At 62.0% G+C, this 110,493-nt stretch carries 128 protein-coding genes and 2 tRNA genes (1 of these 130 running past the window's edge); 76 read left to right on the top strand and 54 right to left on the bottom strand.

The window, feature by feature from the left end; genetic code table 11:
• The 7 genes from RLW41_RS18805 to RLW41_RS18775 form a co-directional block, all read right to left on the bottom strand.
• On the bottom strand, positions 1–610 hold the 5' end (the start) of the coding sequence (locus tag RLW41_RS18805) for a TolC family protein (protein ID WP_244466181.1). 710 nt of this gene lie to the left of the window's left edge; 610 of the gene's 1,320 nt are visible here — the first part of the coding sequence; its start codon is at positions 608–610; the stop codon falls past the left edge of the window.
• Positions 611–760: 150 nt separating this feature from the next.
• Positions 761–1,018 (bottom strand): hypothetical protein, encoded by a 258-nt coding sequence (locus tag RLW41_RS18800; protein ID WP_143440541.1) that lies wholly within the window; start codon positions 1,016–1,018, stop codon positions 761–763.
• A 918-nt stretch (positions 1,019–1,936) separates the two neighbouring features.
• Positions 1,937–2,677, bottom strand: coding sequence for an arsenical resistance protein ArsH (gene arsH / locus RLW41_RS18795; RefSeq protein WP_414464612.1), 741 nt, complete (start codon positions 2,675–2,677; stop codon positions 1,937–1,939).
• Positions 2,674–3,087 (bottom strand): arsenate reductase (glutaredoxin), encoded by a 414-nt coding sequence (gene arsC, locus RLW41_RS18790; RefSeq protein WP_046847851.1) that lies wholly within the window; start codon positions 3,085–3,087, stop codon positions 2,674–2,676. The genes arsH and arsC overlap by 4 nt, the downstream gene beginning before the upstream one ends.
• Positions 3,088–3,089: 2 nt before the next feature.
• Positions 3,090–4,154 (bottom strand): ACR3 family arsenite efflux transporter, encoded by a 1,065-nt coding sequence (arsB, locus tag RLW41_RS18785; protein ID WP_046847852.1) that lies wholly within the window; start codon positions 4,152–4,154, stop codon positions 3,090–3,092.
• A gap of 2 nt (positions 4,155–4,156) precedes the next feature.
• Entirely contained in the window at positions 4,157–4,681 is a 525-nt protein-coding gene (locus RLW41_RS18780) for an arsenate reductase ArsC (RefSeq protein ID WP_046847853.1), read from the bottom strand.
• On the bottom strand, positions 4,678–5,025 hold the full coding sequence (locus RLW41_RS18775) for an ArsR/SmtB family transcription factor (protein ID WP_046847854.1): 348 nt from the start codon (positions 5,023–5,025) through the stop codon (positions 4,678–4,680). Before RLW41_RS18775 ends, RLW41_RS18780 begins: the two co-directional genes overlap by 4 nt.
• A 79-nt stretch (positions 5,026–5,104) precedes the next feature.
• On the opposite strand from RLW41_RS18775, the gene RLW41_RS18770 reads away from it, so the two are divergent.
• Positions 5,105–5,959: a DUF4238 domain-containing protein gene (locus RLW41_RS18770; protein ID WP_046847855.1), complete on the top strand. Its 855-nt coding sequence runs from the start codon at positions 5,105–5,107 to the stop codon at positions 5,957–5,959.
• 92 nt (positions 5,960–6,051) lie between these two features.
• On the opposite strand, the gene RLW41_RS18765 is transcribed toward RLW41_RS18770, so the two are convergent.
• On the bottom strand, positions 6,052–6,309 hold the full coding sequence (locus tag RLW41_RS18765; RefSeq protein WP_414462464.1) for a hypothetical protein: 258 nt from the start codon (positions 6,307–6,309) through the stop codon (positions 6,052–6,054).
• A gap of 183 nt (positions 6,310–6,492) precedes the next feature.
• Here RLW41_RS18765 and RLW41_RS18760 point away from each other — a divergent pair, with 183 nt between their 5' ends.
• The 9 genes from RLW41_RS18760 (at position 6,493) to RLW41_RS18720 (ending at position 15,621) form a co-directional block, all read left to right on the top strand.
• The gene (locus RLW41_RS18760) at positions 6,493–6,825 is read left to right on the top strand and encodes a hypothetical protein (protein WP_414462463.1); all 333 of its coding nucleotides are present in this window, start codon (positions 6,493–6,495) and stop codon (positions 6,823–6,825) included.
• A 348-nt stretch (positions 6,826–7,173) separates the two neighbouring features.
• A complete protein-coding gene (locus RLW41_RS18755) occupies positions 7,174–7,740 on the top strand; it encodes a plasmid mobilization protein (RefSeq protein ID WP_414462462.1) in 567 nt (188 codons plus the stop codon).
• Positions 7,737–9,311, top strand: a complete 1,575-nt coding sequence (locus tag RLW41_RS18750) for a relaxase/mobilization nuclease domain-containing protein (RefSeq protein WP_414462461.1) — start codon at positions 7,737–7,739, stop codon at positions 9,309–9,311. Before RLW41_RS18755 ends, RLW41_RS18750 begins: the two co-directional genes overlap by 4 nt.
• Positions 9,312–9,341: 30 nt before the next feature.
• Positions 9,342–10,319: a hypothetical protein gene (locus RLW41_RS18745; RefSeq protein WP_414462460.1), complete on the top strand. Its 978-nt coding sequence runs from the start codon at positions 9,342–9,344 to the stop codon at positions 10,317–10,319.
• A gap of 85 nt (positions 10,320–10,404) precedes the next feature.
• Positions 10,405–11,319 (top strand): hypothetical protein, encoded by a 915-nt coding sequence (locus tag RLW41_RS18740; protein WP_414462459.1) that lies wholly within the window; start codon positions 10,405–10,407, stop codon positions 11,317–11,319.
• An 18-nt stretch (positions 11,320–11,337) separates the two neighbouring features.
• Positions 11,338–12,192 carry a vWA domain-containing protein gene (locus RLW41_RS18735; RefSeq protein WP_414462458.1) on the top strand — a complete coding sequence of 285 codons (855 nt, stop codon included), beginning with the start codon at positions 11,338–11,340 and terminating at the stop codon, positions 12,190–12,192.
• The gene (locus RLW41_RS18730; RefSeq protein ID WP_414462457.1) at positions 12,189–13,046 is read left to right on the top strand and encodes a protein phosphatase 2C domain-containing protein; all 858 of its coding nucleotides are present in this window, start codon (positions 12,189–12,191) and stop codon (positions 13,044–13,046) included. The genes RLW41_RS18735 and RLW41_RS18730 overlap by 4 nt, the downstream gene beginning before the upstream one ends.
• Complete coding sequence (locus tag RLW41_RS18725) at positions 12,988–15,042, top strand: type IV secretory system conjugative DNA transfer family protein (protein WP_414462456.1); 2,055 nt, start codon at positions 12,988–12,990, stop codon at positions 15,040–15,042. Before RLW41_RS18730 ends, RLW41_RS18725 begins: the two co-directional genes overlap by 59 nt.
• Positions 15,043–15,165: 123 nt before the next feature.
• Positions 15,166–15,621: a hypothetical protein gene (locus RLW41_RS18720; protein ID WP_414462455.1), complete on the top strand. Its 456-nt coding sequence runs from the start codon at positions 15,166–15,168 to the stop codon at positions 15,619–15,621.
• On the opposite strand, the gene RLW41_RS18715 is transcribed toward RLW41_RS18720, so the two are convergent.
• The gene (locus tag RLW41_RS18715; protein ID WP_414462454.1) at positions 15,618–16,037 is read right to left on the bottom strand and encodes a hypothetical protein; all 420 of its coding nucleotides are present in this window, start codon (positions 16,035–16,037) and stop codon (positions 15,618–15,620) included. The two genes, RLW41_RS18720 and RLW41_RS18715, sit on opposite strands and share 4 nt — an antisense overlap.
• A gap of 3 nt (positions 16,038–16,040) precedes the next feature.
• Positions 16,041–16,379 carry a primase-like DNA-binding domain-containing protein gene (locus RLW41_RS18710; protein ID WP_414462453.1) on the bottom strand — a complete coding sequence of 113 codons (339 nt, stop codon included), beginning with the start codon at positions 16,377–16,379 and terminating at the stop codon, positions 16,041–16,043.
• Between the two features lie 254 nt (positions 16,380–16,633).
• Here RLW41_RS18710 and RLW41_RS18705 point away from each other — a divergent pair, with 254 nt between their 5' ends.
• From RLW41_RS18705 to RLW41_RS18675, 7 genes are all read left to right on the top strand, one after another.
• Positions 16,634–17,350 carry a hypothetical protein gene (locus tag RLW41_RS18705; protein ID WP_414462452.1) on the top strand — a complete coding sequence of 239 codons (717 nt, stop codon included), beginning with the start codon at positions 16,634–16,636 and terminating at the stop codon, positions 17,348–17,350.
• A gap of 166 nt (positions 17,351–17,516) precedes the next feature.
• A complete protein-coding gene (locus tag RLW41_RS18700) occupies positions 17,517–17,807 on the top strand; it encodes a hypothetical protein (RefSeq protein ID WP_414462451.1) in 291 nt (96 codons plus the stop codon).
• Between the two features lie 158 nt (positions 17,808–17,965).
• The gene (locus RLW41_RS18695; RefSeq protein WP_414462450.1) at positions 17,966–18,568 is read left to right on the top strand and encodes a hypothetical protein; all 603 of its coding nucleotides are present in this window, start codon (positions 17,966–17,968) and stop codon (positions 18,566–18,568) included.
• Positions 18,569–18,647: 79 nt separating this feature from the next.
• Positions 18,648–18,815, top strand: a complete 168-nt coding sequence (locus RLW41_RS18690; RefSeq protein ID WP_414462449.1) for a hypothetical protein — start codon at positions 18,648–18,650, stop codon at positions 18,813–18,815.
• Positions 18,812–19,015 carry a hypothetical protein gene (locus tag RLW41_RS18685; RefSeq protein ID WP_414462448.1) on the top strand — a complete coding sequence of 68 codons (204 nt, stop codon included), beginning with the start codon at positions 18,812–18,814 and terminating at the stop codon, positions 19,013–19,015. Before RLW41_RS18690 ends, RLW41_RS18685 begins: the two co-directional genes overlap by 4 nt.
• Positions 19,012–19,431: a hypothetical protein gene (locus RLW41_RS18680; protein WP_414462447.1), complete on the top strand. Its 420-nt coding sequence runs from the start codon at positions 19,012–19,014 to the stop codon at positions 19,429–19,431. Before RLW41_RS18685 ends, RLW41_RS18680 begins: the two co-directional genes overlap by 4 nt.
• Positions 19,428–19,943: a hypothetical protein gene (locus tag RLW41_RS18675; RefSeq protein ID WP_414462446.1), complete on the top strand. Its 516-nt coding sequence runs from the start codon at positions 19,428–19,430 to the stop codon at positions 19,941–19,943. The genes RLW41_RS18680 and RLW41_RS18675 overlap by 4 nt, the downstream gene beginning before the upstream one ends.
• A 43-nt stretch (positions 19,944–19,986) precedes the next feature.
• On the opposite strand, the gene RLW41_RS18670 is transcribed toward RLW41_RS18675, so the two are convergent.
• Positions 19,987–20,718, bottom strand: a complete 732-nt coding sequence (locus tag RLW41_RS18670) for a glycosyltransferase family 2 protein (RefSeq protein ID WP_414462445.1) — start codon at positions 20,716–20,718, stop codon at positions 19,987–19,989.
• 313 nt (positions 20,719–21,031) lie between these two features.
• Between RLW41_RS18670 and RLW41_RS18665 the strand changes: the two genes are divergently transcribed.
• From RLW41_RS18665 to RLW41_RS18620, 10 genes are all read left to right on the top strand, one after another.
• The gene (locus RLW41_RS18665) at positions 21,032–21,277 is read left to right on the top strand and encodes a hypothetical protein (RefSeq protein ID WP_414462444.1); all 246 of its coding nucleotides are present in this window, start codon (positions 21,032–21,034) and stop codon (positions 21,275–21,277) included.
• Entirely contained in the window at positions 21,274–21,528 is a 255-nt protein-coding gene (locus RLW41_RS18660; RefSeq protein ID WP_414462443.1) for a hypothetical protein, read from the top strand. Before RLW41_RS18665 ends, RLW41_RS18660 begins: the two co-directional genes overlap by 4 nt.
• 34 nt (positions 21,529–21,562) lie before the next feature.
• A complete protein-coding gene (locus RLW41_RS18655) occupies positions 21,563–21,973 on the top strand; it encodes a DUF3085 domain-containing protein (protein ID WP_414462442.1) in 411 nt (136 codons plus the stop codon).
• 28 nt (positions 21,974–22,001) lie between these two features.
• A complete protein-coding gene (locus tag RLW41_RS18650) occupies positions 22,002–22,229 on the top strand; it encodes a hypothetical protein (protein ID WP_414462441.1) in 228 nt (75 codons plus the stop codon).
• Positions 22,226–22,423: a hypothetical protein gene (locus tag RLW41_RS18645; protein ID WP_414462440.1), complete on the top strand. Its 198-nt coding sequence runs from the start codon at positions 22,226–22,228 to the stop codon at positions 22,421–22,423. The genes RLW41_RS18650 and RLW41_RS18645 overlap by 4 nt, the downstream gene beginning before the upstream one ends.
• A gap of 89 nt (positions 22,424–22,512) precedes the next feature.
• The gene (locus RLW41_RS18640; RefSeq protein WP_414462439.1) at positions 22,513–26,835 is read left to right on the top strand and encodes a strawberry notch-like NTP hydrolase domain-containing protein; all 4,323 of its coding nucleotides are present in this window, start codon (positions 22,513–22,515) and stop codon (positions 26,833–26,835) included.
• Between the two features lie 13 nt (positions 26,836–26,848).
• Positions 26,849–27,871 carry a toprim domain-containing protein gene (locus RLW41_RS18635; protein WP_414462438.1) on the top strand — a complete coding sequence of 341 codons (1,023 nt, stop codon included), beginning with the start codon at positions 26,849–26,851 and terminating at the stop codon, positions 27,869–27,871.
• 318 nt (positions 27,872–28,189) lie between these two features.
• On the top strand, positions 28,190–29,128 hold the full coding sequence (locus RLW41_RS18630) for a DUF2493 domain-containing protein (protein ID WP_414462437.1): 939 nt from the start codon (positions 28,190–28,192) through the stop codon (positions 29,126–29,128).
• A gap of 126 nt (positions 29,129–29,254) precedes the next feature.
• On the top strand, positions 29,255–29,662 hold the full coding sequence (locus RLW41_RS18625) for a DUF2958 domain-containing protein (RefSeq protein WP_414462436.1): 408 nt from the start codon (positions 29,255–29,257) through the stop codon (positions 29,660–29,662).
• A gap of 65 nt (positions 29,663–29,727) precedes the next feature.
• On the top strand, positions 29,728–31,743 hold the full coding sequence (locus tag RLW41_RS18620) for a ParB/RepB/Spo0J family partition protein (RefSeq protein ID WP_414462435.1): 2,016 nt from the start codon (positions 29,728–29,730) through the stop codon (positions 31,741–31,743).
• Positions 31,744–31,793: 50 nt separating this feature from the next.
• Here the strand turns inward: RLW41_RS18620 and RLW41_RS18615 are convergent, their stop codons facing one another.
• Positions 31,794–32,258, bottom strand: coding sequence for a hypothetical protein (locus RLW41_RS18615; RefSeq protein ID WP_414462434.1), 465 nt, complete (start codon positions 32,256–32,258; stop codon positions 31,794–31,796).
• 77 nt (positions 32,259–32,335) lie between these two features.
• Between RLW41_RS18615 and RLW41_RS18610 the strand changes: the two genes are divergently transcribed.
• Positions 32,336–32,725 (top strand): hypothetical protein, encoded by a 390-nt coding sequence (locus RLW41_RS18610; RefSeq protein ID WP_414462433.1) that lies wholly within the window; start codon positions 32,336–32,338, stop codon positions 32,723–32,725.
• Positions 32,726–32,830: 105 nt separating this feature from the next.
• Here the strand turns inward: RLW41_RS18610 and RLW41_RS18605 are convergent, their stop codons facing one another.
• Complete coding sequence (locus RLW41_RS18605; protein ID WP_414462432.1) at positions 32,831–33,238, bottom strand: DUF6527 family protein; 408 nt, start codon at positions 33,236–33,238, stop codon at positions 32,831–32,833.
• Positions 33,239–33,324: 86 nt separating this feature from the next.
• Here RLW41_RS18605 and RLW41_RS18600 point away from each other — a divergent pair, with 86 nt between their 5' ends.
• The 6 genes from RLW41_RS18600 to RLW41_RS18575 all read left to right on the top strand — a co-directional run bounded on the left by RLW41_RS18600 (position 33,325) and on the right by RLW41_RS18575 (position 40,619).
• Complete coding sequence (locus RLW41_RS18600; RefSeq protein WP_414462431.1) at positions 33,325–34,296, top strand: Fic family protein; 972 nt, start codon at positions 33,325–33,327, stop codon at positions 34,294–34,296.
• Between the two features lie 149 nt (positions 34,297–34,445).
• Positions 34,446–35,246: a helix-turn-helix domain-containing protein gene (locus RLW41_RS18595; protein ID WP_414462430.1), complete on the top strand. Its 801-nt coding sequence runs from the start codon at positions 34,446–34,448 to the stop codon at positions 35,244–35,246.
• Positions 35,221–36,744 carry a GNAT family N-acetyltransferase gene (locus tag RLW41_RS18590; RefSeq protein ID WP_414462429.1) on the top strand — a complete coding sequence of 508 codons (1,524 nt, stop codon included), beginning with the start codon at positions 35,221–35,223 and terminating at the stop codon, positions 36,742–36,744. Before RLW41_RS18595 ends, RLW41_RS18590 begins: the two co-directional genes overlap by 26 nt.
• A complete protein-coding gene (locus RLW41_RS18585; protein ID WP_414462428.1) occupies positions 36,741–37,322 on the top strand; it encodes an ATP-binding protein in 582 nt (193 codons plus the stop codon). Before RLW41_RS18590 ends, RLW41_RS18585 begins: the two co-directional genes overlap by 4 nt.
• A gap of 142 nt (positions 37,323–37,464) precedes the next feature.
• Entirely contained in the window at positions 37,465–40,251 is a 2,787-nt protein-coding gene (locus RLW41_RS18580; protein WP_414462427.1) for a class I SAM-dependent DNA methyltransferase, read from the top strand.
• 125 nt (positions 40,252–40,376) lie between these two features.
• Positions 40,377–40,619 (top strand): hypothetical protein, encoded by a 243-nt coding sequence (locus RLW41_RS18575; RefSeq protein ID WP_414462426.1) that lies wholly within the window; start codon positions 40,377–40,379, stop codon positions 40,617–40,619.
• Here RLW41_RS18575 and RLW41_RS18570 read toward each other — a convergent pair.
• The 7 genes from RLW41_RS18570 to RLW41_RS18540 all read right to left on the bottom strand — a co-directional run bounded on the left by RLW41_RS18570 (position 40,616) and on the right by RLW41_RS18540 (position 48,399).
• Complete coding sequence (locus RLW41_RS18570; protein ID WP_414462425.1) at positions 40,616–41,497, bottom strand: hypothetical protein; 882 nt, start codon at positions 41,495–41,497, stop codon at positions 40,616–40,618. The two genes, RLW41_RS18575 and RLW41_RS18570, sit on opposite strands and share 4 nt — an antisense overlap.
• Positions 41,442–44,084, bottom strand: coding sequence for a hypothetical protein (locus RLW41_RS18565; RefSeq protein WP_414462424.1), 2,643 nt, complete (start codon positions 44,082–44,084; stop codon positions 41,442–41,444). The genes RLW41_RS18570 and RLW41_RS18565 overlap by 56 nt, the downstream gene beginning before the upstream one ends.
• A gap of 1 nt (position 44,085) precedes the next feature.
• Positions 44,086–44,814 carry a fimbria/pilus periplasmic chaperone gene (locus RLW41_RS18560; protein WP_414462423.1) on the bottom strand — a complete coding sequence of 243 codons (729 nt, stop codon included), beginning with the start codon at positions 44,812–44,814 and terminating at the stop codon, positions 44,086–44,088.
• A gap of 31 nt (positions 44,815–44,845) precedes the next feature.
• On the bottom strand, positions 44,846–45,340 hold the full coding sequence (locus RLW41_RS18555) for a hypothetical protein (protein WP_414462422.1): 495 nt from the start codon (positions 45,338–45,340) through the stop codon (positions 44,846–44,848).
• Between the two features lie 115 nt (positions 45,341–45,455).
• Positions 45,456–46,442, bottom strand: coding sequence for a helix-turn-helix transcriptional regulator (locus RLW41_RS18550; protein WP_414462421.1), 987 nt, complete (start codon positions 46,440–46,442; stop codon positions 45,456–45,458).
• A 178-nt stretch (positions 46,443–46,620) separates the two neighbouring features.
• A complete protein-coding gene (locus tag RLW41_RS18545; protein ID WP_414462420.1) occupies positions 46,621–47,088 on the bottom strand; it encodes a hypothetical protein in 468 nt (155 codons plus the stop codon).
• 330 nt (positions 47,089–47,418) lie between these two features.
• Entirely contained in the window at positions 47,419–48,399 is a 981-nt protein-coding gene (locus RLW41_RS18540) for a tyrosine-type recombinase/integrase (RefSeq protein ID WP_414462419.1), read from the bottom strand.
• 126 nt (positions 48,400–48,525) lie between these two features.
• On the opposite strand from RLW41_RS18540, the gene RLW41_RS18535 reads away from it, so the two are divergent.
• On the top strand, positions 48,526–48,717 hold the full coding sequence (locus RLW41_RS18535; protein ID WP_414462418.1) for a hypothetical protein: 192 nt from the start codon (positions 48,526–48,528) through the stop codon (positions 48,715–48,717).
• Positions 48,718–49,120: 403 nt separating this feature from the next.
• Here RLW41_RS18535 and RLW41_RS18530 read toward each other — a convergent pair whose 3' ends face one another.
• On the bottom strand, positions 49,121–49,543 hold the full coding sequence (locus tag RLW41_RS18530; RefSeq protein ID WP_414462417.1) for a nucleotidyltransferase substrate binding protein: 423 nt from the start codon (positions 49,541–49,543) through the stop codon (positions 49,121–49,123).
• A 314-nt stretch (positions 49,544–49,857) separates the two neighbouring features.
• On the opposite strand from RLW41_RS18530, the gene RLW41_RS18525 reads away from it, so the two are divergent.
• Complete coding sequence (locus RLW41_RS18525) at positions 49,858–50,088, top strand: helix-turn-helix domain-containing protein (protein ID WP_414462416.1); 231 nt, start codon at positions 49,858–49,860, stop codon at positions 50,086–50,088.
• Here the strand turns inward: RLW41_RS18525 and RLW41_RS18520 are convergent.
• Positions 50,078–50,410, bottom strand: coding sequence for a hypothetical protein (locus RLW41_RS18520; protein WP_414462415.1), 333 nt, complete (start codon positions 50,408–50,410; stop codon positions 50,078–50,080). The two genes, RLW41_RS18525 and RLW41_RS18520, sit on opposite strands and share 11 nt — an antisense overlap.
• Before the next feature lie 195 nt (positions 50,411–50,605).
• On the opposite strand from RLW41_RS18520, the gene RLW41_RS18515 reads away from it, so the two are divergent.
• Positions 50,606–50,995, top strand: coding sequence for a hypothetical protein (locus RLW41_RS18515; protein ID WP_414462414.1), 390 nt, complete (start codon positions 50,606–50,608; stop codon positions 50,993–50,995).
• A 121-nt stretch (positions 50,996–51,116) separates the two neighbouring features.
• Positions 51,117–51,659 carry a hypothetical protein gene (locus RLW41_RS18510; protein ID WP_414462413.1) on the top strand — a complete coding sequence of 181 codons (543 nt, stop codon included), beginning with the start codon at positions 51,117–51,119 and terminating at the stop codon, positions 51,657–51,659.
• A gap of 31 nt (positions 51,660–51,690) precedes the next feature.
• Here the strand turns inward: RLW41_RS18510 and RLW41_RS18505 are convergent, their stop codons facing one another.
• The 3 genes from RLW41_RS18505 to RLW41_RS18495 form a co-directional block, all read right to left on the bottom strand.
• Entirely contained in the window at positions 51,691–52,335 is a 645-nt protein-coding gene (locus tag RLW41_RS18505) for an SOS response-associated peptidase (RefSeq protein WP_414462412.1), read from the bottom strand.
• Between the two features lie 95 nt (positions 52,336–52,430).
• Positions 52,431–52,556 carry a hypothetical protein gene (locus RLW41_RS18500; protein ID WP_414462411.1) on the bottom strand — a complete coding sequence of 42 codons (126 nt, stop codon included), beginning with the start codon at positions 52,554–52,556 and terminating at the stop codon, positions 52,431–52,433.
• On the bottom strand, positions 52,556–52,825 hold the full coding sequence (locus tag RLW41_RS18495; RefSeq protein ID WP_414462410.1) for a hypothetical protein: 270 nt from the start codon (positions 52,823–52,825) through the stop codon (positions 52,556–52,558). The genes RLW41_RS18500 and RLW41_RS18495 overlap by 1 nt, the downstream gene beginning before the upstream one ends.
• A 90-nt stretch (positions 52,826–52,915) precedes the next feature.
• On the opposite strand from RLW41_RS18495, the gene RLW41_RS18490 reads away from it, so the two are divergent.
• Positions 52,916–53,506 (top strand): ComF family protein, encoded by a 591-nt coding sequence (locus RLW41_RS18490; protein WP_414462409.1) that lies wholly within the window; start codon positions 52,916–52,918, stop codon positions 53,504–53,506.
• Positions 53,503–54,357: an addiction module antidote protein gene (locus tag RLW41_RS18485; RefSeq protein WP_414462408.1), complete on the top strand. Its 855-nt coding sequence runs from the start codon at positions 53,503–53,505 to the stop codon at positions 54,355–54,357. Before RLW41_RS18490 ends, RLW41_RS18485 begins: the two co-directional genes overlap by 4 nt.
• 6 nt (positions 54,358–54,363) lie before the next feature.
• Here RLW41_RS18485 and RLW41_RS18480 read toward each other — a convergent pair whose 3' ends face one another.
• The gene (locus tag RLW41_RS18480) at positions 54,364–54,735 is read right to left on the bottom strand and encodes a hypothetical protein (protein WP_414462407.1); all 372 of its coding nucleotides are present in this window, start codon (positions 54,733–54,735) and stop codon (positions 54,364–54,366) included.
• A gap of 33 nt (positions 54,736–54,768) precedes the next feature.
• Complete coding sequence (locus tag RLW41_RS18475) at positions 54,769–55,605, bottom strand: Ku protein (protein ID WP_414462406.1); 837 nt, start codon at positions 55,603–55,605, stop codon at positions 54,769–54,771.
• A gap of 107 nt (positions 55,606–55,712) precedes the next feature.
• Between RLW41_RS18475 and RLW41_RS18470 the strand changes: the two genes are divergently transcribed.
• The gene (locus RLW41_RS18470; protein ID WP_414462405.1) at positions 55,713–56,096 is read left to right on the top strand and encodes a hypothetical protein; all 384 of its coding nucleotides are present in this window, start codon (positions 55,713–55,715) and stop codon (positions 56,094–56,096) included.
• A complete protein-coding gene (locus tag RLW41_RS18465) occupies positions 56,093–56,302 on the top strand; it encodes a hypothetical protein (RefSeq protein ID WP_414462404.1) in 210 nt (69 codons plus the stop codon). The genes RLW41_RS18470 and RLW41_RS18465 overlap by 4 nt, the downstream gene beginning before the upstream one ends.
• A gap of 335 nt (positions 56,303–56,637) precedes the next feature.
• Here RLW41_RS18465 and RLW41_RS18460 read toward each other — a convergent pair whose 3' ends face one another.
• Positions 56,638–57,006, bottom strand: a complete 369-nt coding sequence (locus RLW41_RS18460) for a hypothetical protein (RefSeq protein ID WP_414462403.1) — start codon at positions 57,004–57,006, stop codon at positions 56,638–56,640.
• 83 nt (positions 57,007–57,089) lie between these two features.
• On the opposite strand from RLW41_RS18460, the gene RLW41_RS18455 reads away from it, so the two are divergent.
• Both RLW41_RS18455 and RLW41_RS18450 read left to right on the top strand, forming a co-directional pair.
• Entirely contained in the window at positions 57,090–57,635 is a 546-nt protein-coding gene (locus tag RLW41_RS18455; RefSeq protein WP_414462402.1) for a hypothetical protein, read from the top strand.
• A gap of 145 nt (positions 57,636–57,780) precedes the next feature.
• Positions 57,781–58,449, top strand: coding sequence for a hypothetical protein (locus RLW41_RS18450; protein WP_414462401.1), 669 nt, complete (start codon positions 57,781–57,783; stop codon positions 58,447–58,449).
• A 16-nt stretch (positions 58,450–58,465) separates the two neighbouring features.
• On the opposite strand, the gene RLW41_RS18445 is transcribed toward RLW41_RS18450, so the two are convergent.
• The 3 genes from RLW41_RS18445 to RLW41_RS18435 all read right to left on the bottom strand — a co-directional run bounded on the left by RLW41_RS18445 (position 58,466) and on the right by RLW41_RS18435 (position 68,213).
• Positions 58,466–60,436 carry a glycine-rich domain-containing protein gene (locus RLW41_RS18445; RefSeq protein WP_414462400.1) on the bottom strand — a complete coding sequence of 657 codons (1,971 nt, stop codon included), beginning with the start codon at positions 60,434–60,436 and terminating at the stop codon, positions 58,466–58,468.
• Positions 60,421–60,684, bottom strand: a complete 264-nt coding sequence (locus RLW41_RS18440) for a hypothetical protein (protein WP_414462399.1) — start codon at positions 60,682–60,684, stop codon at positions 60,421–60,423. The genes RLW41_RS18445 and RLW41_RS18440 overlap by 16 nt, the downstream gene beginning before the upstream one ends.
• A gap of 62 nt (positions 60,685–60,746) precedes the next feature.
• The gene (locus RLW41_RS18435; RefSeq protein ID WP_414462398.1) at positions 60,747–68,213 is read right to left on the bottom strand and encodes a tail fiber domain-containing protein; all 7,467 of its coding nucleotides are present in this window, start codon (positions 68,211–68,213) and stop codon (positions 60,747–60,749) included.
• A 197-nt stretch (positions 68,214–68,410) separates the two neighbouring features.
• On the opposite strand from RLW41_RS18435, the gene RLW41_RS18430 reads away from it, so the two are divergent.
• Positions 68,411–68,761 (top strand): excalibur calcium-binding domain-containing protein, encoded by a 351-nt coding sequence (locus tag RLW41_RS18430; RefSeq protein ID WP_414462397.1) that lies wholly within the window; start codon positions 68,411–68,413, stop codon positions 68,759–68,761.
• A gap of 82 nt (positions 68,762–68,843) precedes the next feature.
• Positions 68,844–69,236: a hypothetical protein gene (locus tag RLW41_RS18425; RefSeq protein ID WP_414462396.1), complete on the top strand. Its 393-nt coding sequence runs from the start codon at positions 68,844–68,846 to the stop codon at positions 69,234–69,236.
• A 6-nt stretch (positions 69,237–69,242) separates the two neighbouring features.
• Here the strand turns inward: RLW41_RS18425 and RLW41_RS18420 are convergent, their stop codons facing one another.
• Both RLW41_RS18420 and RLW41_RS18415 read right to left on the bottom strand, forming a co-directional pair.
• Positions 69,243–71,273 (bottom strand): tail fiber domain-containing protein, encoded by a 2,031-nt coding sequence (locus RLW41_RS18420; RefSeq protein WP_414462395.1) that lies wholly within the window; start codon positions 71,271–71,273, stop codon positions 69,243–69,245.
• A gap of 2 nt (positions 71,274–71,275) precedes the next feature.
• Entirely contained in the window at positions 71,276–72,160 is an 885-nt protein-coding gene (locus RLW41_RS18415) for a tail fiber domain-containing protein (protein ID WP_414464611.1), read from the bottom strand.
• A 2,067-nt stretch (positions 72,161–74,227) separates the two neighbouring features.
• Between RLW41_RS18415 and RLW41_RS18410 the strand changes: the two genes are divergently transcribed.
• From RLW41_RS18410 to RLW41_RS18400, 3 genes are read left to right on the top strand one after another with little or no spacing between them, the layout of a single operon-like run.
• The gene (locus RLW41_RS18410; RefSeq protein ID WP_414464610.1) at positions 74,228–74,566 is read left to right on the top strand and encodes a type II toxin-antitoxin system CcdA family antitoxin; all 339 of its coding nucleotides are present in this window, start codon (positions 74,228–74,230) and stop codon (positions 74,564–74,566) included.
• On the top strand, positions 74,457–74,708 hold the full coding sequence (locus tag RLW41_RS18405; protein WP_414462394.1) for a CcdB family protein: 252 nt from the start codon (positions 74,457–74,459) through the stop codon (positions 74,706–74,708). Before RLW41_RS18410 ends, RLW41_RS18405 begins: the two co-directional genes overlap by 110 nt.
• Before the next feature lie 44 nt (positions 74,709–74,752).
• The gene (locus tag RLW41_RS18400) at positions 74,753–77,239 is read left to right on the top strand and encodes a hypothetical protein (protein ID WP_414462393.1); all 2,487 of its coding nucleotides are present in this window, start codon (positions 74,753–74,755) and stop codon (positions 77,237–77,239) included.
• On the opposite strand, the gene RLW41_RS18395 is transcribed toward RLW41_RS18400, so the two are convergent.
• Genes RLW41_RS18395 through RLW41_RS18380 form a run of 4 tightly spaced genes read right to left on the bottom strand, consistent with a single transcriptional unit; the run spans position 77,219 to position 79,774 of the window.
• Positions 77,219–77,713: an NUDIX hydrolase gene (locus RLW41_RS18395; protein ID WP_414462392.1), complete on the bottom strand. Its 495-nt coding sequence runs from the start codon at positions 77,711–77,713 to the stop codon at positions 77,219–77,221. The genes RLW41_RS18400 and RLW41_RS18395 overlap by 21 nt on opposite strands.
• Entirely contained in the window at positions 77,706–79,250 is a 1,545-nt protein-coding gene (dnaB, locus tag RLW41_RS18390) for a replicative DNA helicase (protein WP_414462391.1), read from the bottom strand. The genes RLW41_RS18395 and dnaB overlap by 8 nt, the downstream gene beginning before the upstream one ends.
• On the bottom strand, positions 79,247–79,456 hold the full coding sequence (locus tag RLW41_RS18385) for a hypothetical protein (RefSeq protein ID WP_414462390.1): 210 nt from the start codon (positions 79,454–79,456) through the stop codon (positions 79,247–79,249). The genes dnaB and RLW41_RS18385 overlap by 4 nt, the downstream gene beginning before the upstream one ends.
• 6 nt (positions 79,457–79,462) lie before the next feature.
• Positions 79,463–79,774: a hypothetical protein gene (locus tag RLW41_RS18380; protein ID WP_414462389.1), complete on the bottom strand. Its 312-nt coding sequence runs from the start codon at positions 79,772–79,774 to the stop codon at positions 79,463–79,465.
• Between the two features lie 133 nt (positions 79,775–79,907).
• On the opposite strand from RLW41_RS18380, the gene RLW41_RS18375 reads away from it, so the two are divergent.
• Entirely contained in the window at positions 79,908–80,105 is a 198-nt protein-coding gene (locus tag RLW41_RS18375; RefSeq protein ID WP_414462388.1) for a hypothetical protein, read from the top strand.
• Between the two features lie 139 nt (positions 80,106–80,244).
• A complete protein-coding gene (locus RLW41_RS18370) occupies positions 80,245–80,544 on the top strand; it encodes a hypothetical protein (RefSeq protein WP_414462387.1) in 300 nt (99 codons plus the stop codon).
• Here the strand turns inward: RLW41_RS18370 and RLW41_RS18365 are convergent.
• Together RLW41_RS18365 and RLW41_RS18360 are read right to left on the bottom strand one after the other, a co-directional pair.
• The gene (locus tag RLW41_RS18365) at positions 80,504–80,824 is read right to left on the bottom strand and encodes a DUF86 domain-containing protein (RefSeq protein ID WP_414462386.1); all 321 of its coding nucleotides are present in this window, start codon (positions 80,822–80,824) and stop codon (positions 80,504–80,506) included. The two genes, RLW41_RS18370 and RLW41_RS18365, sit on opposite strands and share 41 nt — an antisense overlap.
• A gap of 29 nt (positions 80,825–80,853) precedes the next feature.
• Positions 80,854–81,150, bottom strand: coding sequence for a nucleotidyltransferase family protein (locus RLW41_RS18360; RefSeq protein WP_414462385.1), 297 nt, complete (start codon positions 81,148–81,150; stop codon positions 80,854–80,856).
• 240 nt (positions 81,151–81,390) lie between these two features.
• Here RLW41_RS18360 and RLW41_RS18355 point away from each other — a divergent pair, with 240 nt between their 5' ends.
• From RLW41_RS18355 to RLW41_RS18285, 15 genes are all read left to right on the top strand, one after another.
• On the top strand, positions 81,391–81,804 hold the full coding sequence (locus RLW41_RS18355; protein ID WP_414462384.1) for a helix-turn-helix domain-containing protein: 414 nt from the start codon (positions 81,391–81,393) through the stop codon (positions 81,802–81,804).
• 231 nt (positions 81,805–82,035) lie between these two features.
• Positions 82,036–82,257: a hypothetical protein gene (locus tag RLW41_RS18350; protein ID WP_414462383.1), complete on the top strand. Its 222-nt coding sequence runs from the start codon at positions 82,036–82,038 to the stop codon at positions 82,255–82,257.
• Positions 82,254–82,556 (top strand): hypothetical protein, encoded by a 303-nt coding sequence (locus tag RLW41_RS18345; protein WP_414462382.1) that lies wholly within the window; start codon positions 82,254–82,256, stop codon positions 82,554–82,556. The genes RLW41_RS18350 and RLW41_RS18345 overlap by 4 nt, the downstream gene beginning before the upstream one ends.
• 40 nt (positions 82,557–82,596) lie before the next feature.
• Complete coding sequence (locus RLW41_RS18340) at positions 82,597–83,964, top strand: type IV secretory system conjugative DNA transfer family protein (protein WP_414462381.1); 1,368 nt, start codon at positions 82,597–82,599, stop codon at positions 83,962–83,964.
• Positions 83,957–84,940 carry a hypothetical protein gene (locus RLW41_RS18335; RefSeq protein WP_414462380.1) on the top strand — a complete coding sequence of 328 codons (984 nt, stop codon included), beginning with the start codon at positions 83,957–83,959 and terminating at the stop codon, positions 84,938–84,940. Before RLW41_RS18340 ends, RLW41_RS18335 begins: the two co-directional genes overlap by 8 nt.
• Entirely contained in the window at positions 84,937–85,236 is a 300-nt protein-coding gene (locus tag RLW41_RS18330) for an HNH endonuclease (protein WP_414462379.1), read from the top strand. The genes RLW41_RS18335 and RLW41_RS18330 overlap by 4 nt, the downstream gene beginning before the upstream one ends.
• Positions 85,233–86,882, top strand: a complete 1,650-nt coding sequence (locus RLW41_RS18325; protein ID WP_414462378.1) for a hypothetical protein — start codon at positions 85,233–85,235, stop codon at positions 86,880–86,882. Before RLW41_RS18330 ends, RLW41_RS18325 begins: the two co-directional genes overlap by 4 nt.
• Positions 86,879–87,082: a hypothetical protein gene (locus tag RLW41_RS18320; protein WP_414462377.1), complete on the top strand. Its 204-nt coding sequence runs from the start codon at positions 86,879–86,881 to the stop codon at positions 87,080–87,082. The genes RLW41_RS18325 and RLW41_RS18320 overlap by 4 nt, the downstream gene beginning before the upstream one ends.
• A complete protein-coding gene (locus RLW41_RS18315; RefSeq protein WP_414462376.1) occupies positions 87,079–87,273 on the top strand; it encodes a hypothetical protein in 195 nt (64 codons plus the stop codon). The genes RLW41_RS18320 and RLW41_RS18315 overlap by 4 nt, the downstream gene beginning before the upstream one ends.
• Before the next feature lie 4 nt (positions 87,274–87,277).
• The gene (locus tag RLW41_RS18310; protein ID WP_414462375.1) at positions 87,278–88,105 is read left to right on the top strand and encodes a hypothetical protein; all 828 of its coding nucleotides are present in this window, start codon (positions 87,278–87,280) and stop codon (positions 88,103–88,105) included.
• Positions 88,102–88,914: a hypothetical protein gene (locus RLW41_RS18305; RefSeq protein ID WP_414462374.1), complete on the top strand. Its 813-nt coding sequence runs from the start codon at positions 88,102–88,104 to the stop codon at positions 88,912–88,914. Before RLW41_RS18310 ends, RLW41_RS18305 begins: the two co-directional genes overlap by 4 nt.
• 53 nt (positions 88,915–88,967) lie before the next feature.
• On the top strand, positions 88,968–89,246 hold the full coding sequence (locus tag RLW41_RS18300) for a hypothetical protein (protein WP_414462373.1): 279 nt from the start codon (positions 88,968–88,970) through the stop codon (positions 89,244–89,246).
• Positions 89,247–89,440: 194 nt separating this feature from the next.
• Complete coding sequence (locus RLW41_RS18295; protein WP_414462372.1) at positions 89,441–89,926, top strand: helix-turn-helix transcriptional regulator; 486 nt, start codon at positions 89,441–89,443, stop codon at positions 89,924–89,926.
• Between the two features lie 20 nt (positions 89,927–89,946).
• Positions 89,947–90,684: a hypothetical protein gene (locus tag RLW41_RS18290; RefSeq protein WP_414462371.1), complete on the top strand. Its 738-nt coding sequence runs from the start codon at positions 89,947–89,949 to the stop codon at positions 90,682–90,684.
• 229 nt (positions 90,685–90,913) lie between these two features.
• Complete coding sequence (locus RLW41_RS18285) at positions 90,914–91,201, top strand: hypothetical protein (RefSeq protein WP_414462370.1); 288 nt, start codon at positions 90,914–90,916, stop codon at positions 91,199–91,201.
• A gap of 156 nt (positions 91,202–91,357) precedes the next feature.
• Here the strand turns inward: RLW41_RS18285 and RLW41_RS18280 are convergent, their stop codons facing one another.
• Genes RLW41_RS18280 through RLW41_RS18270 form a run of 3 tightly spaced genes read right to left on the bottom strand, consistent with a single transcriptional unit; the run spans position 91,358 to position 92,681 of the window.
• Positions 91,358–91,552 carry a hypothetical protein gene (locus RLW41_RS18280; protein WP_414462369.1) on the bottom strand — a complete coding sequence of 65 codons (195 nt, stop codon included), beginning with the start codon at positions 91,550–91,552 and terminating at the stop codon, positions 91,358–91,360.
• A complete protein-coding gene (locus tag RLW41_RS18275) occupies positions 91,549–92,007 on the bottom strand; it encodes a hypothetical protein (RefSeq protein ID WP_414462368.1) in 459 nt (152 codons plus the stop codon). The genes RLW41_RS18280 and RLW41_RS18275 overlap by 4 nt, the downstream gene beginning before the upstream one ends.
• Entirely contained in the window at positions 92,004–92,681 is a 678-nt protein-coding gene (locus RLW41_RS18270) for a hypothetical protein (protein WP_414462367.1), read from the bottom strand. Before RLW41_RS18270 ends, RLW41_RS18275 begins: the two co-directional genes overlap by 4 nt.
• A 295-nt stretch (positions 92,682–92,976) precedes the next feature.
• Here RLW41_RS18270 and RLW41_RS18265 point away from each other — a divergent pair, with 295 nt between their 5' ends.
• The 4 genes from RLW41_RS18265 to RLW41_RS18250 are packed head-to-tail and all read left to right on the top strand — an operon-like array spanning position 92,977 to position 94,982.
• A complete protein-coding gene (locus RLW41_RS18265) occupies positions 92,977–93,375 on the top strand; it encodes a hypothetical protein (protein ID WP_414462366.1) in 399 nt (132 codons plus the stop codon).
• Positions 93,372–93,797: a hypothetical protein gene (locus RLW41_RS18260; protein ID WP_414462365.1), complete on the top strand. Its 426-nt coding sequence runs from the start codon at positions 93,372–93,374 to the stop codon at positions 93,795–93,797. The genes RLW41_RS18265 and RLW41_RS18260 overlap by 4 nt, the downstream gene beginning before the upstream one ends.
• The gene (locus tag RLW41_RS18255; protein WP_414462364.1) at positions 93,794–94,699 is read left to right on the top strand and encodes an ArdC family protein; all 906 of its coding nucleotides are present in this window, start codon (positions 93,794–93,796) and stop codon (positions 94,697–94,699) included. The genes RLW41_RS18260 and RLW41_RS18255 overlap by 4 nt, the downstream gene beginning before the upstream one ends.
• On the top strand, positions 94,683–94,982 hold the full coding sequence (locus RLW41_RS18250; protein WP_414462363.1) for a hypothetical protein: 300 nt from the start codon (positions 94,683–94,685) through the stop codon (positions 94,980–94,982). Before RLW41_RS18255 ends, RLW41_RS18250 begins: the two co-directional genes overlap by 17 nt.
• Positions 94,983–94,985: 3 nt before the next feature.
• Here RLW41_RS18250 and RLW41_RS18245 read toward each other — a convergent pair whose 3' ends face one another.
• The 4 genes from RLW41_RS18245 to RLW41_RS18230 are packed head-to-tail and all read right to left on the bottom strand — an operon-like array spanning position 94,986 to position 97,548.
• Positions 94,986–95,582 carry a hypothetical protein gene (locus tag RLW41_RS18245; protein WP_414462362.1) on the bottom strand — a complete coding sequence of 199 codons (597 nt, stop codon included), beginning with the start codon at positions 95,580–95,582 and terminating at the stop codon, positions 94,986–94,988.
• On the bottom strand, positions 95,573–96,139 hold the full coding sequence (locus RLW41_RS18240) for a hypothetical protein (RefSeq protein WP_414462361.1): 567 nt from the start codon (positions 96,137–96,139) through the stop codon (positions 95,573–95,575). The genes RLW41_RS18245 and RLW41_RS18240 overlap by 10 nt, the downstream gene beginning before the upstream one ends.
• A 10-nt stretch (positions 96,140–96,149) precedes the next feature.
• The gene (locus RLW41_RS18235; protein WP_414462360.1) at positions 96,150–97,220 is read right to left on the bottom strand and encodes a hypothetical protein; all 1,071 of its coding nucleotides are present in this window, start codon (positions 97,218–97,220) and stop codon (positions 96,150–96,152) included.
• A 34-nt stretch (positions 97,221–97,254) separates the two neighbouring features.
• Entirely contained in the window at positions 97,255–97,548 is a 294-nt protein-coding gene (locus RLW41_RS18230; protein ID WP_414462359.1) for a hypothetical protein, read from the bottom strand.
• Positions 97,549–98,118: 570 nt separating this feature from the next.
• Here RLW41_RS18230 and RLW41_RS18225 point away from each other — a divergent pair.
• The 5 genes from RLW41_RS18225 (at position 98,119) to RLW41_RS18205 (ending at position 101,736) form a co-directional block, all read left to right on the top strand.
• Positions 98,119–98,841 carry a division plane positioning ATPase MipZ gene (locus tag RLW41_RS18225; protein ID WP_414462358.1) on the top strand — a complete coding sequence of 241 codons (723 nt, stop codon included), beginning with the start codon at positions 98,119–98,121 and terminating at the stop codon, positions 98,839–98,841.
• Positions 98,838–99,245 (top strand): hypothetical protein, encoded by a 408-nt coding sequence (locus RLW41_RS18220; RefSeq protein WP_414462357.1) that lies wholly within the window; start codon positions 98,838–98,840, stop codon positions 99,243–99,245. Before RLW41_RS18225 ends, RLW41_RS18220 begins: the two co-directional genes overlap by 4 nt.
• 81 nt (positions 99,246–99,326) lie before the next feature.
• A complete protein-coding gene (locus RLW41_RS18215) occupies positions 99,327–100,418 on the top strand; it encodes a replication protein RepA (protein WP_414462356.1) in 1,092 nt (363 codons plus the stop codon).
• A 782-nt stretch (positions 100,419–101,200) separates the two neighbouring features.
• Positions 101,201–101,404 (top strand): hypothetical protein, encoded by a 204-nt coding sequence (locus RLW41_RS18210; protein WP_414462355.1) that lies wholly within the window; start codon positions 101,201–101,203, stop codon positions 101,402–101,404.
• Positions 101,401–101,736: a hypothetical protein gene (locus tag RLW41_RS18205; protein ID WP_414462354.1), complete on the top strand. Its 336-nt coding sequence runs from the start codon at positions 101,401–101,403 to the stop codon at positions 101,734–101,736. The genes RLW41_RS18210 and RLW41_RS18205 overlap by 4 nt, the downstream gene beginning before the upstream one ends.
• 573 nt (positions 101,737–102,309) lie before the next feature.
• On the opposite strand, the gene RLW41_RS18200 is transcribed toward RLW41_RS18205, so the two are convergent.
• Positions 102,310–103,734: an integrase gene (locus RLW41_RS18200; protein ID WP_414462353.1), complete on the bottom strand. Its 1,425-nt coding sequence runs from the start codon at positions 103,732–103,734 to the stop codon at positions 102,310–102,312.
• 147 nt (positions 103,735–103,881) lie between these two features.
• Positions 103,882–103,955 (bottom strand) — tRNA-Gly (locus tag RLW41_RS18195).
• 255 nt (positions 103,956–104,210) lie between these two features.
• Between RLW41_RS18195 and RLW41_RS18190 the strand changes: the two genes are divergently transcribed.
• Complete coding sequence (locus RLW41_RS18190) at positions 104,211–105,857, top strand: OFA family MFS transporter (protein WP_409563071.1); 1,647 nt, start codon at positions 104,211–104,213, stop codon at positions 105,855–105,857.
• 90 nt (positions 105,858–105,947) lie between these two features.
• Here the strand turns inward: RLW41_RS18190 and RLW41_RS18185 are convergent, their stop codons facing one another.
• From RLW41_RS18185 to RLW41_RS18160, 6 genes are all read right to left on the bottom strand, one after another.
• Positions 105,948–106,610, bottom strand: coding sequence for an ATP-dependent Clp protease proteolytic subunit (locus RLW41_RS18185; RefSeq protein WP_414462352.1), 663 nt, complete (start codon positions 106,608–106,610; stop codon positions 105,948–105,950).
• Between the two features lie 205 nt (positions 106,611–106,815).
• Positions 106,816–107,121, bottom strand: coding sequence for an ETC complex I subunit (locus tag RLW41_RS18180; protein ID WP_013947286.1), 306 nt, complete (start codon positions 107,119–107,121; stop codon positions 106,816–106,818).
• A 114-nt stretch (positions 107,122–107,235) separates the two neighbouring features.
• The gene (locus RLW41_RS18175) at positions 107,236–108,213 is read right to left on the bottom strand and encodes a hypothetical protein (RefSeq protein WP_414462351.1); all 978 of its coding nucleotides are present in this window, start codon (positions 108,211–108,213) and stop codon (positions 107,236–107,238) included.
• A 749-nt stretch (positions 108,214–108,962) separates the two neighbouring features.
• Positions 108,963–109,039: transfer RNA gene (locus tag RLW41_RS18170), tRNA-Pro, on the bottom strand.
• Positions 109,040–109,121: 82 nt separating this feature from the next.
• Positions 109,122–109,598, bottom strand: a complete 477-nt coding sequence (locus RLW41_RS18165) for a DUF192 domain-containing protein (protein ID WP_409563068.1) — start codon at positions 109,596–109,598, stop codon at positions 109,122–109,124.
• A gap of 55 nt (positions 109,599–109,653) precedes the next feature.
• On the bottom strand, positions 109,654–110,253 hold the full coding sequence (locus RLW41_RS18160; protein WP_409563067.1) for a cold-shock protein: 600 nt from the start codon (positions 110,251–110,253) through the stop codon (positions 109,654–109,656).
• Positions 110,254–110,493 lie beyond the last annotated feature (240 nt).

Raw genomic sequence — 110,493 nt, 5'->3', positions numbered from 1 at the left:
TCCGCTGATTGAGCCGCGCCGTGGCAAGCTCACCGTTTACCTCGGCGTAGAAGGCATGTTCTCGCGCCTGATCGAGTTTGGGCAATGCGCCGGTCTCACCTAGCTTCTTCGCCAGCTCGGATACAGCATCGGCCGCCGCGCGCGACTGCTCGAGGAATTTAACAGTCTCGGCCGCCGCCACAGCACGGTAGTACGCGCGGCGGCCTTCGGCGGCCGCACCGAACGTCGCGGCAATGGCGCGCGCTTGGGCGACCTTGAACTTATCCGCGGCAATCTCGCGCCGCCGCGGCAACGTCAGGAGCGCCAGGATGTTCTGCGTCACCTGGCGTTCGATCTCGAGTTCGGCGCCGGTCAGATGCACGAGGGAGAACGTCGGCGCCGGTGGCAAGCTGGCCTCAATCATATCGGTCTCGGCGACGCCTAGGTCGTTGTAGGCCGCCTGCAAGGCGCGGTTGTTAAGCAATGCGACCTTGACGGCGGCCGCCGGCGTCAGCGGCGCGGAAAGGATTGCGCTGACGCGCGCCCGCGCCGCGGCGGCATCCGCATCGTTCCTGATTTTCATTGCAGGCGCGCCAAGCACGCTTCCAGTCTGGTCCGCGACGAGAGCCATCCCGCCATCCTTTGAAAATTGGGCGCAGCCGCCGAGCCCCAGCCCGGCTGTTGCGATTGCCAAGGCGGCGCCGGCGCCCCCGCGCCAAACGAACCGCCGCACCTTCCCCCCGTGCATGTCGTTCCTCTCTTCATTCCGAAATTGACGGTTTCAGTGGGCGCGTTGACCCTGCGGATCGTCCTGGCCTTGCGGTTGCTTCGGCGCGACCTGGCGGTTGACGTCCCCCCACGGCAACGGCTCGACCGGCTCGTAACCTTTCGCGCCCGCGTTCACCGGCGTGTAAGATTGGCCGCGAACTGCAACGGGCTGGTCAGGCATCGGACCCGCGACGGGCCAAGGCAGACCGGCATCGCCCCAACCGGCAAGCGCCGGAAGCAGCAACGCCATGGCGAATGCGCGCATAAACATGCGTGACCTCTTGCAACGAGGTTGAACGGCTGCCGACGAGCGCATGGCAAAGTGCCACGGGGCGCGTCGACATGAAATGTCATTGGAAAAATGCGGCGCCCCCGATCAGGGTTTTCCGCGCATAGGCCGAGAACCGGCCGCGCCCATCCGGACGCAATTAGGCTCTGGGAGGTCTCTCAAGACCGAATTTGCGGTCCAGGGCGCGCAAACTCATGTCGCGGGGAACACCGACGCGTGTGACCAACGGCGCATGCAACAAAACTTGCCCGTCCTGGCTCATCGCAGATGATGAAGGCCCGCAAGGTGCACAATGGGAAGGTCCATCGCAACAGCACTCGCCATTGCAATGGCCGCTCGGCAAGACGCTCGAATTTTCGAACTGGGCATCAGTTGTGACGATGCTCTGATCCGTGTCAGCAGTTGCAACCTGGACCTGGGGCGTCGCCCGCTCATCTTGGCCGCCGTGCGCACTCGCCGCCGCAGGCACGCCGAACAGCGCGAGTGCAAACAATGCGAGGATTTGAAACCAGGTGCGCAAAGCGAATCGATCCAAACGTGCAGCCTATTTGCCGCGAAATCCGCTGTGTTCTCAAGTTTAAAGACGGGAAAAGGTTCCCGTCCACGACTTCATGTTGTTGCAATGCAACTCGTTTGTCCAGTTACGAATCTTTAGTAAGTCGGCCAACGGACCTGCACTTGCCCGTGCCACAGTTGAAGTCCGCTTCCTTCCGCCGAACACGGTGGAGAACGGCGCACCGGTTAAAGCGGCGTGACTTCAGCCTTCACGGCTCAGCCGGAGAATCGGAAAGTGGCATGCGCAGGTGCATGACCGGCTGGTCGCAATGGCGCCGTTCCTGTCAAGACGGACGTCGCCCACGAATGGGTTAGGTGAATCGTCGGGTCTCCGGGCGGAGCACTTTATTCGCTTCGCCCATCCACGGCGGAGGGCAGGTTCACCCGGCGAGTCAGCTCCTCCGCGCTTTCCTTCCGCTCGCTGTAACGGTCGACGAGGTAGTCCGCCCGGTCGCGGGTGAGCAGGGTGAACTTCACCAGTTCCTCCATCACGTCCACCACGCGGTCGTAGTAGGCGGACGGCTTCATGCGGCCGTTCTCATCGAATTCGTTGAAGGCCTTGGCCACCGAGGACTGGTTGGGGATGGTGATCATTCGCATCCAGCGGCCGAGCACGCGCATCTGGTTCACGGCGTTGAAGGACTGCGAGCCACCGCTGACCTGCATCACCGCCAACGTCTTGCCCTGCGTTGGCCGGACGGCGCCGGTGGACAAGGGAATCCAGTCGATCTGAGACTTCATCACGCCGCTCATCGCGCCGTGGCGCTCGGGCGAGCACCACACCTGGCCCTCGGACCACGCGGCTAGCTCTCGCAACTCTTGCACCTTGCGGTGCGTCTCCGGCGCGTCGTCCGGCAGTGGCAGGCCGTGGGCATGGTAGATCTTGGTCTCGGCGCCGAAGTGCTCGAGCAGCCGCGCGGCTTCCATGGCGAGGAAGCGGCTGTAGGATCGCGCGCGCAACGAACCGTAAAGCAGCAGGATGCGAGGCTTATGGGTGTCGGCCGCCGCAAGCTTGTCCTTGGCGGGCATGTGCAGATGTTCGTGGGCGACATTGTGAAGGTCGCTGGCGCCGTTCTTGCTCATCAGGCGGTCTTCCTCGCCGGCACCACTTCGCCGTCCTCCTTGGTGAAGGTACCGATGTCGGCGTTCGGCAGAATGTCGATCACGACCTCTGATGGCCGGCACAGCTTCACACCGCGCGGCGTCACCACGATCGGTCGGTTGATGAGGATGGGATGCTCCATCATGAAATCAACCAGTTGGTCATCGGTCCACTTTTGATTTCCGAGGTCGAGTTCGGCGTAGGGCGCGCCCTTCTTGCGCAGAAGTTCGCGCGGACCAATGCCCATGAGCTTCATCAGATCCACGAGCGTTGCGCGCGTGGGCGGCGTCTTCAGGTACTCAATGACTTCCGGCTCCTCGCCGCTTTGGCGGATCATCGCCAGCGTGTTCCGCGACGTGCCGCAGGCGGGGTTGTGGTAGATGGTGATGATCATCTTTATTCTCCCGCCTGCGCCGATAGTCCACGCTTCCTGACGGCATGCCCGGCCTCGTACCAATTCCGGGAAGAATTGACGATCTTCACCACCGACAACATCACCGGCACTTCAATGAGCACGCCGACCACGGTGGCCAGCGCCGCGCCGGAGTGAAGGCCGAACAGGCTGATCGCCGCCGCCACCGCCAGCTCGAAGAAATTGCTCGCGCCGATGAGCGCGGAAGGACCGGCGACGCAATGGGCTTCGCCCGCCGCGCGATTCAGGAAATAAGCCAGCGCAGAGTTGAAGTAGACCTGGATGAGAATAGGCACTGCCAGCATGGCGATGATCAGCGGCTGTCCCAGGATCTGTTCGCCCTGGAAGCCGAACAGCAGCACCAGCGTGGTGAGCAGCGCCAGCAGGGACAGAGGCTGGATGCGGCCCAGCAAAGCGTTCAAAGCCGGTTGGCCGCCGCTGGAGAGGACGACGCTGCGGATGAGTTGGGCGAGGATGACCGGCACCACGATGTAAAGTGCCACCGACAGGATGAGGGTGTTCCAAGGCACCGTGATCGCCGAAAGCCCAAGCAGCAGGCCGACAATCGGCGCGAAGGCGAAGACCATGATGACGTCGTTGAGCGCCACCTGACTCAGCGTGAAGTGCGGCTCGCCGTCCGAGAGGTTGCTCCAGACGAAGACCATGGCGGTGCAGGGCGCGGCCGCCAGCAAGATGAGCCCGGCGATGTAGCTGTTGATCTGCTCGGCGGGCAGGTAGGGCCGGAATAGCCAGCCCACGAAAATCCAGCCCAGCAGCGCCATCGAGAACGGCTTAACGGCCCAATTGATGAAAAGGGTCACGCCGATGCCGCGCCAATGCGCCGTCACCTTGGACAACGCCGCGAAGTCGATCTTCACCAGCATCGGGATGATCATCAGCCAGATAAGGGCGGCGACGACGAAGTTCACGTTGGCCACTTCCGCCCCGGCGATCGCCGCGAAGGCGGAGGGGAAGAAATGGCCAAGCGCGATCCCGACGACGATGCAGAGGGCGACCCACACCGTCAGGTAGCGTTCAAAATTGGACATGCTCAGGCTCTCTCCGGGCTCGTGACGTTTTTGGACCGACCGATGCCGTCGAGCTGCTGCTGCAGGCTCAATTCATCCAAAGATGAGAGCGGCAGGCTGGTGAAGATGCTGATGCGGTTGTTGAGCATGCGGTAGGTATCGGCGAAAGCGAGCGTCTTCTCCACGTCGGTGCCCTGGACCTCGACCGGGTCGGGGACGCCCCAATGCGCCGTCATTGGCTGGCCCGGCCAATATGGGCACACCTCGTTGGCGGCGTTGTCGCAAACCGTGAACACGAAATCCAACTCCGGCGCGCCGAGCGCGGTGAACTCTTCCCAGGACTTCGACCGCATGGTGCTGGTGTCGTAGTTGAGCTTGCTCAGCAGGGCGATGGTCATCGGATGGACCTGGCCTTTGGGCATGCTGCCCGCGCTGTAGCCTTTGAATTTCCCGGCGCCGACGCGGTTGATGATGGCCTCGCCGATGATGGAACGGGCGGAATTTCCGGTGCAGAGAAAGAGCACGTTATACGGACGGTCTCGCTTCATTTCGTTTCTCCCTTACACAGCTTGCGCGCTTTTTTGATTGTTGAACCGCAAAGCTCGGGGTTCCCCTGGCAGCAATCCTCGGTGAGGAAGGTCAAGAGCTGCCGCATGCCTTCAACGTGAAGGGCATAGCGGATGTACCGGCCGACCCGCGTGGCGTGGATCAGCCCAGCACGGTCCAACTCCTTGAGATGAAAGGAAGCGCCCGTGGGCGTTGCGCCCACGGCCTCGGCGATTTCCGATGCGGGCAGGCCATTTGGGCCCTCCCGCACCAGCAGGCGGAAGATGGCGAGGCGTTGGTCATGCGCCAGGGCGGCAAGTCGGATGACGGCGTCTTTGCTGTTCATTGGTCCATACTACAAGGATTCTTGTAGTATGCAAGGGGTGCAATTTATTTTCTGTATGGCGTTATGCTAAGATCCTGATATGCGACACCACTTTGTCCCGCAATTCCTTCTCCGCGCTTGGGCGGACGGCTCCTCCGACGGGAAGCTGCAAGAGTTCCTGGTTGACCACGAAGGCGTACCCACCAGCCGGCGCGCCCCGAAGGGGACCGGATTCCAAGACGACCTCTACGCGCTGTCGAAGGACAACGTAGCGGGGATGGACAAACACGCCGTCGAGGCCAAGTTCCTTTCACGGCTCGATGATGAAGGCGCGAAGATCCGCCGCAAACTGATCGAGGGCAAACCACTAACAGGAGACGAGGTGGCGGTCTGGACGACCTTCGTCATGGGCCTGCGCGCGCGCCAACCCGCCATGGTTTCCAAGATCAAAAGCGCGGTGGCCGAGGCGATGAGGGAGAGCATCGCCAAAGACCCGGAACAGTACCAAGCGTTGGCCAAGGCCGTTGATCCGCCAACGCTGGAGGAGTGGGCCGAGCAGCATTTCCCGGGGCTCATTGAAAACTACGGGCTGTCCATGCTGGCCGATATTGCCGGCCACGAGGACGTGGCGGCCAAGGTTCGGAAGTTGTTGTGGGGCGTGATGGACGTCTCCAAAGGCAAGCACGACTTGATGCTCAGCGACCAGCCCTGTGTTTGGATTGGGGGCATCGACGCACCGCAGCTGATCATCGCGCTCCCACTATCACCAGCAAAGGCTTTCCTTGCCGTTCGGGGAGAGGCGACGGCCAATGCGCTTGTTCGCGCTGACACGGCGGAATTGGCCAAAAGATTGAATGAGAATTCGGTCGGCCAGGCTCAACGGCGCGTCTACGCTCGGGACGAAACGGCCGCTGACTTCGTCCGTGATGCGATGGTCAGAAAGAAGGCCTCTTAAAGCCCAGAGGCTTCGCTTACTACACCGTCGGTAGCCCGTCCGACAGATCGCGGGTTTGCGCTCAAACTGTTACAGTACTGAACAGGCCACCCTCAAACTAAAACACTACCCGAAATGCGCATCATCAAGGACATGGATTTTTCCCGGTCCTTAAATTGCTCGATAACCGCGAGGCTGCCCCGCGACATCGCATTGTCCGTCAACTGATACCGCTGTTCCCCATCGCTGAACCCGTACAATTCCGGATTGGTGTAGGGGCCTTTCTGGGAAGCGGCGGCCATACACACCCCGAGGGCAAACTTAAACTCAGCAGGGTCGACGGCAGGCACCAGGCGTTCTTGGCTCATCATCTGCTCCGCGAAGGATGAAGGGGGGCGCCAGTCTAGACGATTCGCAAACCCTCATCGGTCCCGAATAATTGGCAAGAACATCACAGGGGGTGCCAAGGAGCGTACACCTTGTATGCGTCCTGCCCAAACTGACAGCAGGGTGGCTTGGTGCGGTGACAGCTTGGTGTCTTTGATGTCGGCACCATGCTTTTCACAGAGGAAACAAACCGCCGCGGTAACGTGCGCATCTACGCGACGCAGCAAGCGTCGGTGGTGACGTACTTCGAGGACGACGGCGACGGCGGCACCATGCTGCACACCGAACCCGGCGAATTCCTCAGCCCCTACGTTGCCACCACCGAACTATTCACCGCCGTGCGCACCGCCGTGTTGGAAGAAGCCGCCAAGCGCCTCTCGTGTCCGGTGGACAAGGTGCTTTCCCGCTCGATGTCCGAACTCTCCCTGGTGTGCGATCCGGTGCTGCGCGAAAAGGCGACGTGGACCGGCAAACGGCACACCCGCGAGCCCGTACGATAATCACCCGCTTCCCCGCTCTTTCACCTGTCTTCCCCGTTCAGACTCAAGTAAAAGCCTCCCTGTTGGGCCTCATAGGGTAATTTTCGCCGTGCTCACCGCCTAAAAAACCTTCGGGGGTCCGGGGGCAGACAGCCCCCGGGGGCTCTCTCTTCTTGGCACCATGGTTGCGATAACTTTGCGCAACTTGAATACGCTCCGTATGTACGGCCTGAATACATCACTGTAGTCTGCTCCGAAGTGGAGCAAGCAATGCGTTTGGGCCCAAAGAGGGCCTCAAACGCGAAACGCATTCGGCCTGCGGCCTCAAGCGTTTTGCTTGCTCCTCAAACGCCGGAGGGCTTCAGTTTTATGCCTGCCAAGGGGCACGCAAAGAAAGGCGCGCTGCGCCACCCGCGAAAGGCTCGCTTCACCGAGGGCGAGGCCGCGCGGTTGGCCGTGAAGGCGAAAGAGCAGGGTCTCGCCGAGGCCGTGTTCATCCGCCAAAGCGTGCTTGCCGCGATCGGCGCCGATGCGCCGCTCGTGCCGGTGCGCCCCGCCGACAAACCCATCGACCGCGCGCGGCGCGGCAGCCAGGCCAAAGCCTATTTCACCGATGACGAGGAAGCCCACATCGCCGAGAAGGCCCGGGCGGCCGGCCTCACAATTTCCGCCTTCATGCGCGCCGCGACCCTTGCCGCCATCGGCGCCCCCGATGCGGTGAAGCCGAAGGGCAAGCGCAGAAGCGACGACGAAACCATCGCGCTGCTGCACAAGGTCGATTGGCAGCTCAAGAAGATTGGCGCCAACATCAACCAGCTCGCCCATCAGGCCAACCTGCAGCTGGTACCGCTCACCCACGCGGAATGCGCCTACCTCAAGAACATCGTGCAACTAACGATGAGCGAGACCATCGCTGCGATGGAGCGGGTCTCGTGATCGGAAAGGTCGTTCCTGGGGGAAGGGGATTCCGCGGCCTCTACCGCTATTTGATGCAAGGCAAAAAGGACCGCCCGAACCCGGAGCGCGTCGCTTGGTCGGAAACCCGCAACCTCCTGAACCCCGACCCCGACTTCGCGGCCAAGCAGATGCGCGCGGTGGCCAACCAGTCCACACGCTGCGAAAAGCCCGCCTACCACGTGGTCTTATCCTGGCACCAGGATGAGAGCCCGTCGGATGAACTGATGCGCATTTGTGGCGACGCGACGCTTGCCGATCTCGACCTCACCGAGCACCAGGTGGTGATGATCGCACACAACGACACCGCCCACCGCCACCTGCACCTGATGGTCAACCGCGTGCACCCCGGAACGGGCAAGGCCTGGCACACCGGCAATGATTACGCCCGCCTTGAAAAGAGCGTCGCCAAGCAAGCCCGAACCTTCGACCTCCTGGTCGTGCCGGGACGACACAACAGCCCCGAGGCCTTCAGAGACCGCCCGATCCACGTCAAGAACGGTGAGTTCCAGATGCACGGCCGCACCGGCGGCCCCAAACCCAAAGACCGCTGGAGCATCGAGGAAATCAAATCCCGCCGCCATCAGCTGCAGCCGATCTTCGCCGGCGCCCGGTCCTGGGACCAGCTCTCTTCCCTGCTCGCCAAGGAAGGCCTCGGCGTTTCGAAAAAGGGACAGGGCATCATCATCGCCGACGCCTTCGGTTACATGAAACTCTCCGACCTTGGCAAAGACGTCCGCCTCAAAGCGCTCGAAGGCCTTTACAGGGAAAGCTTCGCCGCATTCGACCAACGCCGCGCTCTCCACGATGAGCTTGAAGCCCAGCGCGCCATCGAGCTCGAGGCGCAGCAGCCCGACATGCCGACGAAACCGGCAACGGCAACAGGCGCCGCAGAGGACGACGACATCATGGATGATGCCGTCCATGAAACGCTTGTTGATAAAGAGACCCTGCCCACAGCCAAGACCACCCGACTTCGTCATTCAACGGGCGGAGACAGGGCTTCGCTTTCCTATGAGGTGAAGGATACGTCCTCACCGCCGCGAGACCTTGATGACGATGAAAAGCAGCTTCTCCGCGAGGAAGCCCGCCGCCGCCGCGAAGAAGAACGCGAACAGCAACGCGCCCAGCGCCGCGCCCAGAATGCCGCCGCCGCAAGCGCATCGGGCGATGAAGCCGCCGAATCGCAACCTGATTTCCATGTCAATTCCGCAGCCGCCCCGGAGCCCCAGATGGCAGAGGCACCCGACGACAACCAGCTGGCCCGCTCCGAGGCCTTCGCCAAGCTTTCCGCCGCGCGCGAAGCCCTCGATTTCACCTATTCGCTTGGATCGCTCGCCGACGAGGACCAGCTCGCCCGCGCCCGCGAGGACGTGGCCCGCGCCGAGGAAGACCTCGCCCGTCATCAGACCATGGTCGAGTGGGTCAACAAGGGCGTGGCCGAGAAACTCGCCGAACTCGCCAACAAGCCGAAGCCCAAAACGCCACCGGCCGCCGCCGTCGAGCCCGACCTCGACGACGACTACGAGGACGAAGAGGAAATGGGTCGCTAACCAAGGGCTTCTCGCAACGGGAGGCCGGGCATGAGCATCTCGCCCGGTGAAACGGTGTGGGGCGCCCGCATCGAGGAACACGAGGACGACGACTGGTTCCAATACAAAGTGGTGGCCCCCGTCGGAAATGAAGGCGGCGCCGGCGCCGTCTACACGCTATCACCCAACACTGAGCCCCCGCTGGTCGGGAAATTCTACAACGAAGACCTGCGCGCCAGCATGACCACCAACCGGGAAGCCGCGCTGCGCATCATCCTGCCGGCGCTGCACCGGGATGGCCTCAACCAAGCGCTCGACTTCGCCTCGTGGCCTCGGCGCATCCTGTTCGACGTCATGGACCCGCCTGCCGCCGAGCTGCACAAGCATATCATCGGCTTCACCATGGAGCTCTTGATCGGCACCAAGTCACTCAACACGCTCCTCGGAAAAGACAGCGACCGCCGGAACCTCACCCGCGAACGCACCATCCACATTGCCATCACGCTCGCCGACCAGCTGGCCAAAATGCACCGCCATACCTGGGGATTCGTTTTCGGCGACATGAGCCCGATGAACATCCACGTCACCAAGGATTTCGCCAAGGTGCTGTTCATCGACACCGATAGCTTCCAGTTCGACAACGGCGCCTTCGAATGCAAGCTCACGGGGCTGACACCGGAGTATTCCTCTCCCGGCGCCCGCGCGGCCATCGCTGCCAACCGCCGCGTCACCGCCACCCATGACGATTTTGTGCTCGCCGTTCTCATCTACCAGCTCTTGATGCGGGACCTCGGCTTCGAGTGCCACCCGTTCTCGATGGACGGCGACGACGCCGACGACATCATCGACCGCCGCTTCTTCCCGATGGATGCCGGCGAAACCAACGGCTTCATGGCCAATGCCTACAAGGAACTCCCCGAGGACATCCGCGCCGCCTTTACCCAGACCTTCACCAAAGACAACCCCGTGACAGCGCTCCAATGGATTCCGCTTCTCACCAACTACCGGAGGTCTCTTTGGCGAAGCTAGCTTTGTCCCCCTCAACACCTCGTCGACACGCCGCCTCAAGACCGTCATTCCCGCGCCGGCACACCCGCCCGTCGGCGCCCCGACCATGGCGGCAACCGACGCCGCAAAACCAGCACCACCACCGGATTTTGTTTCTCAAGAGATCTCGCGACTTCCCAACGTGGTTGCGCCTCGGCAATCCCGGACCGTCCGCCTTGCCTCCGCGTCCCTGCGCTCAGTTCACGACCTCGTCGCCGTTCCCGCCTTTCAAATTGTCGCCGGCGCCGCCATCCTCGGCCTCATCGCCGTCCTACTCATGCAGGCGCCCACGGCTCCGGCGGTCACCAAAGTCACCGCCGCACCACCACCACCAGCGGGACAATGGCAAACCGCAACCCTGCCGAAGTTCCCGCAAGTCACAGTCACGGTGCCAAGCTACGTCCAACCGAGCCGTCTTCCGGCGATGCCCGTCGGCAAGCCCCCGGCCGCAGTTTCTCCGCCGCGCACAAGGGCTCCGGAGGAGGACCGCGCGCTCATGACCGCCATCCGCGCCTTCCACAGCGGCACGTCCAAGCTGAGAAATGACAGCGACTACACCGAGAGCCTCGCCGGGCTTCTCGGACTGCCGCGCTTCGCGGACGCGGAAAAAGCGAAATCCGCGCTCACCAGAGCCAAAGCCAAGGCGCAAGCGATGCTCCCCTATAAGGGCCTCTTCCCGTTGCCAGCCTCGACGCCCGTCTCCCTGCTGGCCCTGCTCACCCCCGTTGATGTCGTCTTCATCACCGACAGCCTCACCGCCATGCTGGTGCAGGATTCCGCGCTCCACACCTTGTCGAGCACGCTGAGCGCCGACGGCGCCGTCGTCAACGGGCGCACCCAAGGCTACTGGCGCATGGGCAGCGGCGGCGCCTGCCTCTCCTACGACCTCACCTTCACGCGCGCGGCCTATTCCGCCTCGATCCACGCCGACGCCTGCCGCACCTCGCGCGGCTGGAAATTCCAGAGGGCTTCCCAACACTGACAACCCGGAGAACGCTTTATGAGCAAAATCGTCGACATCCTCGGCAACAACACCGGCCTTCCAGGGGCCGGCAACGTCAAGGCCAACAAGATGGGGGTGAAACGCTTTCCCTTCGTCTTCCTGATCGACGTGTCGGGCTCCACAGGTTTGCCTCCTGATCCCGACATCGACCACATCAACCAGGCCATCGCCACGCTACTCGACATCCTCAAAAAGCCCACCCCGTCATCGGAGCTGGCCCAACACGTTGAGCAGGTCGACGTCGCCATCCTCGCCTATTCCGACAACGTGATGCAGCTCCTCGACTGGTCGACAGTCGAAAACCTCCCCGCCAGCCTCACGCCCCTGCAGCCCCTGAACGGCACGGCCACCGGCAAGGGGCTCGAAGCCGCGCTCGAAAAGGTTGCCGAGCGCCTCAGGTATTACCGGGATGCCAAGCACAAGATCCCCTTCGGCATGCCGCACGTCCTGCACCTCACCGACGGCGCACCCACCGACATGAAACCCGGGGACGCCCGCTGGAACGAAATCAAATCCCGGCTGACCCAAATCGACGGCCGCGCCAACGTCGAAAAGAAGTACGCCACGCTTTTGAACTTCATCTCGCCCAAGGGCCTGCTCGCCGATTGGGTCGATACCGGCACCGCCAAAATGTCCGGCAAGCAGCTTCTCGCCGAACTGTCCGGCGACAAGTCCGTCTACGAGATGGGCAGCGAAATCCACACCTTCCAGGAGTTAGTCAAACTGATCACCGTGGTCATCACCAAGATCACGAAGAACCTCTCCGCCTCCCAGGCGCTCGACGCGGCCCGCAACGAAACCGCCGACAAGAAAACCAAAGTGCGCATCGGGGAGGCTGCTGCCCGCGCATGAGTATTCTTGAACTGCCGCCGCGCTACGACCTCACACCGATGCAGCGCGTGGAAACGGCATGGCGGCCGCCGTGGATCCTCATCCGCGCGGCCCAGCAAGGGGTCCGCCACTTCCGAAAGGCCGAGCCCATCGAAGACAGCCACACCGTGGGCGGCGCCGGAACGGTGTCATGGCTGGTGCTGGCCGACGGCGTCAGCACGGCCCAGTATTCCCATGATGCGAGCCGTCTGGCTTGCCACGCGATCGAACACTATCTCGGGGCCAAAATCACCAACGGCGCCGCCGCGTCCCGCAAGCTGCTCTTTGAGGCCATCGGCTTCGCACACGGCGAACTGCACGCCCTTGCCAAGCAACTGGGGCACCCGGTTTGCGAGTACGCCTGCACCCTTGCGGCGACGCTCATCGACGGCGACCATATCATCACGGCATCGATCGGCGATTCCAGCATCGCCATCACCACCACCCACCCCGGAACCGACGGCAAGGCCGTCCGCCGCATGAGCCCATTCTGCACCCCGAAGCAATCGGGCGCTTCCGACGAAACCTGGTCGCTCATCGAGCCCAAATGGCACGACGTGGTGGCGTCCAACGAAACCCGCAATCCCGCCGTCGACGGCGTCTACCTCGCGACCGACGGCGGCCAGAATTTCTTCACCGACGAGGTGGGCCCCGACACCTACGAGTTCGACCCCGCCTACCCCAACGCCATCAACGACGTGCTGGGCAGCTGGGGACCGCTGCTCGTGTGCAACGTCATGACCTTCTACATGGAAAAAGAGCCGGCGGAGAACAAAGATGACCGCACCATCCTCATCGCCTATCGCCCACCCCAAAATCTTGCGCCACCCACTTAGAAACCCCGGCGACTACACAACGACGTCCTTCGTTACCACGATGGAGGAAATGCTAACCGACCCGGCGGCTCGGTTTTGCCTACCGGTCGGAGACCTCATCGTCGCCTTGGGCCGGGACCGGCTCGAAGAATTCATCCGCGCCCATTACGAGCCGGAAAAACCTTCCGCCTTTGAATTCGCCGCCATCATCTTCAACATCAAAGGCTCCTCCTCAATCGGCAACTTCGGCGACGCCCTCAAGCACGGTCACGCCAAACGCAAATACCGCGCTAAACTCCAAGGCGCTTTCAACGACATCTTCAATTTCGAAATCAGCCGCGCCGCCATCAGCCTCAACGACAAAGAACGCCAGCTGATGCGCGGCCTTGCCCAGCTCGTCGCCCGACATCTCTGCGACCCCGACGATTGGGGCAACTTCTTCGCTCTTATCGTCCACAACGGGGGCGAAGCCATTCCACAACCGACCGAAAACATCCGCGACAGAACCCGCATCGGCGAGATGCAAAAGCTTCTCGTCGATTTCTTCCGATCCCAACACACCGAACTCACCGCAGTCTATGCCAACGCGGCGCAGGTCATCAGCCAGGCCGCCAAATCCCAAGCCTTCGCCACCACGCCAGTACTGAACAAAATCCTGTCGCCCGGCGCCCATTGGATGACCGAAGCCGACCTCGCCACCAGCGCCTTCTACACCACAGCGCCCACACCCACCTCCGTCATCGTGGGCTATGAACCTGTTAGCCAGAAGCCCGTCTACTATTCCGATGCCGAAAGCCTCATCACGGTGGGTGGCCCGGGTTCCGGCAAAAGCCAGGCGCAAGTCATCCCCAACCTGTTACGCCACGAAGGCAGCGCCATCATCCTCGACGTCAAGGGAGAGCTTTGGAACCTCACCGCCGGTTACCGCGCCAAACACTTCGGCCCGGTCTACCGCTTCGCCCCCACTGACCCCAACGGCGCCACCCACCGCTACAATCCGTTCGACTTCATCCCCAAATCACCCGACGACGCCGCCAACGAATGCACCATCTTCTCGTTGCAGGTCATCGAGGACAATCCCAACCTCACGGACCCCTATTGGACCAACCGCGGCCGCGACATGATGTGGGCCTACGCCATGGTCATCGCACTCAATGGGTCCGGCAAGATACGCACCGTGCAGGGTCTCGCCGAGTTGCTAGCCACCCCCCCAAACAAAATCGCAGGTTCCGACATCCTGAGGCTCGCCGACATCATGGACGATCTCGGCCAAAAAACCGGCGTCACCGAAATGGCGCTGACCGCCCACGCCATCCGCTCCGGCGTCAATTCCAAGGACCGCTTCGAATCCGTGCTCGACAACGCCCGGCGGTTCGTCAACATCTTCAACCGAGGTCCACGCATGGCCGCCGCGATGGCGACCAGCGACTGGCGGCCCGAATACTTCCGCACCCGGCCGGGAACGTCGCTCTACATCTGCCTGTCGCCGGCCGAACTCAAAGCCTACGCGCCCGTCATCCGCGCCATGCTGGTGCAGCACTCCCGCACAATGCAGAAGATGCAAATGAAGCCCGGGGAAAAACCAATCACCTTCTTCCTCGACGAAATGCCCCAACTTGGAAACTTCACATCCATCCTTGAACTCCAGGACGTCGGCCGAAGCGCCGGCCTTCGCCTCTGGATGTTCGCACAATCGCTTGGGCAGCTTTCCGAAGCCTTCGGCCGTGACCGCTACGAGGGCGTCGTCGATGCCTGCCGCGTGCGCTGTTTCCTCCAGCCCGACAACCAGGCAGCCAAGATGATCGAGCCCAACCTCGGCCGCGCCAAAGACCTCTTGAGTGGCGTCGAGAAGCCGCTGGCCGATGCCGCCGAACTGATGGGCCGTCCCTTCAAGGACAAGATCATCGTCACCTCGCGCGGCGAAACCCCGATGTCCCTCGACAAGAAATACGCCTGGCAAACCGACAAGGCGATGTTCCTGCCAACGCCCGTGGTGAAGCCCGCGTCAATGCCGTGAGCACCCGTTTTTCTCATCAGACTCCCCAATCCAACTAGCTCATCTCCAATCTTTCCGTAAGTTAGCGACGTTGCCTCCCTTCGCCGCCCGGCGCATGATTCCGGCACGAGGAAAGCCCCTCATGTGTCGATCGTCGACGAGCTTTACGGAACGCTAAAACCGAAGGAGATCCTTCCGCTTCATGATGCCGACGACCACGACCTCGCCGGTTTTGTCGAGGTCCACGTCGATCCCTGGCAGAGGCGGATACGGGAACTGGCGCGCGATGGCGCCATTACCCCCAGAAGCTCCATCCTGATGGGCCGCAGCCTGCACCACATCGTCGCCCACGTCACCGTCACCCACGATCAGGGGGACAGCGTCGATGTCGGGGACCTTCATGCCCGCGCGGGTGCGGAAACCGTCAGCCTACCCGATTTCGCGCGCCACGCCACCCGCTGGGCACTGGCGAATTCCGCGCTCGTGTCGCCCGAAGCAACCGACACCGCGATTGCGCGCCTCCCGGGGATGAAACTCAGGGATAACCCGCTTACCGAAACCGAAGTCGCCCTCTACCTTGAAGGCTGGAGCGCGCGTTAACGCCCCATCGCCTGCTCGTCTTCCTCTTCGTCGTCGCGCCCGCTTTCTTCTTCACGGAAAATCTGCACGATGACATCGTTCACCAATTTGGTCTTCACAGCCTCGGTGTCGGCGAGCTTTCCGGGTTCCGTTGCTGGTGCTGGGTCGATCCGCGCCGCCTGCTCCTGCTGTTGCGCCGCCTCGATTGCCTTCTCGAGTTGCGCCCATGGCGCAAAGCCGCCGGGGACCTGCACCTTGCCCTTAAACGACCCCAGCGCCATCTTCAGTTCAACTTCGGCCTTCGTTTTGTCGTAAGGTTCCTCGACACGGCCAAGCAACCGCTCCTGCGCCAGCAACGCGCGATCAAGCCCAGGCGCCAGCACCATGGTTTCTCCCCGTACCCGTGCCGCCTCCTTGACCTTCGACGACCACCCCATAGATCATTCCCCTCGCGTCTTGACCGTCGGAAACACCACGTTGCCGCCGACCTGCCGGCGCGGCATCCCCACATCCACCGCGAACCCCCCGAACTCTTCCACGAACGTCGAATAGGCGAGGGGCGCTAATCCCTCGTCGGCGCACCAGCGCCGATACGCCTCCCAGATCGCCGTGATGCTCGCCAACCCGGCCGCATCCTCGACCAGGCAATCATCCGCAAACAGCGCCATGCACCACCCAACGCGCTTTTCAAGCGTCGCGGGCGGTTCCGGGACAACCTCAACGCCGGCGGACTTTTTCTCGGGAACCGCCACAACCTTTTTCCGCATAGACCACGCCATGACCGCACTCCCCGGTAATCCGGCGAAGTGTCGACAGGGCACGGGAGCTGGTCAATCCGACGGCACATGCCGTCCACACGTCCGGCTTCGTCATTTGATGAAGTCGCGGCGGATTTCTCGGGAAAGTCCTTTGGATGTGTATGCGCCGCGCATGCGCTGTGTATGCTTTTTCGCCCAATCGCTGTGCATACCAGTTGTGTACCCTTCCCCCTTTAGGGGACTCTTGCGGCGTCCAACCAAAGAAAGACGACGCCATGGACCAACCCGTACGCCTTGAAGGCAACTTCACTGCCAACCCGCGCCGCTATGCCGCCGAGGGCAAGCCGCACTACTTCGCCAAGCTCGCCGTCCCCGGCACCGACATGACCTTCCGCGCCGGCCTCTACTCGAACGAATACGACTACACCAACAAGAGCGACGGCAGCATCCAGAAGCTCAAGGTGCTCGGTGGCAGTGCCGACCTCATCTCGCCGAAGATGTCCCGCCAGGAGCAATCCGACGCCATCGCCGCGCAGGCCGATACCTCCAAGACGGTCTTCTACGGCAAGAACAACAAGCCGCTGCGCCCGGGCCAGGTCGTCCTCTTCGAAAAGGCCGAGGAGCACAAAAAGCCCAAGGACGGCAAAGTGAAGTTCAACGCCAAGGGCGAGCCCACCAAGCCCTCCGACTACTACGGCTACTGGAACCACAACGGCCAACTCATCGAGGTCGGCGGCTGGAACCACCAGGACAAGGAAGGCTACTTCTTCATCGGCGGCAAAACCCAGTTCCCGCTCGAACGCGAAGCGGCGCCGGGTATCGAACCCTCCGACACGCCGGACTTCAGCATGAGCGCCGAGGACCTCGCCCAAATGGAACGCGACATCGCCGAGATGGACGCCCGTGGCGAAGGGCGCACCGGCGAAGACACCGACATCGTGCCCTTTGGCCAAGAGCCCAAATCCGGCAAGGGTCGTCGCGGCGGGCGTTAAGCCTTTGCCGCTGGATGGACGGCCCTACGGGGCCGTCTCTTCATAACGGCGAATCTTCCCGGGATCCTGCTCTATCCTGCTGCTGGTTACAGAACCCCCCAGACTCGAGGGCCCCCTCCAGCGTGTACAGAACGCCCGCGATCTCCTGACCTCCTATACGGACGAAGTGAGCCCCGATCTTGCCGACAAGATCAGCAACTTCTCGGGCTCCGGACACTCACCCCAATGCCTAACTCGCCCAGTCACACAGCCCAATGAGCCGCTCTCCCAGCAGGCCTACGAATGGCGCTATGGCAAACAAGAACGCGGCAGCAGTTGCTTCATGCAGCCCGCCGAAACCAGCAGCCCCAGCGATTTCAATGTCCGTGGCGGTGGCTATGCCGTCGACCGGAGCAACGCGATTCGCGGAACCATCCGCACACCGCGACGTGACCATCAACGCCACACGAAAACGTGATAGTCACGCTCCCCACCCGCTTCCCCTCACTTCCCCGCTCTACCCCCACACGTCAAAAACATCGATTGCACAAGGGTTTTTCGATGTTCCTTATCTTGAACGCCGCGGCGACTGGCCCGGTGTTCAACGGCGGTTCGCCGCCCCCATGAGGACCATCCATGACAACGAAGACCTCCGACAATCCGCTCCGCTTCCGCGCCTTCCTCAACAAGGCGAAGGAGCCCGGTGACAAACGACCCTTGCTCACCGGCAAACTCCTGCCGCCGGGATCCACAACCGAGCGCACGGTATCGCTTTGGCCGCACTACACGGGGAAAGAAACCGGAAGCCTGCCGGGCGTCCTCACCGGCCGCCTTGGAACAGGCCTCAGCGCCGAAGACCAGATGGCGCTCTATGCCAACTCGGCCCCGCAACAGGACTACACCGTCGAGATGGCGATGAAGGACAACCGCGAGCCGATGAAGATCAAGCCCAACGACGTCGTGCTGTTTTTAAACCCCAACCGCGACAAGAACCCCAAGCAGCCGAACTATTTCGGTTACGCCAACCCCGGCAACGGCGAACCGCTCCTCTCCATCGGCTCGTGGATGGGGACCGACAAGCAGAACGACCTGATGATGACCGGTGACGTCCAAAAATGGGAACCGCGTATGGAGAAGGACATGGGCGGGCAAATGCCGGACGTCGACCCGCCGGCGCGCCACGGTCATGCCCGCGCACCCGACAGCGACCAAGAAGAGGAAGAAGAACGCACCATGTAAGCCCACCCCGGCTCACGCGACGACCAGGGAGCCGGACCACCGGCTCCCTTTTTTCTTATTCCTTTTTGGAGATCAGACGATGACCGAGAAACAGTTCCGCGCCCGCCAGGAGAAGCTTTACCAGATGGCCCGCAAACGTACCCTTCAGCGCATCCAGACCATCCGCATGGGCCGCATCAAGAAACTCTACATGGCAAAACGCCGCCAGCTCGACATCCTTCTCCGCCAGCAGGAGATGGGGCGATGACACCGACCGACAGCGCCATCGCCGCCGTCGAACGCGAATACCTGCGCGGCGACATCAGCAAGACCGAATTCCAAAGCGCCGTCGGCAAGATCTACGCCGAGCGCGAGCAGCGGCCGTCAGACGTCACCACCTGCCGCATCTTCGATGCCGACGGCCACCCGCTGTTCGAGGACGAGGACGATCAGGAGATGGGCCGATGAGAACCGAAGTGTCCCGCAACGTGACCTACACCTATGACGACGACAACGTACTCACCATCGCCCTCAACCCCGCGTGGAACGGCGAGATGGGTTTTAGGACCTTTCCAAAACACGTACGCACGGTGGTCGAAGCCGCCCACGCGCTCTCCTGCCGTCCGGAAGAATTGACGAAGCTGCGCGCCGCCGATCTCATCTCCACGGACATGCTCGCCGCCGTCCGCGACGACATTCTCTGCGGCCGCGCCGAACGGCTGATGGCGGCTGAGAACACCTACACGGCCATGCTTCACACCGGCGGCGGGGATGCGAACCACCCGTGGCTGCACATGCGCAACATGGCCGCGATGATGCCGGACCTCACCGCCGACCACCCCTACGCTGACGAACAGGACGACGAAGAGGAGATGGGCCGATGACCTACCGCCGCGGCGTGGTCTACAAAACCGACGGCCGGGGACGAGTGACCGTCGCCTATTCCCCCGAGTGGAATGGAAAACCCTGCATCGACCAATTTCCTCCCGACGTGCGCGTCGCCATCGCCGCCGAACCGATGCTGCTCGACATCGGCGATGCTAAGAAGCTCGTTGCCGCGCGCGATCACGGCAAGGACATGGTGGTCGCCGTCATTGACGACCTCCGCTGCGCCCGCGCCGTGCGCAGACTCTTGGCGGCCGATTATTCCGATCGAGAAAAGGCGGCCGCGACCGCAGCGTTTCCCGATTATGCCGGTGAGGCGCCAAGCCGGGACAACGCCCCGGCGGACATCAACCCCGGCATCGCCTACGCCCAGAGCCAACCCTTCGAACCCTATGAGGATGAAATCAACGCCATCCAGCCATGCCACGGCTGCGGCAGCGTTTGGTGCCGGTGCGGGCTACCCCTCGAGGCCGACACCTCCTCGGAAGAGGAGGACGAACACCGGATGTAACGCCCCAACCGCGCTGCTAGCCGCCCTCGACGACGACCTGCGCTTACGGCACAACGAAGCCCTGGAAGTACGTCTGGTGAAAATCCGCCGGCAGCAGTTGCTGCGGGAATGACACCGACGTGTTGCTCGTATGGATGACGTGGACGGCGAGTTGCTGGCGGTCCTGCATCCCGGCGTGGCGGAACTCCGCGATCGCTGCATCGGCAAACACCTGGTCCTCGCCGTGTCCCTGATCCGGAAATTTGCGCTTGTCCCAAACCCGCCGGTGATAGACGTAGCTGAAGCCGTATCCCCACGCTTCCTTCGCCCCCACCATTCGCAGCCCGACAGGCGTGTCCGGCCGGCGAGGATGCAGGAGGTAATGGAACGGGAACGTATGCTCCAGATCCCAGTAGGCGAAACGCTGGCTGGCCTGGTGGTAAAGATAGAAGCCGTACAGCTTGACGATGTCCGCGTTGCTTTGGACCAGCAGCGTCAGCATCGCCTCGATGTATTCGGGCGCGTAATAGTCGTCGTCGTCCATGTGGATGATGGTGTCGCCGACAGCGCTGCCCACCAGAACATTCCGCTTGGCGCCCAGGCTCATCGGCTGGGTGCTGTGAATGTAGCGGACGCGCGGGTCGGTGATCGCAGAAAGGGCGACGGACGGTTGGGGCGAGCCGTCGTGGATGAGCCATTCGAAGTCCTGAATGCTCTGGCTTTTGACGCAGTCCCAAATCGCCGGGAGAAAAGCCTCGCGGTTTTCCGTAGGGGTGATGATGCTGATCTTGCCCATGAGGATGTCCTAGCTAGGGGTGCGGTTCTCGGAAGCCATATGGGGCGCCCCGCGCGTTCCGCGCGGGCCCCGCTCTAGCCGCCTTGCGCGCTTTTTGAAAGCGCGGGCGGCCGGAGCCGCATGAAGGATGCGTCTCCGCCCGTCCGGGTGACGATCGGTGCGCCGGCGCTTGCGGCACAGCCAGCGGGCCACGGTGCTTTACGCCATGCGGCCCGAGATCAGAGAAAGAGAGGGGGAGCGGCTGAGGGACCGGCCAGCTGGTAACCAGAGAGGTATCCATGCGTGAGGCCGGGCACCCGGAAAGGATGTCCCCATGCCCACCCCACCTCCAACAAGCCTCACGCTCTACTTCGTTGCCGACAACCCAAGCGTTGACCACAACCGCGACCTCTTGTGCTGGGCCACATCGCCGGACGAGGCCACGGCCTTCTGGTGCGCCTACTACGAAACCGACGACACCCCGCATGACATGCTTCACGTCCCGACCGACAACCCCAAACCCGGCGCTATCCCTTGGCACCACAGCGACGGCATCCGAAGCGTGGGGGTCGAACAATGACCGCCATGAACGCCTCGCAACGCGTCGTCTGCAAAGCTTACGGCGGCGGCGATTTTAATCACTACGCCGACGACCCCGACTGGCGGCACAGCATCGACCAGTGCGGCGATACCCTGTTCCGCTTCCTCATGATCGAACTGTCCGACGCCGAAGAGTGCGAGGACGCGGAAACCGCCCTGCGGCGGCTTACCGCCGCCCGCACCGACATCGAGGACGCCATCGACGCGGTCGCACGCCTCAGCCGCCACTGACCCCTCAACGACAACCCCACCACGGAAACCGCCCATGAAACTGCATTTCCCCTGGAGCGACATCGAGAAGCTCCTCACCGAAGTCATCACCGCGACCACCGCGCGCCCGCTCTACGGCGAAAAGACCGGCAAGGGCCTTTGGCTTGTCGGCGACCAAGGCGTCTACCTGATGGCCAACACCACCGACGGCGAGGTCAATTCCAAGCGCCGCGAGGGCGACAAGCACGTCGTCGTCTACGCCGCCGAATGCGACCCCACCAAGCTGCCCTTCGAGGAATGGTGGAATAACAAGCGCGCCTCGTTCGGCGGTGATGACGGCGTCGAGTTCTTCCCGCTCGCCGACATCGTCGCCTACCGCAAGAACGACCCCACCCACCTCGTGATCGAATTCCAGGGCAACAACATCGCCATCTTCACCGAGCGGCGCAAGAGCAAGCGCTCCTAACCCGCCTCAACACAACAGGAGACACACCATGCCAACCCCCACCCCGCCGACACTCTTGGACAAACCCGACCTCTACCAAGACATCTTCAACCGGATGGAAGCCGTCCTCACCCGCATCGATAAGGAGTTTCCCGAGCTGGACGGCGACGAGGACCTCTCCGGCGCCGATGCGGTCGACCGCATCATCGAAATCCGCGCCGAGGCCAAGGACGCGCTTGCCCGTCTTGCCCGGATATCCAAGGGAGACGCACCATGACGGTCATCGCCGACGAGCACACCGTTACGATCCGCGCCCTCGGCCGCGAGATCCGCGTCACCGCCATCTTCACAACCGCCGATGACGCCAACGCCTACATGGCCACGCGCCCCGACGAGGGCGTTATCGCCGAAATCGCCGGGGTGGTCTTCCTGGCTAACATCCATGACCGAGCATCCAGCCCCGGTAGCTGAGAGCCAAAGGGAAGGGGCCTTCGGCCGAGCCGGAAGGGGTCTCGAGAGGCGAGGTCCCACCCGGCCCCAATCAGCCGAGGAGCTTTCCCATGACCCCATCCCTGCCCGTCGCCGTTAGCGACGCCTGCCCGCCTGTTTCCGTCGTTTCCTCCCCTCCCATCGCATCCCACCTCATCGCCGCCGCCAAAACGCTCCTGAAATCGCTTGTGAACGGTCAGGCCCTTGACGCGCGTTTGCTGCGGGCCGCGATGGAAGCCGCCATTGGCAATTCCGACGCCTCCGGCGCGTGGGTGTGGAAGGACGCCTACGAGGCGGTTGAAATCGCCCAGGCCCTATTCCTGCGCCACTACCTCCCCGCCATGACGCGCGGCGCCAAAAGCCCCGATCAGCTCCTCACCATGCTGGAGAAGCTCGGTGCCCTCCTTCCCACCCACACCCGCCGCAGCGAAGAAAGCCAGGAGCTGCAGCAGTTCTCGACCCCGCTGGAGCTTGCCTATCTTGTCGCCCATGCCGCCGCCATCACCGACCGCGATGTCGTCCTTGAACCTTCCGCCGGCACCGGCCAGCTCGCCATCTTCGCCGAGGCCCACGGCGCCCGGCTTATCCTCAACGAACTCAGCGACGGCCGCGCCGACATCCTCGACGGGCTTTTTCCCTCAGCCGCGCTCACCCGTTTCAACGGCGAGCACATCCATGACCGTTTGCCCGAAGGCTTGAACCCATCCGTCGTGCTGATGAACCCGCCGTTTTCCGCCGCGCCCAACGTCACAGGCACCCATGCCGGCGTCGACTTCCGCCACATGCGCTCCGCGCTGGCCCGTCTTTCAGATGGCGGACGGCTGGTGGCCATCACAAGCTGCGGCCTCAATCCCTTCTCCCCCGAGCATGCCGACAAGCTCGCCCGCATCGCCGAAATGGGGGGCCGCGTGGTCTTCACCTTCGCCCTGCATGCCGGTTCCTTCAAACGCCACGGCACCAACATGGCCACGCGCCTCACCGTCATCGACAAGGATTCCGAGCCGCACCTCCACAGCTACCAGCACATGCGCTTCCAAGGCGGCGGCCCCCGCGAACTGCTCTCCATGCTGCACGACCATCTGCCGGCGCGCCCGCCGGTGACACCGCTGTTCGCGCATCTCGTTCCGCCCGCCGCACACACCACGGTGGCGACGCCTTCCTTGCAACCCACTCGGGCGTTGGCGCCGGCCGCGCCCGTCCTGCCCTCCGGCATCGAGCTGTCCTACGACGTGGTCGATGCGCCCGCCCCCCGCGCCAGCACCGATGCGTTGTATGAACCCTATGTGCCCGAGCGCATCGTCATCCCCGGCGCCCACCCGCACCCGACCAAGCTCGTGCAATCGGCCGCCATGGCCTCGGTGGTGCCGCCCAAACCGACTTACCGCCCCCACCTCCTTCCCGCCATCGTCACCGACGGCCTGCTGTCGGACGCGCAGCTCGAAACCGTGATCTACGCCGGTGAAGCGCACTCCGGTTTCCTCGCCGGCAGCTGGCAGCTCGATCCCGACACCTTCCGCCTCAAGGCCGCGTGGGAGAATGAACCCGGCGCCATCCGCTACCGGCGCGGCTTCTTCATCGGCGACGGCACTGGTGCGGGGAAGGGGCGCCAGGTCGCCGGCATCATCCTCGACAACTGGCTGAAAGGGCGCCGCCGGGCGCTGTGGATCTCGAAATCCGACGAACTCCTCGAAGACGCCCAGCGCGACTGGTCGGCGCTGCTTCAAGAGAAGCTGCAGGTCGTCCCGCAGTGGCGCTACAAACCCGGTAAACCCATCGCCCTCCACGAGGGCGTCCTGTTCACCACCTACGCCACCCTGCGCTCAGAGAGCGACGACAACCACGCCCGGGTCGACCAGCTGGTCGATTGGCTGGGACGGGATTTCGACGGCGTCATCGTGTTCGATGAAGCCCACGCCATGGGCAACGCCGCCCCTTCGCGCACCGAACGCGGCGCCCAAAAAGGGTCCCAACAGGGCATCAAGGGCCTCCAGCTGCAACGCCGGCTGCCGCACGCCCGCATCGTCTACGTCTCCGCCACCGGCGCCACCGTCATCGAAAACCTCGCCTATGCCGAACGGCTTGGGCTTTGGGGTTCCAACGACCTTCCGTTCGAGACGCGGGAAGCCTTCGTCACCGCCATGCACCAGGGCGGCATCGCCTCGGCGGAAGTCCTGGCCCGCGACCTCAAGGCGCTTGGCCTCTACGTGTCGCGCTCACTCTCGTATGAGGGCGTGGAAGTCGACATGCTGGAACACACGCTGACACCCGCGCAGATCAAGATCTACGACACCTATGCGGGTGCCTATCAGAAAATCCACGCCAACCTCACCGCCGCGCTGGAAGCCCTGAACATCGACGACGAGGAAGGGAAGGCCCGCGATTCACGTGCCAAGTCGGCCATCATGTCGATGTTCGAATCCTCCAAGCAACGCTTCTTCCAGCACCTCATCACCGGCATGAAACTGCCGACGCTGATCACCGCCATCCAGGACGACCTCGACCGCGGCGATGCCGCCGTGGTGCAGCTGGTCTCCACGTCCGAAGCCTTGATGGACCGCCGCCTGGCCGAAATCCCGCCCGGCGAATGGAACGACCTCTCCGTCGATGTCACCCCGCGTGAATACGTGCTCGACTACCTCAAGCACTCATTCCCCACCCAGCTGCAGGAAGTCTACACCGACGACGAAGGCAACGAATGCTGCCGCCCCGTCTTCGATAACGCAGGAAACCCGGTGCAGTGCCGCGAGGCTGTGGCCCGCCGCGATGCCATGATCGAACATATCGCGGCGCTTCCCCCGGTGCAGTCCGGCCTCGACCAGCTCATCCAGCACTTCGGCACCGACATGGTCGCCGAGGTCACCGGCCGCTCGCGCCGCATCGTCAAGCGCTCCACCCCGCGCGGCGACGTCCTGGCCGTCGAATCCCGCCCCTCGACCGCCAACCTTGGCGAAACCCAAGCCTTCATGGACGACCTCAAGCGCGTCCTGGTCTTCTCCGATGCCGGCGGCACCGGGCGCAGCTACCACGCCGACCTTGGTGCCAAGAACCAGCGCCAGCGTATCCACTACCTGCTCGAAGGCGGATGGAAAGCCGACACCGCCGTCCAAGGCCTCGGCCGCACCAACCGCACCAACCAGGCCGCGCCGCCCCGCTTCCGCCCGGTCACCACCAACGTGCGCGGCGAGAAACGCTTCCTCTCCACCATCGCGCGCCGCCTCGACTCCCTTGGCGCCATCACGCGCGGCGAACGCAAGACCGGCGGCCATGGCCTTTTCAAAGCGAGCGACAGCCTTGAAAACACCTATGCCCGCGAAGCGCTCCGGACCTTCTACGTCCTGATTTTCGAGGGCAAGATCGCTTGCTGCTCCCTCAAGCGTTTTGTTGAAGCGACGGGACTGGCGCTCACCACCCGCCAAGGACGCCTTCTCGACGAGCTTCCCCCAATCCACCGCTTCCTCAACCGTGTGCTTGCGCTCGAGATCGGCCTCCAGAACCAGCTCTTTGAAACCTTCGAGAACCTCATCGCCGCCAATGTGGAAAGCGCCATTGCGGCAGGAACCTTTGAAGTCGGATTGGAGACCATCACCGCCGAAAAGCTCACCATCACCGGCCGCAAGATCATCGCCACATCGGCGAGCGCCAACGCCGCCACCGAAATCCTTGAAGTGGCGCAGAAGGAACGCAACCGGCCGCGCTCGCGCGAGGACGCCGTGACGGCCCTGCAAGCGCCATCCACGCGCCGACTTGCCAACACCCGCTCCGGCCGCGCCGCCATCGAAATCCCGTGGTCCAGCCTCACCAAACCCGACGGCACCGTGCAGAAACGCGTGATGCTGCTGCGCCCGATGGAAGACCAAGCCATCGGCCGCGACGAGATCGCTGAAACCGCGTGGGAACCCTGCGACGAGCAAACCTTCGACCGCTTGTGGACCAACGAAGTTGCGGCCGTCCCTGAATTCAAGGAAAGCCGCTTCCACATCATCACCGGCCTCCTGCTGCCCATCTGGAAACGCATGCCGTTCGACAACCCGCGCGTCTACCGGTTCACCGCCGAGAACGGCGAGCGCATCATCGGACGCTTGGTGCCCCCGGACTGCCTCAGCGCCTTCGAGACGCCAACCTCACCACCGCTCAACCAGGGCGAAATTTGGCAACGGGTGATGGACGGCAGGATCGTCAAGCTCGAATCCAAACAACGCCTCCTCAAGGTCACGGTGATGCGCGAATCCCGCGTCGAGCTGCAGAACTTCGATGCCGACGCGCTGCCCCTGCTCAAGGCCATGGGGCTTTTCACCGAGGTGATCAGCTGGAAGACCCGCCTGTTCGTTCCGATCAACGCCGAGTCCCAACAGGTCCTTGCCCGCCTGCTCGCCAAATACCCGGCCGTCAACTGAAGGGAGGATGACCATGAACCAGACCTTCCGCCAGCTCTCGGAGAAACTGTCCGCCCATGTCGAAGCGGTGTGCGCCTACTATCTGTCCAATGGCAAGAAGAACGGCCGCTACTGGATCGTCGGCAACGTCCACAACGAACCCGGCCAATCCATGTGGGTCCGCCTGGTCGGGCCAAGCTACGGCCACGGCGCGGCGGGCAAGTGGACCGACGCGGCGACCGGCGAGCACGGCGACCTCCTCGACCTCATCGCCCTCAACCGCAACCTCGCAAGCCATGACGACATCCGCGACGAGGTCCTCGCGTTCCTGTCCGAACCGCGCCACATCGCCCGGCCATCAACGGCCCCGGCGCCACGCAACAGCTCGGAAGCCGCGCGCCGCCTGTTCAAGGCGTCATCCCCCATCAAGGGCACACCGGCCGAGACCTATCTTCGCGCCCGCGCCATCACCACCGCGCTGGATTTCCCGTCGTTGCGCTATCACCCCGGTTGCTATTACCGGGGCAACGACTCCGCCACGCTGCAGAAACTCCCTGCGCTCATCGCCGGGGTCACCTCCCTCGACGGCGACATCACCGGCCTTTTGCGCATCTACCTGTCGGATGACGGCAAGACCAAAGCCCCGCTTCCCGAACCCAAGCTGTCGATGGGCAACATTCTCGGGCACGCCGTGCGCTTTGATGCCGCCGACGACGTCATGGCCGTGGGAGAAGGCGTTGAAACCGTGCTGGCGCTCAAATCCCTGATGCCCCGCATGCCGATGGCGGCGGCTTCATCGGCATCCCATCTCGGCGCCCTCCGGTTGCCGCGATCGCTGAAACGCCTCTACGTCGCCATGGAAGCCAACCACGCCGGGCGGTCCGCCACCGAGCGCCTCATCTTCGCGGCCCAAAACCAGGACGTCCGCGTCTTCACCCTCGCGTCGCGGCTGGACGATTGGAACAGCGACCTTGCCAGCGACAAGATTCATCAGGTCCGTGGCCGGCTACTGCCGCAGCTCGCCGAGGAGGACCGTTCCTATCTCCCGGCGAAATGACCGGAGGCACCGGGGGAAGCGGGAAGGACGGTGTCCACTTCCGAGTGGCGGGGTGATCCGTCACCCCCGGCCTTTAAAAGCGGCGAGTGGGCCAGAGGCGGCCCTAGGGCGCAACGGCGTCCGGTGACTTTTTTCCGCCGCCCGGCTTCGCCGGGCTTTGCATCGCGAAACAAAAAAGTCCCCGGCTTGCCGTCCTCCACGCTGTTCCGGCCGCGCCCAAGAGGGCGCGGTGCTGCCCGGTCCTGCCTCCGGCCAAAGGCTCGCCGGAAAGGCCGGCGATGGGCGCCGGTGCTCTCCGAAACAACGGAAAGACAACCCATGTCCCACTCACCCTCCCGCACCGGCTATCCCTCCAGCACCGCCACCGCGCGCGTCATGGACGGCCTCGACCTCTACGGCTACACGCCGGGCTACAATGAACCCGACCCCCGGCCGATGCCCGACGCCGAGACCCTCAACGCCGCCGCCGCCGCCCTCCTCGCGGCCATCGCCGAACCGTTCGCCGACACCGCTCTGGAACCGGACATCGAGGATCTCGCCTGGTCGCTGGTCGACATCATCCACCGCAAAGTCGACCGCGTGCAGCGCTTCCTCCACGACAACGAAACCCGCCAGCGCGACGCGCAAGAGCAGCAAGACGGCTCCGAGGTGATGTCGGTCGAGCTTGAAAGCCTCATCGACAAGGGCCGCGCCCTCACCGAGCGCCGCGACGCCTTCGAACAGATGCGTGACCTTGCCGCCGCCGCCTTCCAGGACCTCACCGGTTCGGTCTGGCGCCCCCGCACCAAATCGATGGTCAACCACCGGACCCAAACCGCCGCCCTCATCGACAGCAAGGACTTCCTCTCCGCCAAGCGCTACGCCGAAACCAACGTCCTCATCCCGCCCGGCGAGCTGGTCCTCTTCTCCGGCGGCCAGGACTGCAACGACATCGACGGCATCTTCCGCGACCTCGACGCCATCCGCGCCAACCATCCGCAGATGGTGCTCGGACACTCCGCCAACCGCCGCGGCGCCGACCGCATCGCCGAAAGCTGGGCAGCCAACCGCGGCGTCCCCGTGGTCGCGTTCCGCCCCATGGCGACCAGCAAGGACGACAAATCCGCGCCCTTCAAGCGCAACGACCGCATGCTGCAAGCCAACCCGATCGGGGTCATCGTCTACCCGGGCAACGGCATCAACTACAATCTCGCCGACAAAGCCAAGAAGCTTGGTATCCGGCTTCTCGACCGCACCGGCCGCAAGAAGGCGGACTGACACCGCCGACGGCGGCGCGCGAGCGCCGCCTTTCACGGCTTCGAGAGGGAAAGGGAAGGGGCGTTTCGACGAACCGGCGCCCGCCGAAGAGGCCCCGGTCGTTCACCGCAACAGGAGACCTCCCCCATGAAACTTTTCACCAAAGCCATCCTCGACCAGCTCATCGCCAACGGCGACGCCCAGGCCCGTGTCAAAGGTACGGCCGCCGAACGCGACCTCTGGCCCGTCTGCAAACTCTTCGACCCCATCGGCGCCTCGACCTGGCTCCTCACCGAAATCATCCCGGACACCAACCACGCCGTTGCCTTCGGCCTTGCCGACCTCGGCATGGGCTTCCCGGAGATGGGCGAAATCAACCTCACCGAACTCATCGCCTACAAGGGACGCCTCGGCCTCGGCATCGAGCGCGACATCTACTGGCGCGCGCGCGGGTCACTGTCCAACTACCACGCCGCCGCCGTCCGCGCCGGCAGCATCGTCCAGCTGCCGCCCGACCAGGGAGCGAGAGAAAGAGGAGAGGGGCTCCAAGGGTGACGATCAACCGGGCGGGAGAAAGGCTCCCGCTCGCCCGTCGCCCATCCACAAAGGAGACAAGCCCCATGGCTGCACGAACCCAAACCGCCCCGAAGACCCGCGCGGATTCTAAACCCCAAGTCCCGCTCTACCCCACGCGCGACGTACCCCTGAACCAGCTGATCCTCAGCGCGTCCAACGTGCGCAAGATCTACGACGAGAACGCCATCGACGACCTCGCCGAGGACATCGCCCTCAAGGGCCTGCTGCAAAGTCTGCTGCTTCAGCCCTGCGGCAACGTCGATGGTGTCGAGCTCTATGAAATCAAGGCCGGTGGCCGACGCCTGCGCGCCCTGCAAAAGCTCCTCAAGCAGAAGCGCATCGCGCCCGATGCCCTCATCCCGTGCATCATCAAGCCTGATGGCGTCGCCGAAAACGACAGCCTCACCGAAAACGTCATGCGCGAGGGCATGCACCCCGTCGACGAATTCCACGCCTTCAAGGCGATGGCGGAAAAGGGCATGACCGAGGTGGACATCGCGGCCGCCTACCGCACGACCCCGCTGGTGGTGAAACAACGCCTCCGCCTTTCCAACGCCAGCCCGAAGCTGCTCGACGCCTACGTGGCCGACGAGATCAACCTCAAGCAGCTGATGGCCTTCTGCGTCATCGATGACGCCGCCCGCCAGGAAGACGCTTTCGAGCGCATCATGCAGATGCAGGAATGGAACCGCACCGAGCACCAAATCCGCGCCATGCTCACGGAAAGCACCGTCCGCGCCGACGACCGCCGCGCCGTGTTCGTGGGCCTCGACGCCTACCGCGACGCCGGCGGCCAGGTGATGGGCGACCTGTTCAACGAGGCAAGCGCCGGTTTCCTTCAAGACGCCGACCTCTTGAACCGGCTGGTCGATGAAAAACTCGCCACCGTCCGCGACGGCATGTTGAAGGCGGGATGGAAATGGGCCGAAGCCGCCATCGACGTCCCCCATACCGAAAAGCGCCTCCCGCGCATCACGCCGCTGGAGGTCAAGCTCTCCGCCGATGCCAAGGCCCGCCTCAAGGAACTCGAAGAAGAACGCGACGCCTTGGAGAACGACGAGGATGCCGACCCCGAGCATGTTCAGGCCCGCACCGAGGAAATCGACGCGGCGATCAGCGCCATCGAGGAACCGACACCCACCTTCCGCAAGAAGGAAATGAAGCGCGCCGGTGTCTTCATCGCCCTCGACCACGATGGAAGCCTCGACATCGACTACGGCTTCGTCCGCCCCGAGGACATGCCCAAGGCCGGTGACACCGAAACCGACGACGACGAGGACACCGGCGACACCCTTGCCGCTCCCGCCGCCGAGGACGACATCGAGCATGGCAAGCCGCTGTCGGACGCGCTCGTGCAGGACCTCACCGAGTTCCGCACCGTTGCCTTGCAGCAAGCCACGATGAAGGACTTTCGTGTCGCCTTCATCGGCGTGCTCCACGTCATGTGCCTGGCGCGGTTCTACCACGCGAGCTTCAACAGCTGCTTCCAGATCAACTCCAACGACGTGGTCCCCTCCAGGGCACCCGGACTCGAAGGCTGGGCTCCCAAGAAGCAGCTCGACGCCCGCCGCGCCGAACTCAAGGCCCTGCTGCCCGAAGACCCCCGCAACCTGTGGGAGGCGTTGTTCTCCCTTACCAAGCAAGACTGCGAGCAGCTGTTCGCCTACTGCGCCGCCTCAACCATCAACGCCGTGCGCGAGCGCTATAACCCGCGCAAGGCGGAGATCGCCCATGCCGGCAAGCTCCAGAACACACTCGGTATGCACATGGTCGCGGCCGGTTGGGCCCCGACCGCCGAGAACTACTTCATGCGCGTCAGCAAGGGCCACATCGTCGAGGCCGTGCGCGAAGCCAAGGGCGACCACACCGCTCACCTCATCGAGGGCATGAAAAAGGACGGCATGGCCATGGAAGCCGAACGGCTGCTCGCGGGCACTGGCTGGCTTCCCGCGCCGCTGCGCAGCCCACAGGTTGCCGCTGACGCGCCGCCCCCGGATGCGACGGCCCTTCCGGCATTCCTCGCCGACGAGGCCGAAGCCCCAGATGCCGCCGCCTGCTGAACGGTCCCCGCCACCAGCCGCTTCCTTCACGGGAAGCGGCTTTTTTTATTTCAGAACGGACCAACCTCCCACTCGTCCGTGTCCTCTTCCTCGGTCTCGGGGTGGGCTTCGCGCCACATCGCCATCACATCGTCGCTCACCACCGCCAATTCCGCTTCCGCAAATCCCGTCCGCATTTTTTCCCCCGTGCGCGTGACCAACCCGGCTCTTTCCAACGCAGCGGGCACGCCTTCATTCTCCCCCCAGCCCTTCAGCCACACCTCGTTCTCGGCAAGTAGCTTTGGGCATTCGGGGAACAGGTTCACGGTCGCCACCGTCATTTCCTCGCCCTCGTGCACAAGCACCAGCGCCATGCTCCCCATCATCGGGTGCTGCGGGTATTCCTCCAGCACCAGCTCCGTCTCGGGGTAAATGCCGAACGGCTTCATCTTACGTCCGGTCGCCACGGTCATCTCCTCAAGCCACCAATCAATGCCCTCCAACACAACCACGCGCCTCCGTGCATCCACAGTCATCCCGCCCAACTTCATCAAACGACGAAATCTAGCCGATGGGGTTTCACGCTAACCAGGAGCAAAGACGAGGGGGCTCCATGGACCAGCACATCCGTTTTCACGGCTACTGTTCGAAAACCCGCCAGCCATTCCTCATCGTGGCAACGCTGAGGGAAGGCACTCTCACGTTCAAAGGCGCTGCCAAGATCGAACCCGGCGGGGCTTTCGGCCAAGGACGGCCCCCGCTTCCCTCGCAGCCGATCACGCGGATTGACAGCTCCTCCTTCACCTGTCCGTGCTGCGGCACCAACGCGAAACCGCCCACCTCGTGGGCCACCTGGTTCTGCCACACCTGCGAAACCCACCACTGCATGGGCACCGACAACGGCCTGTGCCATGGCGCCTGCGGGAATTGCCTCCACGACCCCGCGAGCTTTGTTCCGGCGACAACGGTTGCGGTCAAACCCGCCGACGCCCGCGACTTCTGATACCGCCCCGAAAGCCGTCCACATTCATCTTGTCGCTGCTGTTGTCTAATTGCGGGCGGGAAGTCGAATCGAATAGATGTTATATATCATCCATGCTTCAAAGACTTATTTCGAACCGTCAAAAATGTTTCGGATGAAGTCCCACACGCGCTGCCAGAAACCGCGCTTCAACGAAGCGTAATGGGCTTCTCGCCGAGTCTGCTCTGCCTGACGTCCGGCGAGGATCTGCGCTTCGGACCATTGCCCGGCCCAATGAATATTTCCGTCGGTGATGAGGTAGTGAGATCGGCAGGGAAGCTGCCAGTTTCCGATCGACGGGCGCACCGTGGGGCGTCCGTTGCGTTGGTAGAAGGACCATTCCGCAGGCCCCGAGGGCACGATGACCTTGTTCCCACAGCCACAAGCGCAAAGATGGCCTGCTACCTTGTATTCTTCGGAGACGTACAGGACGCCCGCCGAGAGTTCCTTGGGGAGGAACGTCACGCGGTTGAGCACGAGCGTGGACGTTCTCACGGCTGCGGCTCGCTGAAGGTTTTCGTTTCGCCCAGCTCGAACAGCAGATTGCACCATGTCGCGCCACTGAAATAAAAGCCCCGCAGTTGTTTGAAGCGGATGATCGCCAGGACGGCGTTCAAGGCATTCACGCGCGCAACATCCTCAACCGGTTGCTGGTGGACCTCTCTTGGAACTCCAGCCGCCTCGAGGGGAACACCTACAGCCTGCTCGACACGCAGCGCCTGATTGCCTTCGGCAAGGTGGCGGCGGGCAAGTCGATGCAGGACGCGCAGATGATCCTCAATCACAAGAACGCCATCGAATTCCTGGTGACCGCGACGGAGCCGCAAACCTTCAACCGCTATACCATCCTCAACCTGCATGCCTTGCTGGCGGAGGGTCTACTGGCCAATCCCCGCGCGGCGGGCCGCATCCGCAACATCGGGGTGTCCATCGGGGGCTCGGCTTACACACCGCTGGCGGTGCCCGCGCAGATCGAGGAGACCTTCGACGCCATCCTCGCCAAGGCCTCGGCAATCAAGGACCCCTACGAGCAATCGTTTTTCGCGCTGGTCCACCTGCCGTATCTTCAACCGTTCGAGGACGTGAACAAGCGCGTGTCTCGGCTCGCCGCCAACATCCCCTTCCTCAACCGCAACCTGTCGCCGTTGTCGTTCATCGACGTGCCGGAACAGACCTACATTAACGGCATGTTGGGTGTGTACGAGTTCAACAACGTGGACCTGCTGAAGGACGTCTTCATCTGGGCATATGAACGCTCCGCCAACCAGTACGCCTTGCTAAGGCACACGCTGGGGCAACCTGACCCGTTCCGCGTGCGCTACCGCACCCTCATCCTGGGCACGGTGGGGGACGTCGTGCGCGGGCCGCTGGGGCAAGCGCGGGCGAAGGAACTGATCGACAGCCGTGCCGCCGACGTGCGCGCGGCGGACCGGACCCGCTTCATCGAGACGGTGGAAACCGAACTGCTGGCGCTTCATGAGGGAAACATCGCCCCCTACAAGATCCTGCCGTCGGAGTTCAAGGCTTGGCAGAAAGTATGGTCTAAAGGCTAATGATGAGAGAGGGCCAGCTTAAAGGGACAACACTACCGGATCGTCACCACGCCAACCTGAATCATTGAAAACACACCCGAACGCCTCCCTTTTAGGCCCAGCGACAGGTGCGCGTTGCCGGGAATCGGCGGTTCAGTTACCTTGGAGCCATGAGAAAAAAAAACACCGTGACAAAGCCCAGCAAGGTCGTCCGAGCCGTTCAGCTCGGATCGACTGACACCGGGCATGTCATAGGCCAGTCCCTCAGGAAGCTGCGTGAAGCTGCTGGCGTTACACCAAAGCAAATGGGAGCTAGGCTGAAGCTCGCCCTCAGCGCCATCGTGGGAATTGAAAAGGATGGAGATGTCCCAGTTCGACTTCTTCGCCGCTATGTTGAGGCCCTTGGTGCCACACTGAGCATTGAAGCGAAGTTCCCCACGAGCCAATCCACTGCGGATCAATTTCATCTACCATTTGAAACGCTGGGCGATGGGAACCAGCTTGTCTTCCCGATATTTGGTGATGACACTCCTTCGACGAAGGATTTGGTACTGAGCATCCATCCTCAGTATACAAACAAGATCATGGAGGGCACCAAAACGGTGGAGCTCCGGCGGCGGTTCCCGTTGACCGCTGCCCCAGGTACCGTCGTCTATATTTACTCCACCTCGCCTATCAGAGCCTTGGTCGCCCGCGCCGAGATCGCCGACGTGACCAAGCTGCCAATCTCGCAAATCTGGCGCAAATATTCAAAACCGGCCGTTATTAAGCGGGCAGATTTTGACTCCTATTTTAATGGCTTAGCAGAAGGCTTTGCCCTGCATTTCGCCAATGTACAGCCGCTACCCCGCCCCCTCGCTCTTTCTGAGCTCCGAGACCGGTTCGGTTTCCAACCTCCCCAATCCTTCCATTACGCCTCGCCGATGCTCAAAAAGGCCCTCAGGGATGAGTTCTCAAGCGTATCTTATTGATACGAACGTCATCATCGGCCTCGAAGATCATAAAGCAGTGCAACCTGCCTTCGCTGCGCTTCTCGCGACCGCCGCCAAGCATAAAGTTGATGTCCTGGTGCACGAGGCGGCCAAGGACGACATCAATCGCGACAAAAATGAGAAACGCCGGAAGGTTTCGCTCAGCAAGCTGGATAAGTTCCAGATTCTCAAAAAAGTCCGGGGGCTAACCAAGGAGGCCCTTGAGAAGGACTTCGGCCCGCTACCGAAGCCCAACGACGTCGTCGATAGTACGCTGCTGGATGCGCTCGTCCGAGGTGTTGCTGACTTTCTCGTCACCGAGGATGGGAGACTCCATGCCCGAGCCCGCCGGCATTCACCCGAACTCGGCCGCCGCGTCTTGTTCGTGGCCGATGCCGTTCAACTGCTCAAGACCACCTACGAGCCGTTGGCTACGCCCGTTCGTTATATCCAAGAGGTACAGGCCAACGAAATCCAGCTGACCGACCCCATTTTTGACAGCCTGCGCGATGGCTACCCGGGGTTCGATAAGTGGTGGAAGGATAGTTGTGTCCGGGAACGCCGCGCGTGCTGGATCATCGAAGATGGCGGACTTGCCGGCATTGTCGTGCGCAAGGATGAGCCTGCCTCAAAAACCGACGCCACCACCAAAGCCGAGAAGATCCTCAAAATCTGCACCTTCAAGGTGAGCCCCGAAAAGAGGGGGGTGAAGCTCGGCGAACTCTTCCTTAAGAAGATCTTCTGGTTCGCCCAAGCCAACCGCTACGACCTTGTCTACCTCACAACCTTTGAAGACCAGGTATCCCTCATCGACCTGTTGGAATTCTACGGCTTCAAGCACACCGCCACCAAACCCGACGGCGAGCTGATTTACGAGAAGACCTTCTCAACGGCGCCGTTGCTGCCAGAGACAGGGGTTTCCAACTTTGATCTCGACCGGCTGAGTTACCCTCGCTTCGTCACCGGCCCGGGGGTGGAAGCGTTCGGCGTGCCAATCATGGAAGACTATCACGACACGCTCTACCCGGAACTGAAGCAGCAGCCTGGCCTTTTCGACGGCTCGCTGTCGGCATCAAGCCAGCCCGGCAACACCATCCGCAAGGTTTACCTCTGCCGCGCTCAATCCAACCTCGGCGCCGCCGGCTCGTTGCTGCTCTTCTACAAAGGCAAGTCGGTAGGAGAGCCGTCGCAAGCCATCACTGCCGTTGGCATCTTCGAAGACTGCCAGATTGCGAAATCGACCAAAGACCTGATGCTGATGACCGGCGGACGCTCGGTTTACAGCGAGGAAGATCTCAAAGCCTGGGAGGCCAGCCCCACCAAGCCGGTGAAGGTCATCAACTACCTGCTCGCGGGCTACATCAAGCCGCCCATCACCATCCAAGAGCTAAAAAAGCTCGGCATCTTCGGCGGCCACCCACCGCAATCCATCTTTAAGATTTCTCCGACTCACCTCGCTCTGCTTTTGCCACGCTTAAGGCTTGGATTTACGCCATGACACAGCCCATCATCGCGCTGGTCGGTATCTCCGGGGTCGGCAAATCGACCTTGCTTCGGGCGGCCGCTGAAACCCTCACGTTTCAACACCTACAAGCAAGTGCCCTCATCAAGGAAGCCAAGGAACGCCGGACGTCTGCGGCCGTGGCATCCGACGAACTCCGAACCGCCGACATCGCCGACAATCAGGCTCTGCTCGTCGAAGGCTTCGGCCTTGCCAGAAATTCCGGAGATGCCCTTGTTGTCCTTGATGGCCACACCGTCATCGATACGCCTTTGGGGCTCATAACCATCGAGCCCAGCGTGTTCGCCGCAGTGGGCGTAACGCAATTCATTTTCGTTGCCGATGACCCAAACGCCATTCTCTCCCGGCGGACTGATGACCAATCCCGAAACCGCCCCCAGAGGTCGGCTTTAGAACTCGAGCAACATCAAGAACAGGCGGTTTTGGCTGCGTTCAAAGCAGCGCTACATCTTGGCGTGCCATTACACATGCTCACACCTCACCAGCGAGAAGCACTGATCGAAATTTTTGCTAAAGCAGCCGAGCCTGGGCACTTATATTCATCTTCAAGGTAGACTGGGAACCGGAAGGTCGAAAAGCGCGCCTAGCGGAGATGGCGAAAAGTTCGCTGAGCAATCCAATGATCGAGGGCCAAGCGTAGGTAGAATTGCCTGAAAAAGCGTCGGCGCCCTTGCTCTATCTCCCCAATCCGTGACAATGGGGGCGGGGGAATCCATCATGCCGTTGAGCTGGAACGAGATCCGAAGTCGGGCTATCGCCTTGGCGCACGAGTTCAAGGATGCGCGGCGCGAAGACGGCGAATCCCAAACCTTCTACAACGAGTTCTTCAACGTGTTCGGCATCTCCCGCCGCCGCGTTGCGACATTTGAGGAACCGGTCAAGAAGCTCGGTAAAAAGCGCGGCCGCATCGACCTATTCTGGAAGGGCACGCTGCTGGTCGAGCAAAAGAGCGCAGGCCACGACCTCGTCAAAGCGAAGGAGCAGGCGTTCGACTATTTCCCGCATCTCAAGGAAGAGGAACTGCCACGCCACGTTTTGGTCTCGGATTTCCAGACCTTTGAATTGCATGACCTCGATACCGGCAAGGTCACGAAATTCAAACTCAAGGACTTGCCGAAGCACGTCGAGCTGTTCAGCTTCATCGCGGGCTACAAGCAGCGCGAGTTCAAGGACCAGGACCCGGTCAACATCCATGCGTCCGAAATTATGGGCGGCCTGCATGACGCCCTGAAGGACAACGGGTACGTCGGCGCCGACCTCGAACTGTTCCTTGTGCGCCTGCTGTTCTGCCTTTTCGCCGACGACACCGGCATCTTCGAGAAAGACATCTTCACCGATTATATCGACCAGCGCACACGGGAGGACGGAACCGACCTCGGTCCGAAGCTCGCCGAGCTTTTCCAGATCCTCAATCAGGAGCATGACAAGCGCCCCAAGAACCTCGATGAGGACCTGGCCCGCTTCGCCTACATCAATGGCGACCTTTTCCGACGTCCGCTGACAATCGCAAGTTTCGACTCGAAGATGCGGACTGCACTCCTCGATGCCTGCTATTTCGAATGGGATGCCATCTCGCCCGCCGTATTCGGGGCGCTGTTTCAGCACGTCATGGACAGCGAAGACAAGGATAAGCGCCGGGGCATTGGCGCGCATTACACCACCGAGAAGAACATCCTCAAGGTGTGCGGCGCCCTCTTCCTCGATGACCTCAAGCAGGAACTGGAGCAGACCAAGGACAAGGCGAAACTGCGCGCCCTCCACGACAGGATCGCGGGCTACCAGTTCCTCGACCCGGCCTGCGGCTGCGGCAACTTCCTTATCATCGCCTACCGGGAGATGCGGCTGCTCGAGATCGAACTGCTGAAGAAACTCTATCCCGACCGCGACCAGCTGCAGCTTCTGGACATCACCAAGCTCTCACGCATCGACGTCGACAAGTTCTACGGGATCGAGATCGAGGAGTTCCCGTCCCGCGTGGCGGAGGTGGCGTTGTGGCTCGTCGACCACCAGATGAACATGCGGCTGTCAGAGGCCTTCGGCTTCGCCTACGTCCGCATCCCCTTGAAGGCCTCGCCGCACATCGCCAATGCCGATGCGTTGAAGGCCGACTGGGCGGGCTTGGTGCCACCCGACAAACTCTCCTTTATTCTCGGCAATCCGCCCTTCATCGGCCACCAGTACCGCTCGAAGCAACAGGTCGAGAACCAAGAGTTGATCTGGGGCAAGAAAGGCCGTTTCGGGCGGCTAGACTTTGTGTCCTGCTGGTACCGCAAGGCGTTGGACTACATCCGCGCCAATCCGGCGATTAAGGTCGCCTTTGTGTCCACGAATTCCCTCTGCCAGGGCGAACAGGCGAGCATCCTTTGGTCGTATATGTTCCAACAGGGTGTCCACATCGATTTCGCGCACAGGACTTTCGAGTGGGCGAGTGACGCGCGCGGCAAGGCGGCGGTCCATTGCGTGATCGTGGGCTTTAGCCTCGGCCAACCGCAGCGGCGACGGCTGTTCGAATACGACGACATCCAGGGCGATCCTCACGAGGTAGAGAAGGTCGCCAACATCAACGGCTACCTTATCGACGGCCCCGACATTGCCCTTCCCACGCGGACGCGGCCCAAGCCGGGCTACCTCCAGATGCTCAAAGGCAGTCAGCCGACCGACGGCGGGCACCTCGTGCTGAATAGGGATGACCGCGCAGCGTTGATCGCGGCGGAGCCCGGTGCAGCGAAATGGATAAAGCCCTACATCGGGAGCGAAGAACTCCTCTACGCCGTGGAGAGGTATTGCCTTTGGCTGAAGGGCATCAAGCCAGCAGAGCTGAACGCGCTGCCGATGATTAAAGCCCGTGTGGCTCGTGTTCGGGCAAGCCGCCTCGACAGCCCCACGGCGAGCGTAAAAGCGAACGCCGCGACGCCAACCCTTTTCACGCAGGACCGCCAACCCGACGAAAAATATTTGGTACTGCCAGAAGTGTCCTCGGAATTGCGGCGCTACATACCGATTACGTTTTTATCTGCCGACACGATCGCCAGCAATAAACTGCAAATGATCGAGGGCGCCGACCTCTTTCTTTTCGGCGTGCTCACCTCGGCGATGCACATGGCGTGGGTTCGCCACATCTGCGGCCGCCTCAAAAGTGATTTCAGCTACGCACCTTCGGTCTACAACAACTTCCCCTTCCCCGAACCGACCGACAGGCAAAAGCAGGATATCGCTTCCGCCGCCAACGCGCTCCTTGAAACCCGTGCGACTTTCAAGGACGCGACGCTGGCCGAGCTATATGATCCGCTCGGCATGCCCCCCGCGCTGACAAAAGCGCATGCCGCTCTCGACCGGGCCGTCGACAAGGCCTACCGCTCACAACCCTTCGCCAACGACCGCGTGCGCATGGAATTTCTCTTCAAACTTTTTCAAGAGACCGTACTGCCGCTTATACCCGCACCAAAGCTCGGAGGCCGCGCAAAGAAGAAAGCCTCAGCATAAGCTAGTCAGAGAGCTACCGACTATTCGCCGGTGCGCGAACCGAAGGTGTCGGAAGAGGCCGAATGCGAGACCGGCAAATTGGTACACTTCTGGACACCTCATTGGCTAATTAGAACACCACCGTCTTGTCGGCTATCGTGACCTCGGTCATACTCCCGGGCATGACGACAACCACGCCCGCATTCGAGACCCTTTACCGAAGCTATTTCGCCCAGACGGCAGACCCCGTGACTGGCTTTGACGATTGGATGATCATCAACCGCCACACCTTCCAAGCCCTCAACCCGCATACAGCCCCCGCCGACTATATCGGCGCGTTCCACATCTTCATGGTCGAAACCTACGAAGGCCAGCTGCCGCGCGCCTAATTGGCGGGCTCCAGAACGACCGACAGCATCGCGTTGTAGTTACCAGCGGCCAGCGTCTTGCCTTCGTCCACCAGCGACACGTCGATACTCACCGCTCCCGAAACCGCCCCCACCGACGATTGCGCTTCGGCCTGGGACGACGTCGACAACGCAGCCGTCACCCCTCCGAACACCGCGGTCGCCTTGTAATCGATCTTGCTTGCAAGATTTCCCGCCGCCGCAGTCGTCACCATCGGCCCTCCCTTCAACCGCAACACCGACGGACCCGTACAGGACGCACCCGCGATCGACGTGGCCATCGCATAACCGGCAACAACATGCGCGGCGCTGATACCCTGGCTGAAATCGAGATGCGATGTCGCCGGCGCCGGCAAGGTGCAGCTCGACACCACCGTTGCCGAAACCACCAAACTTTGCTGCGACAACAGCGTCGATACCGACGACACGTTGATCATCCGCGTCTCCGAATATGTCCCGGCCGGTACGTGCTGCCCCGCGCCAATGACCAAGGCCCCGCTTTGCGGCGGCCCATACCCATTGCCATCCACCGAAATGTTGAGGACCTCCTGGCCCGCTGTCTGGAAGGCGCCCGAGAACCCGTACGCCAGGTGCGCGCCGCCCGGCCCCACCATTCCCCCCACCTGCCCCTTCGAAAGCGTCACCCACGCCACGCACGGGCCAAGACCAGGTGGCGCGCCCACTTGGATGACGCCCGGCACCACCACGTTGCCAGCCGCCGTCGGATCGTAATTTCCTGAAAGCACAATCGGCTGCGCGATCGTCAGGGTCTTCCCGCCCTTCGCGCCGCAGTTCTGGCCGGCCTCAGCGGGCAGCGACATCAACAGAAGCAGCAGGCACGGTAATAGCCGCCCAACCAATCCCCGGTGCCCCACGATGCTCCTCCTTTTCCTCCGACGGCCTCACCGTCCCTACATTCACAAGCGCCGTCTTCCCTTCCGGCACCTCAACCCAGTACCCGACCTTTCCATGCGGCCCCCAGGCCATCACATGCCAGCGACCCGGACTTGCGCCGTCCATCGCAAACCGCCCCTTGGCGTTGGTGAATACCTGCAAGCTCGCGCCACCCACCTTCACCGCTGTACCCATCGCCAACGCCAGCGGCTCACCGCTGCCATCCACGAGCACGCCGCGCACGGTCATCGCATGGTCTGACCCGACCTCCACCGCATAACCCGCACGATAATCGGGTTTCAGCGCCATGTTGCCTTCCCCAAGGCTGTAGCCTTCCGGAAGATTGATCGCATCCAAGGCGAGTTCGCTCTCAACATGCGACGGCAAATTGGTCACCAGCGCCGGCCACGAAGCCGAACCCTTCGCCACTGGATGATCCGCGCTCCCCACAATCACCTCGTTGTCAGCAATGGACTTGTGGGGCGTCACGATCGCGAACGCATCATGGATGGGCGCACCCACCGCGACATGACCATCGGCGTACGCAATGGCCGTGGTCGACCGCAGCGACGTTTCCGCGTAGCGCGGCGTGCCCTCGAACGGCGACCCGGTCCCCCCAGCCGATTGCGTGACGGTGGTCTGCTCAAAACGCCCGTTGTGGGTCAACGATGCCGACACGTTGGTGTCGATACCCTCATTGTCCACCGCTGACAGCGCACCGGTCCAGGCATCATCGGCACTGCGGCGGGTTGCAAACACCGATGTGGATTTGAGGCCGCTGTCCGCGCCGCCCTGGACCATCGTCCGCGCATCAGGTTGCCAGCTGAACCGCATGCCGACAGTGATGTCTGGCCGCGTGTCCAAATTCGGTAGGAACGTCACAAGGTGTTCATTGCCGTAACTCGCCCACAACGACCCCTCGACCGAAGGCGTCAACGGCTTGCTTAATGCCAGCCCTGCTTCCCACCGCGCTCCGGTGTCGACCAACGCACCCGGCGTCACGCTCTCGTTGTTGGGCAGCAAATACCGCCCCGAAGCCACAAGGCTCCACGCCCGCCCCGCCGAGACCGTCCAGCTTCCCGATACGAGAAACAGAGGATCAAGCGTCGCGTACAGCACGCCGCCGCGCCCAACCACGGCATCGCCCGGCGTCCGGAACAGGCCACTCTCGTATTGCGCGCCAATATGGATCGAATGCCGCCAATCACCAGGCACCGCCGGAGGCAAGTAATCCCATGCGGCGGTCAACGCGTAACCGAAAGAACCTTCACCGTACGCACCACTCCCCGCAACACCCACGGCGAACAACCCCGCCGGCGAGAGCATCGACAGGTCTCCGCCCGCCATCAGCACATCCGCATCAGCCTGCCCGTGCACATCCCCGGTGAAAAACGGCGAAAGCCCGCGCCGGAAATAACCGTTGGCCACCAAATCATCGACCACATACGCCCGTTGCGAATCCCTCACGAACGACGCCACCCCCGCGTTGACGCCCCACACCGACTTCCCCGGTTGCAGCATCCGGTCGTCCGCCAGCGCGGTGAGCACGATGGTGCGTGCCTCGCCGCTCGCCGTGAACACGCGCAACGTCACCGTGTTGGCACCCGCCAACAACGGCAAGTCCGACAGCCTGTACGTCCCGGTGTTGAGATGAAGGTGCTGGATCACTGCGCCATTGATGGACACCTCCACATCGGCCGGACTATCGAGCGCAAGGACCGACGTCGCCGATGTCAGGCGATCGTTACCCCCGAACCGCGCCGCATCATGCGAAAACCCCACGCCCAGCACGTCATTGCCCCGCTGCAGCGCATATCCCGCGTAGCCGATGTCCCCGGCCGTCATCACAACGCCACTGTCATCGAACTCCCGCACGAAACGCGTCCCAAGCCTTTTAAAACCCTTTTTGTGGGTGAAGGAGCACTGTGCCGTCGTCGGGCATATAAACGCATCCAGAGGCCCGTCCAGACGGGCTTCACCCTCCATCACCCAGCCGTTGATGCGCCCAGCTCCCTCGAACTCCATATCCATGTCGACCGGCGGCCCGGACGGCGTCTCCCACACACCATCCACCACCGTCGTCACGTTGACATATCCGGACACCGCCGCCGGTTTCCTGTTCACCGCCGCCACACCCCTGCGCGTCATTGGAATGACCGTTTCCGCAGCGCCCGCCGCCGACTTCCTCAACTCAAGCGCAAGACCACCCGGGTTGAAGGCGACCTCGACACCGCCAACATCCTTCAGCTTCGAAATCGGAATGACCGCATCGCCGACGTCGATCGCCGCCAGCTGCGTCAGCACCTCCGGAGTCACGCGGTTTTTGAGAACCGCCGCCAATCCGTCACGGTCCACCGCCACTTCGTCATCGGCGCCGATGGTGACCGGCACCTCACCCGCCAGGTCTTCGCCATCCTTCAGTTCCGCCGGAATCACGATGGTGTGGCCGGTGCCATTGAGGCGCGTCCTCAAAGCTAGGGAAGGGGCGAGGGCCGCCTGCGCAGGGCAACCGAAAACCAACACCGCAGCGGCAAGCACCCATGCGCGCATCATTTCAACCCCCTGGACGGTAATCCAGGCTCACGCGCAACCCTTTGACGCCACGCGGGAGATCGATCGGCAGGAGGAACTGCCGCCTATGATGCGGCTGCACGAGCCCTGTGCCCAGATTGTTGACCAGCGACCCGGCCGCCAGCGTTGTCGACCATTGGTCGGACGCCAACGTGATCGCCGCGTCTTTCAGCAACGCGTGCGTTGCCGTCGGATTGTCCACCACCACGTAAGGGCGCAGCCGCCCCCGCCGGTCATGCTTCACCCCGGAAGCCACCAACCTCAAGACCGGCATCACACCCGCCGCCCCGACATTCACCGCAACCGCGAAACTCACCGACAACGCAAGAGCCGAGCGACCTTGCGCCCCACTCACGGGCAGCTGCGCCATCGTCACGAGGAAGCTTTTGCCTTCCGCCAGCGCTCCATCACCCACCCACTGCACCCGGAACACTTGCGTCTCACCTGGGGCGATCAACGCCTGCGCCGGCAAAATCAAAAAGTCGTCGTCGTCGGGCCGCCGCCGATCACCCCCACGCTCCTCCATGACGAGCGTTTCCACCTGCGGCTCGATGGCGATGGGGTTGGACGATGTGTTGCTGACCGTAATCTGAGCGCGGCTGTGCACTCCACTCGGCGTCATCTCGATATTCAAAGGCGACACCGTCGTCGCCTGGCACGGCACGGCGAGGCAAAACCCCGCCGCCGCCGCGAACAGCATCCGTCGCAGCATCCAAAACTCCAAATTATTAAAAGTAAGCCCGCTATTGCAGAGGCGTGATCACCAGGTGAAGCGCATCACTGTAACTCCCCTTCACCAGCTTCCCCTGGTCCTGCGGCGTGATCGTCAAAACCAAATCCCCCGCCGCCGGTACGTCCGTTTCGACCGGTGGCTGCGGCGCCCCCAGCGGGACATTGAGCGTAAACGGTGCCGCGAACACCCCCGACGTCACCGCCGTGTACCCGATCTTGTTGACATAGCCCGCAACCGTCCCCGGGCCCACAAGACCATAATTGGAACTTGTCATTTGCAACGTGGACGGTCCGTTGCACGCCACCGGGAACGTCATCGTCACCGGCGTCGTCGACACGTGCCCATCACCGTTGATGGTCAACGCCTGGGTCACCGCCGAGGGGCTCGCGGAATCCGAAATCGAACAACTCCCGCTCACGGTGGCGGTGAGATTGATCACTTGCTCCGCGGCCACCGCCGGCCCCGCAGCACAACACAACGCCAACGCAATCATCGCTTTTTTCATGGGGTATCTCCCTTGGTCCGCCTTCACAACGCAAAACCAGGAGACGCAAAACACAACCCGAGCAGAACCCATTCCGCGCAGCCACGCACCCGTCGAATGCCTAAGTCCCCACGAGTTATCCAAACATTCGTGCAAGCTTCAGCACCACGTCGGACTGCCTCCGGCACCCCAGCGCATCCATCAAGCGCGCCAAGTGCCAGCGCACGGTGCTCTCCGACGAACCGATCTCGCGCGCATGCTCGATGATGCTGTCGCCGCGCAGCAGTGCTTGCGCCAACCGTGCCTGCAACGGCGATACCTTAAGGACGCGCCTCAGCTCCTCCGCCTCGACCTCAATCGCCAACGACAACTTCCGCAACATCGCCGTCGCGATCCGCTCGCCTTCCACGCCGCCACTGGACACCGCCCGCAGACGCACCATCAACTCCTCATGGAACTGGACCCTGTGGCAACAGCCGATGTCACCCTCAAACAACTCCGCCAGCACCCGAGCAAATAGCCTGTCTTCCTTTTGTGACACAAATTTCAGCCGGTGATCATCGCCCCACCGCACCACATCGCCCAGTTTCTCGAACAGCAGGATGGCGGCCTCGTTGCGCCCGTGGATGACGCCACGCTCATCCAAAATCAACGTCGCTTCGCAGCTTGCCAGCAGCATCGCCTTCCGCGCTGAAAGATGCGCCTCAAACACGCGGAAACTGTGTACCAATGCCTGAACGAAAACCGCCGTGGTGCACACCTGCTGCAGAACCTCGACCGCCGCCGCCCCGTGCGAACTGCTCACCCCGACCGTCACCGGCACATCCGGTAGAGCTACGACCGCGAGGGGGACGGCGCCGTTGCGCACCACCACCTCCGGCCGCGCTGTCGGGACCCTGCGCTGATGGCAAAACGCGTTGTCCCCGAACTCCCCCAGCGAGAGCGACCGCCCGAGCGGCGGCGCCTCCGAAAAAATCCAGCGCACGCAAAACCCCAGCACCTCGCTCTCCGCAATCAGCTGGGTGAGGTAGGATTTCCACGCCCCTAAAAGTTCAGCCTCAGAAACGGCGGAAAACACGCTTTCAAGCTGCATGGCAATGAGATGCGGATTAAACGAAAACACCCCTAAACTGCCAGATAACCACCCGTTGCCAAGAATTTTATTTCTGCTCCGCCGCAGCTCGCACTCGCACCAAATCTTCTCTCTATGCTGAAATCCCGCGCTCGTTTCCGCTCCGGATCAAAGCCCCACCGCGCGCGCTGCGCCAATCCGTCACTTGGTCAAATGACCAAGTGGCAGCTCAGCCATCCTTCGGACGTCCAATACTCCGCGCCTTCTTCCGCCACGGCGGAGGACATTCATCAAGCCCCACATCGAAAACGTCGCCCATCGCCCGGAGGCGACCCAGCACCTCCGTCATCCGGGACATCCCGAACGACACATGGGGAAGGCTCATGGTCATCGCCTCCATCACACAAAGGTCCACGAACATAGACAGGCGTGGCGCATAGATTTCCAGCGCATCAACGGGGACCCAAAGTTCCGCGCTATCGCCCACCCCATCCACATAGGCGACGTGCTTCAGACGCAAGCCGTCATCAATGTCCCAACAGCTGGCAAACCCGATCTCGCCCACACGCGGCGTGCGGAGGGCCCACTTCAGGTATTTCAACGGATTTTCGCCTGCCCCGCACGCGAAAACATCCCCACCGAACGCAAACAGCAGTTCAACCGGCCATCGCCGGTTCCCAGCGTTGCCGGCACTCAACGCGACGCAGCGCCTATGCGCGGCGCCAAGGCATCCTTCCAATTGGTCGCTAACGTAGACGATCGTCGATGGCTTTCCTTAGGCTCCATCGTGTCCCAAGGACCTCGCGATGGCAAGCGCGCCACGCCGGGCCATACCACCACGGCGCGACAGACCGTCGCCATCCAAACCTCCACGACGTCCGTCGCACAAGCCACCCGTGCGAGTCGCGCGACTGAAAAGTCCCAATCTTAACGGACGACTGCGAGCGGGTGCGCGCATGGCTCCATGCTAACGCTCGATGGCACCCCACGCACCGCCAAGACCCATCAATGTCCAAACCTTCAATCACTACCGCACCATCACCCCATCAAATGAAATTTCGTCGACGTCGTGGGGTTGAACACCCTGGTCATTGTGGTCGTAAAGCTTGGTGGTGTTGACCGAACTGTGGTTAGCGAGACGCCGCGCGCGCTCCATGTCTCCAGTGACGTTGATGAAGCGCGTGATGCCAGTGGCGCGGAAGGTGTGGTTTTTCACGCCAAACAAACCAACCCGCTCGGCGCGCCGCTTCACGATCCTGAGGCACACCCGACGGTCCAGCGGCCGACCCGTCAACCGCTTCCGACCCTTGTCCCACCGGCGGAACACATACCCCTCGGGGTTCGGGTCGCACCACGCGGCGCCCTCGCCCGACGCGTCACGAAACGCCCTGAAGAACGCATCCGCCTCCTTGGACAGCGGCACCCAGTGCTCCTTCTCCCCTTTCTCATCGAGCTTGACCACCAGCCGCCCCTCGGCTTCGCGCACGTCGCTGTGCGTGAGTTTCGTCACCGCGCCCACACGCGCACAAGCAAACAGCATCAAACCGATCAGAGCGCGCTCCTGGAGGTCTTGCAGGCTGTCGCCCTCCATACTCGCCAAAAGTTTCGTCACGTCGTCGGATGACAAAGCCGGATAGGCCCCAATATTGGCCGAGGCTTTCGAGCCCTTGACCTCGGCGGCCGGGTTGACGGTGAGGGCGCCCACATTCACCAGCGCGCGGAAGTAGCTTCTTAAACACGAGAGCGTTTGCGCCCGTGACCGCGGCGCGGCCTGCCCGCCGTTTCCGCGCACGCGCAACAGGCCGGTCTCGTAGCGCTTGATGTCGAGCGTGGTGAGATCACTTAGCGACGACCAGCCACCATTATCCGCCCACGCCAGGAATTTCCGCAGGATGCCGAAATACGCAGTCTTGGTCTGCGGACTGCGCTGATTGGTGATGAAGGTCGTTGTCGCCTGGGCAGCAAGCGGATGGGTCGCATGCACGATGTCGGGAACCCACCGACTCACGGCCGTTTCAAGGTCATCGTGCGCAGGGCTTCCGGACTTCACCCCCGCATTGTCTCACAACACCCGTTGCCGTGCACGCCTCACGCAGCGCTTGCAGTATACGATTTAACGCTGCAAATTTTTCCTATGACACGCCAAACGGACCCCGGCCGGGACCCCACCACGAATCTCAACGACAACGTGCTTGAGCCGATGGTGCTCTTTGGCCGCCCGCTTCCGCAAAATGACAGCTATGAACAGCTCGAAGCCGACATAAACTCAATACGCAAGCGCCTTGAAGACCTCACGTCAAAGGTCAAAGCAGCACTCGGCAAATAACCCGCCCATGGCATCCCTTCCTTCTGATGTCTTGGAGCAACAGCTTCTTTCCCTCGGCAGAAACGAACTTGAGCTTGAAATGTACATCCGAGAGCTGCCCGCACAAATCCGAGCGGCGACGATCCAAGGAAAGGATGCAACCGCCAACGAATTGACAGCCTTGTATGAAGAGGCCCGCCGCAGTCTCGCAGCCATTCAAAAAGAAATCGCCGAAGTTGAAACTCGTCTCTACCGCCTCCGGCGGAAGCGGTCTTAATGTCGATTATGACCGTTTTTACGAGAGGGGGGTGTAGGATTCTAGCAACGGCCACCTACAGTTCCACGACAGGTGCACTTCCACCCATGCGAACGATATCGTTTGTATACGGAGCGATATGGTCCATCACCACATCACACCTGCCGCTCACATAAATTCATCGCCCCCCTCCATCCCGGCCGATACACCCGCTAGCAATCCGCGCGACGACCGAATGAATCCGGCCATACCGCCAAGAATCCTATCAGCCGCCTTGTCCGAATAGTGATGCACGCTCTCGTTCCGCCAATCTCGATAGAGGCGCCAGCATTTCCCGTCGGACACAATTCCATGTTGCCGCGCCCTAGCCACCAGCATGCGAAATGGTTCGCTGCCCTTGCTCGCTTTCGCCGAACCTTTTTCCAGCAGCAGACACGTCATCACCGACGACGCATGCTCCAAACACATCTCGAACGACTTCATCGCTAAGGCGCGGTATGCCGGCGACAACACCGGAAACACCGCCGCGCTCATTGATACTTGGAACAAGGCCATCTCCAACCGAAGAAGTTCTTTTTCGAGCGCCAGCACACTACGTTTCATCAGAACGCCACGCTAACGGCTGCCGACGAATTATTGAATATCGTGCCTCATTCACATGCACATCACCACGCCATTGGCGAACGCGCCGGCCCGAGATATAGTCACCACGCGCCAGGTACGGTGCAAAGTTTCAAAGCTCACCGAATGCGGCTGACGCACAGCCGATACCAAACTGCACTTCAGCACACGGTTGGGGAGGCAGCGGAATACGCGCAAACCGATATGCTACGCCGTTCATTTGGCGGCTTTGAACTCCCCAGCCACCTTGACTGTGGCCGAGGTCACCAACGAAAGCCACCTCCTTGCCACGGACCCCTCTTTCTCTGTGGGACGCCCAAACCGGAAAGCGCATCCGCATCGCCCGGCTCGCATCCAAACTCACCCAGCAAACCGTCGCCGATAAGCTCGGTTGCACCTTTCAAGCCGTGCAGAAACTCGAGAAGGGAACGACCAAGCTCACCGCCCACACCGCCCTTGTGCTCGCGGACCTCTTCAACATCGATGTCCGACAGCTGCTCGGTATCACTCCCTGAACTGAAGCACGATCTTCATCTCCCCGTTCGTGTCGCGCGCGTTCTTGTCCAAATGCCACCGGTGCAGAAGCTTCCGGAACGTCGCCCCCTTGCGAAACAGGTGATGCCGCTCAACGCCCCAATATTGACGGTGGCCAAACACCACCGACAAGCGGTCATCCGTCTTCATCAGTGTGAGGAGCGTCCGGACATACTCCGGCACCGGGCTGAATCCATCGCACCAGCGCCAAACCTGCGAACCCGCCGCGCCGCTCAGGCGCACCAGGTCCCGCTGCGTGAGACCGAGATCCTCGAGCACCGCGCGAAGTTCGAAACACGTCATTGTTTGCATGGTGCATCTATTACGACACCGTGAACAACTCGACAAATATGCATGGTGCATACTTGCGAGACTCCGAAGATCCAAGCGAGCGACACGTGACGCGGTCTAGTGGCTATTTCCCGCCATTTCAAAACATTCCGACAGATCCGAACGACGCCACTCCATCAACGCTCGAAGCAAGTCACTGCCTCTTTCGTGCGCATCACCCTTGTGGCTTATCTCGCTTTCTCCGACCTTCGCCGCAACGAAAGAAGATCCATGCCCCGAGGCCGCCACCGCAACCCTCCGCGTCCCGCACGCTTCACCGACAAAGGAAAAGCCTGGTACCCGGATTATGCCCAACAAACCGCCTCCATCGTTGGTGAAAGCCGCGACGGCTTCTTCTGGCGCGTCAAGCTTGATCGCCTCAAAAGCGTCATCTACCTCATGCGGGCCGCCATCGAGCCCGATGATACTCAAACCTCACAGGTAGCGCATGACGGAGCGCGGCAACCTACCGAACACCACCACGACGAACACCAGCCACAAGGCAAAAAAGCCGAGCCACACCATAAAGCTGATGACGTACATGGTGGCCTTCAATGACCACAACAGGATAAACCCCATGATTTCCAACGCGGGCAGCGCATATTCCCTAAATTCCATACTCAAATGCTAACCGCTGAATTCCTCCGCGTGCAAAGCGATTGCATACGCCGCATACACTGTGCTGCATTTCAAACCACAACTGCCATCCCCCCTGTTGCAAACGCGCACGCCAGTTGCAACCCCAAAAGAAAGTTTTCCATCCCTTCCCCGCCGCACCAACGGCGCAATCATCAGCGCTTTCTTCGCCTTTTTCGGGAGGCCACCGATGCTCGGATGGATGATCGCGGTGTTCCGCAAAGCCGAAGAACCGACAACACCGGCGCAATCAAAATCCCCTCAAGGTACGAGGCTCGCCATCTGGCAAACCGACCTCTTCGGAACCCGCTGGCTGGACGACCTCAAGGACAAAGGCGACGCGCGCTTCCTCGCCTTTAACGGTGGCTATCCCTTGGAATACACCGCACAGGCCAAGCACCTGCTGCCACCCATCCTCGCCGACATTGGCCCGCCCCTCGCCAATGCCGTTTGGAAAATGGACCTTGAAGACTTTCTTGCGGGTGCCGCCCCGAGCCCCATCGGCCGGACCGTCATCGACCATGATGTCGCCGCGCAATGCGCACCGGACGAATGGCTGATCGTCGAAGCATGGGATGCCTCGTAGCCATCGCTGTCCTCAAGCGCCTTTACGCCAGTCAGGGCAGTCTCGGACCTTCCCCATCAAACCGCGCTCCCACGCCAACAATACTCATTTCCTGATCCGGTAGCGGCCGCTGAAGATTGAGCGCCTCTTCCGTCGAAGCGGTCAACCAGGTTTCATATTCTTCGGACTTCGTGAGCAGCACCGGCATCGCCTTCTGGTGCACGGGCCCCACCACGCCGTTACTCTCCGTGGTGAGGAAGCTGAAGAGACGATGCTCCCCCGTTTCATTTTTGCGCGTACCCGTCCACGGCCGCCAGATGCCGGCGAACGCAAACAACGGACGTTCGTCGTTCAACGCAAACCAGTGCGGAATTTTCGGCGTGCTGTCGGTGTACTCGCAGAAACTGGTGACCGGCACCAACACACGATACTCCGGCTTCAGCCACGCCCGCCAGAACGACGACTTCACGTTGCGCACGTTGGTCACAGGACGGTTGCCTTTGGGGGGCGGCGGAAACCCCCACCGCATGAAGGTCAACTCGCGTTCGCCATCGGCCGAATTGAAGACGACCGGTGCCAGCGTGTCAGGAAAGATGCCCGGAAAGGAAGGAGGGGTGGGCGGGGTGCTGTCGCGGGTTGTGCGGAAGAGTCGGCCAATGGTGTCACGCGGTTTCACGCACGAATAAAGATTGCACACCGGCGCTTCCCTTCTCAGTCGTTCCCTTCATCCGCCAACATGCAGGCGAATTCCTGGTACGCCATGTCCTCCGGCGAAAGGCCCGCCTCGAAGGCTTACCGCCAATTTCCATCCGCGCAATGCGCGATGTGGATGAGACCCTCGCCCGGTTGCCACCCGCACTGAATATCCAGCGCGCTCGCAAGTTCCACCTTCCAAACTTCATAGGTCAGGTCCGTCATCAGAGGCTCCTGTTCGCCGCGCGGGTGACGTTCGCCGACGGATGAAACATCACCATCACCCGCCTCGATCCGCAACGCGGGCATTTGAGCCGCTCCCCAAGCAGGGCGAGCGGCATGTCCTTCCCCCTGGTCCAGACAAGAGACGCAAGGTCGAGGTCCTTGCCGTATCTGCATTCCCGCACCGTTTTCATGCCGTCACGCTTGCCCCACGCGCACCGCACGGTGACCTTCCAGCCCGCTATCCATGCCTCGCCAAGGGTCTCGATCATGGCGGCCCACCATAAAACCCGACAAGAACAATGCAAGAACAATCCTTTGGCGCGCCTTGCCGCAATGTAACCCATAGATTACAATTCATCATGGGAATCGACATCAACCCGAGCAAGATCGAGGGCCACTGGACCACCGGCTTCGCCCTGGACCTCCACACGATCAGCAGTACCCCGGCCGGCTACAACGAATACGGCCACATGCAATTCGACACGGTCCGGCCCCCCATCGCCGAATGTCTTTTCAAGCTCAAGAACCGTGGAGACAAAGACGCTGCGGACCCCATCATCGACGCCGCCGTCACCTTCCTCAAACCCAAACTCAAGCACAGCCAGCTCCTCGTGCCGGTTCCTCCCTCCAGCCAGCGGTCGCTTCAACCCGTGTTGATCCTCGGCGAAGGCATCGCCAAGGGACTCGGCATCCCCTTCGTCCCCTGCATCACCAAAACGCGCGCAACCCCACAATTGAAGAACGTCACCGACGTGGCGGAGAGGAAGAAGCTGTTGGAGGGGCTCTATGACGTGGAGCCGGGGAAGACAGAGGGCAAGAAGGTGCTTTTGTTCGACGACCTGTACCGTTCCGGCGCCACCATGAATGCGGTCGCCGACGTGCTTCTCAGAGAAGGCAAGGCGGCGGCCGTCTACGCCCTCACGATCACCAAGACAAGGAGCAACCAATGAAAACGATTTTCATCGGCGGCTCGCGCGAAATCAGCCGCCTGCCCCAAGAAATCAAGGAACGCCTGGACACCATGATGGCCCAAGGCCACCACGTCATCCTGGGCGATGCGAACGGTGCCGACAAAGCCGTTCAAAAGTACCTCGCCGACCACGCTTACCGCAACGTCACGCTCTTCTGTTCCGGCGACCGGCCGCGCAACAACGTCGGCGATTGGATGATCCGCAACGTCATCGCCGAATCCAAAACAAAGGACTACCAGTTCTACGCCGCCAAAGACCGCGAGATGGCCCGCGAAGCCGATTTCGGATTGATGATCTGGGACGGAAAAAGCCCGGGCACGCTTCTCAACCTCTTAAGGCTCTCGCAGGCGGAAAAGATCGCCGTCCTCTACAATATCCCGACCAAGGACGTCGTGAACTTCAAGATGGCCGATCAAATCCGCCGGTACATCGCCTCATGCGATGCGCCCGTTCGCGCCGATATCGAAAAGCGCGCCACGCCCGCCGAGAAGATGTTCCTCGCCGGCGAAGCGGCACAACCCAGCCTCCTCGATGGGGCCACCGTCTCCGACACCACGCCACCCAAACCCCTCGACGCCCGGTCCATCGACGCCCTCAACAAGGCCTTTCACACCGGCAACGTGGCCCGCATCATCGAGACGCTTGGCGCCCTTGCCCGTGAGCAAGGCATGAGCCACGTCGCCCGCGAAACCGGCCTCGCGCGCGAAGGGCTCTACCGTTCCCTGGACTCCGGCGGGAACCCGGAATTCGCGACGGTGATGAAAGTGCTCTCGTCAATCGGGGTCACCCTCGATGCGCGCCCCACAGACAAAGAGGCGATCGACCGCTAGCGCCTCTCAGGCCGCCCCTCTTCTTCTACGCGCCGCAGAAGCGTCCGAGCGGATGTCCTCAAGGTAATCCCGCACATCTTCCGCGAAACTGTCCTGGAGGGCGTCCGAGAGGCCCTGGAAGAGAAACCACTTCCGCGCATGGTCGCTCACGTCGCGATCAGCCGCCTCGAGAAAGCCCGTCCCGTATTTTTGGCGCAACGCAATCCGCTCTTTCACCAGCTGTGCGATGTCGAGCTCGAGGTGATGACCATCAAACTCGGCCGTCTCCACCTCGATCACCACCACCTGGCCGAATTCATCCCACTGCGCCTCACCCCTGAAATGGCCATACGGCACGCCGGCGATATCAACACCAAGCTCCTCAAACTTACGCTGCATCGGCTTCTCCCTCTGCAATACGCTCGCCGCCGGTCACGCGGATTTCTTTCCCTTCGCGGTTTTCACCTTGGGCTTTGCCTTCTCCTTGCCCTCGATGCTCTTCCTCAACGCGTCCATCAGGTTGACGACATTGCCCCCAACCCGCCGGGGCGCCTCGACGTGCGAGATGATCTTCTTGCCCTTCCGCTTGGCTTCCACCAGCGCGCGCAGTTTTTCCTGGTACACATTTTCGAATTTCTCCGGCCTGTAGGGCGCGGTCTTCTGGCCGATCAGCTGAACGGCCAGGTCGATCATTTCCTTCTGCGGCTTCTCCGCCGGTACGTCGTCGAAATAGTCCTCGGGCTTCTTCAACTCATCCGCGAACCGCAGCATCTCCATCACCAATCCGTCCTGCAGCGGCGATACCGACACAACCCACGTCCGGTTGGAAATCGTGACCTCGCCAAGACCAACCTTGCCGGTTTTCCGGAGCGCGTCGCGGATAACCGCATAGCCTTCCGCCGCAAGCTTGTCGGCCGGGACAAGGAAGTAAGGGCGCTCGAAGTAGCGGTAATCGATCTCGCTCTGGTCAATGAACTGGAGAAGATCCAAGGTCTTGGAACTTTCCGGTTTCGCGGCATCAATTTCGGCCTGGTCAACGAGCACGTATTCGTCAGGCGCCACCTCCACGCCCTTCGCGATATCGGACGACTGGACCTCACCCACGCCCTCGACATACCGCTTGCGGCCCACACGGCGGCCGGAGGGTTTGTGTATCTCGTTGAAATGGACCTCCGCCTGGCTCTCCACGGCGCTGTAAATTTCAATGGGCAACGAAACGAGGGACAATCTCAAATGCCCCTTCCAGTACGCGCGGGTATGCTTGGGCATGATTTTCTACTCGGAACACTAGATCTCGACGTGGGAAGCCCACGCACCACAAAATGTTCCCGCGCCCGGTTATCCACAACGGGAACAGGGGTGGAACACCGGCGGTATTGGCCCTATTTCTTGCCGCCATGAGCCATGGCCCCGCACAAAAAGTCCTTCCCCGCGATCCGCGCCTGCACGCCGCCTGGCGCGCCGCCTGTCTCGAATACCGCGCCTGCAGGCGTGAGGGCCATTACGAATGGATCTGCTATCACAACGCCCGCGCCGCGCTGTGGCGGCTGGTGCCGAACCTCACTTACGAAAAGGCGGCCGAAGAAACGACCAACGCCATCTCCTACGCCTCCGTCATGCACCCGAAGTGGCTGTGGTCGGGGACATCCGGCGTTCCGCCCCGGCCGAAGATGCCGTTCACGCCGCCCCACGTCATCAATGACCCCGAGACCTTGATGCGCTTCCGGCGGGAGGACCAGCGGCAGAGGACGCCCCGATGACAAACCTCACCCAACAGGACATCGATCTCTTGCGTGCGCTGCTCATGGAAGGCGGTTCCTGCATCCTGCGCGACTTGCCTTACAAGTCCGCCTACAGCGCCCTCGCCGACAAGGGATACGTGCTTGAAACGCAGCTTGCGCGCGGGGATGTCCATGTCGTGCTTACCGACGCCGGCCGCCGCGCCTTGCACAACACCATCAACTGACGTGTGCGAATATCAAATAACCCGCCCTAGGAACGGGAGAGCTCCATGCGGTTAGCTCGGGCGGGTCAGTCGCTTATGGACACGCTCCTTACGCATCCTGACACCTGGAACAACCACGCACCCCACCGGTTTGCCACTTATGACGCGTGACGAACCAAAACCGCCGCCCATCGCGCCCGCCGAGATCATCGGGTCGCCGAAATCCCCCCTGGACCACTATATCCAATGCCCCGGATGCGGCGCATGGGCGGACATGCGCGACCTCGGCATGGTGTTCGCGCATGCCGGAGACCTGCCGCACGGGCCAGGCGTGAAACAGCAATAGCCAGCTCACATCATGTCTTGAACAAATAGTCGCCGGCGGAAAGCGCAACTTCGGCCTGCTTGGCAGCTTTCCTGTCCGCGCAAGCCAGCGTGCGGTATTCAATGCGCCCGAGGTTCCGAAGAACATACTCACGCTTGGCCGCGTTCTTGCGCGTGCCTGTTCCAAATGGTGCCGGAAGCAAGGACGCCATCCGTTCGCAGACGTTGCCACCGCTGCCGAACAGAACAAGCCTGCCGGTATCGCGCTCGCGCAAATCATAGCAGCCGGGCCCGAACGGTGCCCAAAGGTATTCGCCTTTGCGCGGATCGGGGAACAATCTCCAGTTCGAAAACGCTGCCTTCGCCGGAACGCGCAAGCCCTGTTCCCTTTGCAAATCCAACACACCCCCTCCTTCCGAATTTATTCACTCCGTTGTCAGTTTGGCTTTTGCCCTTCTCGATAGAAAAACGAAAAGGAGCAAACATGATGCGCTTTTTTACTTTGTTGATTTTGAGTGCCGCCCTCACCGGCAATGCCTTCGCGCTGGAGGCGTCAGCAGGTGCCGACACCGTGAACACGAGCCAGCTTGGTATTGACGCCAAACTCAACGCAATGAATGCGGCGACCACGGCGGTGCTCAATAAAATCCTCACCTGCGCGAAGACCGGCCAATCCTTCGATGCAGCGACGGATGCATGCATCGGCCTCACCATCACCGAGCAGCAAACGCTTCTCAGCTGCAATAAGAACAACCAATTCTACGACAGCGCGACCGGAACCTGCGCAAGCGGATCTGCTTCAAAGCCCGAGCTTGTCAGGGTCGCGCATCTTTCCACTTCCAACTCCAACAAAACCTTTCAACTTGGCGGTCCCTATCAACTCTGCACGCTTGTAAGCGACAACCGCGCCGGCGACGCCCACGGGTATTGCACCATTTCAGGAACCCCGGGAACCAACTGGACGATTGCGTCAAAGCACTACTCAGGCGCGGCCGTGATGTGCACCGTTGACTGCTACAATTTCAAATAAGCGGTCATCGATTCACAAAAACCCGATAATCGCGCCGCCCTTCTCTCGTCACACATGCAACAGTGGGCAAAAGCCTTTTCCTCTTGAACCTTGTCAGTTTCGCTTTCGCGGCTCTCCATAACATCTTGTAAAGGAGAGAAACGTAATGCGCGTTCTTGGATTCTTGATTATGAGCGCCGCCCTCAGCGGCAATGTAATGGCCCTGGAAGCCTCCGCCGGCGCGGACAACGTCAACAGCAGCCAACTCGGCATCAACGCCAAGATCGATGCTTCCAACCAGATCCTCACCGCCGGCATGAACCAGATGCTCGCGTGCAATATCCAGGGCAAGCTTTTCGACTCGACTGCGGACGTCTGTAAAGACCCCGGCGAACCGCTGGCAGCGAAGATTGCCGCGTGCACCACCAATAAGGAGTTCTATAACCAGGCGACGGGAGAGTGCATGACGTCCGCCCCGGACCTCACGAACCAGCTCAACAACACAAATGCCCTGCTCACCGCGATGGCCAATTGCTATAATGCCAGGGGCACCTTCAACGTCGCGACCGGTGTGTGTTCGGCAAGCAGCCGCTCAGCTTCCATCAAGCAGGTTTACGTCAGCCCCGTCTACAACAACACCAAATCCAAAAAGGATAAAACCTACAGCCTCGGCACCGCCGACCTTTGCGTGATCAGCTTGGTCAAAGGTTCAACTTCGCAGCCCCGCGGCGGCTGTACCATGGCAGGCGTCCCCGGCGGCACCTGGAACATCACCATCTCCTCCTACAGCGACAGCGCCCGCTGGTGTCAGGCGACCTGCTACGACTTCCAGTAAGCTCCCCTTGCTTGCATCACGGCACTGAGTACGTGATCACAATCAATCCCGGCGCTCCGTTCCCGCCGGTGACCGTGCCGCTCGAACGCGGGCCACCGCCACCGCCGCCGAAGTTTCCTCCATCGCCTCCCAAAGTGGTGTCGTTAGCATTCACTCCGCCACCGCCACCGCCAGAGCCTACCGTCAAGCCGCCCGACCACCACTCACTGCCGGCGCCGCCCACCCCCGGCGGATCTCCCGCCGCGCCACCCACACCGCCGAAACCATTGTCGCCCGCACCGCCGGTTCCGTTAGGCGCCGACACCCCAGCCCCGTTCGGACCGGCGGCTCCACCGCCGCCACCGCCGTAGTTCGAACCTGACCCGCTGTGTCCGTCTCCCCCATCATATTTGATGCTGCCGATGCCGGACGACGCGGCTCCCCCGGCACCACCAGCCCCAGGACTCCCGCGCTTGCCGCCAACTCCTCCCTTCGCGCACACCGACTGCGCCGCGCACGTCGCGCCGGTGCCATTGAACCAGGTGTCGCCACCCGTATCGCCCGGGGAGCCCCCTCCCGCACCGCCGGCCCCCACCTGATATGCAACCGATGCCCCAGGCGTGAGCGCGAGGTCGACAATCTTCGAGTAGGCGCCGCCGCCACCGCCGCCACCTTGCCCGTTGCTTGTTCCACCCGCGCCGCCACCGCCACCAATGACCTCGATGGTGTTGCCGGAACTGTTCCAATCCGCAGGGACAGTCCACGTCCCGGCGCCAGCCGTCGTGAGAAGAACGACCTTCGCCTTGGAGACGTAACGGACGACAATGAGGCCCTGTTTGCCAGCGCCGCCAGCCTTGTCTGACGCACTGCTGGCAGCTCCTCCTCCGCCGCCGCCGCCACCATAACCTCCGGCAGTCGCCCCCGAGCCTGCCGCGTTGTTGGTGCCGCCGCCGCCAGCGCCGCCCCCGCCACCAGGCCCGGCAACCGAGCCATCGCTGGTTTGCGTCCACACGGAGTCTTGGGCGCCGACGCCACCACCGCCGTTATTGAAGCCACCGCCCCCGCCGCCACCCAAGCCGGCCGTGGCCGCATTCCCCGAATCGCCCGTGCTCGTCCCGGGCGTACCGCCCCCTGAACCACTGCGACCGTTGCCTCCGGCCGTCCCCCCGTTCGACGAAGCGTCTGCGGCCGCCGACCCGCCATCGGCCCCCCCCCCGCCGCCGCCGCCATTGGAGCTGCTCGACGTACCGGTGTTTGAACCGCCGTTGCCACCGTCGCCGAAGGGGCCACCCGCACCACCGCCGCCGCCGCCGCCCTTAGCGCTGCTCGAACCGGCGTTCCCACCGTTGCCGCCGGAGAATTTCGACGTGCCGATCCCGGAGGCCGCATCGCCGCCCGCGCCGCTGCCGGTACTGCCGTGATTGCCGCCGACGCCACCCTTCGCGCCAACCGACGCGTCTGCCAGGGTCGTGCCGTTAAACCATGTGTCGCCGCCGGAACCTGCTTGCGCGGAAGAGCCCGCGCTTCCACCTGCCCCGGCAGCACCGACCGCGTACGTGACCACCGACCCGGGCGTGAGGGGTACATTGGAGACGGCCGAATAGGCGCCGCCGCCACCGCCTGCCCCTGCAGTGCCGCCCGAACCGTACCCTCCTCCTCCTCCCCCTCCTCCTCCGATGACCTCGATGGTGTTCGTGGACGAGAAGTCCGCCGGGACAGTCCAAGTGCCCGTGCCTGTCGATGTGAGGAAGACCGTCTTCTCAAGGCACGCGGCAAGCGTGATGCCCGGGGCGCCGTTCCCGTAGAAGGACGCCCATTCCGCAAACGACCGGGTCGGGACGAAGATATCCTTGCCGGTCGGCGACCCGTTGGTCACCAAACGGCATTGGCCCCACTCGCTGATGTACAACGTCGACCCGCTGGCGACCCGGTAACCGTCCGCAGCGGAAACAAACCCGGCGAGTAGCAGGCTGGCGAGAAAAACGACCGCGATTAGCGCGCGCCGCATCCAACGGCTTTCAACTGACCCGCTTTCTCCGCGACACGGACAACGTCATCCCAAGCCGCCGCCGATTGCATCGGCAGGTACACCAATGCACGCCCCACATTCGTGACGCGCGCACAGGCGCCGCTAAAATCACTTTCGATGGTCGAAGAGGGGTAAAGGAGGAGATAGCGGCCCGAAACGCTCTTAATGGCCGCATGCACAGTCGCCGAACAGACGACAGCGACGGCAACGGCAAGGAGCCACTTCATGCCCCCATTTTCATCCGTACGCTGTATACTTCAATCCGTCTGCTGACGGATTGTTCATCGCACTAGTGATGCCCTCGAGCACGCTTCTCCAGAGCGCCCACGCGGCGCGCCAGATTCTCATTGGCAGCCTTGAGAAACTCGTTCTGCGCCTTCAATGCTTCGACCTCGACCTCGAGGTTGTCGTTCGCGGCTTGCAGCTTCTCACCGTTGGCGTCCAGTTTTGCAATCGCCGCATGATCACCGAAGACCATCGCCTTCAGTTCTTTCAACATCTCGAAAATCGGCCCGACAAGGGAAGGATAGTCAACCGAGAGGAAGCCCTTCTCGTTGGTATGAACGGCCTGCGGATAGACCTTGCGCACGTCCTGCGCGATGAGGCCCAGGTGGGTCGTCCTGCTCGGGTCCGCTTTATAGTAGAAGGATACAGGGTTCAGCTCGTCCAGCTTGGAAAGCCCCCCGGTGAGGCTCGTAATGTCGGATTTGAGCCGACGGTCGGACGCGTACAGGTAGGCCACCGCCGTCACGTTGCCGCTGAACACCGTGCTCGCCGCCGTCACGTTCAGCGCATTGCTGTTCTCCAGCGTGATGTTGAAGCTGCTGCCCGGCGTCCCCCAACCCATGTACGCCTGCCGCGTCCCCGAAGAATACCATTCGATGTAGGGCGAATGCGTCGTGTCCGTCCCGCTCAGGCGCAAGGCGTTGGAGCCCGACACTTCCAGCGTGCCTCCAGGGGCCGTGGTCCCGATGCCCACGTTGCCACCGTTCGCATTGATCAACGTATTCGAGGTGCTGCTGTAATTCAGGTAGAGGGGACCATTGTACGTATAAAGCTGGTTGTAGTTGAGCAGGGTGGCTTGCAGGTTGTTCGCGCTGAACACCTGGTATGTCCGGATCGCGCTGCTCGTGCTGATGTCCAGGGTAACGCCCGGAACCGTATTGCCCAAACCCAGGCGGTGGTTGGTGGCATCCCAGTACAGGTTGTTGGTGTCCGCCCCGAACAGCCCGCTGCTGTTGTACTGCAGGGCGCCGCTCATCCCCGCCGGGTTGGCCGCCCCCTGCGAGCTGCCGATGTAGTTGAACGCGTTGCCCGAGGCGTAGAGCTGGCTGATGCTCTGGCCGTTGCAAGACGCCGTATAAGCAGTGCCCGCATAGGTATTGAAACTGCCATCGGCATTGAAAATCACACGATAGCTGGTCGACCCCGCAAAACGGTAATCGGGTTTGCCGCTCGTATCCACGACTGCAAGGTCCAACCGCATAAACCCGCTCGAGCCCGAACAGGTGATCGCATCCGGGAATGTCGGCACCACCGTTGTCGTGCTCATCACCGTGGATTCGGAGATGTTCACCCACTTGCTGCTGGGCAGGTCGTAGCGCAGGTAATCGCGCGCCGAGAGGTTAGTGATGTTCACGTCCGCCAGGTTGGACAGCGCCGACGAGAGGCTGGTCCAGCCGCCCGTCGTGCACACCTGCATGGTGTTGCTGGCGTAGCGCATCGCGCCCTGCAGCCCGCTGCCGCAGCTCGCGATGCTGGTGCCCGCCTGGATCAGCGTGCCGCTGATGGCGCTGGCGCTGACGGTCGGCGCCGAGAGCAGTCCGGTGGAACTCACGTAGGTGAAGCGGCCGGTGTCCGCCGAAAGGCCGCCGCCGCTGTTCTTGAACTGCACGTCGTTGGTGGCGCCCGCCGCGATCGCCGCGTTGCCCGCGCCTGCAATCCACGTGCCGTTGCTGTACGTGAGCACCGAACCGCTGATCGCGCCGGCGACCGACACATCCGACAGGCTGGCCAGCATCATGGGACCCACCATCTGCTGGCTTTGGTAGCCGCTATACTGGCAGAAGATCACCGCGACGTTGGCCGGGCGGGTTTCCGTCGAGGTGCGGGCGACCAAAGAGGCATCCAAACTGACATCAGGATAATTATTGGCCGTGCCCGTGCCGTGATTACCCCCGCTTACACTTGCATCAATGGAGAATGCTCCAGCCGCATTACCTGCTTGACCACGCGTAATTCGGAACGAGCCGGTGATGTTTTGAAGGGTGTCGACTTGCGTCGCGCCGGGGACCCGCGTGCCGGAGGGGTCGACCCCCGCGCCGTTGTCGATGCCGCGCAGGAAGCGGCCGCGCGCGGGGGTATACTCGCTCCAGCCGTTCGGGCAGCTGGTGAACGCGAACGCCGAGATGGTGCCCTGCGGGATGCCGATCCCGACGTTTGTCCATCCACTGCCGTCGCACACCTGCATCGTTCCGCTGGTGTAGCGCATGGTGCCCGCCGCGCCGTTGCCACAAGCCAGCACCGTAGTCGCGCTCGGCAGTTGGATGTAGGTGCTGCTGATGGTGCTGGCCGAGACCGTCGTGGCGGAGAGAACCCCCGTCACGCTGGTGTAGGTGAACTTCCCGGTGTCGGCCGCAAGCCCCCCCCCGCTGTTGAACTGCACATCCTTGGTGCTGCCCGCCGGAGTGGCACCGCCACCGACGGTGCTGGAGGAGCTCAGGTTGGTCCAACCGGTCGTGGCGCACACCTGGATGGTGTCGCTGGCATAGCGGATGGAGCCCACGGTGCCCCCCGTGCAGGTCGTGGTGCTGGTGGAAACAAGTTGAATCAGGCTGGCCGAGACAAGCGTGCTGGAAACGCTGTTGAACGCCGCCGTGTTGCCGCTGAGGGTGCCCGGGTTGTAAATGGTGGTCGCCGAGAGGTACTGGCTGTTCAGCACCGTGGCCGAAACTGCCGGCGCCTGGAGTGTCCCGCTCGCGTAGGTGAAGTTGCCGGTATCCGCCGCGAGAAGGCCGCTGCTGTTGAATTGCACGTCCGCGGTGTTTCCCGCCGGGGTGGCCGAGCCAACAGGGCCTCCACCGTTCATCGTGAGGAGCGACCCGGTGAAGTACGTAAAATTATTGTTGTAAACATCTATATTTCCAGAACTTCCTCCATTCTGCTGGGCAAATAATTCAAAGTAGTCGCCGACCTGAGCATTTACGACTAGTGCAAAACCGACGTTATTATAAAGCCCGTTGGAAACGATAATGTGTTGCCCACCTACGATTGACCCGTTTTTTTCAAGGTACGCATAAATACCTCTTCCCGCATCGTTGCTGGTGACAAATCTAATCGCCCCCGTAAACAGGTAAGTGCCAGGTATCGTCACCGTGAACCTGCTCCCCGAAAAATTATTGTTCGTATCGAAAGTTTCGGCGTCAAAGGTCACTTTCGTAATCGTATTGTAGGCAATGGATTGCGTGGCGGCGGCTTTGTACGCCGCGAACGAAGGAACCACCGTCGCCGACGGCCCGAGAGACAGCCACGCCGTGCCGGAGCAATAATCGATGGTGTTGGACACGCTGTTGTAGCGTTGGGCGCCCGCGAGGCTGCCGGTGCAGGCGGTGGTGGTGTTGGAGATGAGGTGCAGCAGCGTGGTGCTCACCGTGCTAGCCGACACCAGCGTGCTGCTGATATTGCCGCTGGAGAGCTTGGGCAGGTAGCTGTTGGCGCTGTTCAGGTAGCCCCAGTCCGTGCCGCCCGTGGAGAGGCTGATGTAGCTGGTGGCGCTGTTGACCGTCATCGCCAGCGTGCCCGAGGTGATGCGATCGCCGAGGGCGGTACCGCCAGTGTTGGCGTTGCCGATGAAGTTGAAGGCTTTGCCCTGCGCATACAGTTGGGGAATGGACCATGTGTTCGTCACACAATCATAGCCAGTCATGTTTTGCTGCGAGGCATACGCCTGCGTCGTGTTGCTGAAGAACACACCATAGGCTGTCGGCGTCTGGTCTATCGCCGCGTAGAAGTGCTGCGTGGCGCCGACCGATTGCTGGGCCAAGATTCTCGTCCCCGAACCGTTGGTGCACGCGATGGCATCCGGCCAGTTCGACACGATTGTCGTGGTGCTCATCACGGTGGACTCGGAGATGTTCACCCACTTGCTGGTGCCCGCGTCGTAGCGGAGGTAGTCGCGGCCCGCGAGGTTGGTCAGCTGCACATCGGTAAGGCTGGCCATCGCGCTCACGCCCGCGCCGCCCGTGGTGGACGAGGACAGCGACGTCCACACCCCGCTTGCCGGGCAAACCTGCAACGTGTTCGAGGTCGCGTTGTACCGGATCTTGCCGGCATTCGCCGCCGTGCAGGCCCCGCCGGCCCCCACCTCGATGTCGGTGGCGGAGATGGTGCTCGCCGACACCAGCGTGCTGCTGACGTTGGCGCTGGACAGCTTAGGCAGGTAGCTGTTGGTGCTGTTCAGGTAGCCCCAGTCCGTGCCGTTGGTGGAGAGGCTGATGTAGCTCGTCGCGCTGTTCGCCGTCACCGCCAGCGTGCCGGACGTGATCCGGTCCGGCGAAGGAATGACACTGCTCGCCGAAACGTTCACCCACTTTGAGCTGCCGCTGTTGTATTGCAGCAGATCGTTATTGGAGAGTGTATCGAGTGTCACGTCGGTCATGCTGGCGAGCGCGCTGCCGCTCGTGCTCGTACCGGAGATAATCCCATTGGCCGGGATGAAGCAGCGGAAACTCACATTAGACGAGTAGGTACTTGCCGTCGGCCTCGAAGATGTCGTCGACTTCTCGCCGCACGAGGCACTGGACCCATAACTTGCTTCTCCTGTCCACTCACTCGTGGTGAATGGCACAATACCCGCCCCCACTGCGGCAGTAAGTTCCGAGTAGGTGGGAAGACGACCGCCATAGTTCGACCAACAGGCATTGATCGCGGAAATACAGTCGTCCGTGCCCTCGTCTGAATTCTGAATGCACCCCATGGTCTGGCCCTGCGACTGCATCAGGGTGAAGCCTGCCGGACAGGTAAACACCGGCATGGTCGAACCGGACACAAGGCCAACCCACCCGCGCGACGCGCAAACCTCCAGAGTATCGTTGGCGTAGCGCATCGAGCCCAGCAAACCGGTGCCGCAAGTGGCGCTACTGGTGCCCGCCTGGATAAGCGTGCCGCTGATCGCGCTGGCGCTGACGGTCGGTGCCGAGAGCAGCCCCGTGCTGCTCACGTAGGTGAAGCGGCCGGTATCGGCCGCGAGCGCGCCGGCGCTGTTGAACTGGATATCCGCCGTGCTACCTGCGGGGTTGGCCGTGCCACCGCCGAAACCGCCGGAACCGCCCCCGCCGAGTTTTATCGCGGAGAACGAAGAGCCGCCGTTCGTGATCCCGCTGGCTCCCCCATTGACCGCGAGTACCCTCACTTCATAGGCCGTCGAAACCGATGGGGTCACAAAAGCTTGGGCATAGGTATCGTTTCCCCAATTGAATCCCGCCGATCCAGGGCTGCCGACCGCCACGTTGTTTGTGGCGTCGTAAATTTTGTAGATCATGTTGGAAGTCGTCGAGGCGTTGCTAATCGCGACGTTCGCCTGGAGCAAATAACTTGACCCGGGCGCCAAGACGATGCGGTTGCCCGTTGCGGTGATATCGGTACCACCAGAATTTGTGACCGTATCAAAGACAATCACGGTTCCGGCCGCTGTGACGCTACCCTGCGCCGAAGCCTGGGTCTTCAACATATAAGCAACGGTGGCCGACGGCCCCATGCTGCTCCAGTTGCTGCCGTTGCAATATTCCATCGTCGAACTCACGGACGAATACCGGAGTGAACCCGAAATGCCGTTGGTGCAGCTCGCGCCGTTGTTGCCGACCTGGATGAGGCTGGTGGAGATGGTGGTCAGGCTCGCCTGCCCGGTGGCGGTGATGCCGCCGGTGAGCAGGGATGGGGTTTTCAGCGTGGAGCTGGCGTAGGTGAAGTTGCCGGTGTCGGCCGCGAGGAGGCCGCCGGAGTTGAATTGAACGTCGGCGGTGGAGCCTGCGGGGGTGGCGGTGCCGCCGGAGCCAGAGCCTTGGGGCGAAAGTAGCGCACCGGCGAAATAGGTTTGCGCGGTACTTCCCCCGACGCTCGTTCCATGCCGGTTCTGCACATAGGCTTTGACGACATCCCCAGCCGCAATATCAAGAATTGTTGTCACGCCGGATGAACTGCCAACCGACGTTGCAACGTAGTTCTGCGCGACACTCACACCGTTTTTGTAAATGTACGCATCGCAATACGTTGTCGAATCCGCACACCAAACCTGCACCGAGAAGATATATTTTCCCGGCACCGAAGCGGTGAACGCGTTGGACGAAAAATTATTGTTCGTGTCGTAGACCACGTTGCCAAACGTCAGCTGCACAGTCGTATCCGTCGTAACAGTCTGGTCCGTTCCCCCCTTATTGGCCAAGAAGGAGATCGGTTGGGTACTGGACGGGCCCATGCTCATCCAACCCGTCCCGGTGCAGTAATCGATGGTGTTGGACACGCTGTTGTAGCGCTGCGCCCCAGCAATGCCCGCCGTACAGGCGGTGGTGGTATTTGAGATGAGTTGCACAAGCGTGCTGCTGACGGTGGTGAGGCTTGCCTGCCCGGTGGCGGTGATGCCGCCGGTGAGGAGGGACGGCGTTTTCAGCGTGGAGCTGGTGTAGGTGAAGTTGCCGGTGTCGGCGGCGAGCAGGCCGCCGGAGTTGAATTGCACGTCGGCGGTGGAGCCTGCGGGGGTGGCGGTGCCGCCCGAGCCGCCCCCCTGGGGTGCGAGAAGAACGCCGTTCATGAACGTTTTCTGACCACTGCTGCTCTGAATGGTCACCCCATCGTCGAAGGCATATCCCTCCACATAATCCCCCACCCCAAGGTAGAGGATGGCATTGGCAACGCCGCCCGCGCCCGCGCTATCAGCCCGCCCCACCCCATATTTGACGGGGGAACCGTTCTTCCAAATTTCCGCTTGGCAGCTGCCATTGGTTATGTTGGTCGTGCAGAAGACGTTCAGGTTGATGAGGTAAAAGCCCGGAATGGTGGCCGTAAACCTGTCCGCCGCAAAATTGTTGTTGGTGTCGAACTCCTCGGTTTGCCACGTGAGTTTTGTGTGCTGGCTGGCGGTGACGGTTTGATCGGCGTTTTTGCTGACCTGAAACGCCACCGGCGTTGTCGAGCTCGGCCCAAGGCTCATCCATGCCGTGCCGGTGCAGTAGTCGATGGTGTTGGACACGTTGTTGTAACGCTGAGCGCCCGCCAGGCCCGATGTGCACGTCGCGCCGTTGTTGCCTAGTTGGAGGAGGCTGGTGGAGACGGTGGTAATGCTGGCCTGACCGGTGATGGTCGCGCCACCGGTGACGATCAGCGAGCCCAGCGTCGCGAGACCGGAGCTGTTGAGCGTCCCAAAGTTGCCCGCGCCGCTCGCGGTGATCGCCGTGGCGCTGATGTTCGGCGCCTTGAGCAATCCCGCGCTGTACGTAAAGTTGCCGGTGTCGGCGGAAAGAGCCCCACCATTGTTGAACTGCACGTCGGACGTGGAGCCCGCCGGGGTGGCCCCTCCGCCGCCACTGGTGTTGACGGTGAGCGAGACGCCGCCCGCCATGCTCACCCAATTGTTTGAATCGCAAAAGACCATCACGTTCGCGGACGTGGAGTAGGTCATGTCGCCGGCGACACCGGCCGGATTCGCGCAGGCCGCATGCGCCGTTTGCGCCACGATGAGAAGCCCCAAGAGGAGCAGGCACATGCGCATCGCCGCGCCGAACGGGCGAACCGTGAGGGTCACACCGACAATCTATTGAAGGAAAACGTATACCGCGAGGGGTGCCACTCGTTTGCCGCCCATTCCCCACGCAGGGATGTTGCAGGCCCGCACGGCGCAACCGGTTAACTCACTCCTAACCCCTTCCCAGCACCATAGCCTGTATACTTGAAGGCCTTTCAATGAACCTCGACGACCATCACCGCACCGGCCGCGAAGCCGCCTCCCGCCGCAACCGCATCGATCTCGGCATCGAGCGACCGCGTCGGAACGGGCCCGGCATCGGCGCGCTCGCGTCGTCGCTCCGGAGCTGGTGGGTCATTTGGAGCCTTATGCTGGGCACACTGCTCGCACTCGTCTTCGCGTCGCCATGGTCACTCGACGATCTCCGCGTCGCCACCGCTGGCAGGAACTGCGCATCAGCCCGCGCCGTGGGACTTGCGCCCGCCCATCGCGGAGAACCGGACTACTATTGGTGGAACGACCGCGATGGTGACGGTATCGCCTGCGAACCTTGGCATCGCCCCCGCTAATCAGGTCACACCCGGTTAAGAAATTCGCAGCTACCCTCGCTTCATTGCAAAAACATTCAATTTTAAAGAAGGCGGGTTCCCCATGTTCACCTGGATTGGCGAGAAAATCGAAGCCTCGGGATACAAGGGCTGGACGCTCCTGGGGCTCACCGTGGTGCTTGTGCTTATGCTTGTGGCTCCCCGCGCCCAGCCAACGGCCGTGCAAGCCGACCACACCGGCTTCCGCTGCCTTTCCAAGTGGGACGGCTCGCATCCCGGAATGGTCCGCACCGTTCAGGGCACGTTGCGCGACCCAGGAAGTTTCGAGCACATCAAGACGCTGATCGCACCTCTCGACGCCGGCGGCGGCCACCGCATCGTGATGACCTACCGCGCGAAGAACGGGTTCGGGGGCTACAACGTCGAACGCACTAGCGGATCGTTCGATGACAGAAGCTGCGCACTCACCGCGCTCCGGCTCGGGGACAACGAATAGCGCACCTCAGCGTGCCGCTTTCAATTTCTCAAGCTCCCTCTGAAGTTCGTCAACGCGGTGCTCGAGATTTTCGTTGGCAGCCTGGAGTTTCTTTAGTTCACCATGGTCATCATCGAAGAGGTGCTTGAGGTCCTGCACCGCTTTCACGATTGGGGCAATCAGGCCGTTATATTCAATCCGCAGCAGGCCGTCCGGCGTATCCTTGGTTTTCAGGCCGGTGTTGCGCACGATATCAGGCAGGACCTTCTTCATGTCCTGCGCTATGAACCCGTACTGCAGTTCGGTGCCGCTCTTGGGGTCTTTCCAGTGGAAGGACACGGGAGTCATCTTTTCGATGACGGCGAGGCCGCTGTCTTCCTGCAGGGACTTGATATCCTTTTTCACCCGGCGGTCGGATGAGACGGTGATGTTGCCGACGTTGGAGCTGTCCACCCAAAGTTGGGCGACACCGCCTGTCCAATAGAAGTTGAAGGCGTTGCTGCCGGCCGTGCCCGTGCCGGTGCGGGAACGGAGCGCGCCGCGAATCACCCCGCCGTTGAGGTCCAGCGTATCCGCCACGCTGGCGCCGCCGATACCGACGCCACCGCCGTTATCGTTGAGGATGATGGCCTTCGCCGTATTCCAGCCGCCGCGGATGATGGCGGTACCACCGTCATTCACCTGCATGCCCATGGCGTTGTAGGGGGTGGTCGAATAGGCGGCGTTTCCGATGACGAGTCCCAAGCTGGCCTGGCTGGGCTGCATGATATGCAGCTTGCCGTTGGCCGTCCCGGTGTTGATGCCGACGTTGCCGCTGCTATCAATCACGGCCCGCTGCGCGCCACCCGTGTAGAACGTGACGCTTCCCGCGCTGCTGGTGGAGACGGCGGTGGTGCCGGAAAGGATCACGTTGCCGCCCGCGCCGATGGGGCTGATGGCGTAGCCGCCCATGTGCAGCACCGAGGAAATGGAAACCCCGCGCGTGTCCACCGCGAGGGAGGCCGACGCCAGCGTGTTCTGGCCGGTGGTGCTGACGACCATCGAGCCCGAGACCTGCAGGGTGGCGGTGGGGCTTGAGGTTTGAACCCCGATATTTGTGGATGTGCCGACGCCAGGCTTCATGAAAATGGCGGGGTCATAGTCGAAGAATGAAAACGCAACGCCGCCGGCGGAACTCCCCGATTGCCGGAACCGCAGGACATTTTGAACGCCCGCATATGTCGCATCGCCCTTGATAAACATTGTCGGGGAACTTGTACTGCTAAACGGAACCAAGAGTGCACTTCCCGAGACCGTCAGTTCCTTAGCTGGGCTATTCGTCCCCACCCCCAACCATCCGTTAGTGTGGTCCCAATACAGGCCGCTGGTGGTCCCGGACTCATAAGTGAGGCTGTTGGCGCCGTTCCAGAACGCGATGGCGGTGGCCGAACCACCGCTGACGCCCGCGCCGGTGATGGTGCCGGAGTTGAGGCCGGTCCACGTGGTCCCCACGCAGATAGCGATGGTGTTGCTGGTGGTGTCGTATTTGAGCGCGCCGTTGAGGCCTGCCGAGCAGGAGGCCCCTCCCCCGGTGCCCACCTGGATGAGCGTACCGCTGATGCCGGTGGCGGAAATGGTGGTCATGCTGGCGGCGCCGAGAACCGTGAGCCCGCCGTTGCCGAGGATGGAGCCGAAGGTGCCGAGGCCCGTGTTGTTGATCACCGCCGAGTTGACCGTATTGATGTTGGCGGTGCTGGCCGAAATAATCGGTGCCGAAAGGGTACTTGCATTGTAGGTGAAGTTGCCGGTGTCGCCGCCGAGGGCGCCGCCGGAATTGATCTGAACGTCACCCGTCGAGCCGTACGGGGTCGCGCCGCCACCGCTGGTGTTGACGGTGAATGAAACCCCGCCCGCCATTGAGATCCAGTTCGTTGAATCGCAGTACGCCATCACGTTCGCGGAGGTGGAGTAGGTCATGTCCCCCGCGTTGCCGACCGGGTTGGAGCACGCGGCGTTCGCGGCCTGACACATCGCCAACAAGCCCATCAGGGGCAGTAGCAGGCCAAGGGCACGGCGCATTATCATTGTCGTTGTTGCTTGAGTTGTCTCACTTCTTGCCGCAGTTCTTCAACCTCGTTCCTCAAGGTTTGGATGTTGTCGTTGGCGGCCTTGAGCTGCGCGTCGGTGCTTTCGAAGCGGTGCTTGAAGTCTCGGATAACCTCAATGACCGGGGCAATGAGGATGGCGTAGTCCACCGTCTTTGCGGTGCCGATGGTGGTGTCGGACACTTCGGTGACGGCCTGCGGGAATGCTTTCTCGACATCCTGGGCGATGACACCGATGTGCTCCGGCCCGCTTATATCCTTACGTTTCCAGTGGTAGGTGACGCCGTTGATGAGCATCAGCTTGTCCAGCGGATCCTTGATGGGCTCGATGCGGTCCTTGAGCCTGCGGTCCGAGGTGCAGGACGTCGTGCCGGTCCCGTTGGCGAGCGTACAGGTGGAGGTGCCGGTGAGCGTGAACACACCATTGGGGGCGATGACAATACGGGCAACACCAGCGGTATCATCGCCAAGAACAAATCCGGCGGAACCGCGCGAACCTATAGAATACGTACGGCCACTTGTACCGGTGTCTTCAATGCCGATCGCCGCTTTCTTGAAACTTGAGCCATTGCCTGAGTCACCACTCACCGTGAGACGGTAGGTTTGGGCAATGGTATTGATGCCGACAAGATTGCTATTGTCTTTGATAGAGATCGGCCATTGACCGGTATTGTTGTCCCAAACCCCCACACCGGCAATGGAGGTATTTGCGCCGATGGCGTACACATCGCCACTCGTGGGCGAAATGTACACAGCCGGGGCGTTGCTCCCCGTAAGCCGGATATTACCGCCGTTAACAACCAGTTTGCTGCCATTGCTGGGAGCCGTGGTGCCAATGCCCACGGCACCACTTCCGTCCATAACCATCACCGGACTGCCGGCTACAGTAAACGTGATGCTCCCCGCGCTGCTGGTGGAGACGACGGTGGTCCCGGAGAGGATGGCGTTGCCGCCCGCGCCGATGGGCGAAAACGCGCTGCCGGTGATGTGGACAATGCTGCTCACCGAGACACCGCGGCTGTCCACCGCCAGCGAGGCAGACGAGAGGCTGTTCTGGCCGGTCTGGCTGACGACGAACGTGCCGGAAACCTGGAGAGTGGCTGTGGGGGACGCGAAACCGCCAACCCCGACATTGCCGCCGTAAGGCTGGAGGGCGATGTTCTGGACAATCGCGTTACTTGCATTCGTGCCTTGCAGGATGGGCGTGCCGCTTCCGCCGTTCCCCGACATGTAGATGGCCCGGTCGGCGGTGCTGTTGACGCTCATGATCGCTCCGCCGGAAACCGTCAGCGGGACCCCGGGCATGTTGGTGCCGATGCCGAGGCGGCTGTTGATGTGGTCCCAGTAGAGCCCGCTGGTGGTGGCGGATTCATACGTGAGGCTGTTGGCGCCGTTCCAGAACGCGATGGCCGTGGCGGAGCCGCCGCCGGTCAACGTGCCTCCGCCGCTACCGAGGGCGCTCCAGGTGTTGGAACCGTTGCAATAGTAGAGCGTGCCTGCAGTGTACCGGATGGCCCCGCCGTTGGTGGCGGTCACGCAGGCCGCACCAGAGGAGCCGGTTTGGATTTCGCCGTTCGCGACGGTCAGGCTGCTCGGGTGAGTGCCACCCGTGCCGATGGCGAGGTCGCCCGCCCAGATGATGGTGTTCAGGTAAGTAGCCGTGTTCCAGTCGTAGGTTCCCAAGATGCCGGAATTCAAGGCGGGATTGAACCGCATAAACAGCGCTTTTTCCGTCGAGCCGCCGCCGTTGCTGACGCGGATGTCGCCCGACACGTCCAGCGCATAGGGCGCCGGATTAGTGGTGAACACGCCGACGCTGCCGTTGCTGGGCACATAGAGGCCCGGCGAGTTCGGGTCGGTACTATTACTCACCGTGAACGTGCCGGAGACCTGGAGGCTGGCGGTGGGGGATTGGGTGTTCACGCCCACGTTGCCGTTCACATCGATACGCATCCGCTCCTGGTTGGATGACGGCCCTGTCCCCATGATGATCGCCGAGGTTGCGGCGCCACGACCCGTAAGCAAAAGATTTCCGTTCAGGGAACCAATTGAGAAATCGCCGACCGACGTCCCAAGACCAAACTGGTTTACCTGCGTGGCAATGCCAATCTGGCCTAGACCGAGACCACCCGTGTTGCTGACCTGGATGTAAGGCGCGTTGCTCCCACGGACCAACAACCCATCGATATTGTTTCGAGCATCAACCGTGAGCGCCAAGGTCGGCGTCGTCGTTCCAACGCCCAAACGCCCGTTGGTATGGTCCCAGTAGAGGCCGCTGGTGGTGGCGGATTCATAAGTAAGGGCGGTCGGGCCGCTCCAGAACGCGATGGCAGTGGCCGAGCCGCCGGAGAGCGTGCCGCCCGAACCGTTGGCCAACTGGCCCCAGGCCGAGCCGTTGCAATACTCGATGTTGCCGGAATTGTAGCGGATGGCGCCCGCAAGGCCCGTGCCGCACGGCATGGCGCTGGTGTTCACCTGGATGACGGTGCCGGAAACATAGGTGGCGGAGACCGTGCTGGCCGAGATGCTGCCCGCCACCGTCATGCCGCCGTTGTTAATCATGCCGGCAGTGCCCACGTACACCGGGCCCACGGCGGTGTCGCAGGCGATGTCCTTGCCGTCGGTATAGCAAAGGTAGCCGTTGGTCAGCTTGGGGGTGACGGCGTCGGTCATGCTGACCGTACCGAAGTTCACCCAGTCATTGGCGGCGTGCGCACTCCCGCTTAAAGCCAATGCCGCAGCCAAAGCCAATCCGGCACCATGCAACACGCGCGCGAGGGTCTTGCTCACACACTCAAGGTCTTGGAGTTCCGCGTATACGACAAGCCACGACACCATTTTGATGATGAGGCTTGTGGCAGCGCTGCAATCCACGCCCACTTCAACCCGGCCGTTCCCAGTTAATCCGTATACGGACATACTGCCCCCATAAACGCGCCCGACCACAGAAGCCCTGTTATCATCGATACCAGCGAGGACCTGCTGCGCCCCGCCAAGCACATCCACCTCGACACGACCCCCGCCGCCGAAGACGGCATCCGCACCGCCCAGTCGGAAAAGTGGCTCCAGGACAACAAGGAGGCCATCAACGCCTATAACCGCGACATCCGCAAAAACGGCATCGCCATTCCCCCCTTGTGGGCCCGCCCTTGCCCCCATGGCACACTTCGAAATCTACCCCAGCCCCCTCGCCCACGCGCCTTACCTTGTCGACATTCAATCCAACCTTCTCGAACCCCTCACCACACGCGTCGTCATCCCGCTTAAACCTGTCAACACGCCCCAAATACGAATCCCGTCACGACTCGCCCCGGTCATAGAAATCCGAAGTCAATCCTTCATCCTCAGCACCGCTGCCATCGCCACCGACATGGCCGTTGAGATCAAATCGCCACTGCCCACCGCATAGGCACACACCATTGGCCCCGCAGCCCATCCGCATGAACATGCGGCATGGCCCGCCAACCCTTTTGGACACCCGAGAACAGCAAGCGGCTCGACGCGCTCGTCCAACGTAACCGTCTCGTGCTCACCATCGAGAAAGCCGCGACGCTCCTCGGCACTTCGCCCGCCACCGTCCATACCGAAGTCACCCGCCGTGGCCTCATCACCCCCGGGCGCGGGTCCCACATCTGGACGCCCGCCATGCTCTCCAAGCTCAATCTCCTTCTGGACGGCAAAGGCAAGCTCACCATCTCCAACGCCAAAGCCGCCGCCGTCCTCGGATGCGACCGCCACAGCATCATCACCGGCCTCATCCTGCTCCAAGGCAAAACACCCGACCGCCTTCCGCTCACACCCGACACCACCGCCCGCATCAAGAGGCTTGCCGATAAGGACGGCTACCTCACCCTCTCCGTTGCAGACGCGGCGCGCAAGATCGGCTGTTCGGTGAAGGTGATGAAGCGCGCGATGCGCAGCCTCAACCTCCGCAGCCAACCTGTGTTCGCCTGGACCCCTGACAAGCTCGGCATCCTGTGGTCGCTCATGGACCACCACGGCCAACTCACCGTTACCCAGCAAAAAGCCGCCAAAAGCGTCGGATGCTCTCACCGGGCTTTGCAGCTTCGCCTCGCCATGCCGCCAACGAAACGGTGGCTCCCCACGGCTCGCCCTGCGCCCCAACCAGCAACAGCGAACACCCCACAACCAAAACCATCGCATCCCGCGCTTCGCGCGCTCTGCAAAGACGGCGTCCTCACCATTCCGATTGATAAGGCCGCCGCGCGCTTCAAGGTCAGCCGACAAACCATCCGCAACCGACTAAAAGCCATCGGCGCCAAGACACCGCCCCCGGATCATGCCTTGTCCACACATGCCCGCGACAATGCCCTCAAGAAACTCTGCCGCGACGGCCAGCTCACCATGCCCGTGGACAAAGCCGCCAAGCACCTCCACTGCACGGCCGAAACGCTGCGCCGCGCCATGAAGAGGCTTCACATCGCGTTCCCGCCGCGCCCCGGCATCGAGAACCTGCAGCGCCACCGCGACCAGCGGACCGCGCAAACCGCCCAACGGCGCGAGAAGCTCCTCACGTTCGCCAAGGATGGCGTGCTCACCCTCCATCCCAACGTCATCGCCGCGAAGCTCGGATGCCGCCCCAGAACCGTCAACAACGACATGACCGCGCTCAACCTCCGTTCCGCCAAGCATCAGGACAACATCTGGAGTGCCGCCAAGGAAGAGGCGCTGCGCGCGCTGTGCGCGGGGGACCGGCTCACCGTTTCCGTCGCACGTGCTGCGCAGCAAATTGGCGTTCCGCCCCAAATCCTCGACGCGCACCTGTCGCGCCTTCACATCATGCACGTCCAGACCGACCCCGCCGACGCCGGCCCCCTTCTCGCGGTACTGCGCAAGTGGCAACCCAACCTAGTACCCATGAAAGTCGCGCAAGCCGCCAACGAACTGCCCGCACTCACCACCCTGACCAAAGAACAGATCAGCTTGCGCGCCGGGGCGCTCTCCCGCCTCTTGAAGGTCACCCCCGAAACCGCGGTGTCCATGGCGTTGTCGGCGCCAGGACTCTTCATCGACGACATCGCCGCCCTGCGCGCCACGATGCGCCAAGCTCCCCCGCTTCTCGGCATCGGCCCCGATGCCTACCACGGCTGGGTCTGCGAGACCCCGCGTGTGCTCCTGTTGCGCCCTGCCGCGATCATTGCACGCGTCGACGAGCTCTGCGCGTTTCTCCACGTCGATCGCCCGAAGCTGCTGCTCTTCCTCCGACGCAAGCCCCAACTCCTTCAATACTCCTGCGCCGAATTGGAATGCCGGGCACAAGCCCTTGCCGCCGCGCTCGACCTACCGCTCGAAAGCATCACCACCGCCATCTACCGCCAGCCCCAAATCATCGTCACGTCGCCCGACAAACTCGCCGGGCATTGCGCTCACGTGGCCGACCTTCTTTCCACCACCACGCACGCCGTCGCCAAGGCCTTCATCGCCAATCCCTCCATGCTCCAGGTCAAACCCACATCCCTTGCCGACAACGTGCGCGCCGGCGCAGCGCTCTTCAAATGCGACACCGCCGCGCTCGCCGCCGCCTACCTACAACGCCCGCCGTTGCTGACCATGCGGCCCGCGACCTTGTTCTCCCGCATGCTCGACCTCGCCGCCATCTTCCACCTCGATCACGCCGCAATGATTAAGGAAATCCTTGGGCATCCCTACCTTCTGACCTTCGCCGCCGACAACACGCGCGAAAAGGCGTGGCTGCTCACCAAACTCGGGGAAGCCGTGGGACACAACCGCACGCCCGCCGACATCCTCAAACATGCCCCCATGGCCTTCACCTACTCGAAGGAACGCATCGCGTCCCGCGTGGAGATGGCACGCCAGGGCATCGGTCCGAAAAGCGTCAGCGCCCTCTTGACGATGTCGGACCGACGGGCCGCCAAACTCGTTGCCCGTGCCGAGGCCTCACCCAATCGGTATCATTGACCGCTTTGCCGCACTCGGCAGCCATTGCACCCGATCGGGAAGCAGCATCTCCGCCGCGACGTCCTTGAGCTTGTCGACAAAAAACGGTAAGTCGCGAAACTCATCGCCCCCAACCCACGCAACGCCCTGATGCTCCGGTGACAACTTTACCGCTGTCTCCACCGCAAACCCGCGATAGAAGACCCAAAGCCCAGCACGACGCACGCCGCGATGTACGCGAACGTGAAGACCAAGTTCCGGCTCAAGCCCCGTTTGCTCGGAAAGCTCCCGGAAGATGCCGGCACGCGGATCTTCCTTCCTCAGCAGGGCGCCGCCGGGCAACGTCCAACGGTTGCGCGCGTCAATTTCGTAAAGCGGCGGGTATTGAAGCACCAACAAGCGACCTTCCTGATCGGTCACCACCGCGTACTGACGGACATCCACCGCCAACGATTCCGCAGCGACAACGCTGCTCGGCAACCTCCGGTCAAACATGCGCCCCGCCCGCAAAGCTTTGGAACGTGGTGGTCTCGGCCCTAAACAACAGCCGCACGGTGTCCACGGGTCCCTTGCGGTTCTTGGCGATGATCAACTCCGTAATACCCTTCGCCTTCTCAAGCCGCTCCTTGAGTTCCATCACCTTGCGGCGTTCCTGGTCGTTGCCCGTCACTTCCTCCGTACCGGCGCCAAGCTGGCGGGCGAGGTAGAAATCTTCGCGGTAGAGGAAGGCCACCACATCGGCATCCTGCTCGATCGCGCCGCTTTCGCGGAGGTCGTTGAGGAGGGGACGCTTATTCTCCCGGGATTCCAGGTTGCGCGACAACTGAGAGGCGACAAGAACAGGCACATCAAGTTCACGCGCTATCTGCTTGAGGCCTTGGGAAATCTCCGTCACTTCCTGCGTCCGGTTCTGTTCACCGCGAAGGGTGGGGGAACGGATCAGCTGCAAGTAATCCACAATCAGCAGGCCGATGTTGTGCTTCCGCTTCATCTGCCGGGCGCGGCTGTGGATCTGCTGGATGGTGAGACCCGCCGCGTCGTCGATGATGAGGGGAAGTTCCGCCATTCCCCCCATCACTTGCGTCATGCTCTCAAAGTTCTTGTTTGAGAGTTGACCGTTCATGATCTGCTGGCTGTTCAGGTTGGCGGCACCGGCCACCATCCGCTGCATCAGCTGAACCCGCGACATCTCGAGGCTGAACACGCCAACCGCCGCGCCGTCCTGCTCGCCGTCCATCATGCGCTTCGCCGCGTGGTGCGCGATGTTGAGGAGCAGGGAGGTTTTACCCATGCTAGGCCGCGCGCCGAGCACGACGAAGTCGCTGCGCTGCAGGCCGCCCAGCAGCTTGTCCACGTCCATGAACCCCGTGGACACACCCGTCAGGCCGCCCGCCTGCATGGCACGCTCGGCCTGGTCAAGCATTTCGCGCAGGCTTTCCCGCGCCGTGCGTTCGGTGTTCGCCGTCCCCGTTCCCGACAGTCGGAACAACTCATCGCCCACGGAGGCGATGATCGCGCCCACCGCTTCAAACGTCGGCGCCTTCTCCGCCTCCCGCTTCACACCATCGCCCAGGCCCATAAGCTGTCGTTGAAGGTACGTTGTTTGAATAACTTCGGCGACGCTCTTGATGTCACCCGCGAAGCCCGCATTCTCGAACATCGACTTGAGGTGCGGGAGGAGGCCACCCTGTTTCCCGAAGGTCGTCTCCCTGAGTTGTCCCTCGATGCTGATCGGGTTCGCTTCCACGCCGCGGACGTTGATGAGATGCTCGAGCGCGGCAAACGCCGCCGCGTGCAGAGGAACGTAGAAGTGTTCCGGCCGCAGCATCCCGCCCAGCTCATCGTAAAGCGCGTTCCTCACCATCAACGCGCCGAGAACCGCTTGCTCCGCCGGAACCGCGTACGGCAACACGCCAACAGCGGCTCCGCGCGCTGCATCCAGCTTGTGAACGGTTGCAAGATCTCCCACCGGGCGAGAGTGCCGGAAAAGATGATAGCCGTCATGGACGCTGCCGCTTTGGTGGGCAGTCACGCATCGTCGAGCGGCTCAAACTCCAACGTGAACTTGGCCTGGCAATCCGGGCACTCATAGTGCGTGCGCCGGTCCAGGATCATGTCGTAGACCGCGATAACCCGCGAGTAATGAAGGCTGCCGCCATACAAGTGCAGGTGCTCGCGAGGGATTTCCTCTCCTCTCCACAGGGCGCCGCACGCGGGACAGTTGTCGGGTTTCTTCATCCTGCCTCACGCGCTCGGCGGGCCTTGCATGTTCATCATGCGGGATTGCTGCTCGAGCAACGTGATGGCCGACTGCAGGTGCGCCACCAACTCCCTCGCTGCCGGCACGCTGCACCGCAGGTACGCGGTGACCACGGCATCGGTCATGATCTTGTCGCCGTCCGGGACCTGCCTGATCGCCACCAGCGTGGCGCCGATGATCCCGTTCATCACCGATCCCGTCGGCGCGCCATCAAAGAAAATATGCGGCGCATGCGGAACATCCTTCGGTGGTTCGGTGATGGCCTCGAACGGACGGCGCTTGATCTCATCGCTCATTGAACCCTCCCTTGTTTTCCGTTTCTTTTATCATACGCCCTTGCCAATGAAATCCGCATCCACCATGACGCCACCGAGACCTCCTCTCCGCATGCCCCTCCGGCGGCATGCGAGGGGAGAAAGCATCACATCCATGATTTCCCTCACCATCAAGTACATCACCGCGTGCGCCCTATGCTGGTGCTACGGTGAACTCGCCGCCCACGCCGAAGCGCGCGGTTGGTGGAGCACGCGTATGTCCTTGGCCCTTGTGCCGGCGTTATGCCTCGCCATCGTCGCGATCGTGTATGGCTCCCGCATCTTCACGCTGATGATGGTGCTGTCCCCATGAGGGGCGGCTTTTTTGATTTCCACTTTCTTTTTCATTCCCAGTTGCCAACAGAGCTGTTCTGAATCATCACGCCCCCGAGACCTCCGTCTCCGCCACGCCCTTTCCCGGCGCGAGCGGAGGGGGAGAAAGCCGCACATCCATGTTCAACGACTACACGCTCAACCGCGTGGCTTACGCGCTTGTGAGGGCCTTCCTCTACATCGCCTTCGCGTGCGCGCTGCTCTGGTTGATGCAAAACGGTTACGAGGGACCCCGTCTCATCGCGTCCCTCGCGCTCATCTTCGGCGGGCTCGAAGGAATCGTCCGCGTCTTCGCCGACGCCGCGACCGGCGTGCCGTCCGAACCGAAGTTGCCCCAACGGCGCCGCCACGCTTCACCGCGTGGTGGCTGTCCGCCTTTTATTTTGCTGACACCCCATCAGCGGCCGGCAACTCGTTGACCACCTTGAGCAGCACCAGAAAATGCACCTTCACCGTATCCCACACGATATCCGCTTCGACGCGGAAATACTGGTGCCGCAGCATGTCGCCCATGCCAATCAAATCCTTCCACCGAACCTCGGGATATCGCGCGCGGACCGACCTCGGGATCTGCTTGGCCGCTTCGGCCACCACCAGGATGCGGTTCTGCGCCGCCCAATAGACCGCCTCGTTGCTTTCCAGGCGCTCGCGGCTCATGCCCTTGACCAACGCTGCACTCGCCTTAATGGCGTTCCGCATGTCCAGAAGCCAAAGGCCGAGGCCCTGGCTTAGAACACCTTGATCGCCGTGCGCTCCACCGCGCGGCGGATCAACGGGTGCAAGCCACCGCGCGTCCCCAAGTCCACCTTCACGCCAAGCACGTCCTGCATGCGGCGCCGCAAGAGCACGAGGTCCGGCAACCCCATCGGGCGCCGCTTGTCCCTGTCGATGAAAACACCAACGTCCGAGCCGCGGCGCGCTTCGTTCCTCGCCACCGACCCGAACAAATACACATGAACGGCGCCCAACCCCTTCAGGGATTCCTTTTCAGCGCGAAGCCGCGCAACAACGTCGCTACTCTTCATGTCCCCAATTTATCGGTGTACGCACAAAGTTGGCAAACGCAAAACTGACCATATTTTCCGCACCGTCAGTTCCCATCCTCGCGAACCATCCCATAATGATGGCCAACGAAAGCGCGAGGACTGGCACGACGGCCATTGCCCCTTCTCCAGGATGGACAAGACCCCGATGGTCTCGCCGCGCTTGTCGCCTACCACCTTCACCGCCTCAACATTCCGCGCAAGGATCTTGAGGCCGCCGGCATGACCCAACTGATGGCGCGCCACCTGCGCCAGGGATCGCTTCAGCTCGGGAAGGACTTCGTCCAGCAAATCGCCACCAGCCTCCAGCTGGAGCCCACCGACCTCACGGCGCCGCTCACCGACGACCAAAAACGCGAATGGCATTTCTACCGCGCCTCGGCGCGCGAGGTCACCGAAGTCTGGCGCCGCGTCGCCGAGGCAACCACCGCCCACAGCTACTCGCAACGCCAACTCAAAAAACTCCTCGGCATTTCCCAAAGCGCCATCAGCCGCGCCATCACGGGTGAAAGAAAATCACCGGTACTCAATTGGCACGATGCCGCGAAAATCGCGGAGGCACTCAACCTCGACACCGGTGCCGAAACTTTCCTTCCACGCGACTTTGCTCAGGAAAAGACCCGCGAACGCGGGTGATGACCTATTGGTTGCGAACCCCTTTGTTGGCGCTTTCCCGCCGCATTCCCGTCCATTTGGATGCGATCATACCGCACCCGGTGCTGCGCGCTCCTGAGAGCCGCAGACGGCAGCGGGGTCCCATCCCACCCAACCCGTGCGTCCGTGTTTACCCCACGGACCGGGAGCCGACGCGTCTCCTCACCCGGCGCGCAGCACCGACGTTATCGTCGTTCCCAGGGGGAGGCCCACTTGCCGCGTACTCACTTCGACACCATCCACCGATTCCTAACGACGCGACGGCGCATCGTCACCAACGGCCTCGCCTTGATCTGCGCCGACACCGCGCCAGGTAAGCCCGGGACGTTGAGGGTGAGCGCATTGCTCGCGCTCACCCTGCTTCTCCCGTTGATCATCCTGGTCGCGCCGCAGCTTCTCGTGCGCTGCCCCGCCCTCCGCCGAGGACGCCGATGAAAAGGCTCGACCCCTACGAACAGCTGCTCAACGTGATGGAAGGCTACACCGCCGACGGCCAGCCACGCGGCGGGCCCATCGCCATCCCCGGCGGCAACCGGGCCATCGGGTCGGTCGGCCTTCTGCTGGTGGCGCTGTTCCGCGACCTCGAACAGCACATGCCGGACGACATGAAGCTCGACCGCGTCCGCACCGCCATCATCCTCGTCTTTATCCGCTGGCTAAAGCTCACCGGCGTCACGTCGGAACTCCCATTGAAGCGGATGATCCGACGCGTTGCCACCCCACCAACCCACTAAACGCCGCCGTTTGATTTTGTTTGATTCCGGAAAGCCCATCATGCCTCCACGCACCACCAGACCGCCACACGGCATCCTCCTCGGCTGGCAAGACCCCCCCGGCCGTGGACGCAAATCAGAATTCCCATCCGCCATCTGGGACGACAGCCGCGAAGGGCATCACATCACCATCGCACCCACCGGCGCAGGAAAGGGTGTCTCGTGCATCATTCCGGCGCTGCTTACCTGGCGCGGGCCCACCATCATTATCGACCCCAAGGGCGAAAACTACGCCGTCACAGCGGCGCGCCGCCGCGCCATGGGACAGAAAGTGCACGTGCTCGACCCCTTCGGCCTCACCGATTGCCTGCAACGCGCCTCGCTCAATCCCTTCGACATGCTGGGCCCCTTGAAAAAGGCCACCATCGACGACATGCGCGTGCTCGCGAACGCCGCGATCCAGCAGCACGCTTTCGGAAAGCACCAGGACCCTTACTGGGACAACCGCGCCGCAACCCTCATCACCGAAGCCATCGGTTATTGCGCCACCAACCTTCCCGCGCCGACGCTAACCGACGTCAACACCGTCGTCCGCACCTACGACGAACACACCGGCATGACGGAATACGTCAGCGCCAAAGGATCCTGCCATCCCGACATCGGCCATGTTTTCTCGCCGCCCGGCATGGCCATGGGCCGCACACGCTCCTCCATCACTTCCACCGCCATGGACCATCTTGCGTTCATCACGGATGGCGCCGTGGCGGGCAGCCTCTGGCGCTCAACCATCGACCTCAAAAAAGTGGTGCGCGGCGACCCCATGACAATCTACATCGTCATACCGCCGAACAAGCTCGTCACCCATTCGAAGCTTTTGAGGCTTTGGCTGGTGACGTTGCTCACCGCCATCTCGCGCCGACACGCGGCGCCCAAGATCCCCACGCTCTTCCTCATCGATGAGGCCGCACAGCTCGGCGAACTCAAAGAACTGGTGTCCGCCGTGACGCTGATGCGCGGATACGGGATGAAGGTCTGGAGCTTCTGGCAAGACCTCTCCCAATTGACGAAGCTTTACCCCCACGCGTGGGAAACCATCCTCAACAACAGCAGCATCCACCAATACTTCGGCGCCACAACACCGATGGCCGCCAAGAAGCTGCAGGACTACCTCACGGACACCTGCCCGCGACCGATTTCAAACCTCGCCCCCAACCAGACCGCGCTCTACCGCCCGCATCAGCCGGGCGCCGTGGTCCGCCTGCCGAACTACCTCACCGACCCCATGTTCCAAGGCCTTTACGACCCAAATCCCTTCTATCCCCGACACGCCGAGCTCACCCTCGTGGACGACGAGTTCGACTACGACGTTCAGGAAACCGACAGCGGCACGGTCCTGCACTTTCCACCACGGGAGGAGCGCGATGCCTGACGCCTCCCACATGCTCGACAACATCCTCGCCGGAAAGACCGCGCGCGGCGCACCTTTCCTTTCACCTCAGGGCGACATGCACCTCGACTTCACCAACAGCGACTCCATTCGCATGGCGACCATCGCCGCCCTCGACATCTCCGTGCGCATGTTCGGCGAACTGGATGACGAGGCCGACCGCGCCTTCACCTTCTTCGCGCGCAAGGTCATCCTCTTCGCGCGCCGGGGCGGCACCCTTGCCGCGAACCCAAGCTTCCTCACCCGCGTCATCCACGCGGCCGACGTCGCCCTCACCAAACCCGAACTCCTGATCACGCCGATTGGAATCCCGACGATGGTGAGCATGGCGCTGCAGCAAAAAGCGAGGCGGGCCCGCGAGCAACTCAGAACACAAACCGTGGACGAGGAAATCGCCGACATGGCCGCAAGGGCATGTCCGCCCCCGCCACCCTCCGTTTGGCATGACCGCGACGGTCATTACCACCTCGTGGAATTCACCCACCCCTTTCACCTGTGGGAAGAGGGCGTGCGCCTCGATAACTGCCTCTGCCGCCTGAACCCCTACGACCCGGAGAGCCGCGTCCCGGGCAATGCCGACCCGGCGCTGCTTCACTCCCTCGACTACTGGACCCACCTCGCCAGCGCATCCGAACGGCTGTTTTCGCTGCGCGCGGGAACCGCCCGCATCGCACTCTTCCACATGCACGATGCCACCTTGGTGGATCTCGACGTGTGTTTCCCCAATGAACCGTCACTCCGCACAATCATCGCGGACATCACCGACTATTTCGAAGCGCGCTTCGGCCTGTTCCGCATAGGGCTCGGCCGACCACTCGCGACCCAACAGCTCGCGATTGAAAGCATCCGCCACGAACGTCGCGCGCGCAAAAAACAAAACCTGTCCGACCCGCGCCCCGTGTCGCCCTTCGGACACCGCCGCCGCCGCCACATCCACTCCTTCCGGGAGCAGCCATGACCAGCAGGGGCAAACAGCACGATCACACGCGGCGGACGGAGCTTTTCCAGGAGCAGGACGGGCTCTGCTTCTACTGCACCGAGCCGATGCTTCAGCTCCCCTTCCGGCTGCCGCGCTCCCCCCTCGACGCCACGCTCGAACACCTGACCCCGTTCTCCGAAGGGGGGAGGCGGGGCTTTCCCAACGAGGTCGCTGCCTGTCACGGCTGCAACACGCAACGTGGAACCACCTCGTGGCTGCTCTTTTTCTGCTTGAAGGAACTTGAGCGCGCGGGAACCCCGGGGGCACGCGCATGATCACCCGCCTCACCCAAACCCAAATCACCCATGTCCTCGCCGGGCGCGACGTTCTCGGCCGCGCCTACGGCAAGGCGCTCACCATCACCAACTGCGAACACCAGCGCCACGCCCTCGCGGTTTGGATCCAGGGCGCCTTCCATCATCGCCCCGGGCGCCTGACCATCCCCCAACGCACCGAACTCATCCGCAAATTCGCGGCCTTCATGACCCGCGACAACAACCGCGCGCACGGCTCGGATATCGCCGATGCCACGCGATACCTGCTGGCCCGGCCGCAGCTCCTCACCACAAAACTCACGTTCGGCGGCGTCGTACGGCTTGTGCGCGAGCAACGCCGACGCAGGCAAAACCAACACGACGAAGACGAAACCGCCCGCGTCATCGCCGCCGCAAAGACGCCGGTGCCGCCGCGCCCCGTGATCGCCACCCACGGAGCCTACGCGCTCCACCAGCTCGTTCACCCCATACACCTCCGAAACACCGGTCTCGCCGCAGGCAATTGTCTCGCCATCCCGCACAGCGGAAGCCACATCGCCAACCCCACCTACTGGGATGCCGTCGCTTCCAAGCGCACCTCCATCTTCACGCTGCACCACAACCAAGGCCTCTGCCTCGTCGTGGCGATCACCCACAACCGCATCGCCGAATGGCAGCTCGTGTCCGCGACGCCCGGCATGGCCGAGGCCCTTCAACACTGCCTTGCCGCGCTCACGCCCCCACCGCCGCTTGATGGCATTCGCTACATGCTCCGCGCCCACACCATTCCGCCGCGCCCGCAGGGCCGCGTCCTCGCAGCGAACGCCGAACCGCCCTACCTCCCGGAAACAATCGACCGCGCCCTTCGCGGCGATCTCCCCGATGGGCCGCCGCTCAAGCCCCTCGCCCTCAACAGGCGCGCGGCCACCATGCAACCGCTCCGCGCCACGCTCACCCACTTCGCGCAACTCACCAACGGCGCATCACCGGAGGACATGATCCGGTTCGCCCGCAAGCTCGCGGTCTATCTCACCCGCCATCCTTCCCCGGACGCCGAACCCCTGATCCGCGGCGCCGGTTACTTCGCGGCGAACCGCCAAACCCTTCGCTCCAAACTCTCCTTCGCCGGCGCCGCCCGCCTCCAGGGAGTCATGTGGCGCGCCTTCGAAAACAGGCAGCGCCGCCAACTCAAAGCATACGTCAAGTCCCAACTGGACCTTCCCCTCACGGCACCTCGACTGCTCCTTGCCCGCCACGATTACCGCCTCACCATGCTCACCCACCCCCGCCACCTCGTGGACCTCGCGGTCAAGACCAAGACCAAGCGCCTTGTCGCCTGGATCGACGGGAGGGCTTATCCGCACCGCGTCTATGCCGACCAGCTTCTCTCAGGCGACCGGCGGTTTTTCACGCTCTCCCGCGCCGACCACATCTGCCTGTGGTTCGCCAGCATCGACACCAGCATCATCGAGATGCACGTCATCACGCCGCACGAGGAACTCGTCGACATCCTGGCCGACTGCGTACCCGCCGTCGAACGGATCACCGGCCCCATCGTCCACGCCGCCGGCATATGGCCCCAGCCGGAGCACGAATGCCGTCCCCTCGGAACCTACGCTGCGCCCCGGAGCTGGATCCATCCGCGAACGCCAGGAGTCAAACCATGAGCCCCGAACTCGACCGCGCCTACAAGCAAATCGAATCCCTGGCGTGGCGGCTCGCCCGCATCATGGCGGTGTGCGACCGGCTGCAACAGGCGCTCACCCATCCGACCACGCCGGAACTCGCGTCATCGGCGCTCGCCGCCTACCGCAAGCTTTTCGAGGACTACCCGGAACCGCAACCGCCGCCGGGGCGGCCACCATGACCAGAAAAGCGGACAACAGCCGCAAACAGATCGAACGCCTGCAATGGCAGGTCGCCCGCGTCATCTGGGTCTGCGACCTCCTTCATAAAGCGCTGAAGAACGGTTCACGACCGAACCTCAGGAAGAAAGCCCTCGATGCCTACAAACACCTCAAGCGCGATTTCCCCGACCATGAGCGCCACGGCCGGTGACCGCATGACCGACATCGACACCCGCCGCCTCGTCCACCGCGTCATCGGCGGGCGCGAGGGCTTTCCGGCGCTCACGTTCCACCGCCATCCCAGAGCAACGGACATCGTCATCAGCCACGCCCGCGTGTTCATCCACCACACGGCCGCGCTCACCCACGCCCGACAGGTCCACTACATCCGCAAGCTTGCCGTTTACCTCGTCCGCCGTGGCCTCTGCGCCCAAATCGAATTCGACATCATCCATGGCAGCCTGTGGTTCCACCAACACCCGGAGCAACTCACGGCCTCGCTCTCCTTCGGCGGCGCCATCCGCCTTCAAAAGCGCGCGTCCGCCACCACCGCCAACTTGAACCGGCGCAGACGCCGCGCGCGGATGCATCGCGACCCCACCGCGCCTGTTCCCGACAAACCCATCCTCCTCGCGTTCGACGCCTACACCCTTGAGAAGTGCACCCATCCCCAGCACGTCATCGACGCGGGCCGCCGTGGCAACAACTGCCTTGTCATCCCAGACGTCGATGGTCCGTTCCCCAACGCGCGCTACTGGGACCCCATCGAGGCCGGAACCGGCCATCTCTTCACCATCCACTACGACACCCGCCTCGTCTGCATCCTCTTCATCAAACACAACATGCTCGTTGAAATGCAGAACCTGGCGTTTCCCGGCGACTTCTTGCGCATCATGCCCCGATGCGCGGCCGCCATCGAACGACACATCGGGCCCGTCGAACCACTGCATCACGGCTTCCTCTGGCCTGTCCGAAGGACACCGCTGCCCCGCGCGGCCGCCAATGAGAACCCGTCGACCATGTTCGCCGGAGACGCCCCATGACCCGCAGCGAAGCCGACGCCGTGGCGCGCAACGTCCTGGGCGGCAAGACCGCATCCGGGAAGATTCAATTCTCGCCCATCGGCTTTCCCAAGTGCGAGAAAGCGTTCCGCCTGCTGTCAAACTGGACGTGGTTTTACGCCAACCACAACATCGAGCCACCCGACCGGATGCTCACCAACTACGTGCGCAAGGTCGCGTGCTACGTGACCCGCACCGGGTCAACCGACATGGAGGACACCGAACTCCTGAACGGCACCGTGTGGTTCCTCGAAAACCCCTCCAGCGTCTTCGGCAGCATGGGCTTGGCGCAGGCGGCGCGCCTTCGCAACGAACAGCTCCGACATCTCAAGGCCGCCGAGGAGCGCTGGGCACGGGAACAGGCCACCATCGCCTACGATACGCCCGAACCACCGTGCCCCGTCCTGTTGAACCACAACGGCTTCACGCTGATTGAACTCATCGACCCACGCCATCTCGCCCGCGCCGGAGAAAGCGCGGGCAACTGCCTCGTGCACCACCACGGCAACGTCGCGTTCGCCAATCCCACCTACGCGGGCGACATCCGCGAAGGACGACTGCACATCTACGCGCTCTCGAAGGGAACAACGCTTTGCTGCGTCTTCAGCGCAGGGGAGGGCGAACTGCAGGAAATGCACCTCATCCACCCGGACCTGGCGACAGAAGCCATCCTCGATACCTGCATCGCTACCGTCACGCGCCTCCTCGGGCCCCTCACCGACACCTTCTGCGAAATCCACGTCGACGAGGAACCTGCCGAAAACCCGGGAGCCGAGCGTGCGGAGCTTTGACGTCCCCTCCAACAACCAGACCATCCCCTGGCACAACCGAATGAGACACCCCCATGATCGAGAACGCACCGTCGCGCCGCATGGCCCGCCTGCAGAACATCGTCGGCACACTGATCACCGTCTTCCTGTTGTCGTGGCTGGCCCCCATCCTCGTCATCGCCGGACCAATGCTTGCCCGCAGCTACGTCCACGTCTGGAAAGTGGTGCTCGGCCTCGAACCGGACTGCATGTATCCGGCGCTCGACTACCAATGGGGCAAACCGGATTGCCGCGCCGCCGCAGACAACGCGAAACGCGGCGACCGACTGCCCGCAATCCCGCCGTCCCCGTGATGATCGGCATCAGTCCACAGCCCTACCGTTCCTTTCAACGACGGGTGATTTTCCATCATTCGGATGAACTTAAACCTCCGTGGTGATAACGCCGATTAGCCGCGCCCGCGCGCGGTAGAGGGACTCATTTTTGACAACCGGTTTTACCGCCTCGGGCACCGTCCGACGGCGAAGGGTGGATTTTGCCCGCAACCATGAAACATCACCTCTTGCTTTACCTCATGACCGCAGCCGCCCACGGCACCTTGCCCGCCGTCGATCCGTTCCTGCGCCGGGTGCTCACCATCATCGACGATTGGATCGAATCCGAGTGGTCGCAGAAGGAAGCCATCAAGAGGGAAGGCAACGCGCTCGGATGGACCACCGAACGGGCCGCCCGCCTTAAAGACGCGGCCCTCACCGCGCAACACCTCGCCAACCGCGTCGACGGCATGAGCGAAGCCTCCTTCCGCCGCGCGCTCCAGTATCGCGGCGCACCACCACCGGGCGAACTCATCAGGAAAGCCCGCATCCGCTACGCCGCCAAACTGCTCACCCACACCGGCCTCCTGGTGAACAAGGTGGCCAAACGCTCCGGCTACAAAAGCGAAAAGCATTTCACCGACGCCTTCCGCGCCGAATTCAAGATGACGCCCTCGGAATACCGACGCGCATCCATATCCCGCACAACGAACCCGTAAGCTCCTCAGGAATGCTCGACATGACAACCACCACCACACAAGCCCACATCGTCATCGGCTTCTACACTCCCAACTACGAACGTCTCGCCGTGGCGTTCGCCAAGAACCTCGACCAACACGCCATACCCCACCACCTCTACGCCGTCCCCGCCAGCGCGTGGAACAACGCCATCCTTCTCAAACCCCAAATCATCAAGCGCGCCCTCCAGGACTTTCCCGGAAAGACCGTGGTGCTCATGGATATCGACTGCAATCTCCTTGGGCCTATCGCCCCCGTCGTCGGCTTTCACGGTGACATTTCCCTCTACATGGGCGTGCGCTACCACCCCAAGGCCCGCAAGAAGTCCCTGCGGCTTCGCGTGCTCCCGTCCTCCCGCGTCATCCTTTGTCACAACACGCCCAACACAAACGCCCTCATTGACACCTGGCAGCGCCTCTGCGCCGACCAAGACCCTGCGCGGCCCGAAAAGGATGACGAGCAACTGCTGATGGAAGCCATCGGCACGACCCATGGCCTCGCCCTCAACATCCTCGACAAACGCTATTCCGGTCGCGACCCGCTCGACGCCCCCAAGGACGCGGTCATCACCCATTACAGCGCCCACGACAGCTTCCGCACCGCGAACGAACCACGCCGCCAGATCAAGCACCTCAAACGGCAATTCGTCGGGTGGATCGTGGGCAAACCCTACAAGCAATGGAAGTACGGCATCAAACCTCCCCCCGACGATAAACCCCCACCACCCGACGACATGTAACCCACCGCCACAACAGGAACCAACGCACCACTCATCATTCACAAGCGCGGCGGCCACTTCCGTCGCCACAAGACGACGTGACGGCCATGCAGCGCCCGCACCCCGCATACACCTTTGCGATCTTCGCCTTGGCCGTGGCCATCCTCACCCCGCTGCGGGTCCTGCCGCTCACATACCCGCGAAGGCTGCACCGCGCGTGCTGGCGCCCCGCTTGTGCCGGGCTGCACGCATGGTGCGCGTCATGACCGCGCTTCCCGGATTCCCCGTCATCGCCACCATCGTGCTGTGCGCCGAACCCCAGATCGACCCCCAGCTCGAGCCGTTCTGCAACGACGCCAAGCAATTCGACCGCTATCTCCGGGACAACAACTTCATCCCCGACGACAGCATCACCTTCCGCAGCGGGATGATCCTCACGCGCTACAGGTTCCTGGGAGACGTCCTCTGGATGGCAACACTCCCGAACGGCCGCGCCTGCCTCCTGCCCATGGGGATGCTCAGGAAGCCGAAGTTCTGACCCGACGCCCACTCCGCTGACAACAGCGCTTCCGAACGCTCGACATCAAAGGCGGCGTCGGCCATCCCGCAAAGCATCAGGTAACGACTATCCGCATCCATGGCCCCTCGCGCCCCCGTTATCCCACCCCGATCATGTCGAGATCAAGACGCGGCACTAGCGGCCCGCGCTCCATCCTTGCTCGAGCGCGGCGATGACTTCTTCCATTTCCGGGTCGCCATTCTCGATCAGCAAGCGGTTATGGTCGGCCGTCTCACCCGCGTCCTTCGCTTCCTCTTTCCTCTGCCACCGCCGGAAGGCCTCGCGGGCCACATCATCGAAAAACAAATCGGGCTGCTTGTCGCCGCTCACATCCCACGGCTTTCCTCAATCACCGCCGCCAGCCGGCCGTACGTTTCCTGGAACGGGCCGTGGTGCATTTCGTCTGCGAACGGAGAAACGCCAACCATCAGGTCGCGCGAATGCCAGCGCAGTTCCGCAAGCTCCTGCAGGTTTTCATAGGCCGTCGGGAAATCCATGCCGGACAACACGCCCGAAAGAATGCTCAGGCCCGCGTAGGGACCCGAAACGAACCAGCACCCCAGCATCGGCAGATTGAACGGTCCGGTGTTACCCCCGGTCCCCATGACATTGGCATAGTGCTTCGCCATCACCAACGGCATGGTGCCGCCGTGCGGGGACAATTCATACGCATCGTCCAACGCCGACGCCATCCGGTCGAGCACACGCCGGAGGGATGCCTCCAGCTCGGACCGCTCCTCGACAACAATGCCCGGGCCCGACAATGCGCTCGACAGCTTGCTCACATCTCGTAACCGTATTTTTCAAGGCCTTGGTGCCGACGGAAAATTTTGAGACCGTCCCGGAAAATTTGGGATTCGATCTTTTCTTCGTCAACACCTTGGTCAACGGGGATCATCCGCGCCATCTTGATGATCTCCGGAAACGCCTCGCGCTCCTTGAGCGCCTTGTCGATGTCCACCTCCGCCACCGTCCCCGCAAGCCGACCAAGCCCGCCCCAGGGACCGCTGGTGAAGTGGCCATCGAGTTTTTCTTCGCAGAGACGCATCGCGAAAGCCTTCCCCAGCACCAGATACTCGCGGTCCATGCCGTGCTCCGGAGAGAAGTTCGCCTCCTCCAACATGTCCGCCATCTTCTCGAGCGTGAAGCTCACATATTTGCTTTGCTTCTCTTCGTCGTCCATGCGGCGCTCCACGTCGCGGGCCATCAGCATGTCACACACGGCCAGGCGACGGTAGACCCACGCAAGGTCACGCAAGAACCACATCCGTTCGTTCGGCGACCGCGCGTTGATGATTTCTCCCGCCAGCACTTCGGCATTCGTGCGGAGGTTTTCGGAGATCAGGACGCGATCGTTTGCATCCCGCCAGTTCAGGGCGGTGGAGGCGTCTAGCGCGTAGCTCTTTTTCAAGGGGTTTGCTTTCGTCAGTACACGGACGATGTATACCGTATCCGCCATCCACGCAACGCTTCTGCATACAGAGACGTCATCGTTGCCACCCCCGAGCCTCTCTCATAAATGCGAGGCTACCGACGCCCTTCGCCGCCCGAGGCATGCCGAACCAACCCGGAGCAGGAGCGGGGCGGGGCGCGCCGCCGAGCCCGGCGCCTAGTCCGGTCCCCCTTCCCGTCAAGCTCTGCTCTCGCGCTGCGCGCTCGCCCTGACGGGTGACGGGCCCCATGGGGCCCGGCCTTGAACGGCGCGGGCGGCGCGCCTGATGCGCCCGCCTCATGTCCACAAGAGGAGGAGAGAGATGAACACCACCACACCGCTGCGCCAGGACCGGACCGATCTGGACGACAGGGACGAGCAAATCCTGCTGGAACGCGTCGCCCGTCGCGCCCTCATCAACGGGCCCCGCGTCGGCGACTTCGTCATCAGGACAACCGGCGAGGTCCTGCGCTTCACGCACGACCACGGCGACAGCCTCCAGGTCTCCATCAAAGAGCAGTCCGGTTCATACTATTTCGATGCTTCGGGATATCTGGATTATTCCGGCAGCCTCGACCCTGCGATCAAGAAATCAAAGTTGCGGCCATTGCCCGAACTCCGTGAGGGCTGGTGCTGGTGCTTCCATCACAACCAGGCCCGAGCCCATAACGGCGTCGCCGCGCTCATCCCGTGCCGCGTCTATGAGGAGGTGGGCCAATGACCGCGCTTGCCTTCGAACGCGTCACCGCGCCGGTGATCGCCGGCCTCACCGACGACATCGTCTTCGATGAGAAGGATGCCGAGCTGCTGGCGGCGGCAATCCGCTACCGCGCCTTCCACTTCCGGCCTCTGGTCGGCGACTACGTCGTCCTCGCCGATGGCACGGTGCAGCGCCTTGCCTACGCCTACACCGACCGCTTCCAGGTCACGGTCCCCTCGTTCAGATGTTCGTTCCATCTGCACGATGTCGGCACCATGAGCTGCTCCGGCGCGTTCCCCGGTTCCGTCATGAAGGCCGACCTCCAGCACCAAGGCTATCGGCGCTCCGCATCCTGCTGGATGTGGCATCACGGCCGCAGCGGCGGCGGGCGCGGCGTCGATGCCATCATGCCCGTGGCGGTTTGGATGGAGGTCCGGTCATGAAGGAGCGCACCGACATCCACCAGCTGGTCACCGACCAAATCATTGCCGCCATCGAGGCAGGCGCTGGCGAGGTTCAACTTCCCTGGCAGCGCGCCGGTTCGTCCTTCGGCTTCATCCCGAAGAACGCCGTCACCGGCAATGCCTACAATGGACTGAACATCTTCAGCCTGTGGGCCACATCCGAGCTGCGCAACTACACCGGCCCCGGCCTCTGGGCCACGTACAAACAATGGCAATCCATCGACTGCCAGGTCCGCAAGGGGGAGAAGGCGGCGCTGGTCATTTTCTACAAGGAGTATTCCGGAAAACCCGACCCCGACGATGACAGCGATGACGGCACCCGGCGCGTGGCCAAGGCTTCGTACGCCTTTCATTGCAGCCAGGTCGACGGCTTCGAGATGCCCGACGCCCCGCCGCCCAAACCGCCCATCGAAAAGCTTGCCGCGGTCGAGGCCTTCATCGCCGCCACCCGGGCGGTGGTGAAAGTCGGCGGCGACCGTGCGTTCTACGCCCGCCTGTCCGACAGCATCACCATGCCGGACGAAGACCGCTTCACCGGCGACGCGCTGGAGCGGCGGGAAGCATGGGCATCCGTTCTTTTACACGAACTTTCGCACTGGAGTGGAGCCGAGAAACGCCTCAACCGGGAATTCGGCAAGCGGTTCGGCGATGAAGCCTACGCGATGGAGGAATGTTGTGCCGAATTCAGCGCGGCGATGCTCTGCGCGGAACTCGGGGTCACGCCCGCGCCACGTCCCGACCACGCGGCTTATATTCAGAACTGGCTGCAGGTCTTGAAGAAGGACAACCGCGCCGTCTTCACCGCCGCCGCCAAAGCCTCCGAGGCTGCCCGTTATCTCGCCTCCTTCTCGAAGGAGGCGCGCCATGCCGAAGCAGCCTGACATCATCACCTTCACCTGGCGGGACGTCACCTGCCAGGTCGAGCACATCCGCGACTGGAAGATCGACGGCTGGTCCCGGCTCATCCTCCGCGTTATCCACCCGCGCGGAGCCCCCCTCCCCCTCACCGAACACGGTTATCTCCGTCACGAACTCGAAGAGGACGAACTCGCCGCCGCCGGCGGTCCCCTCGCCTTCTTCATGTCCTGGATGAACCGCGAGGCTTCCTCACCGCGCTACGCGCAAGCACTCTATATATGGAACCAGGGCGACCTGTTCCGGTGAACCTCACCCCTTCCCGGTTCCCTCCCACCGGTAATACCGCGCCAGCTCCGCAAGAAACGCCGCTCCCTGCGGATGATGCTCATAGGCCTCGCTTATCGCCTCCCGCACCACCTCATCCACCAGCCCAATCACCGAGAACGGGTCCTCGATGCACTGCTCAAGAGAAAGCAGCCGGTGCGCCTCCCCAAAACCAGCATCCCACTCCCCTTCCCCCGTCATCCACCCGGCCTCGTCCCTCACCTCCATCAGGAACTGCCCGCCGCTTCCCGCCCGCAGGCAGCGCCGCACCTTCACCATCGGATCCTCAAAGTGGGTATGCAGCTCGCGCCAAACGCCACGCACATCCCGCACCCAGAACTCCACCATTGCTAACCTCGACATGTTCGAAGCCAGCGCAGGCTCCCCCACCAGACCCGTCATCGGATAACTCACGTGATATTTCAGGCTCGCCGTCATCGCCCCCACAATCGCCGTACTCAACCGTTCCATGAGCTTCACGGGTTGGCCCACCACGACAACCGCACGCGCGCGCAACGCCCGCCGCAACGGGGCCTCCCCTGCAACGACATCTTCACCGTCCTGATCGCGCGTCAGTGCCATGTGTGAAACATCCCTTCACAGCCTTCATCCTTCCCCCACCCGAAGTAGTCCCGGCACGCCCGAATGTACGCAGCCCCATCCGGGCAACTCCCCCACGCGATCGTCACCGCATCCTCCACCGCCTTGTCCACCACGCCGTCCATGCGACCGTACGCGTGGACCAGATCAAACAACGGGAAACTCACCGCCGCTTCCCCCAGACCCATCTCCACATCATCGCGCGCCGCATTCGGCCACGACGCTTTGACCCGCGCCGTCACCACAAAACGCGCGCCAGCTTTCCGCGCGAAGAAATCCACCGCCACCATCGGATCTTCGCAAAAGCTCTTGAGCAGATAAGCCTCACCCTCCGGTGTCAGGCAGAACAGGCGCACCGTGGCAACCCCCCGCCCCACGGCATCCATGTCGCCCTGGCTCAAAGACGGATACGCCAACGAATACTCTTCCGCCCGCCGAAACGCCCTCGCCACCGCATCCGCCGCCGAGCCCTCCTCACCCACCTCGACCCACACGGGTTCCCGGTGCCGAAACAGTGCCTTGATATGGTCTTCCATCATCTCTCCTTGTTTAAGACCGACCGTTCAACTTCACCTGCTGGTAGACTTCGCTCCGGTTCCGGAGCAGATGGCGCATGCCAGCGTCACGCGCCAATTCCGCAAATTTCTTCCCGAACTCCACGCGCCCGTAGGCCATGAAATCCTTCACCCGGCACCACACCAGGTAATCCAAGTAGATCTCGCCTATCGGGACTTCACCGCGCTCATCGACGTCGAGCTGTTCCAGCGCGTAAGTTTCGACTTCACCGAACGGCTTGAGTTTCACCGCCGCGCCGGCCGCCGCCTTTTCATCAGCCTGATTGGGCTTCTTCTCCTTCCCCCGCCACGGGGTCGTCGACACGTAAAGGCCGATACCACTTCCCAGCTCGACGAACATCGCCAACAGAAACGACAGCACGAATCCGATGTCATCCTTGCTCACCTTCATGCGGACCACATCCGCCGCGTGCTTCAAGGCGTCGACCTGGGGGTCCGCCGAACTGTTCACGCCCGTGTCCTTCGAAAGCTCACGACGCAGACCTTCCGCTTGCTGCCCGAGCTGCACCGCTTCCCGCGCGCGCGCCAACTCCCCTTCGAGCTTGAGTACCTCCGCGCACGCCACCCGCGTAGAAATCCGGTTGAGCGTGCACTTCGAAGACACGTCCCTCACCGTCCACCGCCCAACCGGCTTCTTCAAAAGCGCATCGATGGCGCTCGCCACTTCTTCCGGCGTGCGCACCGCTCCCAGCTGGTCGAGCCGCGCATTCACCCGGTCCAATTCCTTCCGCGCATCTTCGTGCCGCTCGATGTCGCCCAGCATCACGGCCGCCTTCGCCGCACGATGGTCGGCCGCAAACCCCAGCGCCGCGGTGAACGAGTAGGCCGTCAGCACGCTGAACAACACGCACGACCACACCACCGCGAGCCAATCCCGCTGGCGCAATCCCCAAAATCCCATGAACGGCGAAATGGCCTTCAGGCCGTCACCGAGCCCCGCACCTATCCCGTAGACCAGGCCGTCGAATTCCGTATCGGCGCTGCGGTAGCCCATGCGGAAATTCAACACGGCCGACACCGCGATGAGCCCAAGGCTCACCGTCACGCCGAAAAAAGCGACGAGATGGGGAACCCAACCCTCACCGCTTTCTTTTCTTCGCGCAATCCGCCAGAAGCTGCCACGCCGCATCATCATACCGGGCTCTCAATTCCTTCACCGTTTCCACAATCCGCTCCGCCAACACGCGCTCGCAGAAGCTGTTCTTGTTTTCGCCGGTGGCGAGCTTGATCATGTGAAGATTGAAGGCGACGTCCGGCTCGATGCGCAGGTTGAGGCGGGCGCGAGTACCCTTGTAATCGACGCGCCGCGTCGACCCTGCCCCCACCTTGAGCTTCGAAAACTTTTGCAAAACCGCGTTGCGGTTGTCCGTCATCCAGTCCTCATTCGCCACGTCAGCAAATGCTTACCAACGGAACGACGGGCCCGAAGAATCGTTTTCTAGAACCCACCCGCTTCCCACCCGCTTCCCCCCGCTTCACCGCTTCGCTATCGAACCTCAGCCTGGAACATTTGAACTGGCGCATGTGCGCACCTGCGAATCTGCGCTTATGCGCACCTATGCATGTGCGTTCCTGCGCACCTGCGTTTGTGCGTACTTGCGCACTTGCTCACCCGCGCACGTCCTCTCTTGCGCTTATGCGCACCTGCGCTGCTACACTTGTGCGCACCTGCGCACCTGCGCACTTGTACATGTGGATGTGCGCTCCTGCGTTCCTGCGCATATGCGCACGTGCGCATCTGCGCTTATGCGCCATTTGCGGGATGTCCCATTTCCGCCATTTCTAGACTGGCGCACGTGCGCTTATGCGCTCCTGCGCACATTCTCTCCTGCGCACCTGCGCACGTGCGCTGTTGCTCCCATTGCCACACCCCCTCACGATGAATGCCCGGTATGGAGGCGGTATACGTTGACCGCGTTCCTCCGTGTACGCACTATCACCCCATGAACGACATCACGCCACCCACCATCATCGCTTTCGCCTCACCGAAGGGCGGGGCAGGAAAGTCCACCAGCTGCCTCTCCATCGCGGGTGCACTTCTCAAGAAGGGCTACAGCGTCCACATCGTGGACTTCGACCAATCGCAGGCCCTCTGGCGTTGGTACACGACCACGGCGGCACCGGAGGCTAAGACCAACCTCACGGCGCAGCTGCCGCCCAAGGAAGATCTACCGGCTTTCATCCAAAGCCTCTGGCGCCACCCCGCCGACGTTCTCCTTCTCGACCTGCCCGGCCTTCTCACGCGCGACATGCTCCACGTCGCCGCGTTCGCCACCCTCACCATCACACCCCTTAAACTCAGCGAACTTGACATCGTGGAAGCCAACAGGCTGCACGACCAGCTGCGCGACATCCAAACCCGCGTGCACAAACCCATCATCCACCGCTTGCTGGTCAACGACGTCCAACCATTGCCGGGCGCCTATGAGTACGCTCTGCTCGACGAACTCATCCAGGCGCAACTACCCCGCTTCACCACGCTCATCCGCCACCGCGTCGCCTACAAGGAAATCTTTGGTACCGGCCTCACCCCACACTTCGCCGACCGGACGCAGCCGAAAATCTCAAAGGCCGTGGACGAACTCGACCATCTCATGGCCGAGATCGAAGCCCTCCTGGCGGACGACCAATCCGCCATCCAACCGCCAACGAAAGAAGCGGCATGACAAACACCACGCCCCCACGATTCAAGCCCGCGCTCGCCAAGAGTCCGATGCCCGACTTCGAGGCCATCGCCTCGGCCGTCGATGCCGTCGCCACCAAGAACGACGTCGGCAACCTGACCAAACCTTCCGCCGCGCTTGCCAGCACCTCAACGCCGGCTACGCCCACGCCGTCCGACAACGTCACCGCGCTTCCCCCACGCAAGGACCGTGCACCCAAAAAAGCGGCCCGAGCCGAAGAGGCCAAACTGTCTCTGATGGTCCCGGTGTATTTGCTCGAGGCCATCGACAAGAAACGCACCCGCAACAAGACCAAGCGCTTCATCGTGCTGCAAGCGTTCAAGGACGCCGGCTACGAAGTCCGCGAAGCCGACTTCATGGAGGATGGGCGCCGTGGCCGCGAGTAAGACGACCCCGACGAACATGCGCACGTGCGCACAACCGCATATGCGCAACTGCGCCATTCAACTGTACGAAGTCTTCCAGGCATGAATCTGCGCAAGGTCCTGCCTACCACCACGCCCGACGAGGGGGACGGCCTCGCGCGCGTTGGCCTTACCCCGACAGCGGGCATCCGCGACGCGGACCTCTTGAAGCAGCTCAACGACGCGCCCTACCTCATCAAGGACTACGAAACCCGCCGCCTTCAAAACGAACAAGCCCGCCGCGACCACCTCGCCGCACTTCCACGCGATGAACGCCGCCGCGCGGAAACCCACCACCTCCTCACAGAAGGGAAGGGGGCCGAACGCGACAGCCTCCGCCACATCCATTCCGTGCTGGCGCTCTGCTCGCTTCCCTACAAGGCCACGCCCGAGCGCTCCTGGGAACGCGAGCAGGGTCAGATGCGGCTCAAGATCAATGCCGGCGAACTCATGAACCCGAACACCGGCAAATGGGAGCCCCAACCGCTGCCCTATGGATCGCGCGCCCGCCTCATCATGATGCACCTCTCCAGCCAGGCCATCCTGCACAAGCGCCCCGACATCGAGATTGAAAGTTCGCTCACCGGCTTCATCCGTTCCATGGGCATCGCGGTGACCGGCGGCAAGCAGGGTTCCATCCACGCCTTCAAGCAACAGATCAACGCGCTCGCCGCCTGCTCCATGCGCATCGGACTTTTTACCGGCAACAACGAGAAGGGGCGCACCATCAGCACGCAGCCCTTCACGTCCCTGGACATCTGGCTGCCCGCAGGCGGCGACCAAAAAATCCTCTGGCCCGAAAAGATCGTCTTCAGCCAAGAATTCTACGCCACGCTCAAAAAGCACGCGCTGCCGGTCAACATGCACGCGGTGCGGGCATTCGCCGGTTCGCCGCGAAAACTCGACATCTACTTCTGGCTCACCTACCGCTTCAACGCCATCGAGGAGGCCAAGCACATCAGCTGGACCGCGCTCAAAGAACAGTTCGGTGTCGGCTACACCCGCGACCGCAAGTTCCGCGCCGACTTCACCGAGGAGATCAAACAGATCAAGGAAGTCTTTCCGAAGCTGCCGGTGCTGCTGTCGGAAAAGGGTTTCACGATTCAACCAGGTGCCGCCGAGGTGATGGCCATTCCGGTCAAGCCTCGGAAATAGTGCATCTAAGTTACGCATATCTGGGGGCGCAGCCCTCCCGTTGCGCTGTCCCGTTCCACGCCCTTCACGCCCACACCTGTGGATCTTCCACGCGCCCAGCGCTCCTTCACCTGGCCACGCATAATCGGGGGCGCCACCGTCTTCGCCCCACGCATATTCAGGGGCGAGGGGCTCTCCCGCGCCACGCATATTCGGGGGCGGCCCACGCGTCTTCGTCATTTCCGGTTTTGCAGTTCAACAGCCGCCTTCCCCTTTTTTCTCCACGCATATCCGGGGGCGCTCTCCTCATCCGCCCACGCATAATCGGGAGCGCTGAACGTCCTCCCCACCACGCATATTCAGGGGCGGCTTCACCCCGAGCCCCACGCATATTCAGGAGCACTCTCCAACGACGACGCTCCCCCGGTTCCATCAGCCCAACCTCGCCGCGAACCCACCTTGCCCCACGCATATCCAGGGGCGCTTCGTCAAAACCGTCCCCGCGCTCAGCAAGGGTTTCCGAAGCGGGCACGCATAATCGGGGGCGGGCCCACGCATATCCGGGGGCGGACCTCACGGAATTCACGCATAATCGGGGGCCAAAACGCGCATATCCGGGTGCGCCTTCCACGCATATCCAGGGGCGCCCTCTATATAGAACAGAACATCCCCTGACCCTCCCGAACCTTTTCTTTCTAAAAATCCTTCAACTTCAAAACAGCAGATTTTTCTTTTCGGGATTGTTGGAGTTGTAGGTGAGGGCAGGGGGTCAGCATCGCTTCCGCCCACGTCCATAGCTCTCCATGCGCGTCACCGACGACCACATCCACTCCCTTGCCCGCAAGCTCATTGCGCTTGCCGCTGAAAGCGGTCCCCGCGATCTTCAACTTCGCCGCGCGCGCCTTGAGGCGACGCTCAAGACGTTTTCAGGGTGCGCCGCGAACGACATCGAGCGCGCTGTCGCCGAAGCCCTTCACGCGGCCGTGGAGGAGTGTTTCAGCCGATGAGCGTCGAGGTCACTCCAAGCGACATCGACAAGCTCGGCCGCAAACTGGTGGAAGCCTTCGCCCGTGTCGGACTCGAGGATCATGCCTTCGGACGGTACTGGCGCATCGTCGGGCTCGTGGAATCATTTTCGGAGCAGGCCCAAGGGGCCTTTGAGCACGAGACCGCGAAAGCCCTCCACAACGCGTTGCAAGGGCGTCTCCGTGCCGTTGCCCGCTATTCTGTCCAGGATGATGCGGCCGTGGTCGCAGAACTCTTGCAATCCCCACCGCGAACGAAGACCAAGGCGCCACCATGGCCATCGCGCGCCGCCCGATTAACCCGCCTCCGATAAAACGTCGCCTCCTCAAACGCATGCGTCCTGGGAAGCCGGCCCCTGCGCAAACGTGAGATGCGGCGGGCCGGGTTCTGCAAGGTGCGTCAGGCATGGTCGTCGGCCGCGGTGGACACGCGGCCTTTCGTTCAGCGGGGCGCATGCGCGAGGCCCGCCGGTTCTTAGTCACGGGAGGTTTCCCTCACCGCCCCGGCCCTGGCTCCTCAGCTGTACCTTGCGTCCAAGAATAATGACTTCACCCTCGCCTCCAAGGTCGCGTGATTCTTCGTTGGGCATGTCGTGTACATCACGCATCCAACTGCCGACCCTGTGTTGCGACCACAGCACAATGACCTCACAACGACGTGATGGTCACGCTTCACCCTCTCATCCCCGCACAACCCCTCTCTTCCCCGCGACCTCCAAAATCCCGCTTGCCAATCGTCGCCGCTGCGCCGCTGATGACCTCCATGACCAAACAAAAGAAGCTTCCCTTCAGCGCAGATGAACTGCAAACGGCGCTCCATGTCGCCGCGAGGCTCGTCACCGAAATAGGCCCGCAGTACATCCCCGTCTTCGAACGAATTGAGCAGCTCATTTCCGAGTTGAAGCACGATGACCCGATTTCGAGGGCCCGCGCCCTCTGCGCTCAAAATTCGCCTCCACCTTGAAAGCAATCTTCTCCAGCCATTCCCGCTTCTTCGCAAGCGAGTAGCCGTCACCGTAATCAGCTTCTTTGCGCGCCCGACCGGCCAGATCGTAATGGTGCTTGTGGCCCATCAACTTCTTCATCAAATCATCCGACGCGTTCACATCCCGCAACCGGTCCTTGAACGTGTGCCGCAGTGAATAAAACGTCTGCCCCGATTTTTCGAAGAGACCATTCTCCCGCATATATTTCGAGACGACCGCGGACAGCACGTCCGATTTGCCGCGGTAGGTCGGGAATCCTTTTGGGAAACGACGCATCGCCGACAACGCTATCCCCACCAAAGGAACATCCCGCACCGACTGCAGCGTTTTGGTGTCTTGAACCCCAGGCACCACGGACACATGCGGCACCTCATCATCCAGAAAAATGCTTCTTTCCGTAAGACCGCAAACCTCCATCGGCCGCATGCCAGTTTCCATGACGACGTAAACAATCGCCCGGGCTTCTTCATTCAAACCGCCTAAAGCCCCGGAAGCGAGCACAACATCGCGCACCCAGCCAATCGAAAACGCCGGCCGCCGCTTTTGCTCCCCTCCACCGATGAACAGCTTCTCGAAAACATCCTCGAGGCCCAACTGATGGTAATCGTTGACGGCATTGATCATACCACGCAGCCGCCCCATGCACGTGTTGGCGGTATCAACCTGCAACTCGCCTTTCGCGATCCTGTTCTGCAGGCTTTTCCTAAGGGCTTGGGCGTCAGCGCGCGTCAAATCCTGGACAGCCTTGTCCCTCCCAACGACCGCAGTAAAGACCTCAACGACATTGTCTCTCGGTATCCTCCAACGCTTCACCTGCTCCGGCGACTTGCGCGCCATTTCCGTCGCCCGAATCTCCATCGTTTCGTCCACAAGCCCGGACAACCGCAACGAACACTCCGGCTGCGCAGGCTCGGCCAATTCGCCCATCAGCGCAGGCCCCACCGTTTTAAACTTTTCGCCCACGAACTCCTTCAACTGAAACAGCCGCCGCACCAACTGCTCAACCTCACTATGAAGCAGAACGTCCCGATGCAAATATTCGAAACCCCGCCGGCGCGCCTCAGCAACCAACCGCGCGTACTTCGCCTTCGCGTCCGGATCGCGGCCGTCCCTTAGCTCCGACCAAAACACCCGAAGTGCCGCATCGAGCTTCGCCACCTGTTGCCGCGCGCGTATCGCCCGAGGATCATCGCTAACTCGGATGCCCGTACTGTGAGTGACCATTTCGCGTTTGTCGTAGGGTTGAAACTCCAACGGCACGCGACGAACGAGGTACCAAAACCCCTGCCGCTTTATCGGTTTCGCTTCGCGCGATTCCTGATCCAAACTTTTCTCCATCACCAACCGTTATGATGGAAACACGCGGCCAATGTTGACGTCGATGTTGACGTAACAAGCCACCCGCATCGCCCCCGCTACCCCGCGAGCACAGCGGATTATGTTTTTCCATCAGTTTGTTAGTGTGGAAATCGTTGGAGCGGGTGATGGGAATCGAACCCACGTATTCAGCTTGGAAGGCTGCTGCTCTACCATTGAGCTACACCCGCGGCAGTCGCGAAGAAGGCGCTTTGTAGCGAATTTTTTCCCAAGAGCAAACGCCTTTGCGACGGCGCGTGGCGAAGGTCGAATTTCCTGCGGCGCAAGGCCGTGCGATCCCTTCCGGGCAATTGTACCCTGCACGATTTAGGACGGAATTTCCGGGGCTCATCGCGGTGCAATGTTGATTGTGTCGCAGCCGAGGTGCACAAAAGCCGGAAAAACGGTCGCACCAAAGCAGCCAATAAACCTGGGGGAATAAACGCATGACAGTGGCCAGTTCCGCAGACCCGTACGCTCCGGGATTGCTCGATAGAGAAAGAATCATCGCCAAGGCGGGGTTCAACCGTTGGCTGGTGCCACCGGCCGCCCTTGCCATCCATCTCTGCATCGGCATGAGTTATGGCCTAAGCGTGTTCTGGCTCCCGCTGTCGCAAGCGCTCGGCATCACCAAGCCGTTGACATGTCCCGACATGACGCTGGCCCAGGCCCTTATCACGACGACTTGCGATTGGCGCGTCAGCGACCTGCTCGTCACCTTCACACTCGGCATCGTGTTTCTCGGATTATCCGCCGCGGTGTTCGGCGGCTGGCTGGAACGCGCCGGGCCACGCAAGGCCGGACTCGTCGCAGCATTATGCTGGGGCGGCGGCTTCCTGATTTCGGCTCTGGCGGTGCACCTGCACCAGTTGTGGCTTCTCTGGCTCGGCCTGGGCGTGATCGGCGGCATCGGCCTCGGTCTCGGCTATATCTCGCCGGTGTCCACGCTGATCAAATGGTTCCCCGATCGCCGCGGCATGGCAACCGGCATGGCCATCATGGGCTTCGGCGGCGGCGCGATGATCGGCTCGCCGATTGCAATCCTGTTGATGAACCACTTCAAGACCGCTGAATCTGTCGGCGTCCAAGAGGCGATGGCCGTGATCGGCGTCATCTACCTCTTCGCAATGTTATGCGGTGCGTTCGGCTACCGCGTGCCGCCGGATGGCTGGAAGCCCGACGGCTGGACCCCGCCAAGCAGCCAAACCAAAGCCCTGATCACGCACGGCCATGTCCATCTCGACAACGCCCACAAGACCCCTCAATTCTGGCTGATCTGGATCGTGCTCTGCATGAACGTCTCGGCAGGTATCGGCGTCCTGGCGATGGCCTCGCCAATGCTGCAGGAAATCTTTGCCGGCAAGTTGATCGGTCTTAACGACGTCTCCTTCAAGGATTTGACGCCAGCTCAAGCCACGATCATCGCAGGAATTGCAGGCGGCTTCGTCAGCTTGCTATCTCTGTTCAACAGCGGCGGCCGTTTCCTGTGGGCGTCACTTTCCGACATCATCGGCCGGAAGACCACGTACTTCTGCTTCTTCGTCCTCGGCATGGCGCTCTATGCACTGGCGCCGACGCTCGCTCATGCCGGCTCGATCGCGTTGTTCGTCGCGGCGTTCTGCGTGATCCTGACGATGTATGGCGGCGGCTTCGCAACGGTGCCCGCATATCTCGCCGATATCTTCGGCACGCAATTCGTCGGCGCCATCCACGGACGGCTATTGACGGCGTGGTCGACGGCGGGCGTCCTAGGCCCGCTGGTGATCGGCTATCTCCGTGACGCACAGATCTCGGCAGGTGTACCGCGCGCCCTCGTCTACGATCGCACAATGTATATCCTTGCGGGCTTCCTGCTCGTCGGCTTCATCGCCAACGCGCTCATTCGCCCGGTCGCCGACAAATGGATGATGAGCGACGCCGAAGTGGCAAAGCTCCAGGCAGCGAAGTCGACGGCAAACGTCAGCACAGGTTCGCACGGCATCGGCTTCGGCGGTGTGAGCCCAGGCGCCATCGTAGCATGGATCGCTGTCGCGATTCCGTTCTTCTGGGGCGTCTGGAATACGCTCGGCAAAGCTACCGTGCTGTTCCGCTAGGAAAAAACAATTCTCCTGTCGGGGGCTCGCTTGCGGACCTCCGGCAGGCGCCGATCAAAGCATGCTCTGGCGCGATCCTTGAGGCTTGCCTCAGATGAGTTGCTGCACGATGTCCGCGTGCTCGTCGACCAGCTCGCGAGCGGTCTTCCAGACCTCATGCCCGCCGGTCATTTGCGCGCGCACGCTATTGATCCACGATTGCGGCACACCAGCAGCTTCGAAGTATTTCTCGAAGAAGCGATCGGTCTCGGAGCCGATCGCCGTTTCCGGCACGCCACTATCCCTTTTCTTGGAAAAGAAATCGCGAAACGCCACCTCGTGGAACATGAACTCCGCACTCGGCGCCGCGAGACGCAGCTGCCCTTGCAGATAGATCGGCACACACATCGACGCGCAGATGCCGCCGGTGTCTACAAGCGTGACAAGCGCATGCGTCTGTCGGATCCTGCCCAGCAGCCGCACGACGTCCGCGCCCTGATCGAGCGACCCGCCCGGCGATGAAAGCGACAAGATGATCTTATGCGCCTCGCCCTTATGGCGCTCGAATGCCTCCGCAATGCGTGACGCCATCGGAGCATCGATCTTTCCGCGCCAGCTTAGATAGAGCGTGTCGTCGCCTGGAACGACCCGGACATCAAGTTTGCCGACACCTGCGAAATAGATCTCGAAGTGATCCCGCGTCTTGAATGCAAGCACGACGAGAAGAAGGATCATCGCACCCCAGATCAGGCGATTGCGCCAGGGCGACGGCATCAGTGTAGCGCCACCAAGCGACCGTGCCGCCGCGCGAGAGAGGTTCGACGTTTTGAGAGATAGGCAAAATGCGCCATCGAGATTGCGTGGCCAGCCGGATCCGCGAAACGGTGTCGCCAACTCCGCCCAATGGCAGACGCAATCTCAAAGCAAGCCCGCGGCGAGTGGCTGGCTCGCGAAACGCGAGTCGCTCGCCACCAACTCATCAGTGCGTCCAGTTGGTCGTCCGCCCGAACTTGAAATTATCCGCGTACGATTTCTTGATTGGCTTGCGCGGCTTTGGTTCGCTGAGCGTGTAGGCGAGGCCCACGCGCGTCGCGTAGGCAATGGCCTCTTCCTTGGTATCGAACTCGAGCCGAACCTGAGCTTGCATGTCTCGCGAACTCACCCAGCCCATCAACGGATCTATGTCGCGCGCGCTGGCCGGCTCGAATTCGAGCACCCACTCCTTCGTCCGCGCCTCGCCGGACTGCATGGCGGTTTTCGCAGGTTTGAAGATCCGTGCCGTCATGGTGGCTCCGCAATGACGAGAAAGTTCGAACGAAGAACGATCGCAATTTAGATAGGGCGACATGGCTCGAATACGCGACCCTCTGCTCCCAAAGTACGCAGGAAATGAGAAAAATCAACGTGCATTCTGACTGCTAGCAGCCTCTCGCCGGAACAAGCGGCGCTGGAAATGCAGCCGGGCGCGGTTGGCGCGACTCAACATGCTCTTCGGCCTCTTGGGTGCCTCAGGGGCAACGATCGCGGGCCGCGTCTCCGGGATTTCCGGCAAGCGAACGTGCATGGCATAATGACCTGCACGCAGAATGTTTTCGAGGCCGACTAACTCGGGCGGTAGAAATGAAAGTGGACGCGGCCATTTCTGAGACTGCAGCCAGCAGAACGTAGCTGGCGCAAGACGAGTTAAGTATCCTTCCTCTTCGTCACGAATGACCGTCGAAAAAGAAGGCAATTGTTTAGCGTCAATCGCTAGCTTCATCTCACTCCAGTGGAGCCTCGCATTGAATCGCCATAGTTCAGGGCTCCATCTGGATGTGTGTCTCCGGTGTGTGATGAGGGGCACATCAATATTCCCCAATGTCGCGCCACGAGCCGCCATCTGTGTCGGAAACCAGTAGTCCCACCATGTTTCGCCGAGCTGGAAATGACCATCAACAATACCGCGGCTCAGCGCAGTATCAAAAAAGAAGGCATCAAACCCATAGCAATTGCCGATAGACGGAGGGTCGTCGCCGCCGAAATCGATGCGCTCGGCGTAGAGCAGGCCGCCTTCCAATTCGTCTGCCAGAACCGCCGCTAAATTCGGATAGGGAAGAATAGCGCAATCGGAATTAATGATCCCCGCGCGTGGGCCAGATCGCTTACGAACGGCCTCGAGAATATCGCCGACAAGCGGCTTGCCCTCGCTGCTGCATGGCTCGATATCAAGATCAAATCCGTAGGCAAGTACCCGTTCAATCTCGGATGGCCCATTGACGGATACCGGCGAAAAGCCTGCGGCTATCCACGAAGCGATAATGCGGTGCTGTTCTTCAAGTTGATCCCCGACTAAATGCGGCGGGACGGACGTAAAAAGGTAGAATGGATGGTCATTCATTATTCAGAATCCGCGAACGGTAGTTTTTTTGAGCGCAATGCAGTTCTGAAATGCCGCTCTTTTTGGCCGCGTTCCCCATCGCTAACCAGCCATCGAGAGAGATCGTAACGTCACGCCATTTCGGGAGCGGGGGGTGATGGGAACCTTGGGGGCTTATATGGCGTCGTGGTCGGAGGATCGACGCGACTTTCATAGCCTACAAGATCGCAGATATACGCGAGCGCTAATGAACTGCTGATCTCGGCCTGAACGGTGGCTGGACACTCGCGTCGTGGCATGATCCCCCCTTGCAAGTATACAGCGCTCTTCATAGCCTAACGCTGGTTTAAGGAGAACCGCTGTTCTCGGCGGGCCTATCGATATCGGTCGATATCGTGGCTGCAGTTGTTTCCCGTCGGCGTCGAACTGGATCAGGGCAAAGGCACCACGCGGCCTGCGACGCTCGATGAGCTTATGTGCCCTACACGAGGCTCTCGCGGCAGCCGGAGAGCGTCACCCGGCGGGGCTGTATCCCTCTTCTGTTTCGAATGGCACCAGCGCCCGGAGAACGTCCTTGCCGGCCACCTTGCCCAAAGCGGTGCGACCGTGCGTCAAGCGCACGGAAACCCGGCGCGTGATGTAGCTCGCAAGCGTCACGTTTGGGTCGAAAGTGGAAGCAGTGATGAACGTTCTGAGGCCGAAAGTCAGAATGGCGACGCTGCCGGAAAGTCCGAATGAAAACGCGCGTTCGGCTAACCTACAGAAAGTATTGGTCGGGGCGACATGATTCGAACACGCGACCCTCTGCTCCCAAAGCAGATGCTCTACCAGGCTGAGCTACGCCCCGACTTGCGCTCTCATCTGCCGCTTTCGCTCGTTAAGGTCAAGTCGCCGCTGGTCAGACACACCATCCCTAATAGCCGCGGGCGTCAGGAACCCGAAAAAATTGGATAACGCACCTTGTCGCCGGCCTTGATGCCAAGGCGCGCCGACGCGCCGCCCGGAATTTCGAGCACAGCTAGAACCGGCGCCCCCGATGAGATCACCCGGTCCGACAGCGCCTCGGCGCGCTCCTCGATGCGCGTAATGGTGCCATCGGCGCGAATGAAAAGCATGTCGAGCGGGATGTACGTGTTGTGCATCCACATCTGAAGACCACGCTCGACGGTGTAGGGGAAGAGCATTCCTTGGTTGTCGCTGAGCTCCGTGCGGAACATCAAGCCAAGAGCTTTTTCCTTCTCGGTGGTCGCGACCTCGATCGTAAACGCATGCTCGGCGCCCCCGGCGGAGACGATCCGCAACGTGTCCTGCCGCATTTTCGCATGCGCGGGCGGCACCAGATCGACGAACGCATTCATCCACGGCCACGCTGCCACGAACAGCGGCGGAAAAATAAAAAGGGCCACGCTGATCGCGGCCCCCTTCGTTGAACTCGGCACCATATTCGCCATTTTGCTCGTGTCAGTTACGAGACGGCAGCCCCGTCGGCACACCATCCGGCCTGAGTTCCGCGGCCATGCAGCCCTTCGATCCGTAACCCCAACGAACCTGAACGATCTGCCCTGGACGCAGCTCAGTGAAGCCGAAGCGGCGCAGCGTTTCCATGTGACAGAAGATATCGGGCGTGCCCTCGCCGCGTGTCAAGAAGCCGAAACCGCGAACGCGGTTGAACCATTTGACGTATGCCCGGCACCAATCGCTTTCCGGCTGCACGATGACATGCGTGCGCTGAGGAAGTTGCGAGGGATGGATCGCCGAACTCTCATCCATGCTGAGAATGCGGAAAGCCTGCATGCCCTTCGGACGGCGCAACACTTCGCAATGAACGCGCGCACCTTCGTAGGCAGTCTGGAAACCTCCGGCCCGGAGGCAGGTCACGTGAAGAAGGATATCGGGCAGTCCATTGTCCGGCACAATAAAGCCGTAGCCTTTGGAAGCGTCGAACCACTTGATCATTCCGGCAACTTCAAAAACTTCAGCTGCCGCGTCGTCGAGCGCTTCTGGGCTGATACCGCCCACTTCCAAAAATTCAGAAAGCCCGGGACGTTTATTATCCCCCATACTTGCTTACCCCGCATATACTGTGCGTCAAACGATAACTCTTTCGCTGCGCCATGCCGCCGAACATCTCGCTTCTGGAAGAGCCCTCTTCAGAAACGAAACACCGAACATCACCGCGAAACGTGGGAAACCATAACACCGGCTCTGGCTGGAACTAGGGGCAATATTTTGGCGCATCCCCCTTGACCATCGGTTGTGATGCTTGAATCCACATCGTGTTTGCTCGCCTAAGAGCATGAT

The sequence above is a fragment of the Hyphomicrobium sp. DY-1 genome (assembly GCF_047497105.1).
In the GTDB taxonomy this organism is placed as follows: Bacteria; Pseudomonadota; Alphaproteobacteria; order Rhizobiales; family Hyphomicrobiaceae; genus Hyphomicrobium_B.
Note: the sequence above shows the minus strand (reverse complement) of the source record. Positions and strands in the feature narration are given on the sequence as shown.

Bases quoted from the DNA above. Each gene is read 5' to 3' on its own strand.
- RLW41_RS18800 (WP_143440541.1), bottom strand. From the start codon at position 1,018: ATGTTTATGCGCGCATTCGCCATGGCGTTGCTGCTTCCGGCGCTTGCC.
- arsC (WP_046847851.1), bottom strand. From the start codon at position 3,087: ATGATCATCACCATCTACCACAACCCCGCCTGCGGCACGTCGCGGAAC.
- arsB (WP_046847852.1), bottom strand. From the start codon at position 4,154: ATGTCCAATTTTGAACGCTACCTGACGGTGTGGGTCGCCCTCTGCATC.
- RLW41_RS18780 (WP_046847853.1), bottom strand. From the start codon at position 4,681: ATGAAGCGAGACCGTCCGTATAACGTGCTCTTTCTCTGCACCGGAAAT.
- RLW41_RS18775 (WP_046847854.1), bottom strand. From the start codon at position 5,025: ATGAACAGCAAAGACGCCGTCATCCGACTTGCCGCCCTGGCGCATGAC.
- RLW41_RS18770 (WP_046847855.1), top strand. From the start codon at position 5,105: ATGCGACACCACTTTGTCCCGCAATTCCTTCTCCGCGCTTGGGCGGAC.
- RLW41_RS18765 (WP_414462464.1), bottom strand. From the start codon at position 6,309: ATGATGAGCCAAGAACGCCTGGTGCCTGCCGTCGACCCTGCTGAGTTT.
- RLW41_RS18760 (WP_414462463.1), top strand. From the start codon at position 6,493: ATGCTTTTCACAGAGGAAACAAACCGCCGCGGTAACGTGCGCATCTAC.
- RLW41_RS18755 (WP_414462462.1), top strand. From the start codon at position 7,174: ATGCCTGCCAAGGGGCACGCAAAGAAAGGCGCGCTGCGCCACCCGCGA.
- RLW41_RS18745 (WP_414462460.1), top strand. From the start codon at position 9,342: ATGAGCATCTCGCCCGGTGAAACGGTGTGGGGCGCCCGCATCGAGGAA.
- RLW41_RS18740 (WP_414462459.1), top strand. From the start codon at position 10,405: ATGGCGGCAACCGACGCCGCAAAACCAGCACCACCACCGGATTTTGTT.
- RLW41_RS18735 (WP_414462458.1), top strand. From the start codon at position 11,338: ATGAGCAAAATCGTCGACATCCTCGGCAACAACACCGGCCTTCCAGGG.
- RLW41_RS18730 (WP_414462457.1), top strand. From the start codon at position 12,189: ATGAGTATTCTTGAACTGCCGCCGCGCTACGACCTCACACCGATGCAG.
- RLW41_RS18725 (WP_414462456.1), top strand. From the start codon at position 12,988: ATGACCGCACCATCCTCATCGCCTATCGCCCACCCCAAAATCTTGCGC.
- RLW41_RS18715 (WP_414462454.1), bottom strand. From the start codon at position 16,037: ATGGGGTGGTCGTCGAAGGTCAAGGAGGCGGCACGGGTACGGGGAGAA.
- RLW41_RS18710 (WP_414462453.1), bottom strand. From the start codon at position 16,379: ATGGCGTGGTCTATGCGGAAAAAGGTTGTGGCGGTTCCCGAGAAAAAG.
- RLW41_RS18705 (WP_414462452.1), top strand. From the start codon at position 16,634: ATGGACCAACCCGTACGCCTTGAAGGCAACTTCACTGCCAACCCGCGC.
- RLW41_RS18695 (WP_414462450.1), top strand. From the start codon at position 17,966: ATGACAACGAAGACCTCCGACAATCCGCTCCGCTTCCGCGCCTTCCTC.
- RLW41_RS18690 (WP_414462449.1), top strand. From the start codon at position 18,648: ATGACCGAGAAACAGTTCCGCGCCCGCCAGGAGAAGCTTTACCAGATG.
- RLW41_RS18685 (WP_414462448.1), top strand. From the start codon at position 18,812: ATGACACCGACCGACAGCGCCATCGCCGCCGTCGAACGCGAATACCTG.
- RLW41_RS18680 (WP_414462447.1), top strand. From the start codon at position 19,012: ATGAGAACCGAAGTGTCCCGCAACGTGACCTACACCTATGACGACGAC.
- RLW41_RS18675 (WP_414462446.1), top strand. From the start codon at position 19,428: ATGACCTACCGCCGCGGCGTGGTCTACAAAACCGACGGCCGGGGACGA.
- RLW41_RS18670 (WP_414462445.1), bottom strand. From the start codon at position 20,718: ATGGGCAAGATCAGCATCATCACCCCTACGGAAAACCGCGAGGCTTTT.
- RLW41_RS18665 (WP_414462444.1), top strand. From the start codon at position 21,032: ATGCCCACCCCACCTCCAACAAGCCTCACGCTCTACTTCGTTGCCGAC.
- RLW41_RS18660 (WP_414462443.1), top strand. From the start codon at position 21,274: ATGACCGCCATGAACGCCTCGCAACGCGTCGTCTGCAAAGCTTACGGC.
- RLW41_RS18655 (WP_414462442.1), top strand. From the start codon at position 21,563: ATGAAACTGCATTTCCCCTGGAGCGACATCGAGAAGCTCCTCACCGAA.
- RLW41_RS18650 (WP_414462441.1), top strand. From the start codon at position 22,002: ATGCCAACCCCCACCCCGCCGACACTCTTGGACAAACCCGACCTCTAC.
- RLW41_RS18645 (WP_414462440.1), top strand. From the start codon at position 22,226: ATGACGGTCATCGCCGACGAGCACACCGTTACGATCCGCGCCCTCGGC.
- RLW41_RS18640 (WP_414462439.1), top strand. From the start codon at position 22,513: ATGACCCCATCCCTGCCCGTCGCCGTTAGCGACGCCTGCCCGCCTGTT.
- RLW41_RS18635 (WP_414462438.1), top strand. From the start codon at position 26,849: ATGAACCAGACCTTCCGCCAGCTCTCGGAGAAACTGTCCGCCCATGTC.
- RLW41_RS18630 (WP_414462437.1), top strand. From the start codon at position 28,190: ATGTCCCACTCACCCTCCCGCACCGGCTATCCCTCCAGCACCGCCACC.
- RLW41_RS18625 (WP_414462436.1), top strand. From the start codon at position 29,255: ATGAAACTTTTCACCAAAGCCATCCTCGACCAGCTCATCGCCAACGGC.
- RLW41_RS18620 (WP_414462435.1), top strand. From the start codon at position 29,728: ATGGCTGCACGAACCCAAACCGCCCCGAAGACCCGCGCGGATTCTAAA.
- RLW41_RS18615 (WP_414462434.1), bottom strand. From the start codon at position 32,258: ATGACTGTGGATGCACGGAGGCGCGTGGTTGTGTTGGAGGGCATTGAT.
- RLW41_RS18610 (WP_414462433.1), top strand. From the start codon at position 32,336: ATGGACCAGCACATCCGTTTTCACGGCTACTGTTCGAAAACCCGCCAG.
- RLW41_RS18595 (WP_414462430.1), top strand. From the start codon at position 34,446: ATGAGAAAAAAAAACACCGTGACAAAGCCCAGCAAGGTCGTCCGAGCC.
- RLW41_RS18590 (WP_414462429.1), top strand. From the start codon at position 35,221: ATGAGTTCTCAAGCGTATCTTATTGATACGAACGTCATCATCGGCCTC.
- RLW41_RS18585 (WP_414462428.1), top strand. From the start codon at position 36,741: ATGACACAGCCCATCATCGCGCTGGTCGGTATCTCCGGGGTCGGCAAA.
- RLW41_RS18580 (WP_414462427.1), top strand. From the start codon at position 37,465: ATGGGGGCGGGGGAATCCATCATGCCGTTGAGCTGGAACGAGATCCGA.
- RLW41_RS18565 (WP_414462424.1), bottom strand. From the start codon at position 44,084: ATGATGCGCGCATGGGTGCTTGCCGCTGCGGTGTTGGTTTTCGGTTGC.
- RLW41_RS18560 (WP_414462423.1), bottom strand. From the start codon at position 44,814: ATGCTGCGACGGATGCTGTTCGCGGCGGCGGCGGGGTTTTGCCTCGCC.
- RLW41_RS18555 (WP_414462422.1), bottom strand. From the start codon at position 45,340: ATGAAAAAAGCGATGATTGCGTTGGCGTTGTGTTGTGCTGCGGGGCCG.
- RLW41_RS18535 (WP_414462418.1), top strand. From the start codon at position 48,526: ATGACACGCCAAACGGACCCCGGCCGGGACCCCACCACGAATCTCAAC.
- RLW41_RS18520 (WP_414462415.1), bottom strand. From the start codon at position 50,410: ATGACGTGTTTCGAACTTCGCGCGGTGCTCGAGGATCTCGGTCTCACG.
- RLW41_RS18500 (WP_414462411.1), bottom strand. From the start codon at position 52,556: ATGACGGACCTGACCTATGAAGTTTGGAAGGTGGAACTTGCGAGCGCG.
- RLW41_RS18495 (WP_414462410.1), bottom strand. From the start codon at position 52,825: ATGATCGAGACCCTTGGCGAGGCATGGATAGCGGGCTGGAAGGTCACC.
- RLW41_RS18490 (WP_414462409.1), top strand. From the start codon at position 52,916: ATGGGAATCGACATCAACCCGAGCAAGATCGAGGGCCACTGGACCACC.
- RLW41_RS18485 (WP_414462408.1), top strand. From the start codon at position 53,503: ATGAAAACGATTTTCATCGGCGGCTCGCGCGAAATCAGCCGCCTGCCC.
- RLW41_RS18480 (WP_414462407.1), bottom strand. From the start codon at position 54,735: ATGCAGCGTAAGTTTGAGGAGCTTGGTGTTGATATCGCCGGCGTGCCG.
- RLW41_RS18475 (WP_414462406.1), bottom strand. From the start codon at position 55,605: ATGCCCAAGCATACCCGCGCGTACTGGAAGGGGCATTTGAGATTGTCC.
- RLW41_RS18465 (WP_414462404.1), top strand. From the start codon at position 56,093: ATGACAAACCTCACCCAACAGGACATCGATCTCTTGCGTGCGCTGCTC.
- RLW41_RS18455 (WP_414462402.1), top strand. From the start codon at position 57,090: ATGATGCGCTTTTTTACTTTGTTGATTTTGAGTGCCGCCCTCACCGGC.
- RLW41_RS18450 (WP_414462401.1), top strand. From the start codon at position 57,781: ATGCGCGTTCTTGGATTCTTGATTATGAGCGCCGCCCTCAGCGGCAAT.
- RLW41_RS18445 (WP_414462400.1), bottom strand. From the start codon at position 60,436: ATGCGGCGCGCGCTAATCGCGGTCGTTTTTCTCGCCAGCCTGCTACTC.
- RLW41_RS18440 (WP_414462399.1), bottom strand. From the start codon at position 60,684: ATGAAGTGGCTCCTTGCCGTTGCCGTCGCTGTCGTCTGTTCGGCGACT.
- RLW41_RS18435 (WP_414462398.1), bottom strand. From the start codon at position 68,213: ATGTGCCTGCTCCTCTTGGGGCTTCTCATCGTGGCGCAAACGGCGCAT.
- RLW41_RS18430 (WP_414462397.1), top strand. From the start codon at position 68,411: ATGAACCTCGACGACCATCACCGCACCGGCCGCGAAGCCGCCTCCCGC.
- RLW41_RS18425 (WP_414462396.1), top strand. From the start codon at position 68,844: ATGTTCACCTGGATTGGCGAGAAAATCGAAGCCTCGGGATACAAGGGC.
- RLW41_RS18420 (WP_414462395.1), bottom strand. From the start codon at position 71,273: ATGCGCCGTGCCCTTGGCCTGCTACTGCCCCTGATGGGCTTGTTGGCG.
- RLW41_RS18415 (WP_414464611.1), bottom strand. From the start codon at position 72,160: ATGGACGGAAGTGGTGCCGTGGGCATTGGCACCACGGCTCCCAGCAAT.
- RLW41_RS18405 (WP_414462394.1), top strand. From the start codon at position 74,457: ATGGCACACTTCGAAATCTACCCCAGCCCCCTCGCCCACGCGCCTTAC.
- RLW41_RS18400 (WP_414462393.1), top strand. From the start codon at position 74,753: ATGGCCCGCCAACCCTTTTGGACACCCGAGAACAGCAAGCGGCTCGAC.
- RLW41_RS18395 (WP_414462392.1), bottom strand. From the start codon at position 77,713: ATGTTTGACCGGAGGTTGCCGAGCAGCGTTGTCGCTGCGGAATCGTTG.
- RLW41_RS18385 (WP_414462390.1), bottom strand. From the start codon at position 79,456: ATGAAGAAACCCGACAACTGTCCCGCGTGCGGCGCCCTGTGGAGAGGA.
- RLW41_RS18380 (WP_414462389.1), bottom strand. From the start codon at position 79,774: ATGAGCGATGAGATCAAGCGCCGTCCGTTCGAGGCCATCACCGAACCA.
- RLW41_RS18375 (WP_414462388.1), top strand. From the start codon at position 79,908: ATGATTTCCCTCACCATCAAGTACATCACCGCGTGCGCCCTATGCTGG.
- RLW41_RS18370 (WP_414462387.1), top strand. From the start codon at position 80,245: ATGTTCAACGACTACACGCTCAACCGCGTGGCTTACGCGCTTGTGAGG.
- RLW41_RS18365 (WP_414462386.1), bottom strand. From the start codon at position 80,824: ATGCGGAACGCCATTAAGGCGAGTGCAGCGTTGGTCAAGGGCATGAGC.
- RLW41_RS18360 (WP_414462385.1), bottom strand. From the start codon at position 81,150: ATGAAGAGTAGCGACGTTGTTGCGCGGCTTCGCGCTGAAAAGGAATCC.
- RLW41_RS18355 (WP_414462384.1), top strand. From the start codon at position 81,391: ATGACCCAACTGATGGCGCGCCACCTGCGCCAGGGATCGCTTCAGCTC.
- RLW41_RS18345 (WP_414462382.1), top strand. From the start codon at position 82,254: ATGAAAAGGCTCGACCCCTACGAACAGCTGCTCAACGTGATGGAAGGC.
- RLW41_RS18340 (WP_414462381.1), top strand. From the start codon at position 82,597: ATGCCTCCACGCACCACCAGACCGCCACACGGCATCCTCCTCGGCTGG.
- RLW41_RS18335 (WP_414462380.1), top strand. From the start codon at position 83,957: ATGCCTGACGCCTCCCACATGCTCGACAACATCCTCGCCGGAAAGACC.
- RLW41_RS18330 (WP_414462379.1), top strand. From the start codon at position 84,937: ATGACCAGCAGGGGCAAACAGCACGATCACACGCGGCGGACGGAGCTT.
- RLW41_RS18325 (WP_414462378.1), top strand. From the start codon at position 85,233: ATGATCACCCGCCTCACCCAAACCCAAATCACCCATGTCCTCGCCGGG.
- RLW41_RS18320 (WP_414462377.1), top strand. From the start codon at position 86,879: ATGAGCCCCGAACTCGACCGCGCCTACAAGCAAATCGAATCCCTGGCG.
- RLW41_RS18315 (WP_414462376.1), top strand. From the start codon at position 87,079: ATGACCAGAAAAGCGGACAACAGCCGCAAACAGATCGAACGCCTGCAA.
- RLW41_RS18310 (WP_414462375.1), top strand. From the start codon at position 87,278: ATGACCGACATCGACACCCGCCGCCTCGTCCACCGCGTCATCGGCGGG.
- RLW41_RS18305 (WP_414462374.1), top strand. From the start codon at position 88,102: ATGACCCGCAGCGAAGCCGACGCCGTGGCGCGCAACGTCCTGGGCGGC.
- RLW41_RS18300 (WP_414462373.1), top strand. From the start codon at position 88,968: ATGATCGAGAACGCACCGTCGCGCCGCATGGCCCGCCTGCAGAACATC.
- RLW41_RS18295 (WP_414462372.1), top strand. From the start codon at position 89,441: ATGAAACATCACCTCTTGCTTTACCTCATGACCGCAGCCGCCCACGGC.
- RLW41_RS18290 (WP_414462371.1), top strand. From the start codon at position 89,947: ATGACAACCACCACCACACAAGCCCACATCGTCATCGGCTTCTACACT.
- RLW41_RS18285 (WP_414462370.1), top strand. From the start codon at position 90,914: ATGGTGCGCGTCATGACCGCGCTTCCCGGATTCCCCGTCATCGCCACC.
- RLW41_RS18270 (WP_414462367.1), bottom strand. From the start codon at position 92,681: ATGGCGGATACGGTATACATCGTCCGTGTACTGACGAAAGCAAACCCC.
- RLW41_RS18265 (WP_414462366.1), top strand. From the start codon at position 92,977: ATGAACACCACCACACCGCTGCGCCAGGACCGGACCGATCTGGACGAC.
- RLW41_RS18260 (WP_414462365.1), top strand. From the start codon at position 93,372: ATGACCGCGCTTGCCTTCGAACGCGTCACCGCGCCGGTGATCGCCGGC.
- RLW41_RS18255 (WP_414462364.1), top strand. From the start codon at position 93,794: ATGAAGGAGCGCACCGACATCCACCAGCTGGTCACCGACCAAATCATT.
- RLW41_RS18250 (WP_414462363.1), top strand. From the start codon at position 94,683: ATGCCGAAGCAGCCTGACATCATCACCTTCACCTGGCGGGACGTCACC.
- RLW41_RS18245 (WP_414462362.1), bottom strand. From the start codon at position 95,582: ATGGCACTGACGCGCGATCAGGACGGTGAAGATGTCGTTGCAGGGGAG.
- RLW41_RS18240 (WP_414462361.1), bottom strand. From the start codon at position 96,139: ATGATGGAAGACCATATCAAGGCACTGTTTCGGCACCGGGAACCCGTG.
- RLW41_RS18230 (WP_414462359.1), bottom strand. From the start codon at position 97,548: ATGACGGACAACCGCAACGCGGTTTTGCAAAAGTTTTCGAAGCTCAAG.
- RLW41_RS18225 (WP_414462358.1), top strand. From the start codon at position 98,119: ATGAACGACATCACGCCACCCACCATCATCGCTTTCGCCTCACCGAAG.
- RLW41_RS18220 (WP_414462357.1), top strand. From the start codon at position 98,838: ATGACAAACACCACGCCCCCACGATTCAAGCCCGCGCTCGCCAAGAGT.
- RLW41_RS18215 (WP_414462356.1), top strand. From the start codon at position 99,327: ATGAATCTGCGCAAGGTCCTGCCTACCACCACGCCCGACGAGGGGGAC.
- RLW41_RS18210 (WP_414462355.1), top strand. From the start codon at position 101,201: ATGCGCGTCACCGACGACCACATCCACTCCCTTGCCCGCAAGCTCATT.
- RLW41_RS18205 (WP_414462354.1), top strand. From the start codon at position 101,401: ATGAGCGTCGAGGTCACTCCAAGCGACATCGACAAGCTCGGCCGCAAA.
- RLW41_RS18190 (WP_409563071.1), top strand. From the start codon at position 104,211: ATGACAGTGGCCAGTTCCGCAGACCCGTACGCTCCGGGATTGCTCGAT.
- RLW41_RS18185 (WP_414462352.1), bottom strand. From the start codon at position 106,610: ATGCCGTCGCCCTGGCGCAATCGCCTGATCTGGGGTGCGATGATCCTT.
- RLW41_RS18180 (WP_013947286.1), bottom strand. From the start codon at position 107,121: ATGACGGCACGGATCTTCAAACCTGCGAAAACCGCCATGCAGTCCGGC.
- RLW41_RS18175 (WP_414462351.1), bottom strand. From the start codon at position 108,213: ATGAATGACCATCCATTCTACCTTTTTACGTCCGTCCCGCCGCATTTA.
- RLW41_RS18160 (WP_409563067.1), bottom strand. From the start codon at position 110,253: ATGGGGGATAATAAACGTCCCGGGCTTTCTGAATTTTTGGAAGTGGGC.